At 64.7% G+C, this 111,882-nt stretch carries 102 protein-coding genes and 1 pseudogene (2 of these 103 running past the window's edge); 56 read left to right on the plus strand and 47 right to left on the minus strand.

From position 1 onward, the window contains the following. A protein-coding gene (locus tag NLM15_RS17985) for a DUF3100 domain-containing protein (protein ID WP_254118400.1) crosses the window boundary here: on the plus strand, positions 1 to 745 show its 3' portion. Its footprint begins 617 nt before the window's first position; the window shows 745 of its 1,362 coding nt (coding positions 618–1,362); its start codon lies beyond the left edge, outside the window; the stop codon is at positions 743 to 745. A gap of 123 nt (positions 746 to 868) precedes the next feature. Here the strand turns inward: NLM15_RS17985 and moaA are convergent, their stop codons facing one another. The 3 genes from moaA to NLM15_RS18000 all read right to left on the minus strand — a co-directional run bounded on the left by moaA (position 869) and on the right by NLM15_RS18000 (position 3,317). Continuing rightward, on the minus strand, positions 869 to 1,903 hold the full coding sequence (gene moaA, locus NLM15_RS17990) for a GTP 3',8-cyclase MoaA (protein WP_254118401.1): 1,035 nt from the start codon (positions 1,901 to 1,903) through the stop codon (positions 869 to 871). Positions 1,904 to 2,011: 108 nt separating this feature from the next. After that, positions 2,012 to 2,488, minus strand: a complete 477-nt coding sequence (locus tag NLM15_RS17995; RefSeq protein ID WP_254118402.1) for a hypothetical protein — start codon at positions 2,486 to 2,488, stop codon at positions 2,012 to 2,014. Between the two features lie 154 nt (positions 2,489 to 2,642). After that, positions 2,643 to 3,317: an HAD-IA family hydrolase gene (locus tag NLM15_RS18000; protein WP_254118403.1), complete on the minus strand. Its 675-nt coding sequence runs from the start codon at positions 3,315 to 3,317 to the stop codon at positions 2,643 to 2,645. Positions 3,318 to 3,480: 163 nt separating this feature from the next. Here NLM15_RS18000 and rpiA point away from each other — a divergent pair, with 163 nt between their 5' ends. The 3 genes from rpiA to gor all read left to right on the plus strand — a co-directional run bounded on the left by rpiA (position 3,481) and on the right by gor (position 6,279). Further along, on the plus strand, positions 3,481 to 4,200 hold the full coding sequence (gene rpiA / locus NLM15_RS18005) for a ribose-5-phosphate isomerase RpiA (protein ID WP_254118404.1): 720 nt from the start codon (positions 3,481 to 3,483) through the stop codon (positions 4,198 to 4,200). Further along, positions 4,197 to 4,739 carry a DUF2059 domain-containing protein gene (locus NLM15_RS18010; RefSeq protein WP_254118405.1) on the plus strand — a complete coding sequence of 181 codons (543 nt, stop codon included), beginning with the start codon at positions 4,197 to 4,199 and terminating at the stop codon, positions 4,737 to 4,739. Before rpiA ends, NLM15_RS18010 begins: the two co-directional genes overlap by 4 nt. A 151-nt stretch (positions 4,740 to 4,890) precedes the next feature. Continuing rightward, positions 4,891 to 6,279 carry a glutathione-disulfide reductase gene (gene gor, locus NLM15_RS18015; RefSeq protein ID WP_254118406.1) on the plus strand — a complete coding sequence of 463 codons (1,389 nt, stop codon included), beginning with the start codon at positions 4,891 to 4,893 and terminating at the stop codon, positions 6,277 to 6,279. Between the two features lie 3 nt (positions 6,280 to 6,282). On the opposite strand, the gene NLM15_RS18020 is transcribed toward gor, so the two are convergent. From NLM15_RS18020 to NLM15_RS18035, 4 genes are all read right to left on the minus strand, one after another. After that, positions 6,283 to 7,422 (minus strand): hypothetical protein, encoded by a 1,140-nt coding sequence (locus tag NLM15_RS18020; protein WP_254118407.1) that lies wholly within the window; start codon positions 7,420 to 7,422, stop codon positions 6,283 to 6,285. Between the two features lie 343 nt (positions 7,423 to 7,765). Then, entirely contained in the window at positions 7,766 to 7,951 is a 186-nt protein-coding gene (locus tag NLM15_RS18025; protein WP_254118408.1) for a hypothetical protein, read from the minus strand. A gap of 64 nt (positions 7,952 to 8,015) precedes the next feature. Next, positions 8,016 to 9,260, minus strand: a complete 1,245-nt coding sequence (locus tag NLM15_RS18030) for a carboxylate-amine ligase (RefSeq protein ID WP_254118409.1) — start codon at positions 9,258 to 9,260, stop codon at positions 8,016 to 8,018. 20 nt (positions 9,261 to 9,280) lie between these two features. Further along, entirely contained in the window at positions 9,281 to 10,108 is an 828-nt protein-coding gene (locus NLM15_RS18035; protein ID WP_254118410.1) for a class II glutamine amidotransferase, read from the minus strand. 202 nt (positions 10,109 to 10,310) lie between these two features. Here NLM15_RS18035 and nhaA point away from each other — a divergent pair, with 202 nt between their 5' ends. Further along, entirely contained in the window at positions 10,311 to 11,546 is a 1,236-nt protein-coding gene (gene nhaA, locus NLM15_RS18040) for a Na+/H+ antiporter NhaA (RefSeq protein ID WP_254118411.1), read from the plus strand. On the opposite strand, the gene NLM15_RS18045 is transcribed toward nhaA, so the two are convergent. From NLM15_RS18045 to NLM15_RS18060, 4 genes are all read right to left on the minus strand, one after another. After that, positions 11,543 to 12,172 (minus strand): FMN-binding negative transcriptional regulator, encoded by a 630-nt coding sequence (locus NLM15_RS18045; protein ID WP_254118412.1) that lies wholly within the window; start codon positions 12,170 to 12,172, stop codon positions 11,543 to 11,545. The genes nhaA and NLM15_RS18045 overlap by 4 nt on opposite strands. Positions 12,173 to 12,246: 74 nt before the next feature. Further along, complete coding sequence (locus NLM15_RS18050; protein WP_254118413.1) at positions 12,247 to 13,713, minus strand: PLP-dependent aminotransferase family protein; 1,467 nt, start codon at positions 13,711 to 13,713, stop codon at positions 12,247 to 12,249. Positions 13,714 to 13,755: 42 nt separating this feature from the next. Beyond that, the gene (locus NLM15_RS18055; protein ID WP_254118414.1) at positions 13,756 to 14,352 is read right to left on the minus strand and encodes a redoxin domain-containing protein; all 597 of its coding nucleotides are present in this window, start codon (positions 14,350 to 14,352) and stop codon (positions 13,756 to 13,758) included. 47 nt (positions 14,353 to 14,399) lie between these two features. After that, positions 14,400 to 16,148, minus strand: a complete 1,749-nt coding sequence (locus NLM15_RS18060; RefSeq protein ID WP_254118415.1) for an MOSC and FAD-binding oxidoreductase domain-containing protein — start codon at positions 16,146 to 16,148, stop codon at positions 14,400 to 14,402. Positions 16,149 to 16,322: 174 nt separating this feature from the next. On the opposite strand from NLM15_RS18060, the gene NLM15_RS18065 reads away from it, so the two are divergent. The 5 genes from NLM15_RS18065 (at position 16,323) to NLM15_RS18085 (ending at position 19,154) form a co-directional block, all read left to right on the plus strand. Next, positions 16,323 to 16,700, plus strand: coding sequence for a nuclear transport factor 2 family protein (locus NLM15_RS18065; protein ID WP_254118416.1), 378 nt, complete (start codon positions 16,323 to 16,325; stop codon positions 16,698 to 16,700). A gap of 362 nt (positions 16,701 to 17,062) precedes the next feature. Continuing rightward, positions 17,063 to 17,536, plus strand: coding sequence for a TerB family tellurite resistance protein (locus tag NLM15_RS18070; protein ID WP_254118417.1), 474 nt, complete (start codon positions 17,063 to 17,065; stop codon positions 17,534 to 17,536). A gap of 2 nt (positions 17,537 to 17,538) precedes the next feature. Continuing rightward, a complete protein-coding gene (locus NLM15_RS18075) occupies positions 17,539 to 17,901 on the plus strand; it encodes a hypothetical protein (RefSeq protein WP_254118418.1) in 363 nt (120 codons plus the stop codon). Continuing rightward, entirely contained in the window at positions 17,898 to 18,536 is a 639-nt protein-coding gene (locus tag NLM15_RS18080; protein ID WP_254118419.1) for a TerC family protein, read from the plus strand. The genes NLM15_RS18075 and NLM15_RS18080 overlap by 4 nt, the downstream gene beginning before the upstream one ends. Positions 18,537 to 18,569: 33 nt before the next feature. Next, on the plus strand, positions 18,570 to 19,154 hold the full coding sequence (locus NLM15_RS18085; RefSeq protein ID WP_254118420.1) for a TIGR00645 family protein: 585 nt from the start codon (positions 18,570 to 18,572) through the stop codon (positions 19,152 to 19,154). 16 nt (positions 19,155 to 19,170) lie between these two features. On the opposite strand, the gene NLM15_RS18090 is transcribed toward NLM15_RS18085, so the two are convergent. The 3 genes from NLM15_RS18090 to NLM15_RS18100 form a co-directional block, all read right to left on the minus strand. Beyond that, positions 19,171 to 20,139 carry a helix-turn-helix domain-containing protein gene (locus NLM15_RS18090; RefSeq protein WP_254118421.1) on the minus strand — a complete coding sequence of 323 codons (969 nt, stop codon included), beginning with the start codon at positions 20,137 to 20,139 and terminating at the stop codon, positions 19,171 to 19,173. Positions 20,140 to 20,357: 218 nt separating this feature from the next. Continuing rightward, positions 20,358 to 20,918: a DUF2478 domain-containing protein gene (locus tag NLM15_RS18095; RefSeq protein ID WP_254118422.1), complete on the minus strand. Its 561-nt coding sequence runs from the start codon at positions 20,916 to 20,918 to the stop codon at positions 20,358 to 20,360. Between the two features lie 67 nt (positions 20,919 to 20,985). Beyond that, positions 20,986 to 22,395 carry an aldehyde dehydrogenase family protein gene (locus NLM15_RS18100; RefSeq protein WP_254118423.1) on the minus strand — a complete coding sequence of 470 codons (1,410 nt, stop codon included), beginning with the start codon at positions 22,393 to 22,395 and terminating at the stop codon, positions 20,986 to 20,988. Between the two features lie 182 nt (positions 22,396 to 22,577). On the opposite strand from NLM15_RS18100, the gene NLM15_RS18105 reads away from it, so the two are divergent. Continuing rightward, entirely contained in the window at positions 22,578 to 22,955 is a 378-nt protein-coding gene (locus tag NLM15_RS18105) for a hypothetical protein (RefSeq protein ID WP_254118424.1), read from the plus strand. A gap of 16 nt (positions 22,956 to 22,971) precedes the next feature. On the opposite strand, the gene NLM15_RS18110 is transcribed toward NLM15_RS18105, so the two are convergent. From NLM15_RS18110 to NLM15_RS18120, 3 genes are all read right to left on the minus strand, one after another. Further along, positions 22,972 to 23,418, minus strand: coding sequence for a hypothetical protein (locus tag NLM15_RS18110; protein ID WP_254118425.1), 447 nt, complete (start codon positions 23,416 to 23,418; stop codon positions 22,972 to 22,974). A 4-nt stretch (positions 23,419 to 23,422) separates the two neighbouring features. Further along, positions 23,423 to 23,797, minus strand: a complete 375-nt coding sequence (locus NLM15_RS18115; RefSeq protein WP_254118426.1) for a winged helix-turn-helix domain-containing protein — start codon at positions 23,795 to 23,797, stop codon at positions 23,423 to 23,425. A 161-nt stretch (positions 23,798 to 23,958) separates the two neighbouring features. Next, positions 23,959 to 25,041 carry a substrate-binding domain-containing protein gene (locus NLM15_RS18120; RefSeq protein ID WP_254118427.1) on the minus strand — a complete coding sequence of 361 codons (1,083 nt, stop codon included), beginning with the start codon at positions 25,039 to 25,041 and terminating at the stop codon, positions 23,959 to 23,961. 113 nt (positions 25,042 to 25,154) lie between these two features. Here NLM15_RS18120 and NLM15_RS18125 point away from each other — a divergent pair, with 113 nt between their 5' ends. Together NLM15_RS18125 and NLM15_RS18130 are read left to right on the plus strand one after the other, a co-directional pair. Next, a complete protein-coding gene (locus NLM15_RS18125) occupies positions 25,155 to 26,639 on the plus strand; it encodes an aldehyde dehydrogenase family protein (protein WP_254124284.1) in 1,485 nt (494 codons plus the stop codon). A gap of 186 nt (positions 26,640 to 26,825) precedes the next feature. After that, positions 26,826 to 27,089 (plus strand): hypothetical protein, encoded by a 264-nt coding sequence (locus tag NLM15_RS18130; RefSeq protein WP_254118428.1) that lies wholly within the window; start codon positions 26,826 to 26,828, stop codon positions 27,087 to 27,089. 7 nt (positions 27,090 to 27,096) lie between these two features. On the opposite strand, the gene NLM15_RS18135 is transcribed toward NLM15_RS18130, so the two are convergent. Then, positions 27,097 to 27,993 (minus strand): alpha/beta fold hydrolase, encoded by an 897-nt coding sequence (locus NLM15_RS18135; protein ID WP_254118429.1) that lies wholly within the window; start codon positions 27,991 to 27,993, stop codon positions 27,097 to 27,099. 182 nt (positions 27,994 to 28,175) lie between these two features. On the opposite strand from NLM15_RS18135, the gene NLM15_RS18140 reads away from it, so the two are divergent. The 4 genes from NLM15_RS18140 (at position 28,176) to NLM15_RS18155 (ending at position 32,409) form a co-directional block, all read left to right on the plus strand. Next, a complete protein-coding gene (locus NLM15_RS18140; RefSeq protein ID WP_254118430.1) occupies positions 28,176 to 29,564 on the plus strand; it encodes a class II 3-deoxy-7-phosphoheptulonate synthase in 1,389 nt (462 codons plus the stop codon). Between the two features lie 4 nt (positions 29,565 to 29,568). After that, the gene (locus tag NLM15_RS18145; RefSeq protein ID WP_254118431.1) at positions 29,569 to 29,922 is read left to right on the plus strand and encodes a diacylglycerol kinase; all 354 of its coding nucleotides are present in this window, start codon (positions 29,569 to 29,571) and stop codon (positions 29,920 to 29,922) included. 53 nt (positions 29,923 to 29,975) lie between these two features. Continuing rightward, complete coding sequence (locus tag NLM15_RS18150) at positions 29,976 to 31,733, plus strand: NAD+ synthase (RefSeq protein ID WP_254118432.1); 1,758 nt, start codon at positions 29,976 to 29,978, stop codon at positions 31,731 to 31,733. Between the two features lie 142 nt (positions 31,734 to 31,875). Further along, positions 31,876 to 32,409: a putative immunity protein gene (locus tag NLM15_RS18155; RefSeq protein ID WP_254118433.1), complete on the plus strand. Its 534-nt coding sequence runs from the start codon at positions 31,876 to 31,878 to the stop codon at positions 32,407 to 32,409. A 131-nt stretch (positions 32,410 to 32,540) separates the two neighbouring features. On the opposite strand, the gene NLM15_RS18160 is transcribed toward NLM15_RS18155, so the two are convergent. The 5 genes from NLM15_RS18160 to NLM15_RS18180 form a co-directional block, all read right to left on the minus strand. Then, positions 32,541 to 32,933 (minus strand): cytochrome C oxidase subunit IV family protein, encoded by a 393-nt coding sequence (locus tag NLM15_RS18160; protein WP_254118434.1) that lies wholly within the window; start codon positions 32,931 to 32,933, stop codon positions 32,541 to 32,543. 9 nt (positions 32,934 to 32,942) lie between these two features. Next, a complete protein-coding gene (locus NLM15_RS18165; RefSeq protein WP_254118435.1) occupies positions 32,943 to 33,665 on the minus strand; it encodes a heme-copper oxidase subunit III family protein in 723 nt (240 codons plus the stop codon). A gap of 14 nt (positions 33,666 to 33,679) precedes the next feature. Continuing rightward, positions 33,680 to 34,384, minus strand: a complete 705-nt coding sequence (locus NLM15_RS18170; protein WP_254118436.1) for a cytochrome c oxidase subunit 3 — start codon at positions 34,382 to 34,384, stop codon at positions 33,680 to 33,682. Further along, positions 34,381 to 36,159 carry a cbb3-type cytochrome c oxidase subunit I gene (locus tag NLM15_RS18175; protein ID WP_254118437.1) on the minus strand — a complete coding sequence of 593 codons (1,779 nt, stop codon included), beginning with the start codon at positions 36,157 to 36,159 and terminating at the stop codon, positions 34,381 to 34,383. Before NLM15_RS18175 ends, NLM15_RS18170 begins: the two co-directional genes overlap by 4 nt. 78 nt (positions 36,160 to 36,237) lie before the next feature. Then, positions 36,238 to 37,071, minus strand: coding sequence for a cytochrome c oxidase subunit II (locus NLM15_RS18180; protein WP_254118438.1), 834 nt, complete (start codon positions 37,069 to 37,071; stop codon positions 36,238 to 36,240). Positions 37,072 to 37,553: 482 nt separating this feature from the next. On the opposite strand from NLM15_RS18180, the gene NLM15_RS18185 reads away from it, so the two are divergent. Then, positions 37,554 to 38,462, plus strand: coding sequence for a DUF2189 domain-containing protein (locus tag NLM15_RS18185; protein ID WP_254118439.1), 909 nt, complete (start codon positions 37,554 to 37,556; stop codon positions 38,460 to 38,462). 54 nt (positions 38,463 to 38,516) lie between these two features. Here the strand turns inward: NLM15_RS18185 and NLM15_RS18190 are convergent, their stop codons facing one another. Both NLM15_RS18190 and NLM15_RS18195 read right to left on the minus strand, forming a co-directional pair. Continuing rightward, on the minus strand, positions 38,517 to 39,716 hold the full coding sequence (locus NLM15_RS18190; RefSeq protein WP_254118440.1) for a DUF2865 domain-containing protein: 1,200 nt from the start codon (positions 39,714 to 39,716) through the stop codon (positions 38,517 to 38,519). A gap of 143 nt (positions 39,717 to 39,859) precedes the next feature. Next, complete coding sequence (locus NLM15_RS18195; protein ID WP_254118441.1) at positions 39,860 to 40,165, minus strand: hypothetical protein; 306 nt, start codon at positions 40,163 to 40,165, stop codon at positions 39,860 to 39,862. A gap of 294 nt (positions 40,166 to 40,459) precedes the next feature. On the opposite strand from NLM15_RS18195, the gene cysS reads away from it, so the two are divergent. The 4 genes from cysS to NLM15_RS18215 all read left to right on the plus strand — a co-directional run bounded on the left by cysS (position 40,460) and on the right by NLM15_RS18215 (position 44,542). Further along, a complete protein-coding gene (cysS, locus tag NLM15_RS18200) occupies positions 40,460 to 41,842 on the plus strand; it encodes a cysteine--tRNA ligase (protein WP_254118442.1) in 1,383 nt (460 codons plus the stop codon). Between the two features lie 115 nt (positions 41,843 to 41,957). After that, on the plus strand, positions 41,958 to 42,449 hold the full coding sequence (locus tag NLM15_RS18205; RefSeq protein WP_254118443.1) for a GNAT family N-acetyltransferase: 492 nt from the start codon (positions 41,958 to 41,960) through the stop codon (positions 42,447 to 42,449). Then, positions 42,446 to 44,044 (plus strand): citramalate synthase, encoded by a 1,599-nt coding sequence (cimA, locus tag NLM15_RS18210; RefSeq protein WP_254118444.1) that lies wholly within the window; start codon positions 42,446 to 42,448, stop codon positions 44,042 to 44,044. The genes NLM15_RS18205 and cimA overlap by 4 nt, the downstream gene beginning before the upstream one ends. Before the next feature lie 120 nt (positions 44,045 to 44,164). Further along, the gene (locus tag NLM15_RS18215) at positions 44,165 to 44,542 is read left to right on the plus strand and encodes a VOC family protein (RefSeq protein WP_254118445.1); all 378 of its coding nucleotides are present in this window, start codon (positions 44,165 to 44,167) and stop codon (positions 44,540 to 44,542) included. 4 nt (positions 44,543 to 44,546) lie between these two features. On the opposite strand, the gene NLM15_RS18220 is transcribed toward NLM15_RS18215, so the two are convergent. Continuing rightward, a complete protein-coding gene (locus NLM15_RS18220; protein WP_254118446.1) occupies positions 44,547 to 45,152 on the minus strand; it encodes a TIGR00730 family Rossman fold protein in 606 nt (201 codons plus the stop codon). 201 nt (positions 45,153 to 45,353) lie between these two features. Here NLM15_RS18220 and NLM15_RS18225 point away from each other — a divergent pair, with 201 nt between their 5' ends. From NLM15_RS18225 to NLM15_RS18240, 4 genes and pseudogenes are all read left to right on the plus strand, one after another. Further along, a complete protein-coding gene (locus NLM15_RS18225; protein ID WP_254118447.1) occupies positions 45,354 to 47,312 on the plus strand; it encodes an ABC transporter ATP-binding protein/permease in 1,959 nt (652 codons plus the stop codon). A 66-nt stretch (positions 47,313 to 47,378) separates the two neighbouring features. Further along, a pseudogene (locus NLM15_RS18230) lies at positions 47,379 to 48,098 on the plus strand (phosphatidylserine decarboxylase); the annotation flags it as partial. An 85-nt stretch (positions 48,099 to 48,183) separates the two neighbouring features. Beyond that, the gene (locus NLM15_RS18235) at positions 48,184 to 49,068 is read left to right on the plus strand and encodes a phosphatidylcholine/phosphatidylserine synthase (RefSeq protein ID WP_254118449.1); all 885 of its coding nucleotides are present in this window, start codon (positions 48,184 to 48,186) and stop codon (positions 49,066 to 49,068) included. A gap of 121 nt (positions 49,069 to 49,189) precedes the next feature. After that, entirely contained in the window at positions 49,190 to 49,909 is a 720-nt protein-coding gene (locus NLM15_RS18240; protein WP_254118450.1) for an RraA family protein, read from the plus strand. A gap of 14 nt (positions 49,910 to 49,923) precedes the next feature. Here the strand turns inward: NLM15_RS18240 and NLM15_RS18245 are convergent, their stop codons facing one another. Beyond that, positions 49,924 to 50,409 carry a hypothetical protein gene (locus NLM15_RS18245; protein WP_254118451.1) on the minus strand — a complete coding sequence of 162 codons (486 nt, stop codon included), beginning with the start codon at positions 50,407 to 50,409 and terminating at the stop codon, positions 49,924 to 49,926. A gap of 160 nt (positions 50,410 to 50,569) precedes the next feature. Here NLM15_RS18245 and NLM15_RS18250 point away from each other — a divergent pair, with 160 nt between their 5' ends. The 7 genes from NLM15_RS18250 to NLM15_RS18280 all read left to right on the plus strand — a co-directional run bounded on the left by NLM15_RS18250 (position 50,570) and on the right by NLM15_RS18280 (position 59,151). Beyond that, complete coding sequence (locus NLM15_RS18250) at positions 50,570 to 51,343, plus strand: motility protein A (protein WP_014496127.1); 774 nt, start codon at positions 50,570 to 50,572, stop codon at positions 51,341 to 51,343. Positions 51,344 to 51,367: 24 nt separating this feature from the next. Continuing rightward, positions 51,368 to 52,198, plus strand: a complete 831-nt coding sequence (locus NLM15_RS18255; RefSeq protein ID WP_071915125.1) for a flagellar motor protein MotB — start codon at positions 51,368 to 51,370, stop codon at positions 52,196 to 52,198. A gap of 179 nt (positions 52,199 to 52,377) precedes the next feature. Beyond that, positions 52,378 to 54,276 carry a potassium transporter Kup gene (locus NLM15_RS18260; protein ID WP_254118452.1) on the plus strand — a complete coding sequence of 633 codons (1,899 nt, stop codon included), beginning with the start codon at positions 52,378 to 52,380 and terminating at the stop codon, positions 54,274 to 54,276. A 139-nt stretch (positions 54,277 to 54,415) separates the two neighbouring features. Next, the gene (locus tag NLM15_RS18265) at positions 54,416 to 56,344 is read left to right on the plus strand and encodes a potassium transporter Kup (protein ID WP_254118453.1); all 1,929 of its coding nucleotides are present in this window, start codon (positions 54,416 to 54,418) and stop codon (positions 56,342 to 56,344) included. A 171-nt stretch (positions 56,345 to 56,515) separates the two neighbouring features. Next, on the plus strand, positions 56,516 to 56,842 hold the full coding sequence (locus tag NLM15_RS18270; protein ID WP_220007747.1) for a rhodanese-like domain-containing protein: 327 nt from the start codon (positions 56,516 to 56,518) through the stop codon (positions 56,840 to 56,842). Positions 56,843 to 56,849: 7 nt separating this feature from the next. Further along, a complete protein-coding gene (locus tag NLM15_RS18275; protein WP_254118454.1) occupies positions 56,850 to 58,031 on the plus strand; it encodes an aminotransferase in 1,182 nt (393 codons plus the stop codon). 7 nt (positions 58,032 to 58,038) lie between these two features. Beyond that, positions 58,039 to 59,151 (plus strand): polyamine ABC transporter substrate-binding protein, encoded by a 1,113-nt coding sequence (locus NLM15_RS18280; protein WP_254118455.1) that lies wholly within the window; start codon positions 58,039 to 58,041, stop codon positions 59,149 to 59,151. Between the two features lie 404 nt (positions 59,152 to 59,555). On the opposite strand, the gene NLM15_RS18285 is transcribed toward NLM15_RS18280, so the two are convergent. Beyond that, positions 59,556 to 65,525, minus strand: a complete 5,970-nt coding sequence (locus NLM15_RS18285) for an autotransporter-associated beta strand repeat-containing protein (protein WP_254118456.1) — start codon at positions 65,523 to 65,525, stop codon at positions 59,556 to 59,558. Positions 65,526 to 65,700: 175 nt separating this feature from the next. Between NLM15_RS18285 and NLM15_RS18290 the strand changes: the two genes are divergently transcribed. Continuing rightward, entirely contained in the window at positions 65,701 to 67,452 is a 1,752-nt protein-coding gene (locus NLM15_RS18290) for a winged helix-turn-helix domain-containing protein (protein WP_254118457.1), read from the plus strand. A gap of 6 nt (positions 67,453 to 67,458) precedes the next feature. Here the strand turns inward: NLM15_RS18290 and NLM15_RS18295 are convergent, their stop codons facing one another. The 6 genes from NLM15_RS18295 to NLM15_RS18320 form a co-directional block, all read right to left on the minus strand. Continuing rightward, a complete protein-coding gene (locus NLM15_RS18295) occupies positions 67,459 to 68,391 on the minus strand; it encodes a lipid A biosynthesis lauroyl acyltransferase (RefSeq protein WP_254118458.1) in 933 nt (310 codons plus the stop codon). An 8-nt stretch (positions 68,392 to 68,399) separates the two neighbouring features. Further along, complete coding sequence (locus tag NLM15_RS18300; RefSeq protein ID WP_254118459.1) at positions 68,400 to 69,677, minus strand: beta-ketoacyl-ACP synthase; 1,278 nt, start codon at positions 69,675 to 69,677, stop codon at positions 68,400 to 68,402. A 52-nt stretch (positions 69,678 to 69,729) separates the two neighbouring features. Continuing rightward, positions 69,730 to 70,935, minus strand: coding sequence for a beta-ketoacyl-ACP synthase (locus NLM15_RS18305; protein WP_254118460.1), 1,206 nt, complete (start codon positions 70,933 to 70,935; stop codon positions 69,730 to 69,732). Then, positions 70,932 to 71,402 carry a 3-hydroxyacyl-ACP dehydratase FabZ family protein gene (locus NLM15_RS18310; RefSeq protein ID WP_254118461.1) on the minus strand — a complete coding sequence of 157 codons (471 nt, stop codon included), beginning with the start codon at positions 71,400 to 71,402 and terminating at the stop codon, positions 70,932 to 70,934. The genes NLM15_RS18305 and NLM15_RS18310 overlap by 4 nt, the downstream gene beginning before the upstream one ends. A gap of 10 nt (positions 71,403 to 71,412) precedes the next feature. Then, positions 71,413 to 71,700, minus strand: a complete 288-nt coding sequence (locus NLM15_RS18315; protein WP_007592476.1) for an acyl carrier protein — start codon at positions 71,698 to 71,700, stop codon at positions 71,413 to 71,415. A gap of 211 nt (positions 71,701 to 71,911) precedes the next feature. Continuing rightward, entirely contained in the window at positions 71,912 to 72,253 is a 342-nt protein-coding gene (locus NLM15_RS18320) for a hypothetical protein (RefSeq protein ID WP_254118462.1), read from the minus strand. A gap of 339 nt (positions 72,254 to 72,592) precedes the next feature. On the opposite strand from NLM15_RS18320, the gene NLM15_RS18325 reads away from it, so the two are divergent. Further along, positions 72,593 to 73,222, plus strand: coding sequence for a ParB-like protein (locus NLM15_RS18325; RefSeq protein WP_254118463.1), 630 nt, complete (start codon positions 72,593 to 72,595; stop codon positions 73,220 to 73,222). Positions 73,223 to 73,238: 16 nt separating this feature from the next. On the opposite strand, the gene NLM15_RS18330 is transcribed toward NLM15_RS18325, so the two are convergent. Beyond that, entirely contained in the window at positions 73,239 to 73,394 is a 156-nt protein-coding gene (locus NLM15_RS18330; protein ID WP_254118464.1) for a hypothetical protein, read from the minus strand. A 271-nt stretch (positions 73,395 to 73,665) separates the two neighbouring features. On the opposite strand from NLM15_RS18330, the gene NLM15_RS18335 reads away from it, so the two are divergent. Beyond that, positions 73,666 to 73,809 carry a hypothetical protein gene (locus NLM15_RS18335; protein WP_254118465.1) on the plus strand — a complete coding sequence of 48 codons (144 nt, stop codon included), beginning with the start codon at positions 73,666 to 73,668 and terminating at the stop codon, positions 73,807 to 73,809. A gap of 148 nt (positions 73,810 to 73,957) precedes the next feature. Next, on the plus strand, positions 73,958 to 74,125 hold the full coding sequence (locus tag NLM15_RS18340; protein WP_254118466.1) for a hypothetical protein: 168 nt from the start codon (positions 73,958 to 73,960) through the stop codon (positions 74,123 to 74,125). A gap of 77 nt (positions 74,126 to 74,202) precedes the next feature. On the opposite strand, the gene NLM15_RS18345 is transcribed toward NLM15_RS18340, so the two are convergent. The 5 genes from NLM15_RS18345 to NLM15_RS18365 form a co-directional block, all read right to left on the minus strand. After that, positions 74,203 to 76,413, minus strand: coding sequence for an alkaline phosphatase family protein (locus NLM15_RS18345; protein ID WP_254118467.1), 2,211 nt, complete (start codon positions 76,411 to 76,413; stop codon positions 74,203 to 74,205). A 312-nt stretch (positions 76,414 to 76,725) separates the two neighbouring features. Beyond that, positions 76,726 to 77,307, minus strand: coding sequence for a peroxidase-related enzyme (locus NLM15_RS18350; RefSeq protein ID WP_254118468.1), 582 nt, complete (start codon positions 77,305 to 77,307; stop codon positions 76,726 to 76,728). A 113-nt stretch (positions 77,308 to 77,420) separates the two neighbouring features. Next, the gene (locus NLM15_RS18355) at positions 77,421 to 79,181 is read right to left on the minus strand and encodes a di-heme-cytochrome C peroxidase (protein ID WP_254118469.1); all 1,761 of its coding nucleotides are present in this window, start codon (positions 79,179 to 79,181) and stop codon (positions 77,421 to 77,423) included. A 271-nt stretch (positions 79,182 to 79,452) separates the two neighbouring features. Continuing rightward, a complete protein-coding gene (locus tag NLM15_RS18360; protein WP_254118470.1) occupies positions 79,453 to 82,347 on the minus strand; it encodes an AAA family ATPase in 2,895 nt (964 codons plus the stop codon). A gap of 264 nt (positions 82,348 to 82,611) precedes the next feature. After that, positions 82,612 to 84,348, minus strand: coding sequence for an ATP-binding protein (locus NLM15_RS18365; protein WP_254118471.1), 1,737 nt, complete (start codon positions 84,346 to 84,348; stop codon positions 82,612 to 82,614). Between the two features lie 438 nt (positions 84,349 to 84,786). Between NLM15_RS18365 and NLM15_RS18370 the strand changes: the two genes are divergently transcribed. Further along, positions 84,787 to 85,755 carry a catechol 2,3-dioxygenase gene (locus NLM15_RS18370; protein WP_063684575.1) on the plus strand — a complete coding sequence of 323 codons (969 nt, stop codon included), beginning with the start codon at positions 84,787 to 84,789 and terminating at the stop codon, positions 85,753 to 85,755. 239 nt (positions 85,756 to 85,994) lie between these two features. Here the strand turns inward: NLM15_RS18370 and NLM15_RS18375 are convergent, their stop codons facing one another. Then, positions 85,995 to 89,516, minus strand: a complete 3,522-nt coding sequence (locus NLM15_RS18375) for a molybdopterin cofactor-binding domain-containing protein (RefSeq protein ID WP_254118472.1) — start codon at positions 89,514 to 89,516, stop codon at positions 85,995 to 85,997. After that, the gene (locus NLM15_RS18380) at positions 89,516 to 89,998 is read right to left on the minus strand and encodes a (2Fe-2S)-binding protein (RefSeq protein WP_254118473.1); all 483 of its coding nucleotides are present in this window, start codon (positions 89,996 to 89,998) and stop codon (positions 89,516 to 89,518) included. The genes NLM15_RS18375 and NLM15_RS18380 overlap by 1 nt, the downstream gene beginning before the upstream one ends. A gap of 259 nt (positions 89,999 to 90,257) precedes the next feature. Between NLM15_RS18380 and NLM15_RS18385 the strand changes: the two genes are divergently transcribed. From NLM15_RS18385 to NLM15_RS18425, 9 genes are all read left to right on the plus strand, one after another. Continuing rightward, on the plus strand, positions 90,258 to 91,715 hold the full coding sequence (locus tag NLM15_RS18385; protein WP_254118474.1) for a 6-hydroxynicotinate reductase: 1,458 nt from the start codon (positions 90,258 to 90,260) through the stop codon (positions 91,713 to 91,715). Further along, positions 91,712 to 92,605, plus strand: a complete 894-nt coding sequence (locus NLM15_RS18390) for a UPF0280 family protein (RefSeq protein ID WP_254118475.1) — start codon at positions 91,712 to 91,714, stop codon at positions 92,603 to 92,605. The genes NLM15_RS18385 and NLM15_RS18390 overlap by 4 nt, the downstream gene beginning before the upstream one ends. Before the next feature lie 15 nt (positions 92,606 to 92,620). Next, a complete protein-coding gene (locus tag NLM15_RS18395) occupies positions 92,621 to 93,205 on the plus strand; it encodes an amino acid synthesis family protein (protein ID WP_254118476.1) in 585 nt (194 codons plus the stop codon). A 75-nt stretch (positions 93,206 to 93,280) separates the two neighbouring features. Then, positions 93,281 to 94,483: an ABC transporter substrate-binding protein gene (locus NLM15_RS18400; RefSeq protein ID WP_254118477.1), complete on the plus strand. Its 1,203-nt coding sequence runs from the start codon at positions 93,281 to 93,283 to the stop codon at positions 94,481 to 94,483. A 153-nt stretch (positions 94,484 to 94,636) separates the two neighbouring features. Beyond that, positions 94,637 to 96,526, plus strand: coding sequence for an ABC transporter permease (locus NLM15_RS18405; protein WP_254118478.1), 1,890 nt, complete (start codon positions 94,637 to 94,639; stop codon positions 96,524 to 96,526). Beyond that, positions 96,523 to 97,314: an ABC transporter ATP-binding protein gene (locus NLM15_RS18410; RefSeq protein ID WP_254118479.1), complete on the plus strand. Its 792-nt coding sequence runs from the start codon at positions 96,523 to 96,525 to the stop codon at positions 97,312 to 97,314. The genes NLM15_RS18405 and NLM15_RS18410 overlap by 4 nt, the downstream gene beginning before the upstream one ends. Next, positions 97,311 to 98,015 (plus strand): ABC transporter ATP-binding protein, encoded by a 705-nt coding sequence (locus tag NLM15_RS18415; RefSeq protein ID WP_254118480.1) that lies wholly within the window; start codon positions 97,311 to 97,313, stop codon positions 98,013 to 98,015. The genes NLM15_RS18410 and NLM15_RS18415 overlap by 4 nt, the downstream gene beginning before the upstream one ends. Positions 98,016 to 98,029: 14 nt before the next feature. Next, positions 98,030 to 98,497, plus strand: coding sequence for a MarR family winged helix-turn-helix transcriptional regulator (locus tag NLM15_RS18420; protein WP_254118481.1), 468 nt, complete (start codon positions 98,030 to 98,032; stop codon positions 98,495 to 98,497). Between the two features lie 170 nt (positions 98,498 to 98,667). Beyond that, complete coding sequence (locus NLM15_RS18425; protein ID WP_254118482.1) at positions 98,668 to 99,057, plus strand: hypothetical protein; 390 nt, start codon at positions 98,668 to 98,670, stop codon at positions 99,055 to 99,057. 10 nt (positions 99,058 to 99,067) lie between these two features. Here the strand turns inward: NLM15_RS18425 and NLM15_RS18430 are convergent, their stop codons facing one another. Further along, on the minus strand, positions 99,068 to 99,751 hold the full coding sequence (locus NLM15_RS18430; RefSeq protein ID WP_254118483.1) for a hypothetical protein: 684 nt from the start codon (positions 99,749 to 99,751) through the stop codon (positions 99,068 to 99,070). Positions 99,752 to 99,876: 125 nt separating this feature from the next. After that, positions 99,877 to 101,073, minus strand: coding sequence for an amidohydrolase family protein (locus NLM15_RS18435; RefSeq protein WP_254118484.1), 1,197 nt, complete (start codon positions 101,071 to 101,073; stop codon positions 99,877 to 99,879). 157 nt (positions 101,074 to 101,230) lie between these two features. Between NLM15_RS18435 and NLM15_RS18440 the strand changes: the two genes are divergently transcribed. The 4 genes from NLM15_RS18440 to NLM15_RS18455 all read left to right on the plus strand — a co-directional run bounded on the left by NLM15_RS18440 (position 101,231) and on the right by NLM15_RS18455 (position 104,104). Continuing rightward, a complete protein-coding gene (locus tag NLM15_RS18440; protein WP_254118485.1) occupies positions 101,231 to 102,004 on the plus strand; it encodes a ferredoxin--NADP reductase in 774 nt (257 codons plus the stop codon). A gap of 106 nt (positions 102,005 to 102,110) precedes the next feature. After that, on the plus strand, positions 102,111 to 102,437 hold the full coding sequence (locus NLM15_RS18445) for a hypothetical protein (protein WP_254118486.1): 327 nt from the start codon (positions 102,111 to 102,113) through the stop codon (positions 102,435 to 102,437). Between the two features lie 90 nt (positions 102,438 to 102,527). After that, a complete protein-coding gene (locus tag NLM15_RS18450) occupies positions 102,528 to 103,781 on the plus strand; it encodes a cytochrome P450 (RefSeq protein ID WP_254118487.1) in 1,254 nt (417 codons plus the stop codon). A gap of 74 nt (positions 103,782 to 103,855) precedes the next feature. Beyond that, positions 103,856 to 104,104: a hypothetical protein gene (locus NLM15_RS18455; protein ID WP_375166849.1), complete on the plus strand. Its 249-nt coding sequence runs from the start codon at positions 103,856 to 103,858 to the stop codon at positions 104,102 to 104,104. Between the two features lie 6 nt (positions 104,105 to 104,110). On the opposite strand, the gene NLM15_RS18460 is transcribed toward NLM15_RS18455, so the two are convergent. After that, on the minus strand, positions 104,111 to 105,364 hold the full coding sequence (locus NLM15_RS18460) for a DUF763 domain-containing protein (protein ID WP_254118488.1): 1,254 nt from the start codon (positions 105,362 to 105,364) through the stop codon (positions 104,111 to 104,113). A 122-nt stretch (positions 105,365 to 105,486) separates the two neighbouring features. Here NLM15_RS18460 and NLM15_RS18465 point away from each other — a divergent pair, with 122 nt between their 5' ends. Further along, the gene (locus NLM15_RS18465; protein WP_254118489.1) at positions 105,487 to 106,632 is read left to right on the plus strand and encodes a mechanosensitive ion channel family protein; all 1,146 of its coding nucleotides are present in this window, start codon (positions 105,487 to 105,489) and stop codon (positions 106,630 to 106,632) included. A gap of 21 nt (positions 106,633 to 106,653) precedes the next feature. On the opposite strand, the gene NLM15_RS18470 is transcribed toward NLM15_RS18465, so the two are convergent. Both NLM15_RS18470 and NLM15_RS18475 read right to left on the minus strand, forming a co-directional pair. Next, positions 106,654 to 107,454 (minus strand): ABC transporter substrate-binding protein, encoded by an 801-nt coding sequence (locus tag NLM15_RS18470; protein ID WP_254118490.1) that lies wholly within the window; start codon positions 107,452 to 107,454, stop codon positions 106,654 to 106,656. A gap of 10 nt (positions 107,455 to 107,464) precedes the next feature. Further along, a complete protein-coding gene (locus NLM15_RS18475; protein WP_254118491.1) occupies positions 107,465 to 108,445 on the minus strand; it encodes a tripartite tricarboxylate transporter substrate binding protein in 981 nt (326 codons plus the stop codon). A gap of 116 nt (positions 108,446 to 108,561) precedes the next feature. On the opposite strand from NLM15_RS18475, the gene NLM15_RS18480 reads away from it, so the two are divergent. The 4 genes from NLM15_RS18480 to dctA all read left to right on the plus strand — a co-directional run. Beyond that, on the plus strand, positions 108,562 to 109,272 hold the full coding sequence (locus NLM15_RS18480) for a TetR/AcrR family transcriptional regulator (RefSeq protein ID WP_254118492.1): 711 nt from the start codon (positions 108,562 to 108,564) through the stop codon (positions 109,270 to 109,272). A 75-nt stretch (positions 109,273 to 109,347) separates the two neighbouring features. Beyond that, positions 109,348 to 110,307, plus strand: coding sequence for an amidohydrolase (locus NLM15_RS18485; protein WP_254118493.1), 960 nt, complete (start codon positions 109,348 to 109,350; stop codon positions 110,305 to 110,307). Continuing rightward, positions 110,307 to 111,191: an amidohydrolase gene (locus tag NLM15_RS18490; RefSeq protein ID WP_254118494.1), complete on the plus strand. Its 885-nt coding sequence runs from the start codon at positions 110,307 to 110,309 to the stop codon at positions 111,189 to 111,191. Before NLM15_RS18485 ends, NLM15_RS18490 begins: the two co-directional genes overlap by 1 nt. Next, positions 111,188 to 111,882: the 5' portion of a C4-dicarboxylate transporter DctA gene (gene dctA, locus NLM15_RS18495; RefSeq protein WP_254118495.1), read on the plus strand. It continues 607 nt past the right edge of the window; 695 of the gene's 1,302 nt are visible here — the first part of the coding sequence; it begins with the start codon at positions 111,188 to 111,190; its stop codon lies beyond the right edge, outside the window. Before NLM15_RS18490 ends, dctA begins: the two co-directional genes overlap by 4 nt.

Raw genomic sequence — 111,882 nt, forward strand, 5'->3', positions numbered from 1 at the left:
GCTCGCCCTCGCCATGGGCGCCGGTGTCGGTTCGGGCAGCCTGATGGCCGCCGCTTCCGGCGCGATCGCGGCTCAACAGACCGCTGATGTTGCCAAGGATGTCGCGGCCTTCGCTGCGGCGAGCAATCTGATCACGACGACCATCGGCACCTACTTCACGCTGTTCCTGTCGCTGCCCTTCACGGTCTGGGCGTACGGTGTGCTCGAGCCGATCCTGGGTCGCGGCCGCGAGACGACGTCGGAAGACCTCACGTCGCCGGCGGCGGCCGGCGCAACGCTCGCGCATCAACCGACGGCGGATGTCTCGGCGATCGAGCGCCTGTCGATCTGGATCGTCAGCGCGCTCATCGCCCTGATCGGCAATTACATCGCCTACAAGACCGTGCCGGACGCCTCGGTTCTCGCGGGCACCGCGATCATCGTGGCAGCCGTCATGATCGGCCACCTGATCTACCTGCTCACGAAGGGCTGGGTGCCTGCCGTGGTTTGGGTGTCCCTTGTCGCGATGGCGTTGACCTATCCTGCCACGCCCTTTGCGGCCGACATCGCGGCTGCAACCGGCAAGATCAACTTCCTCGCGCTCGCGACGCCTCTGCTGGCGTTTGCGGGCCTGTCCATCGCCAAGGACATGCCTGCATTCCGATCGCTCGGCTGGCGGATCGTCGTGGTCTCGTTGATGGCGAATGCGGGGACGTTCCTGGGCGCGACGATCATCGCCCAGTTCTTCATGCACAAGCCGGTCTGATCGTTGTCGCTGACTTAAGGCGCGATGAGACATCGCGCTTTAGGGCTATTGCTTGAGCGCGATCTTTTCGGAAGATCGCTGCGAACTTTGCGCTAGCGCGGCACTCCGGGTCCGGATCATGCTCTAGCCGCCGGTGACGCTCATATGCCTGGAGACGCTGGGGCGGTCGTGGCGGCGGTCGATGATGAAATCGTGGCCCTTGGGTTTCAGCCCGATGGCGCGGTCGATCGCATCCGCAAGCAGCATGTCGTCATCGGATGCACGCAGGGGCTTGCGCAGATCGGAGGCATCCTCGTGGCCGAGGCAGGTGTGCAGCGTGCCGGTGCAGGTGATGCGCACCCGGTTGCAGGATTCGCAGAAATTATGGGTCATCGGCGTGATGAAGCCGAGCTTGCCGCCGGTCTCGGCGACGCTGACATAGCGCGCCGGCCCGCCGGTGCTCTCGGCCAGGTCCGTCAGCGTGAATTGCTGGGCAAGCCGCGCGCGCACCAGGGACAGCGGCAGATACTGGTCGAGGCGGCCCGAGCCGATCTCGCCCATCGGCATCACCTCGATCAGCGTCAGGCCCATGCCCTTGCCGTGGGCCCAGCGCATCAGCGAAGGCAATTCATCCTCGTTGAGGTTCTTCAGCGCCACCGCGTTGATCTTCACGTAGAGCCCCGCGGCGCGCGCGGCTTCGATGCCCTCCAGCACCTTGTCGATCTCGCCCCAGCGGGTGATCTCCCGGAACTTCTTGGGATCGAGCGTGTCGAGCGAGACGTTGATGCGGCGGACGCCGCAATCGGCGAGCTCCCGGGCATGTTTCGCGAGCTGGGTGCCGTTGGTGGTCAGCGTCAGCTCGTTCAGGGCGCCGCTCGACAGGTGGCGCGACAGCGAGCGCACCAGCGTCATCACGTTGCGGCGGACCAGCGGCTCGCCGCCGGTGAGACGCAGCTTCTTCACGCCCTTGGCGATGAAGGCCGAGCAGAGCCGGTCGAGCTCTTCCAGCGTCAGCAGGTCCGCCTTGGGCAGGAAGGTCATGTCTTCCGACATGCAGTAGAAGCAGCGCAGGTCGCAGCGGTCGGTGACGGAGACGCGTAAATAGGAGATGGTCCGCCCGAACGGATCGGTCATCGCGCTCGACAGCGCGGCGCGGGGGCTCGCGGAAAGTCCGTTCATACGAGAGGCCTTGTCACTTACGGCGACGGGCGCACCGATGCTTCAGCGGTGCTCTGGAAGTAATCTAAGCATCAGACGCGGCTAGGACAATCGGGTGGTATACGTAAGTCAGCGCTTCCCCGCGTTCGGATCGGGGAACGGCGAACCCTCAGCCGGAGCAGAATCGGCCGGTGTTGCGGCGGGCGCGGCTGCGACCGGTTTCGGCTTCTTCGGCCGGTGCGGCTTGCGGACCGGTTTCGGCGGGGCGGCCGGCTGAAGCTCGGCAAACACCGGATTCGGGTCGGTGGTGACCGAGGCCGGCGTGGTGAAATCGCCGGGATTCTTGATCACGTTCACCGGCACGGTTCCAGGCTGGTATTTTGGCAGCGCGAAGGCGACCGTAAACGGGGTGTCGGGGGCGGGAACCGAGACGGAGCAGGGGGTCTTGCAGCCCGCGCCCAGCGAGGTCGTGGCGTCAGCCCCCGGGGGATTGGATTCGAGCCGGACCTGGACGGTCGGCGGCGCCGATTTGAACATGTCCCAGGACATCGAGGAGCAGCCACCCAGGCTTGCTCCCGCTAACGCAATCGCGATGACACGACGCATGACCACCCACTCTAACTGCGACGAACCGCCACATCCCCGGCCGGACCATAGGGGTGTCGTTTCAGGCAGGCAACCGGCGCGCGGTGCATAGATAATAGATGGTTAACGCAGGGTTCCTAAAAATAATATTGCTAAGTCAAAGGGTTGCGGGTGCCTAAGCCAGCATCAGGCTGTGGGCTGCGGCCGGCAGGTCGCGCATGTGATGGATCAGCCGGTCCGGCTTCAGCTCGGCGATCGGCACGTCCGTATAGCCGAAGCTGACCCCGATCACGGGCACCCCGGCGCGCCGGGCCACGCCGACGTCGGGTCCGGCATCGCCGACCATGATGCTGGCTTTGACCTCTCCGCCCGCGCGGGCCACGGTCTCGCGGAAAATGGTTGGATCCGGCTTCGGGACGCCAAAAGTGTCGGCGCCGCAGATCGCCGCGAAACGCCGGCTCAGGCCGAGCTGGTCCAGGAGCCGCTTCGACAGCCATTCCAGCTTGTTGGTGCAGACCGCGAGGCGGTGGCCCTGGGCCGCAAACTGGTCCAGTGCGGCCTCGAGCCCCTCGAAGGGGCGGGATTCGACCGCGATATGGTCGGCGTAATAGGCGATGAAGTCCGCGGTCAACCGGTCCATGTCCGCGGGGCTGACGGTACGACCCTCGGCCTCCAGCCCCCGTTCGATCAGCTTGCGGGCGCCGGCGCCGATCATGTTGCGGGCCGAGGCCATCGGCACGGGCGGCAGCCCTTCGCGGTCGAGCACGTGGTTCAGCGCGGTGATCAGGTCGGGCGCCGTATCCACAAGCGTGCCGTCGAGATCGAAGACGAGGGTGTAGGGGGAGGTCATGGTCCCAGCGCTACCGGCCCGGCCCGATCGGCGCAAGGGTGGAAGCCATAAGTTCACCTTATAAGATCGGCCCAGAGGCCTGTTCCGACGGGAAAAACGAGGCTACATAGGCCGCCGCAAGCGGCCAATACCGGCGGCACTCTTATTCAGAGGCGGGCGCATCGTGAACATGGACCAGTTGAAGCGGCAGGCTGCGGCGCGCGCCCTCGAGGACGTTCGGGACGGCATGCAGCTCGGGCTCGGCACCGGCTCGACCGCAAAGCATTTCGTCGAGCTGCTCGGCGAGCGCGTCGCCGCCGGGCTCAAGGTGATCGGCGTGCCGACCTCGGAGGCGACGCGCCTCGATGCGCTGCGCTGCGGCGTGCCGCTGACTACGCTCGACGAGATCGACCATCTCGACCTCACCGTCGACGGCGCCGACGAGATCGATCCCGAGTTCAACCTGATCAAGGGCGGCGGCGGAGCGCTGCTGCGCGAGAAGATCGTGGCGGCCGCCTCGGATCGCATGATCGTGATTGCCGACGACAGCAAATGGGTGCCGACGCTCGGCAAGTTTCCGCTGCCGGTCGAGGTCATCCCGTTCGGGCTTGGCGCGACGCGCCGCGCGATCGAAAAGGCATTTGCCGAATGTGGCGTTTCCGGGCAAATGGCGGTCCGCAAGGCCAAAGATGGCCACGTTTTCGTCACCGATGGCGGCCACTGGATCGTCGATGCCCAGCTCGGACGCATCAAGGATCCGCCCAGCCTCGCCAAGGCGCTGAGCGCGATCCCCGGCGTGGTCGAGCATGGGTTGTTCATCGGCTTGGCCAGCTCGGCCGTTTTGGCGGGCGGCGAGGGAATTCGCGTGATTGAACGGCGCAAGCCGAAAGGAGACCTGGAATGAAGAGCGTTTTGAAATTGTTGCCGGCCGTGACCCTCGCTGCGGGATTGGCCTTCCCGGCCATGGCGCAGCAGCCGGCTCCGGCTCAGCCCAAGGCCGCAGCGGCTCCGGCCCAGCCGAAGGCCACGCCGGCGGCGATCGCGGCGGCCAAGGAAATCCTGCAGATCAAGAACGCTGGTGCGATGTACGCTGGCGCCGTGCCGGGCCTCGTCGAAAAGACCAAGATCGCGCTGATCCAGCAGAACCTGAACTACCAGAAGGACCTCAACGAGGTCGCCGGGGTCGTTGCCCAGCAGCTCAGCGGCCGCCAGAACGAGATCGGCGAAGGCATGGCGCAGGTCTATGCCAGCGAGTTCACCGAGCAGGAGCTGAAGGATCTCGTCACCTTCTACAAGTCGCCGCTGGGCAAGAAGCTGATCGACGCCGAGCCGCGCGCCATCGGCCTGAGCATGGCCTTCATGAACTCCTGGGCTCAGAACTTCTCCGAGACCGTGATGGGTGCCTTCCGCGCCGAGATGCGCAAGCGTGGCAAGGAAATCTGACAGACACTATCTGATCGGAGATCCCCTGAAGCGCGGCATCGCGCTTCAGGCTGTTATTTTGAGCATGATCTGTCCGGAAAACCGCTTCACACTTTGCGCTAGCGCGGCCCTTCGGGTCCGGATCATGTTCTGAAAGGGGGCGGAGTGGACAATGGCTGAATTCGACGTCGACCTCTTTGTCATCGGTGGCGGTTCGGGCGGCGTGCGTGCCGCCCGCATCGCGGCCGGGTACGGCGCCCGCGTCATGATCGCGGAAGAGTACCGCATGGGCGGCACCTGCGTGATCCGCGGTTGCGTGCCGAAGAAGCTGTTCGTGATCGGATCGCATTTCCGTCACGAGCTCGAGGACGCCGCCGGCTTCGGCTGGTCCGTTCCGCCCGCCAGCTTCGACTGGCCGACGCTGATCGCCAACAAGGACAAGGAGATCGCCCGGCTGGAGGCGGCCTACACGGCCAATGTCGAGAAGTCGGGCGCTCAGATCGTCAAGAGCCGCGCGGTGATCGAGGACAAGCACACCGTCCGCCTGCTCACAGACGACAAGAAGATCCGCGCCAAGTACATCCTGATCGCGACCGGCGGCGCGCCCAATCACGGCGCCTCGATCCCCGGCATCGAGCACGTCATCTCGTCCAACGAGGCGTTTCACCTGAAGAAGCTGCCGCGGCGGATCGTGATCCAGGGCGGCGGCTACATCGCGCTGGAATTCGCCGGCATCTTCGCCGGGTTCGGCTCCGACGTCACCGTGGTCTATCGCGGCGACAACATCCTGCGGGGCTTCGACGAGGACGTCCGCGCCCATGTCCGCAGCGAGATGGAGAAGCAGGGCATCACCATCCTCACCGGCTGCACGGTGGCCAAGGTCGATCGCCACGGCGAGGAATTCACCACGCATCTGTCGAACGGATCGAGCCTCGCGTCCGACCAGGTGATGTTCGCGATCGGCCGCCACCCGTCCGTCGCCAATCTCGGCCTCGAGAAGGCTGGCGTCGCCATCAATCCGAAGAACGGCGGCATCGCGGTCGACCATTTCTCGAAGAGCTCGGTCGACAGCATCTACGCGATCGGCGACGTCACCCATCGCTTCAACCTGACCCCGGTCGCGATCCGCGAGGGCCATGCCTTCGCGGACACCGTGTTCGGCAAGCGCGAGGTGCAGGTCGATCATTCCTACATTCCGACCGCGGTGTTCTCGCAGCCGGAGGTCGGCACGGTTGGTTTGACGGAAACCGAGGCGCGCGCGCAATTCAGCCACGTCGACATCTACAAGACGACGTTCCGCCCGATCAAGGCGACGATGTCCGGCCGCGACACCCGCGTGCTGATGAAGCTGGTCGTCGACGGCTCGACCGACCGCGTGCTGGGCTGCCACATCGTCGGCGATTGCGCCGCCGAGGTCACCCAGGTGGTCGCGATCGCGGTGAAGATGAAGGCGACCAAGGCGGATTTCGACGCCACCATCGCGCTGCATCCAACCGCAGCCGAAGAGCTCGTGACCATGCGCACGCCAACCGCGCGCCACGTGCGTCAGGCGGCGGAGTAGCGTTTAGCCGTACAGATACCCGACCGGCTTGCCTTCGGTGCGCAGGGGACGGACGTCCTTGTGCGTGATGATCTGGCCGGCGAGGCCGTCGATCTCGTCGCGCTGTGTCGGCGTCCAGCTGCGCAACTCGTTCATGCCCTTCAGCAGGCCGAGCCGGAGCACTTGCGTGTTCTCACCGATGCCGGTGAGGCTGATCGCGTTCTTGCCTGCCGTCACGACGTCACCAGCCGCGAGCTCAAAGGTCTCGCCGGTTGTTTTCTCGAATTCGGCCGTGCCGCGAATGACGCGATAGATCGCGACCTCGCCCTTGGCCAAGCAGGCGGCGTCCGCTGCTGCCGACGTGCTCTTCGGCAGCAGTGACTGGCCGCGCGGGTCGGTTGCGATGATGTGGCCGGTGACGAGATGGCCGCTCGGGATCTCGATGCCGATATCGCGCACGTAAACCGGCATGGCCGATTTGACCGGGCTGTCGGTGAGCGGCTTGTACAGCGCATCCAGCGCCAGCGGATCCTGAAGCCAGAAGCCGGCATCGGCCGGGCGATCATGCAGCGGGTGGCTCCAGGCCACGCGTGGCGTCTCGGCTTCGTTGATCTGGTCCGGGCCGACGATGGTCGGGTTCGGAAAGGTGGTGGGATCGGTGACAAAGGCTTCGAGGAATTTGCCCGAATAGCCCATGGAGATCGGATCGGGCACGACCGTCTGCGGCGTCTTCAGGTTCTCTTCGGTCGACAGGCCCGACCAAGTATAGAACAGCTGGCGGTGGACGATCGCGCTTTGCAGCATCACCGCGCCGGGGCCGACATTGTAGAAGCGTCCGTCGTAGTCGAAAGTGAACGCGCCCGAGGTGACCAGCACGAGCTGGAAGCCGCCGGGCGGCAGATGCAGATGGAAATCGGTGGGGCCGGTGTCGGGCCGATAGATCGGCAGATTGGTCGCGACTTCGTGCAGGAGGAAGGTCTCGTTGTTGGCGTGAAAGCCGTCGTTCGCGCGGTTGTAAAGGGCTTGCGGCCGGTATGTCGCCTCGAACTTCGCATTCTTGTCGCGATCGATCGCGACGAAATCCTGATCATTGAGGCGAAGGGGCGCGCCGTTCGGGCGGGTGAGGCCGGTGAATTTGAGATCGCCCGCAGCATGCACGTTCATGGCATCCTCCGATTCTGAGGCCGGTCATCCCGGAGCCGGGCGCACGCGTCTTGCTGCTCCACTTGGTGAGAGGGCAGGGAATCAGGCCTGATGCTGTCTTGCGAATTCTGGGCCAGTTGGAACACGGCGCCGGCGCATGAGCGCCCGGCTCTCCGCGACGGGAAAATAATCGAGGCTCCGCCTGAGGTTAGATGCGCCGTTTCACCTGCTTGCCTGGCGTCTTCGTGCAGTCGGCAGCTGCGGTGACGAGACGTATCTTGTCTAATTTGGCGGCAAGTCCCGGCGTCGCGGTGCAGCCCGTCGCACCGCCGGGACCGCGGAACGCATCGGGCTTCGCCGAAGTTCAGTCAAACGACCGAAGCGTGGTGCGCTCGGGCTTGCCGGAGGGGCTGTCCGCCCACTTCGCCATGTCCACCGTCCGGGCGTCGATGCTCTCGCACCAGAGGCAGCTAAGCTCTGTCGAACCCTTCCTGGTCAGGATGGGGACCAAGCCATGGCCGCAGCCGGTGCAACAGGTGGTGTTGGTCATGCTTTTCCTCAGCGCATCAGCAAATTTGGGAACGCACTTATCGTTCCCAAAGCTTGTGTGGACGCTATGTCGGTGCAGAAGCACTGCGCCCAATCGGAGCGCTGGTTCCGGATATCGTCGATGTAGCGATCCATCGTGACACGGATGCGATGTCGTTGCCGTTTTCGCGGTAAGCGCGAAGCTGGAATTCGGCGGAGCTGCCGCGCTCCACGATCGTGTGGCAGTGCTCGACCTCGGCGGCGCAATTCAGGGCAGCCGCGTCCTCGGCGACATCGTCGATCACACGGGTGAGCAGCTCCGCGATCGTGACCGGCCCGTCCCGGGAGGCAAAGATGCAATCGGTGCCGTAGCGCTGCGCGCGCCATTTGTTCTCGACCGCAATCGCACGTTCGACGACCGTGACCTGCTTCGACAGATGCGGCCGCTGATAGAGATGCCGTGTCAGGCAGCGATAGAGGGATGCGATCGCAACGGCGTCGTCGACGAAGGTACAGGTGTCGGGCGCACGAAGCTCGAGGGTCGGGTGCTTCATGGACGGCCGCATCGCCCACCAGATATGGCTTTCATCGGGAATCACGCCGGAGCGTTGCAGCGCGCCGACATATTCGTCGTAGTCGTACCTGCTTTCGAACAGTTCGGGCAAGCCGGTGCGCGGCAGCTCGGAATAGGCGGCAAGCCGGTAGCCCTTCAGGCCCGTCTTGTGGGAATTCCAGAACGGGGAGGAGGCCGACAGTGCGATGAACAGCGGCAGATGCGGCAGCATCGCCCGCATCACCTCCACGCGCTTCCCGGGATCGGGCAGCTGGACGTGCACATGCATCCCGCACATCATGTTGCGGTGGCCGATGCTGCGCAGATCCTCGATCATCTCCTCGTAGCGCGGCTTCGGGCTCGGCTGCGACATGCGCCAGACGGCGGTTGGGTGCGTGCCGCAGGCCATGATGACGAAGCCGTATTGCGCGGCGACGTTGGCGACCTCGCGGCGGAGGAACCGTAGTTCTTCCCGCGCGTCATTGACATCGACGTGAACGTTGGTGGCGACCTCGAGCTGGGATTGCAGCATCTCCCGCATAGCTTGGCCGCCGGTGGACCAGTTCACCGACTCGAACAGCGCATTGGGTGTTTCGATGGCGACCTCGAAGCTGCGGCGATCGGCGAGGAAGTATTCCTCCTCTATGCCGAAGGAAAAGTCGGCCGCCTTGCCGCGTCCACCGGCAGAGCGAATGACGAGGTGCTGCTTGTCACCGGAGGAATCGAGACGCAGCAGTTTCAAGACGTCTGAAGCGAATGTCTCTGAGGCAAACGTCATGGGGCCACCCGGCAGTGGTATTACCTGCGGGCAATAATCCGTCTGACGGGGGCGGGTTCCGCCTCGGACCCGGAAATTGCAAGGTCAAAAGGAACAATCTTCACGTTTTCGGACGCTCGCGCGACCAGGGCGTGATTCGGCGGCACTTCCGTCCAGTCCGTTTCCTTGTCGAACGGCTCGGACACGACGACGACCTGGCCGCCGCCGGCCTCGCGATAATAGAGCGTGTTGGCGGCATCGTTGACCGCGACGCGAAACGCATAGAGATCCCTGCCGTTTGCGACCGCGCTGGTGAAGCGCAGGCGCTCACGAAGCTCGCCCTCGTTGACGAGGCCGACGAGCGATTGCAGCACGGCATGCGTTGCTCGAAGCGGATCGCTGTCGAGGCCTGCACCCATCATGGCGAGGAACACGGCCTCCGAATCGGTCGTGCCCAGCCGCGAGGGATAGTAGGCGTCGGGGATCAGCGCCTCGACCTTGCGTCGCAACCGATTCCAGCTACCGACGAAGCCGTTGTGCATGAACATCCACTGGCCGCAGGCGAAGGGATGACAATTCTGCCGCGTCACTGCCGTGCCGGTGGCAGCGCGCACATGGGCGAAGAACAGATGCGAGCGCAGATGGCGGCAGAGGTAGCGCAGGTTCTCGTCCGACCAGGCCGGCCGCGTTTCGCGATAAAGGCCCGGCTCCGGGTGCTCGCCATACCAGCCAAGACCAAAGCCGTCGCCATTCGAACCGGCCGTCGACTGAAGCGAGCGGATGCTCTGCGCGATCAGCGAATGCTCGGGCTCGGTGACATAAGGTTCGAACGAGGTGGTCTCGCCCCGGTATGCGATCCAGCGGCACATGAGGTTCCCGTGCGGCAAAGTGTCATGAGGTCCACCAACAATCCTCGACGCCTCAGAGTTCCAGCCGCTCGGTGGAAGCAGATGCGCGCGGAGCAGGGTTGCCTTCATCCCATCGCGGTGTAGAACCGCGTTCGGGTGCTCGCTGCACAGGGCAGCGTCAGGTCGAGCGATGGTCGGGCCGCCACGCGGAAGGCGTGCGCCCATGAACGATCAGCTGCCCGGCAGGGACCTGTCCAGAACCAAACCTCTCTTCGCGCGGGCGCTCACCACGCTCCAGCAGTTTCTGCATGTCGAGGCCGTCAGCGGTGTCGTGCTGTTGGTCGCCGCGGCCGCCGCCTTGCTGTGGGTCAACTCGCCTTTTGCTCAGTCCTATCATGACCTCTGGAACTTGCCGGTCCCTCTGCGGCTCGGCGAATTCACCTTCGAAAGGTCGCTGCATTTCTGGATCAACGACGCGCTGATGACGGTGTTCTTTCTCGTCGTCGGCTTGGAGATCCGCCGCGAGAGTTACGAGGGCGCACTCAGCAGGTTCGATCAGGCCATTCTGCCCGTGCTGGCGGCGTGCGGCGGCGTGGTCGTTCCTGCGCTGATCTATCTGAGCTTCAACGCCGCGGCGGGGCGCGACCAGGGCTGGGCCATACCGACCGCGACCGACATCGCGTTCGCCGTCGGCGTGCTCGCGCTGCTCGGAAAATCAATTCCCGGCAACATCAGGGTCTTCCTGCTGGCGCTGGCGATCATCGACGACATTATCGCGGTGCTCATCATCGCGCTGTTCTACGCCGGCGGTCTCGATCCCGGCGGCTTTGCCGTTGCAGCCTTCGGCGTTCTCATGGCGCTCGGCTTTCAGCGGTGCGGTTTCGGCTCGGCGTATGCCTATGTCGTGCCGGCGTTCATCGTCTGGGCGGGCTTCCTCATGGCCGGGGTCCATCCGACGCTGGCAGGGGTCGTGCTCGGCCTGATCACCCCGGTGCGATCGGCAAATCCCGAAATCGGGCCGCCCGTCATCCGCGTGGAGACGGCACTGCATCCCTGGGTCGCCTACGGGATCATGCCGATCTTCGCGCTGGCGAATGCGGGTGTCAGCTTCAAAGGCATGGACCTCGCCGGTGGGGCACAATTCGTGACGCTTGGCGTTGCGCTGGCGCTATGTGTCGGGAAGCCGATCGGTGTGATCGGTGCAACGTGGCTCGCGGTGCGCACAGGCTGGTGCCGTCTGGCGCCCGGCGTGACGTGGGACGGCATCTGCCTCATCGGGCTCTTGGCCGGCATCGGCTTCACCATGTCGATCTTCATCGCCATGCTCGCCTTCACCGACGACAGGCTGCTGGATGCAGCCAAGCTCGGCGTGCTGTTCGGTTCGCTGATCTCCGTGACGCTCGGGCTTGGTTGGGGCGCGGAATACGCCCAGCGCCGGCGCAGGGAGATCGGAGATTAGACCGGAAGCGGGATCAGGGGCGCGACCTCGCGGTCCTGCGCATTCTCGCTCGCCGCGAGACCCGCTGCGACGCCGACGCGATCGGCTTCGGGGCGGTTCTGGCTCATCTTGCGCTTGCCCTCGAACCGCACCACGGGAATGCGCACGCCCACGATGCCGCGCAATTGCGCGGCGATGAAGTCTGCGGGAGCGTCCGTGACGGCCCAGGGTTTCGCGCGCGATCCCTCGTGCCTGTTCGTCAGCCGCGTCACGGCGTCGAGCAGGCGCTCCGGATCCTGAAAGAATTCGACGTGGCCGTAGGCATGCACGGCAACGTAATTCCAGGTGGGCACGACCTTTTCCGTCTCTTGCTTGGTCGCGTACCAGGACGGCGTCACATAGGCGTCGGGACCGTTGAAGATCGCCAGCGCGTCGCCGATCGGCGGCAGTTTCCATTGCGGGTTGGCCTTCGCGACATGTCCGTACAATACGCCGTGCTCGCCTTCGCTTTGGTCGAGGAAGAGCGGCAGGGGCGTCGCGACCGGACCTTCGGCGGTGGCCGTTACCAGGCTGGCGAGGCGGGCACTGCGGATGGTCGTCCGGATGCTCTCGATGTCGTCGTCTTTGAAGGCGGGCGGGATGTACATGGCTTATCTCCAGCGTCAGTGCGGAGATAACGCGAATCTGGACTTCTACAAACGGCCAGTTATTGCCTATTTGATCAGTCCAGTTTGTCGACGGCCTGCGCGAGAAGCCTGCAGCCGTTTTCGATCTGCACGACCTCCAGCGCGGAATAGCCCATGACGAGGCCGACTGTCCTCCGCGTTCGGCGAGATCCGGCGAGCAGCGCGGAGACGGGATAGATGCCGACGCCCCTCGCGCGGGCCGCCTCGATCAAGGCGTCCTCACGCTTCTGCGGCAGGTGATCGAACCAGGCCACCACATGCAGGCCGGCGGCCGTGCCCTCGATCCGGACGCGATCTCCGAACCGGCGGCGAAGCGCGTCGAGCAGCGCCTGCTGGCGCTCGGCGTTGCGCCGGCGCACGCGCCTGACGTGGCTGTCATAGGCGCCGCTCTCCAGCATCGCGGCGAGGGCATGCTGTTCGATCAGCGGCGTGTGCCGGTCCATGATCTGCTTGGCGGCGGCGAACAGGGATCGCAGCGCGGCGGGCACGACCAGGTAGCCGATCCGCAAGGTCGGCGAGAGCGTCTTGGAGACGGTGCCGAGATAGATCACGTTGTCGCTGCCTTCCAGCGCATGCAGTGGCGGGATCGGCTTGGTGTCGTAGCGATACTCGCTGTCGTAATCGTCCTCGATCACATAGGCGTCGTTCTTCCGCGCCCAGGCGAGCAATTGGTGCCGGCGGCCGATGGGCATGACGCCGCCGAGCGGATATTGATGCGACGGCGTGACATAGGCGAGGCGGGCTTCGACGCCGTCGAGCCGTGCCGTCTCCAGCCCGTCCGCGTCCACCGGGATCGGCACCGTTTCGGCGCCCGTCACCGCAAAGGTATGCCGCGCCATCTGGTAGCCGGGATCTTCCATGACGAAGCGGTCGCCGGCCTCGAGCAGGAGGCGCGCGCAGATGTCGAGACCTTGCTGCGAGCCGTTCACGACGACGATCTGGTCGACCTCGCACCGGACGCTCCTCGATCGCCACAGATAGCCCTGAAGCGCGGTCCGCAGCCGCAGCGCGCCGCAGGGATCGTCATAGGCCAGCCGCTCGGGCTTGCGCGCCATCGCGGCCGTCACGGCCTTCTTCCATGCCAGCACCGGGAAGTCCGACGGGGCGAGCTCGCCGTAGCGGAAATTCGCGACGAGCCCGCGCGGCGGTTCGGTCCAGCGCGGCGGGTCCGACCGCAGCCGCTCGCCGAAGGCCGACAGCCGCACCTTGCGCGCCGACGGCCGCAATGCGACGCGCGCGCGTCCGCGCTCGACGACGGCGCGGGCAACGCGCGGCCGCGCGCCGTGGCGTGGCTCGATAAAACCTTCGGCGGCGAGCTGTTCATAGGCGACGGTCACGGTCGAGCGCGCCACGCCCATCTCGCCGGCAAGCGCTCGCGACGACGGCAGCAAGCCGTCGATCCCGTACACCCGCGCCAAAATCTGATCCCTCAGGGCTTCGTAGATCTGGCGCGCGCCCAGGCGGCCAGCGCGGGGGGCGGGATTGGTCTGCATCTGGATCATCCACATTCCTGGGCCGGCGCTCGTCCGAACCGGAATGTGTTTCTAATCCTGCCCGCCGAGAGTTTCGACGTACGCCTTGCCGTAGGGGTAAAAATATTCCTTGCGGCCCTGGTCCCAGAATGCCTTGAAGCCGGGCGCGGTGATGTCCCAATCCGGCCGGCACTTCATGCTGACCGCGCGGAGGTCGTGGCGAAGCTCTTCGACGGTCGGGCGCCCGAAGAACCAGTAGCCATTGTAGATCTTATAGACGACGAGCCGGGGCTCCAGCACGATGACGTGGGGGATCATCGGATTGTGGACGGGATCGGTGTATTCGGCGATGTCGAGATCCTTCTGAACGACGCGGCGTGAATCGGACAGGAAGGGCCAGTGCGCCCCGACGCCGCTGCGGTATTCGCTGGTTTGGGTGATGTTGTCGGTGGTGATCGTGACCATCCGGCAATAGCCGACCTCCATCTCGCGGTGGAGTTGCAGCAAGCCTTCGGCCTGGCGGCGGTCCTTCGGACAGAATCCGCCGCGGCCGAGAACGAGCACCATCGGATCGCCTGCCTGCAGCTCGGAGAGCTTGCGGTGCTTGCCGGTGTGGTCGCTGAGCTCGTAATCCGGGAAGGTTACTCCCGGCATGATGTCAGGTCGCATTGAACTCTCCCATGTCTGAATGCCGAGTCTGGTGTGAGTGTCTGATCTCACAGATCGATCACGATGTCGCCTTGCGGCCGCGAGCAGCAGATCAGCACATTGCCGTCCGCCGGTGCGTCGAGCGGATCCGGCGCATAGCTGACTGCGCCTGATACCAGCCCGCTCTCGCAGTTGTGGCACACCCCCGTCCGGCACGACCAGCGCACGGGAACGTCGCACGCTTCGGCCAGTTCGAGCAGGCTGCCGTATGATGGACCCCAGCAGACGTTGAGGCCGCTGCGGGCGAATGACACCATCGGGCCGGGGCCGGGGGCTCCGACCGGCAAGTGCGCCCGCTTCTGCGGGGAGGAGGCTATGCCGGGTGTCAGGGATGGTGCGGCGCCGAACAGCTCGGTGTGGATGCGATCCGGCGCGACGCCGAGTGCGGCAAGGCCGCGCGTGAGATCGCTCATGAAGCCGGCCGGCCCGCACAGGTAGAAATCGCCGTCGCCCGGCACATTCAGACTCTGGAGCAGGCGCGCGTCCAGACGCCCGATTGTATCGAAATCCACCTCGGGACGATCACCGGGATCGGGCGCGCTGTAGCAGACATGGCTGTGATGGTGAGCCAGCCCGGCCAACAGGCCGCGCACCTCAGCGGCGAACGCATGTTCGCGGCCATTGCGGGTGCCGTGCAGCCACCAGACCTCTTGCGTCGATTGCCCCGCAGTGAGCGCGTAGAGCATCGCGAGCACCGGCGTCACGCCGATCCCCGCGCTCAGCAACACGACGGGCCGCGCACCTTGCCGCAGCACAAAGCTCCCGCGCGGTGCGCCGATCTGAACGATGTCGCCCCCCAGGAGATTGTCGGCAACATAGTTGCTCGCCGCGCCGTGCGCTTCCCGCTTGATGCTGATGCGCCATGACGCGGCATCGGAGAAGCTCGACAGCGAATAGCTGCGCGTCATCGCGGGCTTGTCGGAAGATCCGAGCCGCACGGCGACGAACTGACCGGGCAGGGCGGCGGGCACCGGATGTCCGTCCGCGGGTTCGAGGATCAGCGAGGTCACGCTGCTGCTTTCGGCGATCTTGCGCGAGACGCGAAACGGCCGGAAGCCGCGCCAGGCCGGAGCCGGGCTCGACGCCGGGCCGAGCCCGGCGTTTCCCTGTGCCGTACTCTGCTCGAGCAGCGCTTCGAAGGAGTGACGCCAGCCGTGGCTCAGTGCGGGAATCCGCAGGGCGCGCTCCAGCCCATCGCGCGGGTGAGGCGGCAAGTAGAGCAGCGCATTGATCTCGAAGATGCTCATGCGCTCGGGCCCGCTGGCGATCTGCGTGATCTCATCGCCGGCCTCGACGTCGCCTTCCTCGATCACACGAAAATAGAAGCCGGGCCGGCCGTGCCTGACGAGCAGCGCGGCCATGTCCGGCTCCTCCATGCGGATGCCGAGCCGGTAGCAGGTGACGCGCGGCTGAGTCACCTCGAACAGGGCCGAGCCGATCTTGTAACGGTCTCCGATGCAGACCTCCGTGTCGGCGAGGCCCTCGACGGTGAAATTCTCGCCGAATTGACCGTGGACGAGGGTCGATCGCCGGAGATGCTCCTGCCAGTACCGATAGGAATCCTCCTGGTAGACGAACACGGCGCGCTGCTCGCCGCCGTGACCCGCGGTATCGCCTTGGCCGTCGCCGTCAATATTGAGCCGGCGCACCTTGCGCGGACCATTGACGGGAGCCTTCCAGATGCCGGTATGAACGGTCCTGCCTTGCCAGGCGATGTCGCGCGGCAGGCCGACATTGACGGACAGCAAACGTGCCATGGGCGTTCCCCAGCATGACCGCGCGACCCGGCGAATTCCGGATCGGTGCACTGCAATCTGCATCCAGGCCGGACATTTGGCGCGTTAGTCGTTGTTAGACGTTGCGAGACGGCCTTGCCGCTGGTGGTTCGTGCTCCAATCTGAACAGCAGAAACCGCAAGACGGGAGATCGCGATGGATGATCAGGTGAAGCTGGCGGCACTCCAGCGCCATTGGCAGGCTTCGGACGCGAATGATTTCGAGGCCGAGCATGATATCTATCGCGAGGACGCAGTGCTCGACTATCCGCAGTCCGGCGAGCGCATTCATGGCCGCAGGAAGATTCAGGAGAGCCGTTTCGTGCAGCCCAACAAGAAGCGCTTCACCGTCCGGCGCATTGTCGGCGGCGGCGATCTCTGGGTGAGCGAGTTCGTGCTGACCTATGACGATGTGCCGTCCTACGTGGTCAGCATCATGGAATTCCGCGAAGGGCTGGTGGCGCACGAGACGCAGTATTTCGGCGAGAGGTTCGATCCGGCGCCGTCGCGTGCGCATCTGGTAGAGCGGGCGTAGCCCGCATGAGCGAAGCGACATGCGGGGCCAATGTCCCGGATATCGCTGCGCTCATCCGGGCTGCGAATCCCACAGCGCGTCACGCTTGCTTAACCAAACCGGGTGACTTGGAACCGATGCGGCGGCTGGTCGCAGTCTTGTTGGCTTGATTCCGGCGGACCCATCTTTATTTCTGGGATGAACAAGAATCCGGGCCCCTCTGGCGAGGATGCCGACGAAGTCGGCGAACCTCGCGATGTCGGATGACCTGTCCCGCGCGAATGCGATGGATCGGCCGATCGTCGGGCCTTCTTGAGTTCCCTCCGACCCAATCGTCCCCATCGCAGCTCCGCGCGGTCATTTCGCGAGATAAGGGAGCAACGATGTCTGACGCCGCCACTTCAAACCCCATCGAAATCGAGATCACCGAACCGTCCAGCCTGAACGAGCAGGCCGCGGTGGCGTTGGTCATTGCCGGCGCGCTCGTCGCCGTGGCCGACCGGCGGGTTTCGCCGGTCGAGCGCGACGAGGTGATCCGCTTCATCAGGGATCGCGGACTGGCGCCGCACATGAATGACGACCGGCTGTTTGCGATATTCGACGAGCTGGCGGAACGGCTCGAGGAGCCCGACTTTGCCAATGTGGTGATCGACACGCTGCGTCCGGTCTCGGACCTGCCGCTCTCGGCCCATTTGATGGAACTGTCGGAGCGCGTCGCGGCTGCGGACGAGGACGTGCATCCGCATGAAGTGCAGGCGATCAAGCTATTGCGCCTGCTGACGCTGGTGCTGCCCCGCGCCAAGCCGGTCGCGCCGGGCAGCGCAGGTGCTGAACAGCGGGCCGCCGCACAGGAGTGAGCATGAGTGCAACATCGGACGAGCGTACGGTAGGAAACGGGGGCACCACCGGCCAGATGGCCGGTGGCGACCCGCGTCTCGACAAGCTCGTCCGCCGCCTGCCGCCGCGCATGGGCGACACCGTCACCTATCTGCTCAAACCGTCCAGCCGCTGGGTGAGGATCCCCTCCGGCGCGCTGCTCGTGGTGGGCGGCGTGCTGTCCTTCCTGCCGGTGCTGGGCGTCTGGATGCTGCCGCTCGGCCTCGCCCTACTTGCAGAAGACGTGCCCGCACTGCGCTCCCAGCGTTCCAAGGTCCTGGACTGGGTCGAGCGAAAAAAGCCGCAATGGCTCGATCCCTCCGCAGCCAAAAATGATCAATCATGACTGAATTCATCACCGCCGACGCGCTGTCCGCGCTGCTCCAGGTCATCCTGATCGACCTCGTGCTCGCCGGCGACAACGCCGTCGTCATCGGCCTTGCCGCCGCCGGCCTGCCGGCCGAGCAGCGCCGCCGCGCCATCATCGTCGGCATCGTCGCCGCCACTGCGCTGCGCATCGTCTTTGCCGGCGTTGCGACCCAGCTCTTGCAGGTGATCGGCCTGCTGCTCGCCGGCGGCGTGCTGCTGCTGTGGGTCTGCTGGAAGATGTGGCGCGAGCTGCGTGAGCAGTCGGCGCATTCCAGCCAGCTCGCGTTCAGCCATGGCAACGGCGCAAATGCCGCTCCGGTACCGCAGAAAACCTTCCGGCAGGCGGCGCTGCAGATCGTCGCCGCCGACGTCTCGATGTCGCTCGACAACGTGCTCGCGGTCGCGGGTGCCGCGCGCGAGCATCCCTACATCCTCGCGTTCGGACTGTTGCTGTCGGTCGCGATGATGGGCGTCGCCGCCGACCTGCTCGGCCGGGTGTTGCAGAAGCAGCGCTGGATCGCGTATGTCGGTCTCGCCATCATCGTTTACGTCGCCTTCGAGATGATCTATCGGGGCTCGCTCGAGCTCGCGCCTGTCATTGCGAGTCTCTGAGGCGACAATTCCGTCCGCAATCCGGAGTGACCAATGACGCCCGAACCCAAAGCACCTTCGGTGCACGCCGCGCCGCGATGGCAGATCGGCCCGTTCGCCCAGCTCATCTTCGGCTCGCGCTGGCTGCAAGTGCCGCTGTATGTCGGCCTGATCATCGCGCAGGGCGTTTATGTGCTGCTGTTCCTGAAGGAGCTCTGGCACCTGGTCGTGCACTCGTTCGACGCCAGCGAGCAGCAGATCATGCTGGTCGTGCTAGGGCTGATCGACGTCGTCATGATCTCGAACCTGCTGGTGATGGTGATCGTCGGCGGCTACGAGACCTTCGTCTCCCGCCTGAACCTGAGCGGCCATCCGGACGAGCCGGAGTGGCTCAGCCACGTCAATGCCAGCGTGCTCAAGATCAAGCTGGCGATGGCGATCATCGGCATCTCCTCGATCTCGCTGCTCCGGACCTTCATCGAGGCCGGCAATCTCGGCACGACGCGCAGCAATTTCACCGAGAGCGGCGTGATGTGGCAGGTGCTGATCCACCTGACCTTCATCATCTCCGCCATCGGCATCGCCTGGGTCGACCGCCTCAGCGAGAGCGGCCACCGCAAGCAGGCCGGTCACGGTTGAAGGCGAGGCCGTCCTCTCAGGCGCCGATGGCCGGATGAAACGGGCGCCGTCCGTGCGCCAATGTCTCAAATGGCGTTTCGCCGAAGGCCAGTTTGTAGCTCTTCGAGAAATCGCCCATGTGCCAGAAGCCGTTGCCGAGCGCGGCGGCCTTCACGGTCAATCCATCGCCGCCGGTCATCAGCTGGACGCGAACGGACCACAACCGCTTGAGGCGCAGATAGCGGTGCAGGCTCACGCCGTGCACTGCGTGCGTCGCGACCTGGAGCGTGCGCACGGACACGCCGAGCGCGGCGGCGAGGTCGTCACTGTAGAGTGGCTTGAAGCCGAACAGCGCGACGACCTCGTCGAGATGCGCGACCAGCTTGCGGTGCCTGTCGTATGAACCGGGGCGGACGGCGCGGGCGCCTGCCGGCAGCAGGGTGGCATCGAGGCCGGCGAGCAGGGTTTCCTGGATCGGGCGGTGAAGGGCCTCGAACTCCCCGGGCTCGTTGCAGGCCGAGGCCAGCGAGAACATCTCCAGGATGGCCGCGCGCAGGCGCGTCATCGGATCGTCCTGCGCGCGCACATAAGCAAGGCTGGTATCGAAGTCCGCCCAGCCGCGATGGCGCATGTCCGAGTTGAAGCGCAGCATCAGATAGGTGTTGGGACGATCCTCGATGGCCTCGACCGCAGCCTTGCCGCGCATGACTGCGATCGTCGAACTATCGACCTCGCGGCCATTGGCGATGGAGTGAAAGGTGAGGGGAACAACGAGGCCGACGCCGTTGTCGGTGCCGATCTCGGCCTCATACCGCCGTGCAAAGGAGCGCTGGAGCACGAAGAGCCCGTCCCGGTGAGGGAGGATGGCACGAGACAGCGAGAATTCCCGCGGACGCAGCGGCGTGCTGGTGCCGAGACCGAGCACCTCGTTGGCGCGAAACTCGCTGAAGTCCGAGAAGCGTTCGACGCCGAGGACTCGCGATGGTTTTAGCCGACGGACCGGCATTTCGGGATCCCAGGACATGTCGGGGGGAGCGGGTTGAACCCGCAGAAAGTATCAGACGGCCGAGCATCGATCCTATTCCGGGAAAGTACTGCCCGCGCGTCAGCTATTCGTGGAGAGATCGCGCATGTGCGCAGGGCAGGCATGTCCGTGCGCTGCGTTCATGCATCAGGTCGATTGCACCCACCCGGCCGCAGACTGCGGCGTTGACCGACCGCGGCCTATTTGAGGATTTCGCACACCGTAGGATGTGATGTCAGATCAGGCTGCGCGTTGCTTGTGGAGATGTTGTTCCACCACGCCTCCAGCGCGTCGCGCTCACAGCCGAGCCTGACGCTCATGCCGCCGACGAATGTGATCCAGTCGGCGAAACGGTCGCTCGAAACCGCGATCACGACGGGAATGTCGGCGCTCAGTGCACGCTCGATCAGATAGCCCAGGCCCTTGCCGTCGCGCTCGCGCTTGCCGAAGCGGTTGATGACGACGAGATCGGCGCCGTGCGAGAGCGCGTCCGCGACGCGCTCGCCGGCATTTTGCAGCCGTGCGAGATCGAGCCGGCAGCCTTGCGCGGCCGGGTCGAAATCCTGCGCCAGCAACAGTTTCTCTCCGCTGTGGAGCAGCACCGCCGACAGGCTGGAATCCGCGCATTGGCCCGCCTGCACCAGGCCGACCACGCGAACGCCGCGCGCATTCAGATCCGCCGCGAAGTTGCGCAGGACCGCATCTGGATCCTGATGCGGTTCGTAGACGAGGGCGGCGAGGTCGCATTGCGCATCGTACATGGTCCGCCTCCGTTGCTCTGCAATTAAAAGGGGCCGCGGCGGTTTCGCCGCGGCCCCGGCTCTCGGATCAGGCCGCCGGCGGGCCGTTGATGATCTGGAGCTGGGTGAATTCGGCGAGGCCCTCCTCGGCGAATTCGGTGCCGATGCCCGACTGCTTGGCGCCGCCGAACGGGATGTGCGGGGCCATGTCGAGGTGCTTGTTGATCCAGACCGTGCCGGACTCGAGCTGCGTCGCGACTTCGTGCGCACGTTTGATGTCGGACGACCACACCGAAGCGCCGAGGCCGTAGGTGGTGGCATTGGCGCGGCGGATCACGTCATCCTTGTCGGAATATTTGATCAGCGGCAGCACCGGGCCGAACTGCTCCTCGTCGACCAGCTTCGAGCCCTCCTGGATGTCGCGCACGATGGTCGGCTCAATGAAATAGCCGGGGCGGTCCATCGCCGCGCCGCCGGCGACCACCTTGCCGTTCTTGTGCGCGTCCTCGAGGAACGCCTTCACTTTCTCGTACTGCATCTTGTTTTGAAGCGGTCCGAGCTTGGTGCCCTGCTTGGAGCCGTCGTCGACGACCGTGTTCTTGGCGATCGCGACCAGCTCGTTGCAGAGCTCGTCATAGACGGACTCGTGCACATAGAGCCGCTTGATGGCGAGGCAGACCTGGCCGGAATTCTGGAACGCGCCCTCGAAGATGCCGGGCGCGACCTTTTTCGGATCGACGTCGTCGAGCACGATGCCGGCATCGTTGCCGCCGAGCTCCAGCGTGATGCGCTTGAGTGTCTGCGCCGCGCTCGCCATCACCTTCTGCCCCGTGGCCGTGGAGCCGGTGAACGAGATCTTGCGGATGTCGGGGTGCTTGGTCATCTCGCCGCCGAGATCGTTGGCGTCGGTGATGAAGTTGAGCACGCCTTTCGGCACGACATCCTTGATCAGCTCGGCAAAGCGCAACGTCGCGAGCGGCGTGGTCGGGGCGGGCTTGACCACCAGCGTGTTGCCGGCGAGCAGCGCGGAGGGAAGCTTGAAGGCGAGGATCAGGAGCGGGTAGTTCCAGGGGATGATGGCACCGACGACGCCGAGCGGGCGGCGATAGGCCTCGACCTTGCGGTCGCCGGAATTCTCGATCACCTTCATCGGCAATTCGAGCGAGCCGAGATAGCGGAAGAAGCCGGCCATGCCGAGCACTTCGCCGGTCGCGTCCGCCAGCGGCTTGCCTTGCTCGGAGGTGAGCAGACGCGCGAGCTCGCCCGAATTGGCCTCGATCACGTCGGCCATCTTGATCACGACCTTGCGGCGGTCCTCCATCGGTGTCGCGGCCCAGGCCGGAAAGGCGGCCTTCGCCGCGGCGACGGCCGTGTCGAGCTGCGATTTCGAGGCGCGCGGGCATTGCGCCACCACCTCTTCGGTCGCGGGGTTGAGAACCGGCATGGTCAGGTCGCCGGGCACCATCTTGCCGTCGATCAGAAGATTGAAGTCACTCATAGGCTTTGCGCTCCCTTGCAGAAACGGGCCATTCGGGCCTCGTTATATCGAACTATATATCACGATGCCGCCGAACCGGCCATGGCAGCCGGTTCGATCAATTCCAGAAAAGCAGGGCTGGACGAAGGTGGACATATCGATATATCGTGATGGATATAGCGAACTGCGTTCCGGGACTGGCAATGGAAATCAAGGTGAGGCAGCTCACGACCTGCGAGGTAGCGGCCGACGGCGGTGCGATCTCGCTGGGCTTCGAGGATGTGGCGGGCAATCCCGCCGCGGTCAGCGTCTCGCTCAACCAGGTCGGCGCGCTGATCATGACGCTGCCCGGGTTGCTCGAGGCGGCGCTGAAGGCCCGCTACGGCGACCAGAGCCTGCGCTACGCCTATCCGCTGGCGTCCTGGGCGATCGAGCAGTCGACCGACACGACCCAGCGCATCATCACGCTCCAGACCGAGGACGGCTTCAAGGTGCGCTTCTCGATCCCCAAGGCGGAGCAGGGCCTGCTGGGCGAAGCGCTGACCCAGCCGATCCCGGAGATGTCGGTGCGACCGAATTAGCGGTGTGTACTCGGCCTCAGTCGGTCTTCGAGCCTTCGATTTCGCTCAGGTAAGCGGCCCATTGGAATTCGAAGGCCTCAAGGTCCAGCTTCGAAGCGTCATCAATTCCATTTTCATAAGCGAAATCAGACCACCGCACACCGCGCTCAGTTCGTGAAACGAGTGCAGTGATGGCGCCGCAGGCGAAGTCACCACATTCCGGGCAAACAAACAGAGCCACGCGATGCCCGCCGATAGGGGCATCCGAAGTCAGCTTGGCAGCCGTTCTTCCATTAATCCGCCCAGCCAATTCAGGTTCGAATTGTGAGTTCGAAAGAGAGCCGCACATATCGTAGTTGGAAGCTTCGGTCTGTTCGAAGAGCGATACTCCATTGACGATGAAATCGAATGAATGCCGCTCCAGTTTCGGAGGATTGGTTTCACCGATCCGGTGAAGGGCCGCAAGCTTGAGCTGATCCATCATCCGTTCACGATTTCCGCGAACGGGCGATGTCGCTTCTGAGCGCTTCCAGCTCCTTGTGCACCGCGCGCGCGGCGTCGCGCTCGATCTTGCGGTAGCGCGCGACAAGCTTTTCGCCGAAGGGCGTCAGCATCGCGCCGCCGCCGTTCTTGCCGCCGGCCTGCGGCTCGACCGCGGCATGTCCGCAGATGCGGTTGATCTCGTCGACGAGGTCCCAGGCGCGCTTGTAGGACATATCCATGGCGCGGCCGGCCGCCGAGATCGAACCGTGCTCGCGGATCTGCTCCAACAGCTCGATTTTGCCGGGTCCGATCCGGTCCTCGCCGTCGAGGTCGATGCGAAGGCTCAATTGGGGAAGCGATTTGGCGCTCGCGCGCGACATGATGAGGTCTCTTGGCAGTCTCTTGGCAGTTCTTGGCCTGTTCGCCCGCGAGATTGCCACTCTTGCCCGCGACGGACAAGGCGAAGACGCCGGATATCCAGCATGCGTCTTTCGCTTCGGCGTGCTTCCGCCGGCTCAGATATGGTTGACGATCAGCGGCATCATCGCACGGCGTGCATCTCCAGAAACGCCTTCACGCCGGTCACCGCGCCCGTATCCGACGGCACGTAGCCCGGCAGGGTGGCGACGGCGGCGCGGAAATCGGCGCTGCGCATGATCTCGAGGATGCGCTGCATCGGTCCGGTATCAAGGAAGGCGCGCTTGCAGACGAAGAAGTAGTCCTCGGTGAGGAGGCGGATGAAATCGAGGCCGAAATGCCGGGCCGCCGCTTCGACGCCGAAGCTCGCATCCGCCATGCCGCTGGCGACATAGGCCGCGACGGCGGCATGGGTGAACTCGATCTGCTGCGCGCCGTTGATCCTGCTCTCGTCAATGCCGCTTGCGGCGAGCAACTGGTCGAACAAGAGTCGCGTGCCGGAATCATGGTCGCGGTTGACGAAGCGGACTTTTGGGCCGGTGAGGTCGTTGAGCGCGGCAATGCGCAGCGGATTGCCGCGCGCGACCATCAGGCCCATCTCGCGCGTGACGAAGCTGATGATGCGGTCCTCGCGCGGATCGAGCCATTCGCGCGCCGCCTTGATGCCTTGCGCGCGCAACGCGCCGTGCGGCAGATGCAGGCCGGAGAGGTCGCAGGCGCCCTGCGCCAGCGCGACCAGCGAATGCTGGTTGCTGACATAGCGCAGGTCGACGCCGATGCCGGGCTCGCGGTCGAGGAATTCGCGCAGCTTTGCGACCGCAAAGCCGTGGCTGGCATGGACGCGGATCACGGACGGGCGCTGCTCCAGGAACGGCTTGATCTCGCTGGCGAGCTCCTGCGCCAGGTTTTCGAGCTGCGGCCCGAGCCGCGCCTGCATGCGCTCGCCGGCCCACACCAGCCGCTCGCCGAACGGCGTGAGCTTTGAGCCCTTGCCGCGCTGGGTCTCGACCAGCGGCGTGCCGAAGAACTCCGACCACTGCTCGATCAGATTCCAGACGTGCCGGTAGGAGAGGTGCGCATCGCTGGCGGCACTCGTGATCTTTCCGGTCTTTCTGATCTCGTTGAGCACGCCCAGCATGATGACGGCGGTGCGCGGGCTGCCCTCCCGACGAAACCGCCAGACGGCCTCGATCTCGATTTGAAGCATTGGGCTTCCTTATGAACTAGACTTCATATGTGGGGCGTCCATTGGCAAATCATATCATATTTACTCCAGCCAATAGGCGCCTAGTCTGGTATACCAGAAACGGAGGAAATATGATGTCTGTTGCATATGACTTTGCGCATTCGCCCGCCAGCGAGTTCATGGCCCGGCCGCAGCATCTCTTGATCGACGGCCGCCGCGTCCCCGCCAGCTCCGGCCGTACCTTCAAATCCCTCAACCCCGCCACCGGGCAGGTTATCGCCGTCGTCGCCGAAGGCGGCGAGGCCGATGTCGAGCTCGCCGTGGCCGCCGCGCGCCGGGCCTTCGAAGGTCCGTGGCGCACGATGCGCGCCTCCGAGCGCGGCCAGATCCTGCTGCGCTGGGCGGAGCTGCTCAAGCAGCATGCCGATGAGATCGCCGAGATCGAATCGATCGATGCGGGCAAGCCGATCTCCGCGACGATGCGCCAGGATTTTCCGGCCGCCGTCGATACGCTGATCTACTATGCGGGCTGGGCCGACAAGATCAGTGGCGACGTCGTGCCCGTGCGCGACGATGCCCTGACCTATACAATGCGCGAGCCGGTCGGCGTGGTCGCGGCGATCGTGCCGTGGAATTTCCCGCTGATGATCGGCATGTGGAAGCTCGCACCGGCGCTGGCCTGCGGCTGCACCGTCGTGATGAAGCCGGCCGAGCTGACCTCGCTGTCGGCGCTGCGCATCGCCGAGCTCGCGCTCGAGGCGGGCCTGCCGAAGGGCGTGTTCAATGTCGTCACCGGTCCGGGCCGCGTCGTCGGCGACGCGCTGGTCAATCATCCCGACGTCGACAAGGTCACCTTCACCGGTTCGCCCGGCGTGGGTCGTGGAATCATGAAGGGTGCGGCCGGCAACTTCAAGCGCGTCTCGCTCGAACTCGGCGGCAAGTCGGCCAACGTCATTTTCGACGATGCCGATCTCGAAGCAGCAAGCAAGGCTGCGGCTTCCGGAATCTTCTTCAATGCCGGCCAGGTCTGCTCGGCCGGCTCTCGCGTGCTGGTGCAGGAGAAGGTCTATGACGAGGTCGTCGAGCGGATCGCGGCGCGGGCAAAATCGCTCAAGATCGGCGATCCGCTCGATCGCAAGACGGCGCTCGGCCCCGTCATCTCCGAGAAGCAGATGAAGTCGATCCTCGACTATGTCGACATCGGCCGGAAGGAGGGCGCGACCCTCGTCACCGGCGGCGAGCGCGTCGGCGACCGCGGCTACTTCATCAGCCCGACCGTGTTTGCGAATGTAGCCCACGAGATGCGGATCTCGCAGGAGGAGATTTTTGGGCCCGTCGTCAGCGTCATCAAGTTCAAGGACGAGGCCGACGCGCTCAGGATCGCCAATGGCACCGCCTACAGCCTCGCCGCCGGCGTCTGGAGCCGCGACATCGGAAAACTCCAGCGCTTCGCCAAGCGGGCGCGCGCCGGCACGGTCTGGATGAACACCTATGGCTACACCGACGTGCGGCTGCCCTGGGGCGGCGAGCGCGACTCCGGCCTCGGCCGCGAGCACGGCACTGCCGCGATCGACAATTTCACCGAGCCCAAGGCCGTGTGGATGAACCTGGCCGTCTGATAACCCTCCCGATCGGCCAAGCCTGGAGCCCGCCTGATCCGATCAGGCGGGCTCTCTTTTCAAAATCGATAAAATTGTCTGCAATCCGCTCAGCGGCGGCAAACCCTGCGGAGAAGAAGGCTGCCGCCTTAAACCTGGGCTTTGGAACCAATCCGCATCCTGCCTGCAAAAGGGTGGGGCTTCAGCATGTCAGTTTTCAGGGAGATCGTTGCGTCGGTGGCGGGAGTCTACGCGCTCCTGTTCGTCTGCGACGCATTGTTCGGCGTCGGTGAGGGGCGCTTCGACGACGCCTATTACCGCGCCAGCTTCTACGCGCCGCGGCCGAAGGAATTCCGCTTCGCCGGCGATACGCCGCCGGCCGTTCGCGTCAGCGACGCCTTTGCGCAGTTCTCGGCGAGCGAGACGAAGATGAACAAGCGTTACTCGTCGCTGACCACGATCATCCGCTAATGCGGGCTCACTCGCCCTGAATCCATTCCGCGACGCCGCGCCAGAGCGTGTCGCGGTGCTCGGGGCGGAAGAAGCCGAAATGGCCGATGGCCTTGGCGCCGACCTCGGACGGTTTGACCGTCAGCACCTCCGGCTTGATCGCTGTGAATCCGCCCGTGAGCAGCTCGACGGCGGGGCGGGTCGCCCAGGGATCGTCGGAGAAGCACAGTGCGCGCAGCTCACCCCTGAACTTCGCAAAATTCTCCAGCGCCGGCAGTTTTGAATCGAAGAGATAGCGCGGGCTCGAGACCCAGTCGGCCCATTGCAGGAAGACGCCCTTGGGCAGGTCCTCGCCGATGCCGGCCCAGCCCGGCGCGTAGCCGAGCGCGTGGACGAGCGGCACCCCGACGAAATTCATAAAGGCGAAGACGCGGTATTTTTCCGGCGACGTCATCAGCCGCCATGTTGCGGCCTGCGAGGCCACGAAGGCGGCGCGCGAAATTTCACTGTTGTTGGCGATCAGCCCGAGCGCCTGGCCGCCGAAGGAGTGGCCGACATAGGCGAGCGGCAAGGTGTTGTACCGCTCGCGCATCCAGCGCACCGCCGCAGTGACGTCTTGCGCGGCCCAGTCCGACATCGAGGCCTTGAACCCGACCAGCGATTTCGGCTGGTTGTAGCCGACCATCGCCGGCTGCCGGGAGTCGCCGATGCCGCGATAGTCGTAGGTCATGACCGCGCAGCCGCGATGGGCGAGATAGGAGGCAAAGCCGCGATAGATTTTTCGCGGGACGGCGGTGGCGGAGTTGATCAGAACGGCGTGGCGCTTGGCGCCGCGCGGCAGGAACAGGGTGCCGGTCAGCGCATACCCGTCGGTCGCCGGGAAGCTGATCTCGTCGATGAAAACGTCGTCCAGTGCGGCGTCCATGGGGGGAGGGTGTTCTGCCCGTTTCTTCTGTGGTTCCTAGCAAATGCGAATTCGGCTTTCCCCGCAAGGGTTTGCAGTGCGGAATGGATTTACAACTGGCGGTCGGGGATGAGCCTGTGTATAAGGCGGCCCTCGCAACCCCCAGATCAGGTTGCACTTTTTTGCTTCACGGAGAGATTGCGATGTCCGAGCGGTGGACGCCCGAGTCCTGGCGCAGCAAGCCGGTGCTACAGGTGCCCGATTATCCCGACGCCAAGGCTTTGGCCGACGTCGAGGCGCAGCTTGCGACCTTTCCGCCGCTGGTGTTCGCGGGCGAGGCGCGCAATCTGAAGAAGTCGCTGGCCCGCGTCGCGGCCGGCGAGGCCTTCCTGCTCCAGGGCGGCGACTGCGCCGAGAGCTTTGCCGAGCACGGCGCCAACAACATCCGCGATTTCTTCCGCGTGCTGCTCCAGATGGCGGTGGTGCTGACCTATGCCGGCGCCGTCCCGGTGGTGAAAGTCGGGCGCATTGCCGGCCAGTTCGCAAAGCCGCGGTCGTCGCCGACCGAGAAGATGAACGGCGTCGAGCTGCCGAGCTATCGCGGCGACATCGTCAACGACATCGCCTTCACCAAGGAAGCGCGCGTGCCGGACCCGCAGCGCCAGCTGATGGCCTATCGCCAGTCGGCTGCGACGCTGAACCTGCTCCGCGCCTTCGCCACCGGTGGCTACGCCAATCTCGGTAGCGTGCACGAGTGGATGCTCGGCTTCCTCAAGGACTCGCCGCAGTCCCGCCGCTACAAGGAGCTGGCTGACCGCATCTCGGACGCGCTCAACTTCATGCGCGCCTGCGGCCTCGATCTCGAGGCCCATCCGGAGCTGCGCGCCACCGATTTCTACACCAGCCATGAGGCACTGCTGCTCGGCTACGAGCAGGCCATGACCCGCGTCGATTCCACGACGGGCGACTGGTACGCGACCTCAGGCCACATGATCTGGATCGGCGACCGCACCCGCCAGCTCGACCACGGCCATGTCGAATATTTCCGCGGCATCAAGAACCCGATCGGCCTGAAGTGCGGTCCCTCGCTCAAGCCCGACGAGCTGTTGAAGCTGATCGACGTGCTCAACCCCGACAACGAGCCGGGCCGGCTGACGCTGATCAACCGCTTCGGCTCCGACAAGGTCGCCGACCATCTGCCGGGACTGATCCGCGCCGTGAAGCGCGAGGGCAGGGCGGTGGTCTGGTCGTGCGATCCCATGCACGGCAACACCATCACCTCCACGTCCGGCTACAAGACGCGCCCGTTCGACCGCGTCCTGTCGGAAGTGAAGTCGTTCTTCACGATCCACGCGGCGGAAGGCACCCACGCCGGTGGCGTGCATCTCGAGATGACCGGCCAGGACGTCACCGAGTGCATCGGCGGCGCCCGCGCGATCACGGACGAGGATCTCAACGACCGCTACCACACGGTGTGCGATCCCCGCCTCAATGCCGAGCAATCGATCGACATGGCTTTCCTGATCGCGGAGCTCCTCAAGCAGGAGCGCGCCGGCAAGGCAACGCCGATGCCGGTCGCAGCGGGGCTCTAGGATCTTGCTGCGCATCTGGAAGGCCACGATCAATTCCCGTAACGGTCTGGCCTTTGCATTCCGTTCGGAGCAGGCCGTCCGCGAGGAGATTTTTGCGCTCCTGCTGTCGCTGCCGCTCGCCTGGTTCATCGGCGCGACCGCGATGCGGGCGGTCGAGCTGGTCTGCTCGGTTGCGTTCGTGCTGACGGTCGAGCTGCTCAACACGGCGATCGAGAAGCTCGCGGACCGGCTGACCATGGATCACGACAAGCAGATCGGGCGGGTCAAGGACATGGGCTCGGCCGCGGTCGGCGTTGCGCTCTTGATGGCCGGTGCGTTCTGGATCATCGCCATCATCGAGCGATTGGGGTTCCTCTGAAGCGCTGATCGCGCTTTGGGTTGTTGCCAGAGAATGATCGGAGTGCGGCGGCCATGACCGAACGTCTCAATGCATTCGCGGTGACGCTCGCCCAGCTCAATCCGACCATGGGCGACATCGAGGGCAATGCGGCCAAATCGCGGGCCGCGCGCGCGCAGGCGATCGCCGACGGCGCCGATCTCGTGCTGTTTCCGGAATTGTTCATCGCCGGCTACCCGCCGGAAGATCTGGTGCAGAAGCCGGCCTTCCAGGCCGCGTGCCGCGCCGCGATCGAGGCGCTTGCGCGCGAGACCGCCGATGGGGGCCCTGCCATGCTGGTCGGCACGCCCTGGGTCGAGGAGGGCAGGCTCTACAATGCCTGCGCGCTGCTCGATGGCGGCCGCATCGCCGCACTTCGCTTCAAGTGCAATCTGCCGAATTACGGGGTGTTCGACGAGAAGCGGCTGTTTTCGCGCGGACCTGCTGCCGGCCCCGTCACAATACGCGGCGTGCGCATCGGCGTGCCGATCTGCGAGGACATCTGGCTGGAGGAGTCCGAGGACTACGAGAACGTGGTCGAGACTCTCGCCGAGACCGGCGCCGAGATCATCCTGGTCCCGAACGGCTCGCCCTACGCCCGCGACAAGAGCGACGTGCGCCTGTCGGTCGCCGTCGCGCGCGTCACCGAGAGCGGGCTGCCGCTGGTCTATCTCAACCAGGTCTGCGGCCAGGACGAGCTGGTGTTCGACGGCGCTTCCTTCGCGCTCAACGGCGACCTCTCGCTCGCCGCGCAACTGCCGGCGTTCGAGGAGAGCGTCACCACACTGCGCTTCACGCGTAACGGCGACGATTGGCGCTGCGCGGGGCCGATTGCCGGGCAGCCCGAGGGCGACCGGGCCGACTACGCGGCCTGTGTGCTGGGCCTGCGCGACTATGTCGCCAAGAACGGATTCCCCGGCGTGCTGCTCGGCATTTCCGGCGGCATCGATTCTGCTCTCTGCGCGGCGATCGCGGTCGATGCGCTCGGTGCCGACCAGGTGCACGGCGTGATGCTGCCTTTCCGCTACACCGCAGCCCACTCGATCGCGGACGCCGGCGAGCTCGCCGGCCATCTCGGAATCCGTTACGAGGTGCTGCCGATCGCGGAAGCCGTGAACGGGTTCGAGACCATCCTGTCCGGCATCTTCAAGAACCTGCCGCCCGATATCACCGAGGAGAATCTTCAGGCCCGCACCCGCGGCACGTTGCTGATGGCGATCTCCAACAAGACCGGGCTGATGGTGGTGACGACGGGCAACAAGTCGGAAATGTCGGTCGGCTACGCCACGCTCTATGGCGACATGAACGGCGGCTTCAATCCGATCAAGGACATCTACAAGACGCAGGTGTTTCGGCTGGCGAGCTTGCGCAACGGCTGGAAGCCCGAGGGCGCGCTCGGACCGGCGGGCGAGGTGATACCGCCCGACATCATCACGCGCCCGCCGACCGCGGAGTTGCGCGAGAACCAGACCGACCAGGATTCGTTGCCCCCTTACGACGTGCTCGACGCGATCCTGGAGCGCCTCATCGAGCGCGAGGAGCCGCTCGACAAGATCATCGCTGCCGGCTTCGACCGCGACATTGTCACGCGCATCGATCATCTGCTCAACGTCGCCGAATACAAGCGCCGCCAGGCCGCGCCGGGCGTGAAGGTGACACCCAGGAATTTCGGCCGCGACCGGCGTTATCCGATCACCAACCGGTTTCGCGACAGGGGCGAGAAGCTGCCCACGCATGACGAGACGCTGGTCTCGCGCGGCAGCCAGGCGTCGATCGACGCGTTCGAGGGCTGACGGTCGCGCTGTTACAGCACATTCCGCCGTCATCATGTGCGAACGCGATGATCGAGCAAGCTGCGGCCTGTGCTTGGGCGGCCGAATTCGGCCATAGACCATTCATAGGCATGCGCCCAAGCTGGTGGCGAGTGGACGCAGTATGGCAGACGAAATCTCTTTGGACATGGAGGACCTCCGGGAGGTTGCAGCCTATGCGGCGGAAAACGCCGCGGACGTGCTGGAGATATTCGAGCGATCGTATCCCGCGGATTTTCGTCCACGTGACGCAGTCGAAGCCGCGCGGACGTTCGCGCAGGGAGGCAAGCGGGTAAAGGCCCTGCGCGATGCAGCTTGGGCGGCGCTGAAGGCAGCAAAGGAAGCCGAAGATGCGGCAGCGAGCCAGGCTGCGCGAGCGGCGATGAGCGCCTCGTCCGCGGCCTATCTTCATCCCCTGGCGCGGTCGACCCAGGTCAGGCACATCCTCGGCGCGCCGGCCCACGCGGCCCGGGCCGTCGAACTTGCAACGGCTGGGGATCCCGGGGGCGGCGCCGATTATGTCGAGCGCGCGGTCCGTCGCGCGACGCCAAGGCTCGTCGAGGTCCTGCGGCGCTATCCGGCAGCACCGCCCGGCGGCGGGCGGGTAGGTGAACTGCTGCGCTCAATCGACCGGAGGCTTCGCGGCGGGCTTGCGTAAGCTGTCTGCCGGGCGTTGTGGAAATGCCGCGGAGTACCGGATGCCCCGCCTGAGCCTGTCATCGGGCTCGCCGAAGGCGAGACCCGGTGGCGGGGGCATGACAGTGGAGTGAGGAGCGAACTCCTGTACCGCTACGATGGGGTTGCGAAGAACAGCACCCGCAGGAAGTGCGTGTATTCGGATTCGAGGACCATGATTGTCACAAACACCATGACCGCGATCGGTGGCAGCAGGATGGCATAGGTGAGGGCCAGCCGCTCCCAGGCCATGTGCATGAAGACGGCGACGATCAGGCCGGCCTTCAACACCATGAACAGCAGGATCAGCGACCACCTGAGGTAGCCGTGTAGGCCAAAGTAGTCGACGAGGTAGGAGCACGTGCTGAGGACAAACAGCCAGCCCCAGACCACGAGGTAGAGCTTGATCGGGTGCTGTTGCCCCTTGGCGTGCACGGCTGCCGTTGCGACTGCGCCGTGCGCCGGAGCGTGGAGCTGGCCTTCCATATGTACCGCCGCGTTTGTCATGCGCCGACCTCACCAAAGATAGAACAATGCAAAGATGAACACCCACACGAGATCGACGAAGTGCCAGTACAGGCCCATGATCTCGACGATCTCGTAATAGCCCTTGCGGCTCGTGAAGAAGCCGCGCCTCTCGACGTCGAAGTCGCCGCGCAAGACCTTCCGCGCAATGGCGATCAGGAAGATCACGCCGATCGTCACGTGGGTGCCGTGGAAGCCGGTGATCATAAAGAAGCTTGCACCAAACTGCGGCGCACCCCATGGATTGCCCCAGGGCCGGACGCCCTCCATGATCAGCTTGGTCCATTCGAAGGCCTGCATTCCGACGAAGGTTGCGCCGAACGCCGCCGTGACCAGCATCAAGGCCGCGGTTCTGACGCGATCGCGGCGGTAGCCGAAATTGACGGCCATCGCCATCGTGCCGCTGCTGCTGATCAGGATAAAGGTCATGATGGCGATCAGGATCAGGGGGATGTGGTTGCCCCCGATATTGAGGGCGAAGACTTCGCTGGGATTCGGCCACGGCACGGTCGTCGACATGCGCGCCGTCATGTAGGAGAGCAGGAAGCAACTGAAGATGAAGGTGTCGCTGAGGAGGAAGATCCACATCATGGCCTTGCCCCAGGACACGTTCTTGAAGGCGCGCTGATCGGACGCCCAGTCGGCGGCGATGCCGCGCCAGCCTTCAAGCCGCGCAGGCGATTGGCCCGAATGTGTCAGCACGGTTTCAGCCATCTGGTCTCGCCTCCCTAGCTCAGCAATTGGCGACAGATGTTGACGAAATCGTCGGTCCAGCCCGTGAGAAGACCGAGCAGGACAAGCCAGACCAGCAGCAGGAAGTGCCAGTAGATGGTGCACAGTTCCACGCTCAAGCGCATCTCGGCGATCTCGGCGCCACGCCACACCTTGGCCGAGGTTCGCCCGAGGGCCACCAGGCCACCCGTCAGATGCAGCCCGTGCACCGCGGTCAGCAGGTAGAAGAAGGAATTCGCCGGATTGGACGCCACGAAATATCCGGCAGCCCCGAGCCGTTGCCAGGCCAGGAGCTGTCCGGCGAGGAAGATCACGGCAGATGCTCCGCCAGCGAGCAGACCGATCTTGACGCTCTCGGTATCGTGCCGCCCGGCAGCCACGTACGACCATTGCAGCGCGACGCTGCTCAGGACCAGGACGCCCGTGTTGACCCACAGCAGCCGCGGTACCGGCAGCGGCCGCCAGTCCACCACGCTCATGCGCATCGCGTAGGCGCTGATGAAGAGGACGAACAATGCGCTTGCGACGGCGAGAAATACGCCAAGTCCGACCTTCGCTGCCGGCCAGGTCATGCTATCGCCGCCGGGGAAGTCACCGGCCGAGCCTTCCTCCAGCCAGGGCTTGGCCGTCAGCCGCTGCTGCGACAGCCACCATCCGGCGATCATCGCAAGCACAGCCAGGAACAGGATGATGGCGCTCACGAAGCAGCTCCCTGAACGAGCTGCGTCGCGCGTGGCGGCTGGTTCTGCGGAATGAAGTCCTCCGCGGCGCCGGGCACACTGTAGTCATAGGCCCAGCGGTACACGACCGGCAGCTCCTTGCCCCAGTTGCCGTGCCCTGGGGGCGTCTCCGGCGTCTGCCACTCCAGCGTCGTCGCCCGCCACGGATTGCCACCTGAGGCCTCACCCTTGAACAGGCTCCAGGCGAGATTGAACAGGAACACCATCTGGCTGAACCCGACGGTCAAGGCCACCACGGAGATGAAGGCGTTCAGTGAATGGGCCGAGGTCGGGATGAACGACGTGTCGCCGAGTTCGAAATACCGGCGCGGAACCCCGAGCAGTCCAAGATAGTGCATGGGGAAGAAGATCAGGTAGGCGCCGAGGAAGGTGACCCAGAAGTGAAACTTGCCGAGGACGTCGTTCAGCATCCGTCCTGTGACCTTGGGGTACCAATGATAGATCGCGCCCAGCACGACCATGATCGGTGCCACGCCCATCACCATGTGGAAATGCGCGACCACGAACATGGTGTCCGAGAGGGGCACGTCCACGACGACGTTGCCGAGGAAGAGGCCGGTGAGCCCGCCATTCACGAAGGTGATGATGAAGCCGAGGGCGAACAGCATCGGCACCCTGAGATGAATGTCGCCGCGCCACAGGGTCAGCACCCAGTTGTAGACCTTGATCGCGGTGGGGATTGCGATGATGAGCGTCGTGGTGGCGAAGAAGTACCCGAACTGCGGGAACATGCCGCTCACATACATGTGGTGCGCCCATACGACGAAGCTGAGCGCGCCGATCCCCACGATGGCCCACACCATCATCCGATAACCAAAGATGTTTTTTCGCGCATGCGTGCTGATCAGATCGGAGACGATGCCGAAGGCGGGCAAAGCGACGATGTAGACCTCGGGGTGGCCGAAGAACCAGAACAGGTGCTGGAAGAGCAGCGGGCTGCCGCCGCCATATTTCGACAGCTGGCCCATCTCGACGAGGGAGGGCATGAAGAAGCTGGTTCCCAGGAGACGGTCGAGCAGCAGCATGACCGAGGCAACGAAGAGTGCAGGGAATGCCAGCAGCGCCATGACGGTCGCCGTGAAAATGCCCCACACCGTCAGGGGCAGGCGCATCAGCGTCATGCCGCGGGTGCGCGCTTGCAGCACCGTGACCACATAATTCAAGCCGCCCATCGTGAAGCCGATGATGAACAGGATCAGGGACGACATCATGAGGATGATGCCCCAATCCTGCCCGGGCGTTCCGGAGAGGATTGCTTGCGGCGGGTATAGCGTCCAGCCGGCGCCGGTGGGGCCGCCGGGCACGAAGAATGTCGAGGCCAGCACCAGGACTGCGAGCAGGTAGACCCAGTAGCTCAGCATGTTCACATAGGGGAAGACCATGTCCCGGGCGCCGACCATCAGCGGGATCAGGTAGTTGCCGAAGCCGCCGAGGAACAATGCGGTGAGCAGATAGATCACCATGATCATGCCGTGCATGGTGATGAACTGGAGGTACTGGTTGGCATCGATGAAAGAGAAGGTGCCGGGGAATCCCAGTTGCAGTCGCATCAGCCACGACAGCACGAGGGCCACCAGCCCGATGGCAGAGGCCGTCAGCGAATACTGAATGGCGATCACCTTGGCGTCCTGCGAGAAGACATACCGTGTCCACCAGCTCCTTGGATGATAGAGCTCGACTTCAGGTACTTCGGCAGGCGGGATGCCTGCGATCCCTTCATATGGAATATCGACCATAGAAACCTCCTCGGTCGTTTCCATCGGGGGTGGGGCGTTGGCCTCGTGCACCCGATCTATCTTCGCAGCGGCAGCTTGCTACTTGCCACCGGATTGGTACGTCGCTTTCACGACGGCTTTTGCCGGCGACAATTCGGCAAACGTCTTTTGTTGCTCCAGCCAAGCGTGATATTCACGCTCTTCGTCGACGATGACCTTGGCTCGCATCTGATAATGAGCAGCGCCACAAAGCTCCGCACATAGAACATCGAACGTTCCGGTTCGGATCGGCGTTATCCAAAAATAGGTCACCATGCCAGGGACCATGTCCATCTTGGCGCGGAATTCGGGCACGTAGAAATCGTGCAGGACATCGACCGAGCGGAGGAGAACCTTGACCGGCTTTCCCATTTGAAGGTGCAGGTCGCCGTTCTCGATCACGACGTCGTCCTGCGCGCGCGGGTCGTCACGATTGAGCCCCATTGGATTGTCGGAAGCGATGTTGCGGACATCGGATGTGCCCAACCGCCCGTCCTTGCCCGGAAGGCGGAAGCTCCATTGCCATTGCTGGCCCATGACCTCGACCTCGGTGGCATCCGCAGGCACCGTCACGAACTGGTGCCAGACCACGAGGCCAGGCGCCAGCATGGCCGCGACTCCGACGCCAGTCCCGACGGTCAGCCACCATTCGAGTCTTTTGTTTTCCGGATTGTAGTCGGCCCGTCTTCCCTCCTTGTGGTGGAAGCGAAAGACGCAATAGGCCATGAAGGCGATGACCGCGACGAAAACAAAGCCCGTGATCCAGAACGTGATGTTGATGGTGTGGTCGATATAGGCCCAGTTCGTGGCGATCGGCGTCCACCACCACGGGCTGTAGAGGTGAAACAGCACCGAGCCGATCGCGACCAGAAGCAGTATCAGTGCGACAGCCATCCTGATCCATCCTTGCCATCGAAGGCTACGGATACGAATCCAGGGCGGAGCTCATGTCTGTCGCGATGGCTGGCCTTTCTTGGCTGGCATCATGCCATCGCCGGCCTCTTGCCTCGCCCATTCCTCTGGTCGCGAAATCAACCGAACGCTCGCGACCATCAACTTTCATCGGAGCTAAGGGCGTCTGGGTCTAAGATGGTCCGAGCCTAATCCGGCGTCAATAGAGCATGTTGGGTGGCGGCGTTCTGGGCGATGCAGCGCACAAATCAGGTGCCCAATTCACCCAACCGTGAGTGCAGCCGTGCCCCGCGCGCGCTAAGCTCGCAAGGCAGGTCGCGACGGGTTCCGTCCGGCCAGGCTCTTTTCGCTGAACCTGACTTGCCGTACCCGACCCACCGCGTTTCCTGCTCGACAGGCGGACACGCGTGGCTGAAGAGCGCGTGTGATCGAAACCGCGATTTTCAGCACGGGAGGGTCCGCTCATGGCCACTCTGTACTCCCACAACGTCATCAGGCGGCACGTATTCGGCGAAGCGGCCTCCTATCCCATTCGCAAGATCAGCTGGTCCGACCTGACCGAGGCCCTGCGCCTGGGTTGGGAGGATTTCCAGGCGATGCCGAGCCACGCGATCGTCGTGTGCGTGATTTATCCCGTGCTCGGTCTCGTCCTGTTCAGGATGGTTCTCGGCTATTCGGTGCTGCCGCTACTGTTTCCGCTGGCTGCCGGCTTTGCCTTGATCGGTCCTTTTGCCGCGATCGGTCTCTACGAGCTCAGCCGGCGTCGCGAGCGCGACGAGCAGGTCGATGCATGGGATGCGATCAAGGTGCTGCGCGCACCGTCGTTCGGCGCCATGGCCGAGCTCGGCGTGCTCCTGCTGGTCCTGTTCGGGGCCTGGATCGGCGTCGCGAACGCAATCTATGTCACGATCTTCGGTCACGCGGCGGCCGCAAGCATTCCCGACTTCGCAACGCGCGTGCTGACGACACCGGAAGGCTGGTCGCTCATCATCGTCGGTTGTGGTGTCGGCTTCCTGTTTGCGGTTGTGGCCTTGTGCGTCAGCGTCGTGTCGTTTCCGTTGATGCTCGACCGGCATGCGACTGCGATCGACGCAGTCCGCACGTCGCTCCGAGCGGTGGCGGCGAATCCGGTTGCGATGGCCGGATGGGGCCTCATCGTCGCGGCACTGCTCGTGATCGGCTCGCTGCCGCTCTTCGTCGGTCTCGCTGTCGTCCTGCCGGTGCTCGGTCACGCCACCTGGCACCTCTATCGGCGGGTGGTCGAGCCGAATCCGAATCCTCCGGACGAGCTGCCACCGCCCCCGAAGGGAAAGCGCTACGCAGCGGACTTTCCGGCCAATCTCTTCCCGTGGAGCCGCGAAGGGGAGCATTAACCGCGAAACGGCCGCGCCTGGCGACCGCCTTCGCGGAGCATGACGGGTTAGGGCCTACTTCTGCTGCTGCGGCAGGAAAGCCGGTCCGACCGAGCGGATCGGCTTGTTCTCGGACGGCGAGCTTGCCGTGCCGGTATCCGCCGGCGGTGTCGTGGCCGGCGCGGCGGCAGTCGTCGGGGCCGGGGCTGCACCCTTCTTGCCATTGGCGGCAGGCGTGCCCTTGTTGAGCCGCTGCTGCTGCATCTTCCTGGCGCTCTCCTCGGTGACGATGATGTCACCCTGCTGCTCGGCCGCGGCCTTGTCGTCGGCCGATTTCAGCGCGTCGGCCCAGGTCTGGCCTGCGGCCTTGCAGGAGCAGGACGGGTTGAACTCGCTGCGGAATTTGAACGCGGTCGGCAGCGCCGTGTAGGGCTGGCCGCTGGTGGAGACCGCGGAGTTCATGTCCTCGCCGGGATTGCGATGGGTGTAGAGCACGGCTTCCGCGGCCGGGCACAGCGCCTTGCAGGTCTTCTCGTCGTCGGGGAAGCGCGCCGGCACGGTGGCAAACGAGATCGGGAAATAGGCGCCGTCACAGGTGCGCACGCACACGGAGCGATAGGTGCCGGATTGCGGGCCGAGATCGGAGGGCGGCACGCCTTGCGGATTATTGGGGTTGTTGCCGCCGCCGAACAGATTGCTCAGGAAGTTGCCGCCGCCTTGCGACTGCGCGGCGTTGGCATATTGCGGGCCGCAATTGTTCTGCGCCAGCGCCACCAGCACCGAGCGGCGCTGGTTGTCGCGCTCGGGGCTGAAGCCGCCGGGGCCGCCGCTGCGCAGGCGTTCGAGATTGCCGGTGATCTGGTCCAGATTGGCGCGCATCTGCTGGATCTGGGTGTTGACCGGGCCGCATTGCGCCGACTGGCCGTTGAACAGCGAAAAGAAGCCGGAGGAATCGCAGCCCATGCGCTTGGCCTGCATGGTGACGCGGTCGAGCTCGGCCTGCTGACGGGTCTGGGATTCCTGATAGCGGCGGATCTGGTCTTCGCGCGCGGGGTCACCACCGCCGCCGCCACGATCGAGCGCGGCGAGCTGGCCTTCCAGCCGCACGCACATCGGATTGGGCCCAAGCCCGTTCTGGCCGGGCTGCGGCGGCGGTCCGGGCGGGCCGGCCTGCGCGAAAGCACCGGTGGCGAGCACGACCGTGCTCAGAAGCACGGTGCAGGCAGAGACGAAGCGAGCACGGGAGAGAGACAAAAATTCAGGCATATCCGCCATTCTAGCGAGGTCACGGCCCAATGCGACATTGCAAGCGACATTGGGCAGCCGAAGCGCGCCCTCCAATAGCCGCTTCCTGCGGCATCGTCACGTCGTTTCAGGGGCCAAAGATTGGGCCTAAGGTCCGCCAGTTCCGAGTGAATTCAGCGCTGGCAGGTGATTGCGACATATTCGTCGCAATGGCCATGGGAGCAGTTTGCGCCGGTTTTGGGGACAGAGCCGGTAATTTCGTCGGGATCGACCCGGCGATAGCTTGATGCCTGGGCAAAATCGCGTGACTGGCAATAGGTGCGCGCGATCTGCGCACCGCATTTCTCGCCCCTGGCGAGGCACTGGTCGACACCGTAGCCGTCCGCCTGGTTGGCGATGATGAAGACACGGGTCTCGGCGAAAGCGCTGGATGCCGCAAGGAGGAAGGCGCAGGAAATGAGCGCGAGCAGGGATCGCATAAAATCACCTTGGGGCAAAACGAGGAGCTGCCGGTTCCAGAATGGGCTCAAATGGTTAAGGATGATGAACCATCAGGGCCGGGCGGCCGCGCATTGCGGAAATAAAGCGGCGTTTTGGCGGCTCTCTTGACGCGGGGCCGCCTCATAGCCCATATGTGGCCGCATGAACGGTCTCCTCGCCATTTGCGCCATTTGCCGCGAGATTACGAGCTAGCGATTCGCTGGCTGGAGCCGTCTTTATCTCAAAAACATTGAGAGCACTGGACGCCCGGCCAACAGCCGACGGGTATCCATATGGAATTGCGCCTTTACGATACGCTGAGCCGGGACAAGCGCACCTTCGTGCCGCTCGATGCGAAGGATGTCCGCATGTATGTCTGCGGACCGACCGTCTATGACTTCGCCCATATCGGCAATGCGCGGCCGGTGATCGTGTTCGACGTGCTGTTTCGGCTGCTGCGCCATCTCTATGGCGAAGCGCATGTCAAATATGTCCGCAACATCACCGACGTCGACGACAAGATCAACGATCGTGCTGCGCGCGACTTTCCGGGTCTGCCGCTGAACGAGGCGATCCGCAAGGTCACCGAGCAGACCGGAAAACAGTTTCACGCCGACGTCGACGCGCTCGGTGTGCTCAGGCCGAGCGTCGAGCCGCGCGCGACCGAGCATATCGGCGAGATGCGCGAGATCATCGAACGGCTGATCAAGGGCGGCTTTGCCTATGCCGCCGAGGACCACGTGCTGTTCTCGCCGCAGGCGATGAACGCGGCCAATTCCGGCCTGCCACGCTACGGCGCGCTGTCCAACCGCTCGCTGGACGAGATGGTCGCCGGCGCCCGCGTCGATGTCGCGCCCTACAAGAAGGGCAACACCGACTTCGTGCTGTGGAAGCCGTCCAAGCCGGGCGAGCCGTCATGGCCGTCGCCGGCGGGGATCACTGCGCAGGGGCGCCCGGGCTGGCACATCGAGTGCTCGGCGATGGCCTGGAAGCATCTCGGCGAGCATTTCGACATCCATGGCGGCGGTATCGATCTCGTGTTTCCGCATCACGAGAACGAGGTCGCGCAGACCTGCTGCGCCTTCCACCAGGAGCGCATGGCGAACTACTGGATGCACAACGGCTTCCTGCAGGTTGAGAGCGAGAAGATGTCGAAGAGCCTCGGCAACTTCATCACCATCCACGAGCTGCTCGCGGACTGGCCGGGCGAGGTGCTGCGTCTCAACATGCTGAAGACGCATTACCGCTCGCCGATCGACTGGACCATGAAGTCGCTGGAGGAGAGCGCCAGGACGCTCGACGACTGGTACCGCGTCGCCGCCGATGTCGAACCCGGCAAGCCGGCCGCGTCGGTGGTCGAGCCGCTGCTCGACGACCTCAACACGCCGCTGGCGATCGCGGCCCTGCACGGCCTGCGCGGCAGCGACGTGCCCGCTCTCGCGGGTTCGTTGCGGCTGCTCGGATTCCTCTCCGAGAGCGCGGCGCAGTGGGAAGGCCGCAAACAGCAGGCGAGCGGCGTCGATGCCCAGGAGGTCGAGCGCTTGCTCTCGGAGCGGACAGCCGCCCGCGCGCGCAAGGATTTCAAGGAGTCCGACCGGATCCGCGATCTGCTCGCCGCGATGGGCGTCGCGATCAAGGATTCCAAGGACGGGACGACGTGGGAGGTCGCGCGATGAAGCGGCCCGACACGCCTTTCCCGCGGCACTGGCTCTATTATATCGCGCTGAAAATCCTGTTGCTCGGCGCCGCCGTGGCGCTGGCGCTGAAACTCTATGGGATGTGGTGAAGACGATGGCACAAGCACACCCAAAGCCTGGCTTGCGGCCATTCCTGCCGGCCGACGTGCCGGTGCTCGCCGCGATCTTCGCCGCCAGCATCGAGGAGCTCACCGGCGACGACTATAGCGAGGCGCAGCAGCAGGCCTGGATGGAGGCGGCGGAGGACGAGGAGTTCGGCAAGCGGCTCGCGTCCGACCTGACGCTGATCGCGACGCTCGAGGGCTCGCCGGTCGGCTTCGCTTCGCTGCGCGGCGCCGATCATATCCGCATGCTCTATGTGCATCCGGCCGTGGCCGGGCAGGGCATCGCGACCATGTTGGTCGACGCGCTGGAGAAGCTTGCCGGCGGCCGCGGCGCGACGAGCCTTTCGGTCGATGCCAGCGACACCGCGCAGGCCTTCTTCGCCAAGCGCGGCTACACCGCCCAGCAGCGCAACAGCGTCACCATCAACGACGAGTGGCTCGCCAACACCACCATGAAGAAGACGCTCGGAGCGCCGCAATGAGCAAGGAGCGCCTTTATCTGTTCGACACCACGCTGCGCGACGGCGCGCAGACCAATGGCGTCGATTTCACGCTGACCGACAAGCAGGTCATCGCCGCGATGCTCGACGATCTCGGCATCGACTATGTCGAGGGCGGCTATCCCGGCGCCAATCCGACCGACACCGAGTTCTTCGCCACCAGGCCGAAGCTCACCCATGCGCGCTTCACCGCCTTCGGCATGACGCGACGGGCAGGGCGCTCCGTGTCCAACGATCCCGGCGTGGCCGGACTGCTGGAGGCGAAAGCCGACGCGATCTGCTTCGTGGCAAAGTCCTCGGCCTATCAGGTGCGCGTCGCACTGGAGACGACCAAGGAAGAAAACCTCGCCTCGATCCGCGACAGCGTGGCCGCGGCAAAGGCTGCCGGCCGCGAGGTCATGCTCGACTGCGAGCATTTTTTCGACGGCTACAAGGAGGATTCGAGCTTCGCGCTCGCTTGCGCCAAGGCCGCTTATGAGGCCGGCGCGCGCTGGGTGGTGCTGTGCGACACCAATGGCGGCACCATGCCTGATGAGATCGAAGCCATCGTCACCGAGGTGACGAAGCACATCCCCGGCGATCACGTCGGCATCCACGCCCATAACGATACCGAGCAGGCGGTGGCGAATTCGCTCGCCGCGGTGCGCGCCGGCGCGCGGCAGATCCAGGGCACGCTGAACGGGCTTGGCGAGCGCTGCGGCAATGCCAACCTCTGCTCGCTGATCCCGACGCTGAAATTGAAGAAGGAATTTGCGGACGCCTTCGAGATCGGCGTCACGCCGGAGAAGCTGGCGACGTTGGTGAAAGTGTCGCGCACACTCGACGACATGCTCAACCGCGTGCCGAACCGGCACGCGGCCTATGTCGGCGAGAGCGCCTTCGTCACCAAGACCGGCATTCATGCTTCCGCGGTGCTGAAGGATCCGCAGACCTATGAGCACGTGCTGCCGGAGCTGGTCGGCAATCACCGCAAGGTGCTGGTGTCCGACCAGGCCGGCCGCTCCAACGTCATCGCCGAGCTCGACCGTGCCGGCATCGCTTACGAGAAGAGCGATCCGAAGCTGACGCGGCTGGTCGAGGAGCTGAAGGAGCGCGAGGCGCAAGGCTACGCCTATGAATCCGCCAACGCCTCGTTCGATCTGCTGGCGCGGCGCACGCTCGGCAAGGTGCCGCATTATTTCGAGGTCGAGCAGTTCGACGTCAATGTCGAGCAACGCTACAATTCGCACGGCGAGCGCGTCACCGTCGCCTTGGCCGTGGTGAAGGTCGACGTCGCCGGCGAGCATCTGATCTCTGCCGCCGAAGGCAACGGCCCCGTCAACGCGCTCGACGTCGCGCTGCGCAAGGACCTCGGCAAGTACCAGAAGTACATCGAGGGCCTGACGCTGATCGACTACCGCGTCCGTATCCTCAACGGCGGCACCGGCGCGGTCACGCGCGTGCTGATCGAGAGCGAGGACGAGAACGGCGATCGCTGGACCACGGTCGGCGTATCCCCGAACATCATCGACGCCTCGTTCCAGGCGCTGATGGATTCGGTGATCTACAAGCTCGTGAAGTCGGGCGCGCCGGCGTAAGGACAGATGTAGCCCGGATGAGCGCAGCGATATCCGGGACGGTGTGACGGCACGGATAGCTCTTCCCGGATGTCGCTTCGCTCATCCGGGCTACGGGCGGTGGAGGGGGAGCGCGACCAAATGATCGACCACATCTCCGTCGGCGTCAGCGATCTCGATCGCGCCGCAAGATTCTACGAGGCCACGCTCGCCGCCCTCGGCCTCGCGCGCCTCGTCACGCGGCCGCGGACGGTCGGCTTCGGCAAGGCCTATCCGGAATTCTGGATCAATCTGCGCGAGGGTATGTCGCGCGTGGCACCGGAGAGCGGCGTCCACATCTGCCTGCGCGCGAAGACCACGGCCGAGATCGATGCGTTTCACGCCGCCGCGCTGTCCGCCGGCGGCGCTTCCGACGGCGCGCCGGGCATCCGCCCGCACGATCGCGTGCGCTATTACGCGGCCTTCGTGACTGATCCCGATGGCAACCGGATCGAGGCGGTGACGTTTCCTGCGGAGTAAGGCGCTAGAGCTTGCGCGCCACTTCCGGGGCGAGCTGCTTTTCAGATTCGGCGATCTGTGCTGCTGCGGTCTTCAGCTTCGGCAAAATCTCCTCGACGCGATCGGCCTTGAGGATGTCGACCGAAAGGCCGGCGCGGATGAACTCGGTCTGGCGCATATGCGACAGCAGCGAGAACAGCGGCTCCCAGAAATTGTCGAAGTTGGCGAGCAGCACCGGCTTGGCGTGACGGCCGAGCTGCTTCCAGGTCAGTTGTTCGACCAGCTCCTCGAGCGTGCCGACGCCGCCCGGCAGCGCCACGAAGGCGTCGGAGCGTTCGAACATCAGCCGCTTGCGCTCGTGCATGTCGGGGGTGACGATCATCTCCTGCACGCGCGTCAGCGCGTTCTCGCGCTTCCGAAGGAATTCGGGAATGATGCCGGTGACGGTACCGCCGTGATCAAGCACGGAGGTTGCGACCGAGCCCATCAGGCCGAGCGAGCCGCCGCCATAGACGAGGCGGATGTTGTTCTCGGCGAGCGCCTTGCCGAACGCCTTGGCGCCTTCGGTGAAGTGGGGATTGGTTCCGGGGCCGGAGCCGCAATAGACACAGACGGTTTTGATCGTGCTCATTGGTGCCATGATGCATTGCAGCGGAGGGCCGTCAAGCCCAATCGGTGATTCGAACCACCCGGAAATCTACCGGTAAATGGCCGCAAACAATCAAAGATTCGCCATCTGGCGGGGTGCGCTGGCATCGGGAAGGCTCTATATGACGGGCGAAAACGATTAATCGCAGCACGTCCCGCATCCGGCGGGCTTTCAGGCTTCTTGATGGACCAACCTCAATCGCTCGACGGCGCCGACGTTCCCGATACTCCCACCGGGGGAGCGCAGGCCGGGGCCACGCTGATGGGCACGCTGGCGCATCTGTGGCCTTATATCTGGCCCGGCGACCGCTTCGATCTGAAGATGCGGGTGGTCTGGTCGATGGTGCTGCTGCTCGCGGCCAAGTTGATCACGCTGACGGTGCCGTTCAGCTTCAAATGGGCCACCGACGCGCTGACCGGCGCCAACACCGCGCCGGTCGCGGCCGACAACTGGCACCTCTGGGTGATCGCCTCGCCGCTGCTGCTGACCGCAAGCTACGGCGTCATGCGCATCGTGATGGCGGTGCTGACGCAATGGCGTGACGGCATCTTCGCCCGCGTCGCCATGCATGCGGTGCGCAAGCTTGCCACCATCACCTTCGTCCACATGCACGAACTGTCGTTGCGCTTTCATCTGGAGCGCAAGACCGGCGGCCTGACGCGCGTGCTCGAGCGCGGCCGCGAGGGCATCGAGGTCATCGTGCGCATGGTGATCCTGCAGCTGATCCCGACCATCGTCGAGGTCACGCTGCTGATGGCCGTGCTGCTCTGGCAGTTCGACTGGCGCTACGTGGTCGCGACCCTGATCACGGTCACCGTCTACATGTACTACACCTACATCGCGACCGAGTGGCGGATCGGCATACGCCGCAAGATGAACGATTCCGACACCGAGGCGAACACGAAGGCGATCGACTCGCTGCTCAACTACGAGACCGTGAAGTATTTCAGCGCCGAGACGCGCGAGGCGCAGCGCTACGACAAGTCGGTCGCGCGCTACGAGGAGGCAAGCGTCCACACCTACACCTCGCTCGCCGTGCTCAACACCGGCCAGGCCGTGATCTTCACGCTGGGGCTGACCGCAACCATGCTGATGTGCGCGATCGGCGTGCGCAACGGCACCAACACGGTGGGCGACTTCGTGCTGGTCAACGCCATGATGATCCAGCTCTATCAGCCGCTGAATTTCATGGGCATGGTCTACCGCGAGATCAAGCAGGCGATCATCGACATCGAGAAGATGTTTGGCGTCATCGGCCGCGAGGCCGAGATCAAGGACGTCCCCGGCGCGCCGCCGCTGGCGGTCTCCGCCGGCACCGTGCGCTTCGAGGACGTGCGCTTTGCCTATGAGCCCGCGCGGCCCATCCTGAAAGGCATCAGCTTCGAGGTGCCGGCCGGCAAGACGGTCGCGATCGTCGGCCCTTCGGGCGCGGGCAAGTCGACGATGTCGCGGCTGCTGTTCCGTCTCTACGACGTCTCCGGCGGCAAGATCCTGATCGACGGTCAGAACATTCGCGAGGTCACGCAGGCCAGCTTGCGCGCCTCCATCGGCATGGTGCCGCAGGACACGGTGCTGTTCAACGACACCATCCGCTACAACATCCGCTACGGCCGCTGGGACGCGACCGATGCCGAGGTCGAGGAGGCGGCGCGGCTGGCGCAGATCGATCATTTCATCCGCATGGCGCCGATGGGCTACGAGACCCAGGTCGGCGAGCGCGGCTTGAAACTGTCTGGCGGCGAAAAGCAGCGCGTCGCGATCGCGCGCACCGTGCTCAAGGCGCCGCCGATCCTGGTGTTGGACGAGGCGACCTCGGCGCTCGACACCCACACCGAGCACGAGATCCAGGGCGCGCTCGACCGCGTGGCCAAGAACCGCACCTCGCTGGTGATCGCGCATCGGCTTTCCACCATCGTCGGCGCCGACGAGATCATCGTGCTGGACCAGGGCCGCATCTCCGAACGCGGCACCCACGCCAAACTGCTCGCGCAGGGCGGGCTCTATGCCAGCATGTGGAACAGGCAGCGCGAGGCCGAGGCGGCACGCGAGAAACTGGCCAGGATGGCCGACAGCAGCGAGGCGCCCAACCGGGAGCCGCCGCCGGTCGACGACGCCCTGACGACATCGGCGGCCGCGGAGTGACCTTGTCTCCGGTCCCAACTCTGGCCTAAACAACTCCACCGCACGGGGACGACCCGCGCGCCATCAACTCCTAGGCGGCAGATAGCGATGTCCATTCTCGATTCGATCCAGCGTCAGATTCCGCCGATCCACAAGGAGGGCTATCCCTTCATTGGCGGCTTTGCGCTGGCAAGCCTCATCCTGTTCTGGCTGTGGTCGCCTCTGGGATGGATCGGCACGATCCTGACCGTGTGGTGCGCGCTGTTCTTCCGCGACCCCGTACGCGTGACGCCGGTGCGCGAGGGGCTCGTGGTGTCACCGGCCGACGGCCGCGTCTCGATGATCACCATGGCGCTGCCGCCGGCCGAGCTCGGGCTCGGCGACCGGCCGCTGCCGCGTATCTCGGTGTTCATGAGCGTGTTCAACTGCCACGTGAACCGCAGCCCGATCGCGGGCAGGGTGGACCGCATCGCCTACCGGCCCGGCCTGTTCATCAACGCCGAGCTCGACAAGGCGAGCGAGGACAATGAGCGCAACTCGCTGGTGATCACGACGCCGACGGCGCGGATCGGCGTGGTCCAGATCGCGGGCCTCGTTGCCAAGCGCATCGTCTGCTTCGTCAAGGAAGGGCAGGCGATCGGGGCCGGCGAGCGTTTCGGCCTGATCCGCTTCGGTTCGCGGCTCGACGTCTATCTGCCTGTTGGCACCAAGGCGCTGGTGTCGGAAGGGCAGACCGCCATCGCGGGCGAGACGATTTTGGCCGATCTCGCCGGGGACGACCCGAGCCGCGCATACCGCGCCAATTAACCAAAAGCCGGTCCATGGGGGCCTTCCGCCGCAATGGCGGAGGGGAACGCGGCTTGCTATATCTCGGTCGAGGTAAGGACGAGCCATGCAGACGCCCTATGATTTGAGAGATCCCGACGTGCGCCGCCGGCGGTTCCGCCCGATCCCGGTTCGCATGCTGGTGCCCAACGTCATCACGCTGCTGGCGATCTGCGCCGGCTTGACGTCGATCCGGCTGTCGATCGAGGGGCGGATGTCGCTCGCGGTCTATGCCATCGTGTTCGCCGCCGCGCTCGACGGCATCGACGGCCGCGTCGCGCGCATTCTCAAGGGCCAGTCCAAGTTCGGCGCCGAGCTCGACAGCCTCGCCGACTTCGTCAATTTCGGCGTCGCGCCCGGCCTGATGCTGTATTTCTGGCAGCTGCACGAGCTCGGCAATGCGGGCTGGATCGCTGCCATGGTGTTCGCGATCTCCGGCGGTCTGCGCCTCGCGCGCTTCAACGCCACCATGGACGATCCCAACAAGCCGGCCTTCGCCGCCAATTTCTTCACCGGCGTGCCGGCGCCGGCCGGCGCGATCACCGTGCTGCTGCCGATCTATATCGCCTTTCTCGATCTCGGCCGGCTGCCCGCGGCGGTGACGGCGGCCTACACTCTGCTGATCGCCTTCCTGATGGTCTCGCGCCTGCCGGTGTTCTCCGGCAAGACGAAGCGCATGCGCGTGGCGCCCGAGCTGGTGCTGCCGGCGTTCGTCGCGGTGATCGTCTTCATCGCGATCCTGATCGCCTATCCCTGGCACGTGCTCTCGATCGGCACGGTGCTGTATCTCCTCGCTCTGCCGCTCGGCTACAAATCCTATCGCGACCAGGCGCGCGCGATGGGAGCCACCGTGCCGTCGGGAGGCGAGGTCCCGTCGCCGCCTTCGGCGCCGACGCTGGCAAATCTGTCGGAGCCGCCACAGGACGACGACCGGCCCGGACGGCTGCACTGAACGTGATCGGCGGATATCTGCCATGAAGGCGTCCGAGTTGGGTTGAGGCCCGATCTCGGCTATATCGCCCTGTGCCGGCGGCACCGCGCCAACAGCGGCCGCCAATCTGGGAGAGAACGCCGTGACGAATACCGCGACCGGGCCGCTGCCCGCTTCCGTCCTCGAAGCGCTGGGCCGCTACGACACCCCGACGATCTGCAATGCCATGGAGATCGTGGCGCCCGAGCGCCGCCTGATCGGCTACACCACCAAGCAACTGGTCTGCCCGTTCCCCGATTTGCCGCCGATCGTCGGCTATGCCCGGACCGTCGCGATCCGCTCGGTGCTGAAATCCTCGCTGCCGGCGGAAGAGCAGTCGAAGCGCCGCATCGAATATTACGAGTATGTCGGCACCGGCCATGGTCCGCGCATCTCGGTGATCCAGGACATCGACGGTCCCGATGTCGGCTATGGCGCGTTCTGGGGCGAGGTGCAGAGCAACGTGCACAAGGCGCTCGGCTGCCTCGGCGTCATCACCGACGGCTCGATCCGCGACATCCCGCAATGGGCACCGGGCTTCCAGGCGCTGGCCGGCTCGATCGGCCCATCGCATGCCTGGGTGCATGCGGAGAGCTTCGGCGGCGAGGTGCGCGTTGCCGGCATGACCGTGAAGTCCGACGACCTGATCCATGCCGACCAGCACGGCGCCATCGTGATCCCGCACGACATCGCCGCGAAACTGCCCGAGGCTGCCGAGCTCTGCGGCCGCCGCGAGACGCCGATCCTGGAGATCGCGCGCAGCCCCGACTTCTCGCTGGAGAAACTGAAAGCCGCGCTGAAGCGCTCGGCCGAGATCCACTAGCGGGATCGAGCAACCTAGGGCTTTGACGCCGGCCGCGGGCCGCCTTGTTCCAGGAACAGGGCGGCCTGATCCGGCTCGCCGAAAACCGCGGCTGCACACCCGATCAGGGTGAAGCCGCCGGCGACATCCCAGAGGGTGATGTCGTCCGCACTATCAGCGACGTGAATCAGGCGCGCCGCAATCACGGCGAAGCCGGCCTCGACAAACAGCAGCACGCTGAACGCCGGCAGGACGAGTTCCGGCTCCAGCAGGTGGAGCGCCAGCACCGCCGGCAGCGCGGTGAGAAGACTGAACAGCGTCAACATTGCAAAACGGCTCCCGCGATGGCGCATGCCGTGTGGCCATAGAATATCCCAGGCTTTCTCGCCGCGGATGTGGCGCAGGGCCGCAGCCGAACGGCGCACCATGGAGATGAATGGCAAGACGGTCACGAAGCTCTCGTCCTCGCCCGCCGCAATTATGGTTAGCAAAGTGTTGAGATTCCTGCCGGCGGCCGGCAAAGCCGGCGTCCTTTCAGCGCGCTACGCCAGTCTGGCGCGCCGGCTCAACTTAACCTTTACGCGGCTTTAAGGGCGGCGCTCTAGGGTTTCCGATGCGGTTCGGGGTTGGGCCGCGCCAGCGGCCAGGACGGCCGTTGTTGCGTTCGCGTTGGAGTGTCCCATGGATATCATGACGAGCGTCGGGCTCATTGCGGGCATCATCGTCATTACGGCGATGATCTTCATGGGCGGCGACCTCCACATGTTCATCTCCGAACATGCCATGATCATCATCTTCGGCGGCTCGATCTCCGCCACCATGATCCGCTTTCCGCTCTCAGCGCTCCTGCACGGCCTTCCACTCGGCGCCAAGTTCGCTTTCACCATGAGCCGCCTGTCGGCGCACGACCTCGTCGACGAGCTCGCCCGTATCGCCGAAATCGCCCGCAAGCAGGGCCCGGTCGGCCTCGAAAAGGTCGAGACCGACGAGCCGTTCCTGGCCAAGGGCATCCGCTACGTCGCCGACGGTTACGACCTCGATTTCATCCGCGACAATCTCGAGCGCGACCGCGACAACTTCCTCATGCACCTCGACGAAGGCAGCAAGATCTACCGCGCCATCGGCGACTGCGCCCCGGCGTTCGGCATGATCGGCACGCTGATCGGCATGGTGCAGATGTTCGCCAACATGACCGATCCGTCCAAGCTCGGCCCGTTCATGGCGACCGCGCTGCTCGCCACCCTCTACGGCGCGCTCGTCGCGAACCTGTTCTGCCTTCCGATCGCCGACAAGCTGCACGGCAAGCTGCTCGACGAGGAAACCAACCGCACGCTGATCATCGACGGCATCCTGATGATCCGCGACTCCAAGAGCCCGACGCTCGTGCGCGAAATGCTGCTGGCCTATTTGCCGGAGAAGCATCGTCACGCCGAGGGCGAGCCGGTGCCGGCGTAAGGCCGCCCGCCGGGATTTTGAGAGATGGCCAAGAAGAAGCGCGGCGATGCTCACGGTGGCGGTCACGGCTGGTTCGTGACCTTCGCCGACCTGATGGGCCTGATGATGAGCTTCTTCGTGATGCTCGTCGCATTCTCGACGCAGGACGCCAACAAGCTGAAGATCGTCGCCGGCTCCATGCGCGACGCCTTCGGCGTGCAGAGCGAAGCGCGTTACGCCGGTATCGTCGAGTCCGATGGTCTGCCGACCCGTCCGCGGCTGAAGAACGTCGACCACATCCAGCCCGAGGATGCCTCCAACACGCCGACACCGGACCAGGAGGACCGCGACCGCACATCGGGCGCGAAGATCAAGGTCGATCGCAATTTCGCGCTCGCCGCAGCCTCGCTGCGCCAGGCGTTGCAGGACATGCCGGAACTGACCGAAATGTCCAAGCACATCATGTTCGAGGAGACCAAGCAGGGCCTCAATCTCGAGATCGTCGACCAGGACGGCCGCTCGATGTTCGCCGACGGCTCGAAGGTGCCCTATGATCGCACCCGCCGCCTGATCGAGAAGCTCGCCATCCCGCTCAAGGCCACGCCGCTTCGCGTCTCCATCGCCGGCCATACCGCAGCCGGATTCGTGCCGACCCGCAGCGACTACGGCGCCTTCGACCTGTCGGCCGACCGCGCCAATGCCGTGCGCCAGATCCTCGAACGCGAGGGCTTGCCGGCCTCGCACATCTTCGCCGTCGCCGGCAAGGCGGACACCCAGCCGCTATTTCCGGATGATCCCTCGCTCGCGGCCAACCGTCGGGTGACGATCACGCTGATGCGCGAGGATCCGCCGCTGCCGCCGAATTTGAAGCCGTAGGGCAATAGGCACTTGCGCTACCATCTTACCTGAGGCATGTCGTCGCGCTGTGACCGCAGTTGCTGCGCCGTCACAGCATCTGTCCCGGCGCCTGCTATGGTGACGTGCCGATTGACAGGCGCGCCGGAAACGTCAAAAGGCGCCGGATCAATTCTCGGGAAGAAGCGTTTCTAGTCTCCATGACGGCGAGCATCACATCGACCGAAGCTCAGGACGGGCCGGTCACCTCGGGTTTCTGGGGCCTGACGCTCGGAAGCATCGGCGTTGTCTTCGGCGATATTGGCACCTCGCCGCTCTACGCATTCCACGAGGCGGTCAGGGGCGCGGCCCATGGCGAGCCGGTCTCGCGGGTCATGGTGCTCGGCGTGCTCTCGCTGATCCTGTGGGCGCTCTTCATCGTCGTCACCGCCAAATACGTTCTGCTGCTGCTGCGCGCCGACAACAACGGGGAGGGCGGCACGCTCTCGCTGATGGCGCTCGGCCAGCGCGCGCTCGGGCGTCGAAGCTGGTTCCTGATGGCGCTCGGCGTGGTCGGCGCCTCCATGTTCATCGGCGATTCCATGATCACGCCGGCGATCTCGGTGCTGTCCGCGGTCGAGGGCCTTAAGCTCGCCACGCCCGCGTTCGAGCACTATGTTGTGCCGCTCACCGTCATCATCCTGGCGCTGCTGTTCGCGGTGCAGAGCAAGGGGACGGCGCTGGTGGCCTCGGCCTTCGGGCCGGTGATGGTGGTCTGGTTCACCGTTCTTGCGGTGATGGGCGCCGTGCATATCGCCGATGATCCGTCGGTGCTTGCAGCGATCAATCCCTATTACGCGCTGCAATTCCTGCTGTCGCACGGCACGATCGGTCTGGTGACGCTGGGCGCCGTGTTCCTGGCGGTCACCGGCGGCGAGGCGCTCTATGCCGATCTCGGCCATTTCGGCCGCAAGCCGATCCAGTCGGCCTGGATGTTCTTCGTGCTGCCCGCGCTCCTGATCAACTATTTCGGGCAGGGTGCGCTGGTGCTGTCCGATCCCAGCGCGATCGAGCATTCGTTCTATCGCATGGTGCCTGAGAGTCTGGTGCTGCCGCTGGTTGGACTTGCGACCGCGGCGACCGTGATCGCGAGCCAGGCCGTGATCACCGGCGCCTATTCGCTGGTCTATCAGGCGGTGCAGCTTGGCCTCCTGCCGCGCTTCGAGGTGCGCTACACCTCCGAGACCCATGCCGGCCAGATTTATCTGCCCCGCGTGAACCGGCTGCTGCTGATCGGCGTGATGCTGCTGGTGCTGCTGTTCCACACCCCCAGCAATCTGGCTTCGGCCTACGGCATCGCGGTCTCCACCACCATGGTCGCCGACGGCGTCATGGGCTTCGTCGTGATCTGGAAGTTGTGGAACTGGCGGGCCGCGACGGCTGCCGCGGTGATCGTGCCGTTCGTCGTCGTCGACATAAGCTTCTTCAGCGCCAATCTCCTGAAACTGCTCGAGGGCGCCTGGGTGCCGCTGCTGTTCGGCGTCGCCATGGCCGGGACGATCTGGACCTGGCGGCGGGGCTCGGGAATCCTGATCCAGAAGACGCGCCGCATCGAGGTGCCGCTCGACGATCTGATCCGGAGCCTGGAGAAGCGCCCGCCGCACATCGTCAAGGGCACCGCGGTGTTCCTGACCAGCGATCCCGCCTTCGTGCCGACCGCGCTGCTGCACAATCTCAAGCACAACAAGGTGCTGCACGAGCACAACGTGATCCTGACCATCGAGACCGCGCATACGCCGCGGGTCGACCTGTCCGAACGGTTCAGGATGGAGAAGATCAGCGAGAAGTTCTCAAAAGTGCGGCTGCGCTTCGGCTACATGGAGCAGCCCAACGTGCCCAAGGCGCTCGCCATCGCGCGCAAGCAGGGCTGGCAGTTCGACATCATGTCGACCTCGTTCTTCGTGTCGCGCAGGTCGCTCAAGGCCTCGGCCCAGTCGGGCATGCCGCTGTGGCAGGACCATCTCTTCATCGCGCTGAGCCGGTCCGCCAATGACGCCACCGACTATTTCCAGATTCCCACCGGGCGGGTGGTTGAAGTCGGAACCCAGGTGACTATTTGAACGCAACTGGCTAACCCATGCGAATTTCGCATGGCAAGGGCCCGAAATCGGGCTAGGCTATGCCGGCAGCGCAGGACTATAAGCCGCGCGCTCTTCCGCCGTTGTGCAGTGAAGCATTTAGAGGCCACTGGGCTCTCCCATGACAAGTGACGTAGCGATTTCCGCCCCGGAAACGGCGGCGGCCAATGGGCATGGCGATGCCCACACCACCGCCCGTTTCGGTGCCCTGACGCTCGGCAGCATCGGCGTCGTCTACGGCGATATCGGCACCAGCCCGCTCTACGCGTTCCGCGAGGCGGTGATGGCCGCCTCGGGCGCCGAGGGGTTGCCGACGCCGGCGGCCGTGCTTGGCGTGCTCTCGCTGATCCTGTGGGCGCTCATTGTCGTGGTGACGCTCAAATACGTCGTGATCCTGCTCCGCGCCGACAACAATGGCGAGGGCGGAACCCTGGCGCTGATGGCATTGGCCCAGCGCGCGGTCGGTACCGGCGGGGCGACCATCGTCCTGCTCGGCATCATCTCAGGCGCGCTGTTCTACGGCGATGCCGTGATCACGCCGGCACTCTCGGTGCTGTCGGCGATCGAAGGCATGAAGGACGTCACCCTGCGGTTCGAGCCCTACATCGTGCCGCTGACCGTGATCATTCTGGTCGGCCTGTTCGCCGTGCAGTCGCGCGGCACCGCCCGCGTCGCCGCGTTCTTCGGCCCCATCATGTGCGTCTGGTTCGCGGTGATCGCGGTGGCGGCGATCCATCCGATCATCGAGCAGCCGCAGGTGCTGTTCGCGCTGAACCCGCTCTATGCCGTGTCCTTCATGTTCCACCACGGCATTATCGGCTTCGTGACGCTGGGCGCGGTGTTCCTGGCAGTCACCGGCGCCGAGGCGCTCTATGCCGACCTCGGCCATTTCGGCAAGCGGCCGATCCAGACCGCCTGGCTGTTCATCGTGCTGCCGTCGCTGGCGCTGAACTATCTGGGGCAGGGCGCGCTCGTCCTCGGCGATCCCGGTGCGATCGTGAGCCCGTTCTTCCAGCTTTTCCCGCAAGGTTTTTTCCGCGGCTGCATGGTCGTTCTCGCCACCGCCGCCACCGTGATCGCGAGCCAGGCCGTCATCACCGGCGCCTATTCGCTGACGCGCCAGGCGATCCAGCTCGGCCTGCTGCCGCGCTTCGAAATTCGCCATACGTCCGAAGCCCATTCCGGCCAGATCTTCATCCCGCGCATCAACCAGCTGCTGCTGGTCGCGGTGGTGCTGCTGGTGCTCCTGTTCCGCTCCTCCAGCGCGCTGGCGTCGGCCTATGGCATCTCGGTCACCGGGACCATGGTGGTTACGGCGATGATGGGTTTCGTCGTGATCTGGAGGGTCTGGAAGTGGTCGCCGTTCGCGGCCGCCGCCCTGATCGTGCCGTTCCTGTGCCTCGATCTGACCTTCCTCGCCGCGAACCTGCTGAAGGTGTTCGAGGGCGGCTGGGTGCCGCTGGCGCTCGGCGCGCTCATGATCATCCTGATGTACACGTGGCGGCGCGGCAGCCGGCTGCTGTTCGAGAAGTCGCGCAAGCTCGAGTTCCCGCTCGCCGACCTCGTGGCGATGCTGGAGAAGCGGCCACCGCAGCGCGTGCCCGGCACCGCTGTCTTCCTGACCTCGGACCCGCTCAGCGCGCCGACCGCGCTGATGCACAGTCTGAAACACTACAAAGTGCTGCATGAGAAGAACGTCATTCTCACCATCGAGACCGCGCAGACCCCACGCATCGATCCGGCCGAGCGCGTCAGGCTGGAGCAGATCTCACCGACCTTCTCCAAGGTGACACTGAAGTTCGGCTTCATGGAATCGCCCAACGTGCCGAAGGCGCTGGCGATCGCCCGCAAGCTCGGCTGGCAGTTCGACATCATGTCGACCTCGTTCTTCCTGTCGCGCAGGGCGCTCAAGCCCGCCGCCCATTCCGGCATGCCGCGCTGGCAGGACCGGCTGTTCATCTCGCTCAGCCGCTCCGCCAACGACGCCACCGACTATTTCCAGATCCCCTCTGGCCGCGTGGTCGAGGTCGGCACCCAGGTGACGATCTAGGCCGGCCATCCCGGCCTAGGATTCAAAGCACACTTCAAGTCGCTGCGATTTAGCTTTAACTTGCGCGAGGCAGCTCAAGCCTTTGTAGCGCTTGATTTTTGGTGCCTGAGAGGCGAGGTTGCCGCCCGCCGGGATCGCCCCGGCAGGCTGCTCGCGACGTTGGAGGATGATGTGGCACATCAAGTACAGGATCTGACCCCGGACGAGGTCTCCAAGGGCGTCGCGGAAGGGCGTTATCTGCTCGTCGACGTGCGCGAGCCGAACGAGGTCGAGGCCGAGGCTTACCCTTACGGCGTCGTGGTGCCGCTCTCGACCTTCGATCCCAAGGCGATCCCCGATCCCGCCGGCAAGGAGGTCGTGTTCGCCTGCCGCTCGGGCAAGCGCTCGGTGACGGCCTCGCTCGCGGCGCAGGCGGCGGGCCTGCCTTACGACAAGCATCTGGCCGGCGGCATGCTCGGCTGGAAGGCGGCGGGTCTTCCCAGCAAGGTCGGTGGCTGACCGCGCGATGACGACCAAGAGCTCCTCGCTGAACAACGTCTTCGCCGACCTTCCCGTCACCATCTTCGAGGCGATGTCGCAGGCCGCGCGCGACAATGCCGCCATCAATCTCGGCCAGGGCTTTCCCGACGATCCGGGCCCGGAGGACATCCGCCGCGCCGCGGCCGACGCCTCGCTGAACGGCTACAACCAGTATCCGTCGATGATGGGCCTGCCGGAGCTGCGCCAGGCGATCGCGACCCATTACGGCCACTGGCACGGCCTCAAGCTCGATCCGATGAGCGAGGTGATGGTGACCTCCGGCGGCACCGAGGCACTGACCTCGGCGATCCTCGCGGTGGTCCAGCCCGGCGACGAGGTGGTCTGCTTCCAGCCGGTCTATGATTCTTACTTGCCGATCATCCGGCAGGCCGGCGGCATTCCGCGCCTCGTCCGCCTCGAGCCGCCGCACTGGCGGCTGAATGAGGACATGCTGAAAAGCGTCTTCAATTCAAAGACCAAGGCGGTGCTCTTCAACAATCCCCTGAATCCGTCCGCGGTGGTCTATCCGCGCGAAGACCTCGAACTGCTGGCGCGCTACTGCCAGGAGTTCGACGTCATCGCGATCTGCGACGAGGTCTGGGAGCACGTCACCTTCGACGAGCACAAGCACATCCCGCTGATCACCATCCCCGGCATGCGCGACCGCACCATCAAGGTCGGCTCGGCCGGCAAGATCTTCTCGCTGACGGGCTGGAAGATCGGCTTCGTCTGCGCCGCGCCGCCGCTGCTGCGTGTCGCCGCCAAGGTGCACCAGTTCCTGACCTTCACCACTGCGCCGAACCTGCAGGCCGCCGTCGCCTACGGCCTCGGCAAGTCCGACGACTACTTCCTGTCGATGCGCAAGGACCTGACGCGGAGCAGGGACCGCCTGACCAAGGGCCTCGAAAGCCTCGGCTTCCCCGTGCTGAAGTCGCAAGGCACCTACTTCCTCACCGTCGACCTGTCGCCGCTTGGCCTCAACGAAAGCGACACCGAGTTCTGCTGGCGCATCGTGAAGGACTACAAGGTCGCGGCGATCCCGGTCTCGGCCTTCTACGAGCAGGACCCGGTGACCTCCGTGGTGCGCTTCTGCTTCGCCAAGAAGGACGAGACCCTCGACACCGCGCTGGAGCGGCTGTCGGACGCGGTGCGCGGGCGCAAGAGGTAGATCTGAGATGACGAACGTCAGCCGCGCCTCGCTTCGCCTTGGTGTTGCACTCGCCGCGATGCTGACGTTGCTCTCCGCCCCCGCCGGGGCCGAGGAGCGGGTCGTCAACTTCTACAACTGGTCCAACTACATGGCCCCGGATGTCCTGGAGGCCTTCACCAAGGAGACCGGCATCAAGGTGGTCTACGACACCTTCGACGCCAACGAGACGCTGGAGACGCGCCTGATGGCCGGCAAGTCCGGCTACGACGTTGTGGTGCCGACAGCGTACTTCCTCCAGCGCCAGATCAAGGCCAATATCTTCCAGAAGCTCGACAAGGCGAAGCTGCCCAATCTGGCCAATGCCTGGCCGGTGGTGACGCAGCGCCTCGGCATCTACGATCCGGGCAACGTCTACGCCGCCAACTACATGTGGGGCACGACGGGCATCGGCTACAACGTCGCCAAGGTGAAGGCGATCCTCGGGCCAGATGCCAAGATCGACAGCTGGGACATCGTCTTCAAGCCGGAGAACCTCGCAAAATTCAAAGACTGCGGCGTGCACATGCTCGACTCCGCCGACGACATCTTTCCGGCGGCGCTGAGCTATCTCGGGCTCGATCCGAACTCGACCAAGCAGGCAGACCTCGAGAAGGCCGCTGACACCGTGGCGAAGGTTCGTCCGTCGGTGCGCAAGTTTCACTCGTCCGAATATCTGAGCGCGCTCGCGACCGGCGAGATCTGCTTCGTGGTCGGCTGGTCCGGCGACATCATGCAGGCGCGCGCCCGCGCGGCGGAAGCCAAGAGCGGCGTCGAGATCGGCTACACCATCCCGAAGGAGGGGGCGCAGATGTTCTTCGACAATCTCGCGATCCCGGCGGACGCCAAGAACGTCAAGGAAGCCTACGAGCTGATCAACTATCTCTACCGTCCGGACGTTGCCGCCAAGAATTCGGACTTCCTGTCCTACGCCAACGGCAACCTCGCCAGCCAGAAGCTGGTCGACCCAAAGATCCTTGATGACAAGAACATCTATCCGGACGAGGCGACGCTCGCAAAACTGTTCGTCATCACGGCGCGCGAGCCGGCCACCCAGCGCATCATCAACCGGCTCTGGACCAAGGTGAAGACGGGAAGGTGAGGGGCCGCGATCGCGCCTCGGATCACCCCCGCGACTCATTTTCTGCAAAACGACCCCATGCACAGTAGAAAAGTGACCGGCGTCGGGATGGCGGTGGCGGGGTCTAAGTCGCGATGCGGTTTGGTTGAATCGCTCCGGCGGCGCAAAAACGTTTGAAGCACTTAGCGCGCCGCGAAAAGTGAACCCTCAGGACAGTTGGACGAGGCTGAATTTCCGTCAGGTTCAGGTCCTTTGACTCGTCGGGCAAAACACTGGCAGAACGGCATCGTCGCCATCGGGTCCAATGCCGCTCTCGATGCGAAGCGTGCGTCAGGAGCGCAAGCCGCTTCCTAACCCTCGCTGTCATGCTCGCCCGGTCGAGCCGGGCGATGACAGCTGACTATGACGAAAGCGCGCTCCGGGCCTTACCACTCATAGCGCACCGTGCCCTTGCCCGTGTACGTCTGCGTGCTGCGGGAGAACTCACCCTCGACGGTACCTGCGAGCGAGAAGCCGTTCCGCCATTTCATCTCGGCGCGGCCGCCGACCAGCGCGGAGTCGGCCGCCGGTTGCGCGCCGCTGACGGTGAAGGCGGCGCCGGGCAGTGTCTGGAAGGCGGCGTTCACGAAACGGTTGGTGTTGGTGTCGTGCGCCCAGGCGAGCCGGCCGCGCAGGGTGAGAAGGCCGTCGCTGACGAAGAAGCGCTGGTCGGTGCGGGCGCCGAGCTCGGAGCGGACATTGGAGGTGTCCTGCGCGCTGTAGGACAACGCGAACTGGTTGCTGCCGACGAGGGCGGTCTCGCCGTAGCCGGGGAGGTGGAAGGAAGTGGCCTGCACCGCCGCGTAGGGCGTCACGCCGAAGGCGGGGGCGGGCACGAAGCGCCAGCCGGTTTCCAGGCGGCCGGCGAAGGTGCTCGCCTTGAAGTTCGCGGTGAGCTTGTCTGTGCCTGATACCGTCACGGTGCGATCGGTGGTGACGTCCTGCCAGCCATAGGCAAGCGCCGCCGACACGTAAGCGGGGCCAAAATTGTGACGTGCATAGAGGCCGGCCTGGAAGACATCGGCGCGGCCGCTGCCGAGCGCATCCGCAACGGAGAAGTTGAAGCCGGCGCCGCCGAGAGCGAAGCCGAGCAGCGTATCTGGCGAGAGGCGATAATCCGCGCCGACAGCGGTGCCGTAGATGCGGCTGGTGGTGGAGCTCGAACCGGCCGCGGCGTTGCCGTTCAGCGTGCTGGCGCCGCCATAGCCTGAGGCCCACACACCCCAGCGCCGGTCGATGACGTCGCTGCTGGCATCAACCGGTGTCACCGCGGCGTAGGCCTCGCGCACCCTGGCGTCGCTCTCGCCGGTGGCGGCATAGCCGAGCACGCCACCATCCGCAGCGTCCGTGCCGCGCCCGCCATCCGTGCCGCCATTGAAGGGCTCGAGCATGTCCATGAACTGCTGCATGGCATTGAACCCGGCCTGCGTGCTGGCGGCGCCGGGCTGGCCCGAGACCTCGCTCAGCGCGCGGTTCAACTGCGCGCCGCTCATGTTGAGCAACGTATCGAAGCCGGCGGGCGGTGTCGCACCGCTGTTGACCGCATTGTTGATGCCGCCGGCAACGTTGGTTTGGTTGCCGCTCGTGCCCGGCGGCAACATGATCGTGCCGGGATCCAGCACGAGATAGACGTTGTTGAGGTCGTAGGTAAGACGCGGATTGCGGGCAGGGCTGAACGTGCCGGCAATGCTCAGCCCGGCGAACTGCGTTCCGCCGAAGCCGCCGGCCGCATTGAGGAGCGTGAAGGTCTGGCCGCGGAAGCTGCCGGGGATGGCGACCGCCTGTACCGTGGCCCCGGCGAGCGTCGCGGTGCCCGTGACGTTGGTGCGGTCGGCCCCGTTCGTGGAGACCTCGACCGTGTACGAGCTGCCGGCACTGAAGGTGAGGTTGCCGCTGACGGTGAGGGTGCCCACGGAATTGCCGGGCGCCAGCGCGCCGCCGCTCGCAATCGCCGTGTTGCCGACAATGCCGGTGCCGCCGAGAAAACCGCCCGCGTTCACGGTCACGCCGCTCGATGCCGTGATATCGCCGTTCACCGCCAGCGTACCGCCGTCGACCGTCGTTGCGCCGGTATAGGTGTTGACGCCCGACAGGGTCAGCCTGCCGGTGCCGACCTTTACTAGCGAGGCACCGGTGTAACCGCCGGATCCGCCGTCGGTGAGCACGCCGGTGACGGTGGTCGACAGATTGTTGCTGCCGACTGTCAGCTCCTTGCCGCCGAGCTGGAAGGTCCCGCTGCCGGCGAGCGAGCCGGCGGTGAGCCTGTTGTCGCCGTTCGGGCCTGTTGTCATCGAGAGATCGAAGACCGCGCCGGGCGCGGCGTTGACGAGCTGCGCATTGCCGGGCGTCGAGTTTCCGTCGAACAGCACGTTGCCGCTGTTGACGATGGCGGCACTGCCAGCCGTGGTATTGGTATCGAAGCTTAGCTGGCTGTTGTTGATGATGGTGGCGCTTCCGGCCGTGGAGGCACTGGTAAACCGCATCTGACCGTTGTTCGTGATGGTCGCACTGCCGGCGGTGCCGCTGTTGCGGAATTCGATCGTGCCGCTGGCATTGTTGGTGATGGTCGCGTTACCGGCCGTGGGGACGTCGCCGAAATTGCCGCCCCAGAAACTCATCTGACCGCTATTGATGACCGTAGCGTTGGCCAGAGTGCTGCTGTTGACGATCTCGAGCGTGCCCGCGGCGGCGTTGGTGATGCGTGCGCTGCCGGCGCTGGAGTCGCCCCAGAAATTCAGGCTGTGATTGTTGGCGATCGTGGCGGTTCCAGCCGTCGAACTGTAATAGAAGTAGATCCGGTCGTTATTGGTGATCGTCGCGTTGCCGGCCGAGCTGCTGTCTTCCAGAAAGAGGCCCTGGTTATTGGTGATGGTGGCGTTGCCGAGCGTAGCGCTGTTCCAGGTGATGAGGCCGCCGTTATTGACAATGGTGGCGTTGCCGGCCGTGCTCGTATCCCGGAAATAGAGGTTAGCGATGTCGACGTTGATCGTGGCGCTGCCGGCCGTGCTCGTGTCGTAGAAGTTGACGTAGCTATAGTAACTGCCGTTGACGGTGAGTGTTGCGTTGCCGGCCGAGCTGGTGTTTCTGAAATTCGTCAGGCCAGTCGTGGTGATCTGAGCATTGGCTGCCGTGGCGACGTCCTTGAATTCGAGCGTGCCTGCATTGGTGATGGCCGCACTGCCGGCCGAGGCCGAATTGTTGAAGTTCAGATTGGCGCTGTTGGATATGTTGGCGCCGCTGGCTGTGCTTGAACCATTGAAGGCCAGGGTGGCCCCGGAAGTGTTGTTGATCGTCGCGGTGCCGGCCGAACTGGTGTCGTTGAAGTTCGTCGTACCCAGATTGTCGATCAGAGCGCTGCCGGCCGATGCGCTGTGCCAGAAATAGAGATTGGAGTTGTTGGTGATCGCGGCGCTGCCTGCGTTGCTCGAATTATTGAACGTCAGGTTGCCGTCGTTGGTGATGGTGGCGGTACCGCCGGTGCTCGTGTCATGGAAATTCAACTGGCCGGTATTGGCGACGTTGGCGTTGCCGGCGTTGGAGCTGTTGCGAAAGTTTGTGAGCCCGCCGTTCGCGAGGTTGGTGATGCCGCTCGTGTCGGCGTTGACGACCTCGAATGTGGCCCCACTGTTGACGGTCACAGTACCCAGAATGGAGCCGGTCGCACCACCACTGCCGATCTGGAGCGTGCCGCCCGACACCGTCGTGCCGCCGCTATAGGTGTTCTGTCCGGTCAGGATGAGCGTGCCGGCGCCAGCCTTGGTGAGCGATTTGCCGTCCCAGCCTGTCGCGGGGTTCGCCGCCTGATCCGTCAGTGCCGCCCCCACCGTGAAACTGTCGCTGGCGTTGGTCAGCGTGAAGGTACCATGGGCGAGGGAGTTGCCTGCCGTCCAGCTCAGGCCGTAGCTGGCGAGGTATTGCAGGCTGTCGGCCGACTTGCGGACGGACATCGTGAGGTAATCCACCGTTCCGCTGAAACCGCCAATGGTGACGTTGGCGAAGTCGCCGCTGATGCCCGATCGTGTGTCGATCAGCACCTTGTCGAGCTGGCTCGCATCGTTGATGCCGCTGACGTTGAAGGCAACGCCGTTGCCGATCGTGACGCCGTCGGCGGACAGCGCCGGGCTGTTCGTGCCCGCGACGATGGAGAGTGCGGTGTTGTTGCCGAAGGTCACCGTCTGCGCGACGTTCAGGGTCGCCGGCGCCTGGATCGCCAGCGTGCCGCCTGTTACGTTGATGTTGCCGGCCAGATTGGTGCTGCCGCTTGCGCTGCCGTCGCCGAACTGCAGCCGGCCGCCGGAGACGATCGTGTCGCCGCTATAGGTGTTCGTGCCGGTCAGGATCGTGGTACCCGAACCGACCTGCTGCACGGAACCGCTGCCGGAAATATTGACGGCCAGGGTGAGCGTGTTGCTGCGGTTGAAGGCGAGCACGCCGTCGTTGGCGACATCGCCGACGATCGAGCCGGTCGTCCCGCCATTGCCGATCTGCAAGGTGCCGGCCGCGATCGTGGTGCCGCCCGTGTAGCTGTTACTGCCGGTCAGGATCGTGGTGCCCGAACCGACCTGCCGCAGGGAACCGCTGCCTGAGATATCGCCGGGCAGGGTGACCGCGTCGCTGCGGTCGATGGTGAGAACGCCGTCGTTGACGACATTGCCGGCGATCGAGCCGGTCGTCCCGCCATTGCCGATCTGCAAGGTGCCGGCCGCGACCGTGGTGGTGCCCGTGTAGCTGTTGTTTCCTGTCAGGATCGTGGTGTTCGAGCCGAGTTTCTGCACGGCGCCGCTGCCGGAAATCTCGCCGGCGAAGGTGATCGTGTCGCTGCGGTTGAAGGCGAGCACGCTGTCGTTGACGACATTGCCGACGATCCAGCCGGTCGTCCCGCCATTGCCGACCTGCAGGGTGCCGGCCGCGATCGTGGTACCGCCGCCATAGGTGTTGGTGCCTGACAGCACCAGCGTTCCAGCGCCCAGCTTGGTGAGGCCGCCGGCGCCGCCGAGCGACTGGCTCACCGTGAACGTGTTGGCGGAATCGGCGATGTCGAAGCCGCCGCCCCCCGCGCCCCAATTGATGGCGCGCGCGGTCGAATGGAAAGACGTTCCAGTGATCTGCAACGTGCCGCCGTTGAAGGTCAGCGCGCCGGCTGCATCGCCGAGATTGGCGTCGCCGCTGACGCTCAGTGTGCCGCCGTTGATCGTCGTGCCGCCGGTATAGGTGTTGGTTCCTGCCAGTGCCAGCACGCCGGTCCCGACCTTGACCAGCGAGCCGCCGGTGCCGCCGGCAGAACCGCCATCTGCGATCACGCCGGTGACCGTGGTCGACAGGTTGTTGGAGCCGACGGTCAACTCGTTGGAGCCGAGGAAATACTGGCCAGCACCGGCAATCGAGCCGGCGCTGAGCTTGTGGTCGTTGTTCACGCCAGCGCTTGGCGAGAAATCGACGATGCCGTCGTTGGTGATAGCGGCGTTATCGGCCGTACTGGTGTTGCTGAAATTCACGACAGCGCCGGCGCTGTTGGTGATGCTGGCACTTCCGGCCTTGCTGGCGTCGCTGAAGTACAGCTGGCTGTTATTGGTTATGGATGCATTGCCGGCAGTGCTGCCCTCGGAGAAGTACAGGTTGCCGGAGTTGGCGATGGTGGAACCTCCGTCGGCCCGACTGCTGGCTTTGAAGTACAGGTCGGCGCCCGCGCTGTTGGTGATGGAGGATCCGTTGCCGGCGCGGGCCGTGTTGCGGAATTCCAGATAGGAATTGTTGGTAAGGCCGGTGCCGTAGCCGGCAAAGCTGGTCTCCTGGTACGCCATGGCGTGGTTGTTGATGATGGTCGTGCCGCCGCTGAAACTGTTGCCGTTGAACGACAGGATGTAGTTGTTGGTGATAGTGCCCTGGCCCGCCGCGCTCATGCCCCAGAAGGTCAGGAAATTGTTATTGATGATGGTGCCCTGGCTGACGCTGGAGTTGTAGAAATTCAAGGCGCCGCTGTTATTGATGGTGGAGCTGCCTCCCCAGAGGGCCATGCCGCCGTCGGTGAAGCTTAGCCCACTCCCGTTGGGGATGTTGAAGGTATAGGACGAAGCACCTACGTTGAAATACCACTTGCCGACGGAGACGGCGGTCGCCAACGTCAGGTTCGTCTGGCTCGATGTGCCGAAATACGCAGTGCCTGTCGGCACCGAGCCGGTGCTCCAGTTGCTGCCGGTGTTGTAGATATTCGACCCCGGTGAGGTGAGCCATGTCGCATCCTGCGCGCGGGCGGAGCCGGCCGGCAGGGTCCAGGCCAAGGCCAGTGCCGACGACGACAGCAGCGCGGCCCGCAGGTGGCGGGTCGCCCCGAAACAATCTTTCCCCGTCCTCACCATTTCCCCCAGTCCGCGCGGTCGCGAGTCCGCGTCCCGATTCATCGCATTGGGTCCGGGCTGGCGTCCTGATAAGGGGGGCAGGAGCTTTCTGAAGATTTCTGATATTTCCGTTTCAGGCCCGCTTTTCGGTCAATCTCGACAAACTTCACCTATATGAGCGGCCGGGAGAGACGTTTTGGGGGACAAGTTGCTTCGCTTCGCCGGTTTCGAGCTGGATCAGCAGCGCGCAGAGCTGCGTGGGGCCGATGGCGTTGCGATCAAGCTCCGGCCCAAGACCTTCGAGATGCTGCGCGTGTTCGCGACCAGCGGCGGCCGGGTCCTGACCAAGCAGAAGCTGATGGAGGCGGTCTGGCCGAACGTCCATGTCGGCGAGGACAGCCTTTTTCAATGCATCCGGGAGCTTCGCACCGCGCTCGGCGACGAACGGCGGCAGCTCATCAAGCTCGCCTCGGGCGGCGGCTATTCGCTGACGGCGGAGGTTCTGGCCGAGCCGGTTTCCATCCCCGCCGAGGTCGAGCAGCTTCCCTTGGCCGGGCTGGTGCAAAGCGCCCCAGTGCTGCCAGCCGAAGCTGCGGCTGCACCTGCGGCGCCGGGGCGTTTCATCCTGGGATTACCCCGGCGTGCTGAGGTCGTTGCCGCGACGGGGCTCTGCGCCATCATCCTCGCAATTGCGGCGGCCGTGCCGGTGTGGAAGCCGGAGCTGCTGTCCAGGCGGGCGCCGCCGCGCGTCGCCGTGATGCCGATCGTTGACGCCAGCAACGACCCGCGCGGCGCGATGATGGCGGCGGAGGTCACCGGCCGTCTCACGGACGGTTTTGCGAAGATCCAGAACATCAGCGTCGTGGCGCCGCGCCCGTCGGCGGTGGCGGGTGCCGACAAGGCCAGTGCGTCCGTGACGTCACCGGACTACGAAGTTCGCGGCGAGCTGCAGCAAAACGATCAGTCCTGGACGCTGCGCGCGCGCATCATCAAGGCGGGCACCGGCGAGGTTCAGTCGGTCGTTGCCGCATCTGTCGACGCGGACGAAGCGGACGCGCAGCTGCAACAGTCGCGTCTCGTCGCCGGGGTCGGTCATGTGCTGGCGCGGCGCCTCAACGACGTGCTGGAGTCGAACGCGCCGTCCGCACGCGCGCGCGGGGCGTCGGCCGGAGGCGACAAAGTCGCGATCGAGCAGGCCATCGCGTCGATCAACCAGACCACGCGCGAGCGCTTCGGCATGGCACAGAGCATGCTGCAAAAGGCGCTCGCTGACGAGCCCGACAATCTCGACATCGCCGTTGCGCTGTCTTCGCTGCAACTGCGCGGCATCCAGATGGCCTGGTTCAGCCCCGATGAGGCTGTCGCGGTCGAGGCCAAGGCCAATGCGACGCTCCAGCAGGCATTGCGGTCGAAGCCGAATTCGATCCCGGTGCTCGAGGCCTATTGCCGTTTCCTCAGCGCGACCAATCATTTCGTCGAAAGTCTCGTCACCTGCGCCAAGGCGCTGAGCTTCGATCCGTGGAACGGACCTGCGCTCTATCTGATCGGCCTCGGGCAGATCCATCTCGGCCGCTTCGACGACGCGCTCGCGACGTTCCGCCAGGCCGATCGCTACGACACGCCGCCGTCCTCCCGCTGGACCTGGCTGCTTGGCGCGGGCTGGGCGACGCTCTTGAAGGGGCAGGGCGAGGAGGCGCTGCCCTGGTTGCAGCGTTCGATCGCGATCACGTCGGCGTCCGGCCGTTCGCACATGCTGCTTGCGGCGGCCCTTTATAGGGTAGGCCGGAAGGAGGAGGCCAAGGCGGCGATCGAGGAGGGCCTAAGGCTGCGGCCCGGTACGACCAGGCTCAACGTCTCGCCGCCGAAGGGGAATACGAGTCCGGCGTTTCTCGAGGCGTCCGCTCGCGTCGTCCAGTCCATGGTGGATGCAGGTCTGCCGGAGCAGTGAAGGCGGCTACCGCCACCTGCGATGCAGCCACAGCCACTGCTCGGGATGCTCGCGCACCCAGCCTTCCACGACGCTGGTGATCGCCTGGGTCGTGCCCTGGATGTCGATCTTGCCGTCGGCATCGCGCACCGGCGGGATCTCTTCGGTCAGCTCGGCGGCGAAGCGGCCGCCGGGCTTGCGGATGACGCGGACGCCATGGATCGGGCATTCGACCTGGCGCAGCAGGCGCGCCAGCATCGGGTTGGCGCGGGTCTTGCGGCCGAAGAAGGTGACCTCGACGCCGCCGGTCAGGTACTGGTCGATCAGCATGGCGACGTGCTTGCCGTCCTTCAGCGCCTGCGCGAGCCGCAAGGGCGCGTCGCGGCCGGCAGGGATCAGCGTGCCCATGTTGACCTGGCGCATCTCCTGGATGATGCGGTCGGCCGAGGCGATGTTCGGCCGTCGGTACAGGATCGCGGCGTCGAGCCCGTGCGCGACGGCGGCGAGCGCCGGCAGCTCCCAGTTGGCGAGATGCGAGGCGAAGATCAGTGCCGGCTTGCCGTCGTCGCGGATCTGGTCGAACAGCTCGATGCTGCGCTTGGGCAGTTCGATCTTGCTCTTCTCCGGATGCTCGCGGTCGTAATCCCAGACATGGTCCATATGGGCGAATTCGGCGCCGACGCGGCCGAGATTGTCCCACACGCCCATCAGGATCCGTTCGATCTCTTCCGACGACTTCTCGGGAAAGGCGGCGGCGAGGTTGGCGCGGCCGATGCGGTGCTCGCGCAGCCGCGGCCCGATCAGCTTGACGACGCGCGCGAAAAAATCCGAGGTCTTGGCCGGATCGAAATGGCGCGTGGTGCGCAGCATACCGACGGTGGCGGCGCCGATGAGGCCGCCGCCGATCGATTTGGCTGCATTGCGGGCGCGGATCTTCGTGCCGAGAGAAATCAGCGCCATGCGTCCGGTCAGGCCGGTTCGCGGGTCAGGATCAGCGAGGCGTTCTGGCCGCCGAAGCCGAACGAGTTCGACATCACCGCGGTGACGCGGGCATCGCGCGCCTTGTTGCCGACGACGTCGAACAGGATCGTGGGATCCGGATTGTCGTAGTTGATCGTCGGCGGAATGCGCTGATGCTCGAGGGTGAGCAGGGAGAAGATCGCCTCGACCGCGCCTGCGGCCGAGATGGTGTGGCCGACCATCGACTTGTTGGAGGTCACCGGGATCTTCTGCGCGAGCTCGCCGAACACGGCCGACGTCGTGTTGAACTCCATCTTGTCGTTTTCGGGCGTCGCGGTGCCGTGCGCGTTGATGTGGTCGATCTGGTCCGGCGTCATGCCCGCATCGGCCAGCGTCTTGTTCATGCAGCCGATGATCGGCTTGCCGTCGGGCGAGGAACGGGTGCGGTGGAAGGAATCGGTGAGCTCGCCGCAGCCGGCGATCACGCCGAGGATTTTCGCGCCGCGCGCGGTTGCCGCTTCATAGCTTTCGAGCACGAGCGCGCCGGCGCCCTCGGCCATGACAAAGCCGTCGCGGTTCTTGGAGAAGGGGCGGGAGGCCGCCTGGGGCGGATCGTTCTGGGTCGACAGCGCCGACAGCAGCGAGAAGCGCACCAGCGCTTCCGGATTCACGGTGCCGTCGGTGGCCACGCACAGCGCGGCATCGGTCTCGCCGCGGCGGATCGCCTCGACGCCGAGCTGGATCGAGGTCGCGCCCGAGGCGCAGGCCGTCGACAGCGAGATCGGCGAGCCCTTGGTGCCGAAGGTCTCGGCGAGGTGTGCGGCGACCGAGCCGAACATGAAGCGGTGATGATAGGCGCTGTACTTGCCGCCGCCGGAGATGCGCAGCAGATCGTCATAGGTGAAATCCTGCGCGCCGACGGCGCGGCCGAGCTCACGGCGCTGCGGCCACTCGACTTCGACCGGTGCAACCGCAAGGAAGAGCGGGCCGGGGAAATCGGCCTTGGCGCCGATGCCGGCCTGCTCGAGCGCTTCCTCGGTCACCAGCTCGGCCATCCGCTCGGACAGGCCGGTGGAGGAGAACGGATCGACGCTGACGAAATCGACCGTGCCGGCCATCGTCGTCTTCAGGCCGTCGACCGGAAAGCGCGTGATGGTGCGGATGCCGGATTCGCCGGCGACGAGCTTCGCCCAATTGTCGGCCTTGCCGCTACCGAGCGAGGTCATGATGCCCATGCCGGTGACGACGACGACGGGACGCCCGAATTTGTCGCGTGGTGCAGTCATGTCGATCCCCCGATAGCGCTACAGCATCATCCGGCTCAAGCGCGACTGCGCTTCAGCTCACGGCCTCGACCAGCGCCATGCCTTCGCCGCGCCAGTGTCCAGCTCCCACCACCACAATCTGGGTGGGTGCCCCCTGCATTTCAATCTCGGTCCCGGTCGAATCGTTCGGCGGGAACAGCGCACCGCGCGAGATCGAGAGCGCCGCGAGCGCGATGCCGAGCGGGAATTGCGTTTCCATGGTGTGGCCGAACATCGTGCCGGTCGAGCGGACCGGGAAGTCGGCATGGCCCTGCAGGAAGCCGCGCTCCTCTGACGTCGCGGGCTCCGCGCCGGTCGCGCCCGAGATGATCGCGCCCTTGCCCTCGCGCTTGGGCAGCTTGGCCCAAAGCTTCTCCAGCGTCGCGGCCATGTCACCGGGCTGCTTGCGCCGGGCGAGGTCGGCAACGACGCTCGACAGCTTTGCGTACGGCTTTGCACCGCGCGCTTCCGCATGCGCCTTGGATTCCAGCACCAGGAAGGCGCCGGCGGATCCCAGCGCGAAGCCGGCGTGGTCCTTGCGCGCCCAGACGGGAGCGAACTTGTCCTTCAGATTGAAGTCGCCGAATTCGTAGAGGACCATCAGGTCCTTGCGCTCGCCATTATGCGAGCCGCCGATCAGCGCAATGTCGCTCTCGCCCGAGGCGATGCGCGCCAGTGCGATGCGCGCCGCATCGGCGCCCGCGACCTCTTCGCCCATGAAGGTGCGCGAGGTGCCGCCGAGACCGTGCACGATGGCGATGTTGCCGGCGAGCAGGTTCGAGAGCTGCGCCAGGAACAGCGTCGGCCTGAGATCGCTCATCAGCCGTTCGTTGAGGAAGCCGGGCGCATTGGCGCCCTTGGCCTCGGCCGTGAGCACGCCGGTATCGACGTTGAGGTCGCGCTCGCCGCCGCCGGCGGCCACCACCATGTCGATCTTCGACAGGATGTCCTTGTTGCCCTTGATCCCGGCCGAATCCAGCGCAAGGCCCGCGGCATAGGTGCCGATGCGCTGCCAGGCTTCCATCTGGCGCTGGTCGCCCTTCTTCGGGATCTGGCTGTCGAAGGTCACGGGCATCAGGGGATGCACGATGTAGGGCGCAAAGCCCTTCTCGTCGACATTGATGCGCTTCTCCTGAAGCGCGGCCCAATTGGCGTCCAGGCCTTCGCCGAGCGAGGTGGCAAGGCCGATGCCGGTGATCCAGACTTCCGTCTGGCCGGGCTTCGAAGCAGTCTCAGTCATGGCGATACGGCCTGTTGCGGAAAGCCGACGCGCTTTGCGACCGCGTCCATGAAGCCGCGCATATCCGCATTGGGGAAGGGGATTTGCGTGAAGGTGAGCGTCGAATTCGCGCGCAGCTTGCCGCCGACCTTGATCTTGGCCTCGGTCACCGCGTAGCCCGAGCCCTGATGCGACAGGGTCGCCTCGATGCTCATGAGATCGCCGGGGAAGACCGAGCCGCGGACCTTGGCCTCCTTCACGGCGGCCAGGATCGGCATGCGCTCGAATTTGAGCACGCCAAGCTGAAGCCAGCCCGAGGCCTGCGCCATCGATTCGATCAGGAGCACGCCGGGCATCAGGGGATAGCCCGGGAAGTGCCCCTCGAAGATGGTGCTTTCCTTCGGGACCTGGGCCTCGACGACAATCGTCTTCGCGTCGACGTTGAGGTCGACGACGCGATCGATCATGTGGAAGTATTCGAGTTGCATGACCGCGCGCTTAGGCGCTCGCGCCCTTGGCCGCAACCAGTTCGTCGATGCGGGCGCACAGATTCTTCAGCACGAAGTACTGTTCCGTCGTCGCCTTGCCGTCGTTGACCTCCTGGGTCCACTTTTCCAGCGGCAGCTTGATACCGAACTGCTTGTCGATCGCGAACGCGATGTCCAGGAAATCGAGGCTGTCGATGCCGAGGTCATCGATGGCGTGGCTATCCGGCGTGATCGTGTCGCGCGGGATGTCGCAGGTTTCAGCGATGATCGTAGCGACCTGATCGAATGTGGAGGACATCACTAAGCCTTTGATATATTGCAGATATTTGTCTGATTTTCCAGAGTGGCGTGGTGGGTGGGCGTCGCGCCCCGATGACGCCCTCAAACCCCCCTCTGGCCGGGTCGAAAGCCCGTATATCGGAGCGCCGCCCTGAGTTCAATGGAGCCGGACGGCCCCGGCGACAGGGGCTGGGGATGCCGTGGGCGGGGCTTTCAGCCGGGCGGCGTGCCTAGATATGGGGCGTCGTGATCCTGGCGCAGTCGCGGCGCCCCATCAGCACACAGTCCTGGGTGCGGCGCAGGTCGGCAATGCTCACCGCGAGCCAGATCCCGATGGCGGTCAGCGCGATCGTAAAGGCGAGCGCCGCGATATTGGCGAGCATGCGGTGGCGGAAATTGTCCGGTTCCCGGCGGGGCTGCTCGTAGCGCGACAGGTCGAGCGGCTCGGGCGCAACGCGGAGCGGCTGCACGGTGCCGCTGCCCCGGTGGGCTGCCGGGGGAGGCGCGGTGCGCGGCCTGAACTGGAGCACCCGGTGCTCGTCATCCGAGCTGATGGGCCGCTGAGGTTTCATGGTGCGGGGATCACTCCGAAGCAGCGATTTTTAGATAGCATACGTGGTGAATGCGTTGCAGAAAATATTCTCAACGCGCACGTGCATTGCGCTTCCGCACTATCTTTCATGGCACGTTTCCCGGGCGGCTCGCCAATGAACGCGGCGCCGGCCGTCAGGTCGATGTCAGGAAACGCGGGTTGCGTTGCAACAACACCCTGGAGCTTCGACAGCCGGCGCGCGTGAACATCGGCTTGTGATCTCCGCGTCCGGGTCGAACGCATTTTGCCGCCGCAGGGCCCATGGCATAATCGGGGGAACCGGACCACCGGGTTGCAACCATGTGAGGGCCCCTCGACCATGACCACCACCAACGCGCGCGAGCCGAGAGTTCATCCGGTGCCGATCCTGTCGCTCCGCCCGACGCAGATGACGGTCGGCATGCGCGAGGTCAAGGAGAAGCGCAAGCGATGGCGCGAGCACGGTAAGAAAAAGCAATCCGAGCTGCTCGGCACCCACATGATCCCGGTCGTGTACGGGCCCGACCTGCGCTACTACGTGATCGACCACCATCATCTCGGCCGGGCGCTGCATGACGAGGGCATCAAGGAAGTGCTGGTGACCGTGGTCGGCGATCTCCGCATGGTCGAGCGCGAGGCGTTCTGGGGCGTGATGGACAACAAGCGCTGGGTCTATCCCTACGACGCCAAGGGCGAGCGGCGGCCGTTCCGCGATCTGCCGAAATCGGTGGCCGATCTCAAGGACGATCCCTTCCGCAGTCTTGCCGGCGAGCTCCGCCGCATGGGCGGCTTCGCCAAGGATACCACCCCGTTCTCCGAATTCCTGTGGGCTGATTTTCTGCGCCGAAAGCTGTCGCGCAAGGCGGTCGATGCCAATTTCGATAAGGCACTCGAGAAGGCGCTGTTCTCGGCCAAGAGCAAGGACGCGATCTATCTGCCCGGCTGGTGCGGGCCGGCGGAGGATGATTAGGCGCGGGGCGCTCGCATCAGTCGCGCTGAAAGATCTTGGCGCCGGGGTAGACGCGCCGGGCGTAAGTCACGACCAGCGCGCGGTCCTGGGTGTCCAGGAACGGCGTTCGGATCTGGCACGACCCGACGACAAGGTGCCACAGACCGTTGAGTTTCCGGATGACGACGTTCATTTGAATAGTCCTCGATATCTCCGTGTTCAGCAGGTGCCGCTTGTCGCGGCGCTCATGCAGTTCACGATCATGGTGGCGGGCGCAAAATTCCCGACCCGGCTCGCGTTCACTGCAAGACAGCAGCGATAACTGTCAGTTGGTTACGGCACGCAGGCCCGATAAGCCGGACCTCATCACAGCCGCTTGAGCGAAATCATTTTCCGGAGCGATGAAGCCGTCCTGAAACAGAGCGGCCCCACTTTGGGGTGTCGAGCTCACACAGGAGGCGAACATGCGCCGTCTGGTTCTGGTAATTGCCTTGCTCGCGGTTGCTTCAGCAGGAATCTCGGCGTCGTTCGCCGCGGTCCACCACGCCAAGTCGTTGACGTTTGCCGAGCGCTTTGCGCCCGCACTCGAATTGATGGCGAAGCAGTAGCGGCATAACGCTTCGGGGCAGGCTTGATCTGCCGCAATTCTGCGCGACGGCGGACCGCTAAAGTTCACCTCGCATGATTGCCTACGGCGTGCTGCGCCGCGATGTCCAGGGCGCGGGCTCCAGGTCATGCCAACCTGGAGGCGTGGCCATGAGCTTGATTTTTCGCATTTTCTTTGTCGCGGCCGGCGCCATCACCGCGCTGTTCGTCGCGCGCGATGCGCTCAACTTCACCATCATCCAGACCTTCGTCGCCATCCTGCTCGTGACCGCCGTCCTCGGCGCTGGAACGCTCTGGAGCCTGCGGCGGAAGACGTGAGCATACCGCATCAAGAAAAATGCCGATGAGCGCCGCGCGGCTCCCATCGGCTCGGTTCGCAGGCGATGCGGCCTGCTTCAGCGCAGGATCTCGCGCAGCACCTCGCCGTCGACTTGGTGCGGCCTGACGCCGAGGATCTGCATGATGGTCGGCGCCACGTCGAGATTGCGCATGCGCCGGATCGTCGTCTTCCGGATGTCGGGTCCGGCGGCGATGAAGGTCGCGCTCATCACCGGCAGTTCGGGATCGTGGCCATGGGCTCCGTAGAAGTTCGGCATCGATAGCGTGGTCGTCGTCGCGTTGAACGGAGCATCGCCGAGGCGGGCGACGCCGGGGCTCTGGATGCCGTCGAAATTGTAGCCCGGCGCCATCAGCGCGAACACGTCGCCGAAATCCTGGCCGATGGTCTTGCTGGTGCACAATCCTGTCCCGGCGTTGCATTGCACGGGCCGGGTCTCGACCACGGTGAAGAGACGCCCGCTATCGAGCGAGAAGTTGAACTTCGGGTTCGGATCGACCGCGTTTTTCACCACGTCGGTGATCTGCGCGACCAGCGCCTTGTAGGTGGCGGGATCGACGGTGCCGCCGGATTCGCGGTTCTGGAGGTTGACGTAGATGTTGACCGCCGGACCCGAGGTGCGGATCGCCAGCTTGCCGGTGTCGATGCCGGCGTTCTTCAGGACATTGGTCATGCTGACCGAGGTGTGGAACGGCGCGAAGCCGTGATCGGACACCACGATGACGTTGCTGTCGGAGCCTGCCGCATCGGCGATCTGCTTCACCGCCTTGTCGGCGGTCTGATAGGCGAAGCGGATATACGATGCGTAGCGCGCGACCTTGTCCGGATCCTGATTGGCGCCGATCGAGTTCGGGTCCTTCGGGCTGGTGCCCTGGCGGCGATCGGTGAGCAGGAATTGGTGCTCGGAGCCGTCGGGCTGCTCGATATAGACCATGACGAGATCGGCGTCGGGATGGTTCTGGATCGCGCGCTCGGCGATGTCGGCCTGGTAGCGCACGAAGGTCTTGACCATGTCCTCGAACATCGCCTCGATCTCGACGTCGGGGAAACCAGTGAAGCCGGGGCTCAGGCGCTCCGGAATGCGGAAATCCGCCTGTGGACGCCAGAAGCCGATGTTGTTGTTGATGTCGTCGACGTCGGCCAGCACCGGTGTGTTGCGCGGGATGAAGTTGCCGCCATAGCGGGCGAAGCGCACGACCGAGAGGTCGGGCGAAAGCTGCGAGACGAAATAGGCGGCGCCGACCTTGGCGCCGCTGCCTTCGAAGAAGAACGGTGCGTTCTCGCCGCCGAACCTGGCATAGGCGGGTCCCGTCGACGGCGCGTGGAACGGTCCCGGCTTGATGCCTTGCGACGCGTCGAAGAACACCAGGGTGTCATAGTTCACCTTGTTGTCGTTGGTGGTGTCGATCGCCGCTGCGCGGATCGCGTATTTGACGTCGAACGCTGCGGCATTGCTGGAGCAGGTCGAGGTCTGCGCCGAGGAGCACGAGAACGTCTCGATTGGGGTTGTCGTCACCAGCACCGGGCTGAACGAGAAATGGCCGCTTGCCTGGAGCGCTGCGATGATGGCCGGATCGGACGCGAAGTCGGACCGGGTCAGCGCGAAGCCCTGGGCGGAAAGGCCGCCGAACGCGCCAAACGGCACCGTGTAGTTGGTCATGCGGGTCGGCTGAGCCGGCTGCACCACGGTGCCGTTGATGGAGATGTCGGCACCGTCGCCGCCCGGCCACGTCGCTGTGGCCACCTTCTTGCCTTGCTGGCGAAGCTGCACCCACAACGGCACGGCAGTCGGGTGCGGCGAGGGTCCGAGCGGGCTCTCCTGATAGCCGCCGATCGGGGCTGCGAAGCCGCTGATGCTCGATGTGATCGGCGCGACGATCGCCTCGAAGGTGTTCGACGGGATGTCGTTGTGGACGGCGTTCGAGCCGGTGGCGATCTCGATGTGCGACACGGCCGTGAGCGACGGCGACGCCGTCACGTTTTGCAGCGCCACTGCGCCGCGGCGGCTCAGCCGCGCGAGGCCGCCGTCACGCGGCAACACGCCTTCCTCGATGAATTGCTGAATGAAATTGGGCTTGGCGCCGTCGAGCGAGATCAGCACGACCTTCGACTTGCGGCCATGATGGCCGCCATTGCGGTCGTGATCCCCGGAGTTGCCGAAACCGCGGTCGCGATCGTCGTTGTCGGCGCGGGCTGGAAGCGCCACGCCGGCCAGCGACGTGGCGAGCGACATTGCCGATATCAGGGAGAGAAGAATCTTCTTGTTCATGTCGATGCCCCCAAGCTCGCTGCGCAGTTTTTCGCGCTGATGTAGTCCGGAACGGGGAGCGATTATCGAGCGAAGCCGACGACGCGGATGTGACGCGTGTACGTCGCAGAGATTACACCGCGAGGATGCCGGTGCGTGATCGTTGACATCTTATCCGAACGAGCGATGCCATCGCTGTTCGAAAAGTTCACGCTCCGACAAGGACCTAATGCGCGACGTTGACGGCGCCTGACATCATCTGGTTCAGGCGCTGGTCATAAAATGGAACTCGCCCATTTCAAAAAGATCGCGGCGGTCGCGTCGCCGCTTCAGTTATGTCTTCGGCAGGCGTCCCATGAGGTAGAACTCCTCGTTCGGCCGCATGCCGGTGAAATTCGCCAGCCGGTTCGACAGTGCGAAGAAGGCGGAGATCGCGGCGATGTCCCAGATGTCGTCGTCGCTGAAGCCGTGCGGCGCGAGCGCCGCAAAATCCTCCTCGGAGATGCGTTGCGCATCCGCCGAGACCTTCATCGCGAAATCGAGCATGGCCTTCTGCCGCGGCGTGATGTCGGCCTTGCGGTAGTTCACCGCGACCTGGTCGGCGATCACGGGGTTCTTGGCGCGGATGCGCAGGATCGCGCCGTGCGCAATCACGCAATACTGGCACTGGTTGGCCGCCGAGGTCGCGACCACGATCATCTCGCGTTCGGCCTTGGTGAGGCCGCTGTCCTTCTCCATCAGCGCGTCGTGATAGGCGAAGAATGCGCGGAACTCGTCGGGGCGGTAGGCCAGCGTCAGAAACACGTTCGGCACGAAACCGCTCTTTTCCTGAACGCCGAGGAGGCGTGTGCGGATGTCGTCGGGAAGCGTGTCGATGGCGGGAGCGGGGAAGCGTTGTGAGGGAGGAGGGGTCATGACGATGTTCCGGATCGGGCTCTCGGGGAAACGCGGAACATAGTCGATCGCAGTCGTTCGCGCAAAGCGCATGCGCGGCTACATCTTGGCCGGCGCAGACAGAGGCGAGGCTCTCAAAGAGTCTTCAAATATTCGAGGAGTGCCTTCTTTTCGTCGTCGCTCAAGCGCGTGCCATAGTCATGCCCGCATCGGCTGTTGCCTGAATTGAGGTGATCGCAATCGGTGGCTGGACGGGTTGGCCCCTCTTGTGTGACGTCAAGACCAACATTTTTGGTGTCGTATCTCGCGCCAACTTTGAATTGTGACATGCGCTTCGCGGGCGGGACGAGCAATTCCGCCAATGTCGGCACCGAGCCGTTGTGCAAGTAAGGCGCCGCGGCCCAAATTCCCTCCAGCACGCGAGCTTCATATTCACCTCTCTTGAGGGTGCGCTTGAAGAACGTCCACGGCTCGATCGTCAGGCTGTCCGGCGGTCTCGATGGTTGCGCGCTGGCCGGTGCGATGGAGGCCCGTGCCGGAGCCGGTGACGCTAGCGGAGACTTGGGCGCGGCGGGCGCCACTTGCCCGTTGCGTGGCAAGGAGCCAAAGCCGTCACCGGCACCGAGCTCGCTCCCCCGAGACAGCTTATAGTTCAGAATCGTACCGGCGACTGCGCTGAACATCATGTGGACGGCGTAATCCTCCTCCTCCAGATCCCTGGCGACTCCCGGGGTGCCTGCTCCCTTCAGCGCGCCGGTCTTCACTCTCCAACCGAGCTCATCGAATTGACGAGTGTCGGTGCCGACGTTCTGGAGCGGCGTCTCCCACGTTGTAGCAAACAAGTCACGCAGGACGCGTATCTCCTGCTTCTCATGACACCCGTCACTGCAGTGTCTTTGGTAGAGTTTTTGACCTTCGTCAGCCAGTTTCTGGTCGAGATCCCATTCCTGTGGCCATTTTGGCGGCCCCATCTTCAAGACCAATTTCTCGAGTCTTTCCAGCCCATCGAAATTGATGGAGTTGGAGTAGTCTAAGAATAAGCCGGAAGAAGGCTTTGGTTCGAAGTTGGCGAACGCCAGAGCCTGCCCGGTGTTCCGGGCAAGTGCGAAAACGCGGTTTCCATTCAACACAAAACCGGCCCAATCGGTTTGGTTCTGCATCGGTGAGTTCCACAGGAAAGGATACCGCACCGGAGCGTCGGCAATCCTCATGTTTTCCTTGATCAACAAATCAGGCGGCGGCCCAATGTCGGTGCCGGATATACGGTTGAAGATGATCCCGACGGCGTCCAGCCGCCCAGGCCCCCAGCCAACTGGTGGCAATGTACCGGCCACGAATGCATGAAAGCGCCGGTGCCATGCATCGACCCTCTGACGCAGTTTGGCAACATCGGCAGCAGGTTCGGAGACGGCCGCAGCAAATTCAGCGAATGCCGGTTCGCTGGCGGTCACATCTCCTACCGCCTTGTCCAGGTCGCTCAGGAACTCCTGGAAATCCACAAAGGCCGGACCGCCATCGATGCGGTACGTCTTGCCTCCCACTTCAACCTGCCGCGTGTGACATGCGGAGCATGTTATCCCGACCATCTGGGACTCTGCGGGACCCGTGGTGTGGAGGCCGACGGGGAGGTTGGCCTTATTGTCCGGATTTGGGAGAAAACCGTATCGGGTCAGACCATCCGAGAGGAACGGTTGTCCGTCCTTCGTTTTCAATGCCCGTAACCAGGTGAGGTTGATTAAGCGGGAGCCTTGGTCGCGCGTGTAGTAGTCAGCCCTGTCTTCCGGTTTCCAATTCTGGCCCTGGTCGACATATATTGGATCGGCGAGAGCGGTCTCAATTCCCGAACTTGCGGCGACGACCAGCGCAACGCGAATGAGGAAAGCGACACGACGCATCGCATGACCCTCCATGAACTACAATTGAATCACCTGTTTTCTCGAAACCAGAATCTGTGAAATACGCGCAGCCGGGCGATGCAGCTCGCCCGGTAGCGACGAGAGCTGTCAGAAATAGCCGCCTGATGTTCGAGATTGTACTTCTTGACAAAGTCCCGTCAAGGTCGTTGCGTTGAGTCGGAGGTCCGGATTGCATGCTACGTCCGTTGAGCGCGGCGAGCCCGCGACACGGGCCCCCGTGAGCTGCTGTGTCTCGACACGAGCGACCTTGCTAAACCGCGAGTCGGGATCCGTCCCAGGCAACAATGCCAAACTGATCGCAAATCGCGTGCATCTCGGCGAGATCCTCCACGACGCGGCCGGTGCCAGGCTTCGCCTCGGCGATCAGTCGCGCCCTCAAGCCAAGACATTCGACAATCAGCCACGGATTCCTGATGGTCCTGGCGATGGAAAGAGCAGCATCCAAGGCGCTCAGACCACGTTCGGGTTTCCCGTCCCGAACGAGAGCCTCGGCGTAACCCGCGTAGAGAAGGCTGAGCTCGATCTGGCCTGTCCGCAGATGCGCGCCGCTCTCCATACAGGCGTCTATCAGGTCGACGGCCTGATGTGCCTGGCCTGTTCGTGCCAGAGCTGTCGCCGTTGCTCCAGTCAGGTTGGCCTTGCTGGCATCGTAGCCGTTACGTTCGACGATCTCCCTTGCAATCGACAAGCATTCCACAGCCTGGTCATTTCGATGGAGCATGAGGAGATTTCGCCCCATCGTAATGCGGGCGAGCACTTGCCCATATGAATCCTGCTCACGAACTGCGATCTCCAATGCACGCGATGCGAATCCGAGCGCCTCGGCATATTCACCCGTTGCATTCATGAACCAGCTCCTGAATGCCAAAACCGTGCATTTCGGACCGGCCGGTGTCCCGAGACGGGCAGTCTCGAGTTCTCCCGTGAGCATTTCATTCAGTTCGTCCATCGCCGCGATCGCGCGATCGACGTGGCCCATGCTGTACAGCACATTTGCCATGATGGTCTGATTTGAAAATACCAGCGCTGTCGATTTCAGCGCTCGAGCCGTTTTCAATCCATCGCTCGTTATTTGCAGTCCTTCTTCATACCGGCCCTCAAACCAGTAGACCATCCCGAGTTGCGACTGGATGCTGCACACGTGAGCAGTCCTGCCTTGGCGCCGCGCCAGCTCCAACGTTCGCGGCAAATGCATATTTACTTTTCTGAATTCGCCGAGTTGAAGCATCGAAGCGAAGCTCATTCGACCGAAGTCGACATATTTTTCTTCGGCGCCTTCCCCAAGACGCTCGATGAGCTTGAGCGCCCGGTCGTATATCAAACTGAGCGATGAGGCCGCGGCGTTCCGGCGCGCTTCCACGGCCGCCTCCCAGAGATAGCCAAGTGCAGCATCAGCATCTCCGGCTTCCTCTGCATGAAAGGCCAGCTGTTCGTAACGTCCATCAAGATTCGGGTAACGCCGAACGATCGCCTGGACAGCGGCCTGGTGGATCTCCAGACGACGGCCACGCGGTATCGTGTTTGCACAGGCCTCGGCGATGATCTGATGCCGGAAACGCACGGAGTTACCCGCAAGCGGATGGACAAAGGCAAATCGGGCGAGCTCGAACAATGCAGTCAGCAGCTCGCCTGCGTCCACGCCCAGCACCGTCGTAGCCAATGGGATTTCTACCTCCTCTCCCAGCAGGCTGAGCGTCTGCGCGAATGTCTTCAGTTTCGGAGACAGCCGTTGCAGCCGCGCATGAATCACGGACTCGACGCTCTGAGGTAGCGATTGTTCGCTCGTTGCGTTCGTCGCCTCCGCCGAACGCAAGAACTCTTCCAATACGAAGGGGACGCCGTCAGCGCGATCGATTGCTCTCGCAAACACGGTCGGGGATCGAGATTTCGGCCACAATTGACGTCCCATAGCCTCCATATTGGCCCGCGACAGCGGTTGCAGATGAATGAGCTCGTCCGCAATTTCCATGGACTGGTTTGATGATTCCGGACGTCCGGTCAGCAATATGCAAAGCGGCTGCGGGGTACTTGCGCGCGCGAGTAATTTCAGGAAATGGCGGCTTTCCGGATCGATCCACTGGAGGTCTTCGATCAGCAAGAGAGTTGGTCTATTGAGCGCCAATGCGAGGAAGGCATTGACGAGTGCGTGTGCAATTTGCGTTTGCGTATTGTCGGTCAATCGTTGGCGAGCGGACGTTTTTCCAACGATGAATAGAGCTTCGAGCTTTCTGCGATCGGCTGCCTCGACGTGCAGTGCCGCGAGAGCCTCGCGAATATGTTCATCCGAAGATGAGCTGTTTGCAGCGAGCATGTCGCCCACCAAGCTGCGGGCGGCGGCGAATGCGGTGGCACGTCTTTGTACGCCGCCATAAAAGACGCAGCATCTCACGTCGGATGTCAGTGCCTCGGTCATTACGGCTGTCGCAAGGCGGCTCTTGCCGATACCTGGTTCGCCTAGCAGGGCGACGGAGCAGCTTTTGCCGCCCGGGCGCGGGAGCAGTTCTCGAAGCGCTGCAAGTTCGTCGACCCGATTCACGATCGGCGTTTGATAGCGGCTGGCGATTTCGTTGTGATCGACGTCGTCCGGCCGGGCATTCAGCGTGTAGGCCTCGATGACCCGATCGGCGATTCCCGAAGTCGTCTTGTGTGCCGTAAGGTCGAGTGGCGATCGGCACAGCTCTGCGGTTTCGGCACTAACCCTGATCTCGCCTGCGGCCGCTTCCTGCTGCAGCTTGGCAGCAACGTGCACGGTCGCTCCGGCAACGTCGAAGCGGGCGATGGCATGTTTGCCGCCTATGCGTAAGCCGACCAGGCCGGAGTGAAGTCCGACGCGAAAATTGACCGGATCTCCCCTGGGGCCGGTCGACCGGCTATGACTCTGAATGTCCCAGGCTGCGATGCACGCGCGATCCGCATGATCCTCATACGCGGTTGGCCAGCCGAATATGGCAATGCCACCGTCTCCCGCATAGTGGACGATCTGTCCCCCGAGACGCTCCACCGAATTGCGGATGTGATCCAGCCACTGGTCCAAAAACGCTTGAGCTTCATCGGGGTCGCAAGCCGCGATGTGGCGAGTTGAACCCACCATGTCGACGGCGAGCACCGTTATGATGTTACGATCCGCAATATTGGCACCGCCCACGGACATCTCGCGCCCCGCGTCCTCAAACCGGCTCCAAAGGCAACGGTAGCACGAAGGACAAGGCTTGGGCTATCCGCGAGACGCGGCCTTGGGCTATCCGCTAGACGCAGCCTTGAGCCGCGATATCCGGGGCATTGCCCGTCTTTCGCGGCTGCCCGCTGTTCGGGAAATTCCAGAGGCGGCGATGTTGACAGACAAGCGGCGGCCTACCGGATAAGCCCCCCGGGGGCATGGTAGCAGTGTGTGCGCCCAGCCGCTCCGTCTTTACCGCAGCGGCTTCTTCAGCAGCGAGAAGCGGTCTGGGTCGAGACCCATCGATGGTTGCAGCATCGGGGCTTCGGCGGTTGTGAGCGTCTTCGCAGGCGGCTGCGAGAACACGGGGTCGTTCGGCACGTCGCGCTGCGAGGTGGCGCCGCGCCAGCGCTCGAGCACGGCGCCGACGAAATGCATGTCGTGACCGGAGGTGACGGACGGCACGCTGCTGATGGTGGCTTCACCGCGCGGCAATTGGTGCGGCGGCACCTCCTTGAAGCGCAGACGGGTCGGCAGCGCGACGCCTTCGCCGAACGCCAGCACCTCGCGGGTGCCGAGCGAGGGCACGAAGGACAGGAGGTTCGCGGCAGCGTCCGACACCGCGGCACGCAGCAGCGCCTGGTCGCGCTCGTTGGCCAGCCGCATCGTGAACAGCGTGTTGCACTGGGAAATGATGGTGGCGTCGAGCTCGGCGGGACGCTGGGTGATGAGGCCGAGATAGACGCCGTATTTGCGGCCTTCCTTGGCGATGCGCGACACCGCCTTGCGGGTCGGCCCGAAGCCGATGTTGCGGTCGGCGGAGGCATAACGGTGCGCCTCTTCGCAGACGAACAGCAGCGGCGAGACGCCGTCGCTCCACAGGCCGAAGTCGAAGGCCATGCGGCAGAGAACGGACACGACGGAGTCGATGACTTCGGCCGGGAAGCCGGCGAGCTGCATCACCGTCATCGGCTTGCCGTTGGCCGGCAGGCGGAACAGATGGCTGATCACCTCGGCCATGGTGTCGCCGCCGACATTGGCGTTGTCGAACATGAAGGCGTAGCGCGGGTCGTTGCGCACGGCCTCGATGCGCGAGATCAGCTTGTGATAGATGATGCGCGAGGAGCGGTTCTCGAGCTTGCCCATGCGCTCGTCGATCAGCGACATCAGGTCGACGAGGCGGTACGGCACCGGCGTGTCGACGGTGTAGCCGACCTGCTTGGGATCGATGCGCTTCAGGCCGATGCGGTCGGCGTTCTGGTATTGGGTGTAGACGCCCTTGGCGAGCGGGATGACCTCGGCGAGGATGTCGAGCTCCTCGGGCACGCCGGCGCGGCCGCCGAACAGCACGTCGACGATCTCTTCGAAGTTGAACAGCCAGAACGGCAGCTTCAGGTTCCGCGGGTTGAGCACCAGAGCGCGATCGCCGAAGCAGCGGCCATATTCGTTGTGGACGTCGAGCAGGAAGATGCGCAGGTTCGGCCGCGCCTTCAGGATCTCGTTGAGCAGCAGCGACACGCCGGTCGATTTGCCGACGCCGGTCGATCCCAGCACCGCGAAGTGCTTGGACAGCATTTCCTCGATGTCGACATAGGCGACGACCGAGCGGTCCTGCTGGAGGAAGCCGACATTGATCTGGTCCGAGCCGGTCGGCGCGTAGATCGTGCGCAGCTCCTGGCTGGTGATCAGGTCGACCGCATCGCCGATGGTCGGATAGTTGGTGACGCCGCGCTGAAACTTGGCCTTGTCCGCGGCATTGAGAATTTCGCCGAGCAGGTCGACCGACGCGATGGCGATGTAGTCGGGGCTCGAGAGGTTCTCGCAGGACACCTCGGTGATCATGGCGACGATGACCGAGCTGGCGCAGCGGATGCTGACGAAACGGCCGACGGTGGCCCGAACTTCCGAGACCGGCATCCGGCTTTCCGCCAGCAGGCCGACCCGGGCGAGCGACCCGCGTACCGAAATCACGCGTCCAAAGGATGTCACGATGAATGAACCTGACAAGAGCAAGGGGTTTGCACCGGACTATGCGCGGCCGTCGCTGCACAAACGGTTAAACGGCGGGCGCCGACGCTTCGTTAAATCCGCGACAATTCGGATGCTAGGTTTGTCCCCAATGCATACTTCTGGCCGAAGGCGGCCCGAAAATGCTGTTTTTCTGGGCTGGCGGGCCCGAAAGCGCTTAAGGAAGATTTTACCATTCGGCCAGTCGGTTCCATCGTTCGGGGAAAGGTCGTCATCCTGGATGGTGCGGCGTTCGATCGGGCGGGATGTTTGATTTGTTGACGGGACCTAATCATTTGTACATTAGTACAAATGAACCGGCGGCCTGGATGCCGCCCCCGGACGCCTGAGCGCGTTTGCAGCCTTGCGTCCGATTGCGCGATCCGGTCCGGCGGATCGCAGCCACGCCTGGAGGAAAGCATGCAGCCCGAACCGATCCTCGATCTTGCTCATCTCGGCCACATGGAGCTGCTGACGCCCAAGCCCGACGAGAGCCTGAAATTCTTCGTCGACGTCATGGGCATGACCGTGAGCGGTCAGAAGGGCGAGTCCGTGTACTTGCGCGGCTGGGACGATTACGAGCGCTATTCGCTCAAGCTCACGGCCTCCAAGACATCAGGCATGGAGCACATGGCGCTACGCGCGCGCAGCCAGCAGGCGCTGGAGCGTCGCGTCGCCGCGCTGAAGGGCTCGGGCTTCGACATCGGCTGGATTGACGGCGACATGGGGCAGGGGCCGACCTTCCGCTGCCGCGACCCTGACGGACACATCGTCGAGCTCTATTACGAGACCGAATGGTATCAGGCGCCGCCGGAGCTGAAGCCCGCGTTGAAGAACCAGGCGCAGCGTTTTCCCGCGCGTGGCGTCAATGTCCGCCGGCTCGATCATCTCAACTGCCTCGCCGTCGACATCAAGGCCAACCGCGAGTTCTTCGAGAACTATCTCGGCTGCCGCCTCACCGAGCAGATCGTTCTCAACGACGGGCGGGAAGCTGCGATGTGGCTCACGATGTCGAACAAGAGCTACGATTTCGCCTATTCGCTGGATCATTCCGGCACGCCCGGCCGCTTCCACCACGTCACCTACGCGCTGGACAGTCGCGAGGAGATTCTTCGCGCCGCGGACATCTTCCTGGAGAACGGCGTGCATATCGAGACCGGTCCGCACAAGCACGCGATCCAGCAGACCTTCTTCCTCTACGTCTACGAGCCCGGCGGCAACCGCGTCGAGGTCGCCAATGCTGGCGCGCGCCTCATCCTCGCGCCCGACTGGAAGCCGATCGTGTGGACCGAGGAGGAGCGCAAGAAGGGCCAGGCGTGGGGCCTGAAGACGATCGAGTCCTTCCACACCCACGGTACGCCGCCGGTGGAGGCGAAGAAGCACGGGTGAGCATCAGCGCTCTCTCCGTTCCCTTTGTGGCAGGGCCATCGCATATGAGCTTGGCGGGGCCTGAGCAAGCGCCTCGTCCTTCGAGACGACCGCTCCGCGGTCTCCTCAGGATGAGGCTGAACAGCTTCTCCCTGTTGAAATCGCCGCCACGCCCTCCGTCCTCATCCTGAGGAGCCCGCAAAGCGGGCGTCTCGAAGGATGGGCCGCAGACGAGCTTCTAGCCACGCCTTCGTATTGTCTCAGTGCGCCGACGCTCGCACCCGTGCGACGGTCTCGCGTACGCCAGTCCATGCCGGCTTGTCCGGTGCGAACTGTTTGCGCAGGAAGGTGACGAGTTCTTCGACCTGCGCATCGCTCATGCTGTTCCTGAACGCCGGCATGTAGCCGAGGTCGCTGGAGACGGGCTCGGCGATGCCGTGCAGGACGACCTGCACGAGATTGTCCGAGGTCGCGCTGTGCAGATTGCTGTTGAGCGCGAGCGAGGGCCGGCTGCCGAACAGCGGCAGGCCGCCGACTTCGTGGCAGACGGCGCAGGCGCCCTGATAGAGCCGCGCGCCGGGGGACGAGGCCACGGTGACTTGGGTCGCGGCTTCGAGCTTCGCGGCGAGTGAATCCGGCGTCGGTGCGGCCGTGTCGTTGAACGAGTTGAGATAGACCGCCATCGCGCGGATGTCGGGGTCGGGCAGCGCCTTCAGGTCCCTGACGACAGGCGCCATCGGGCCGGCGGCCACGCCGTGATAGCGCGAATGGCCGGTGCGCAAATAGGCGTAGAGCTCGTCCTCGCTCCATGGGATCGGTGCGCGTGAGAGCGAGGTCAGCGCCGGCGCTTCCCAGCCTTCGGCAAATCCGCCTGCGAGATAGGCCTCGCGTTGCTCCGCGCCGAGCGCGTTGCGCGGCGAATGGCAGCCGCTGCAATGGCCGAGGCTCTCGACGAGATAGGCGCCGCGATTCCATTGCTCGGATTTGGCGGGATCGGGCTTGAACTCTTTGCTCTGATGGAACAGCGCATTCCATCCCGCAAGTAGCGGGCGAAGATTGAACGGGAAGGCGAGCGCGTTCGCAGGTGCCTTCGCATGTACTGCCGGCTGCGCCATCAGGTAAGCATAGAGCGCCTGAAGGTCGGCATCGCCAGTCTTCGCGAAGTGCGTGTAAGGGAAGGCGGGATAGAGCTGCCGGCCATCGCGATGCAGCCCGTCGCGCATCGCGCGTTCGAACGCCGGATAGGACCAGGCGCCGATACCGGTCTCGACGTCGGGTGTGATGTTGGTGCTGTAGATCGTGCCGAACGGCGTTTCCAGCGCGCGGCCGCCGGCGTTGGGCACGCCCCCGATCGTGGTGTGGCACTCCGCGCAATTGCCGAGTGCCGCGAGTTGCTGGCCGCGCGCGATCGTCGCGGCGGAATAGACCGACGCATCGGGCCGCGCGATCGGCGCGATAGCGCGTCCCGGCAGCAGCGCGGCGCCGATGCCGATCGCGGCGGTGCAGACGGCTGCGATCGTCGCGAAGATGCCGGCGCGCTTGGCGAAGGGATTCTCCCAGATGCGCGACGGCTGCGGTGTCGCAGGAGCGGGGAGAGCCTGCGCCACAGGCGATGTTTCGCCGTGCAGCCCCTTCAGAATGCGCTCGGGCGTGAACGGCGGCTCGCGGAAGCGCACGCCGGTCGCATCGAAGATCGCGTTCGCGATCGCCGCCGCGCTCGGCACCGAGGCGGACTCTCCCACGCCCAGTGGCGGCTGGTCCTGTCGCGGCAACAGCAGCACGTCGATTTTGGGCACGTCGGGGAAGGGGATGATCGGATAGGCGCCCCATTCGCGCGCTGCGACTGCGCCGCGCTCGAACGACAGTTCTTCCATCAACGCGCGGCTGGTGGACTGGATGACGTTGCCGTGGATCTGGTGCCGCACGCCGTCCGGATTGATCATCAGGCCGGAGTCCTGCCCGGCAACAACGCGCGTGACGCTGACGTCGCCGGTGGACTTGTTCACCGCAACGTCGGTCACCCAGGCCGACCAGGCTGCGCCATAGCCGGGAAATTTGCTGTGGACATAGAGCGCATAGGCAAAGCCGCGCCCGTGCACGACCTCGCCGTCCTTCTCCTCGCGCACCGGCCGCGGCGTCCAGCCCGCGCGCTCGGCCACCGCGTTGACGAGATCGACGGCGCGCTGGTCCTTCAGATAGCGCAGGCGGTACTCGATGGGATCGACGCCGGCCTCGGTCGCGGCCTCGTCGATATAGGATTCATGCGCAAACGTGTTCGGCAGCGCCGAGACTCCGCGAAACCAGGAGGCGCGCACGATCGGCGCCATGTCGTGGGCGACGACGCGCATGTGGTCGTAGTCGTAAGGCGGGATCGCGGTGCGGTCGCCCATCTGGAGCACGGCAGGCTCGGGCGAGATGCGCCCCGTCAGCAGCAGCGCCAGGGTCGGCGCGGCGTTCGACGGATAGCGCGTGGCGAGATCGTAACCGGCGATACCGCCGTCGGCATCGAGACCGCCATTGACGTCAATGAGCTGCGCGGTGCCCTTGGGCTCCCAGGCGTGTTCCTGCTCGCGCGTCAGCTGCACGCGCACGGGCTGGCCGACCGCGCGCGACAGCAGCAGCGCATCCGCGGTCACGTCATCGGCGCAGTTGCGGCCGTAGCAGCCGGCGGCTTCGAGGCGGATCACCTCGATCTCGCTCTCGGGCCGCTCGATCAGGAGCGCGAGATCGCTGCGCAGAATGTGCGGATTCTGCGTGCCGGACCAGACGCGGATGTTGCCGTCCTGGACATCGGCGACCGCGCAGGACGGGCCGATCGAGGCGTGCATCTGATACGGCCAGACGTAAGTGCGCGGCATCGGCTTGGCGGCGCCCGATATCGCCGCGGTGACGTCGCCCTTGTCAATCAGCGTGCGCGGCGTCGACGGGTTGGCGCGGAGCGCGGTCTCGACGTCGGCGAGATCGGTCAGATCAGGCGTTGGCTTCCAGCTCACCGCGAGCTGCTCCGCGGCGCGGATCGCGTTCTCCTCGCGCTCGGCAACGACGCCGACGAAATCGCCGATGCGCACCACGGCCACCAAGCCGGGAATGTCACGTACCGAGGCCTCGTCGACGGCGATCAGGCTGGTGCCGACGAACGGGCCGGCATCGAGGCCGGCATAGGGCGGGCGCACCACGCGGCCGTGCAGCATGCCGGGGACGCGGATGTCGTGCACGAAGGTCAGCTCGCCCGTGGCCTTGGCGGGGAGGTCGACGCGCGGCATCGACTGGCCGACGATGGCGTAATCGCCGACGGGCTTGACCGCGACATCGTCGGCAAGCTCGAGGCGAATGGTCTCGCCGCCGATCAGCTCGCCATAGCTGACGCTGCGATTATGCCCGCGGACGAGGCCGTCCTCGATCTTCAGCTCCGAGGCGGGCAGCTCCAGCCGCTCCGCCGCGCGCGCGATCAAAAAGTGCCGCGCCTGGGCTGCGGCCTTGCGAAGGGGAACGGCGGTGATCTGGATGGTTTCGCTGGCGATCGTCGCGCCCTGGTTCGGCACCAATGCGGTATCGCCGAGCACGACGACGACGCGCGCGAAGGACACGTCGAGTTCTTCGGCGACGATCTGGCCGAGCGCCGTGCGGATGCCGGTGCCCAGATCGACGTGACCGTTATAGGCCGTGACCGAGCCGTCCGCGGTGATGCGGACGAATGTCTCGGATGTGATCTCGTCCACGGTGCGGACGACGACGAGCGAACCGGATGGCCGCTCAGCTCCGTTCGAGGCAGGGGAGGCCATCAATCCGCGGCCTCGGCGAGCTGACCCGATGCGCGCATCACCGCGCGCAGGATTTCGACATGGGTGCCGCAGCGGCAGAGATTGTAGCGCAGCGCCGCCAACGCCTCCTGCTCGGTCGGCTGCGGGTTGATCGCAAGCAGCGCCTTGGTCGTCATGATCATGCCGTTGAGGCAATAGCCGCATTGTGCGGCCTGCTCGTCGATGAAGGCCTGCTGCACCACATCGGGCTTGTCGCGCGTGCCTAGCCCTTCGAGCGTCACGATGTCGCGCCCGGCGCACCCCCCGATCGGAATCACGCAGGAGCGCGCGGCGGCGCCGTCAATCAGGACAGTGCAGGTGCCGCATTCGCCGAGGCCGCAGCCGTATTTCGGACCGTTGAGCGCGAGATCGTTGCGCAGCACGTAGAGCAACGGCGTCTGCTGCGCCGCTGTGACCTCGTGGATCTCGCCGTTCACGGTGAGGCGGATCGGTGTCTGCGTCATCCTCGTTCCCAAGCCCGCGTAAAAATTCCAAGCCCCGCGCAAAATTCTACGTCGCGACGATACCGTTTGTACACAAACGTGCAAGCCGTGCATGCCGCACTGCAGCGCGACTGCCCTCTTTGTGGACAAAGCGGATAGGCAAATGAGGTTTTATGCGGCAGCCGCATCTTTTGCGCCGCACCGCCGCTTGACAGGCTTCGGGACCGCGCGCAACATCGTTCGTATACGAATGATAACCGCAGGTCCCGCTGGCTCTGGCATGGTGATAGAAACAACGAGCGCTGCCATCGACAAGATCCGCTGCGATGCCTGTCCGGTGATGTGCTACATCAAGCCGGGCGCGGCGGGCGCGTGCGATCGCTACGCCAATCACGACGGCAAGCTCGTTCGCGTCGACCCGCATGTGATCCTGGAGCGTACCGTCTCGCATGGCGGCCAGCTGGTGCCGTTCAGCCGCACCGAAGACTGGGACGGCAAGATCGTCCACGAACCCTCAACCTTCGTCACCGCGATCGGCGCGGGCACGACCTATCCCGACTACAAGCCGGCGCCGTTCATCGTCTCCGCGGAGGTCGATGGCGTCGACATGGTGACCGTCGTCACCGAGGGCATCTTCTCCTATTGCGGCATCAAGGTGAAGATCGACACCGACCGCTATCTCGGACCGGAGACCGCGACCGTTCGCGCGCAAGGCGAGGCGGTGGGCCACGTCACGACCAGCGAATACGGCTCGCAGATGCTGTCGCTGGGCGGCGTGCATCATCTCACCGGCGGCTCCAAGAAGGAGGGGCGCGTCACCTGCGACACGCTGATGGACCTCGCCAATTGCAAGGCGGTGGAGCTCACCATCGACGGCGGCGCGAGCGTGGTGGTGCAGGCCGGCCAGCCGCCGATCGTCAACGGCATGAAAGAAGAGCGCATGCGGGTCGGCTGCGGCTCGGCGACGATCGGCATGTTCGCCAAGCAATGGCACGGCAAGGTCGACGAGGTCGTCGTCGTCGACGACCACATCACCGGTGTGCTCTCGGAGCACCAGGCCGGCAAGCTGCTCGACATCGCCGACACCGGTATCAAGATGAAGGGCCGCCGCTCGACGCCCGGCCGCTATTTCCAGGTCGCCGATCCCGGCACCGGCTGGGGCGGCACCAACATCTCCGATCCGCTGTCGATCCTCGGGCCGTTCGACGCCAAGGAAGCCAAGGCGGGCCTGTCGATGCTGATGGTCTCCACGACCGGCGAGCATTCCTCTTACTATGTGCTCGACGAGGCCTTGAAGCCGGTCGAGACCGAGATGCCTGATGATCTGAAATTCTCTGTCGAGCGCATTCAGGAGAATTGCGAGCCGGCCTTGTGCACGGTGCTGTTCATGGCCGGCGCCGGCGGCTCGCTGCGCGCGGGTGTCACCGACAATCCGGTGCGGCTGACGCGCTCGGTGAAGGACGCGCTGACGCGGGTCACCAGCGGCGGCGCGCCGGTCTATGTCTGGCCGGGCGGCGGCATCACCTACATGGTCGATGTGACGCAGATGCCTTCAGGTGCGTTCGGTTATGTTCCTACGCCGGCGCTGGTCGCGCCGATCGAGTTCACGATGAAGCTGTCGGATTACGCCGCGCTCGGCGGCCACATGGATTATGTCAAACCGCTCTCCGAAGTGCAGAACGGCGAAGACGTTCGCCAATTGCCCTGGCAGAACCCGATTCCGGGACCGCGGGCATGACAAGGCTCCCGCAAATCGCATTGCTGTCTGATGGCCGGCGGCTGCATTTGCAGGATGGACCGATTGATCTGATCGTCGAGGCGAGGGGGCGTACGGACGCGGTGCGTGCGGCCTATGAGGCTGCGGCACGCCGGTTCACCGGGCTGCTCGACGAACTCTGCGCGGAACTGCCGGAGTTGCGGTCGGGCGCCAAGGCACAGACGTCGCTGAAGGGCGTGGTGGCCCGCCGGATGCACGCCGCCGTCGCGCCTTATGCGGCTGATTGCTTCATCACGCCGATGGCGGCGGTTGCAGGCAGTGTGGCGGAGGAAATTCTGGGCGCCATGCTGGCCGCTGCGACGCTTGATCAGGCCTATGTCAACAATGGCGGCGACATCGCACTCCATCTCGGAGAAGGCGAGCACTTTTCGGTCGGTCTGATGGATCGCCCTGATCGTGACGGTGTGATGCGGGCGATGAGGGTCGATTCGGATGATCCGGTCCGCGGTATCGCGACCAGCGGTCGCCATGGCCGCAGCTTTTCGCTCGGCATCGCCGATGCGGTGACGGTGCTGGCAGCGACGGCATCGCAAGCCGACGCGGCGGCGACTGTCATCGCCAATGCCGTCGATCTGCCCGGCCATCCAGCCATCGCGCGGCAACCCGCGAACGAGCTTCAGCCCGACAGCGATCTCGGCGCGCGCCTTGTCACTTGCGACGTCGGGAAATTGTCGCAGAACGAGATCGTCGCCGCGCTGGAATCTGGCGCGGAATGTGCACGGCAATTGTTCGATCGCGGATTGATCGAGGGTGCCATGCTCAGGCTTTGTGGTGATATGCTTGTCATCGGACCTAAGGATATAGAAGAGCAACGGTCGCGCCCGCTCGTGCTGGAGAACGCGGTTGCCTGAACAGGGAAGCGAAACATGAGCGCGATCATCCGCAAGATCGTCACCGTCGTCGAAGAGACGCAGATGGAGATGGGCCGCCAGGTCTCGCCGCCGACCCGGCGCGCGGCGGCGATCGCCGTGATCGAAAATCCCTTTGCCGGTCAATATGTCGAGGACCTGTCGCCGCTGATCGCGATCGGTGAGGAGCTCGGCGAGCTCTTGTCGAAGCGCGCGGTGGCGGCGCTCGGCATCGACGGTTCGAAGGCGCAGAGCTATGGCAAGGCTGCCGCCGTCGGCGAGAACGGCGAGCTGGAGCACGCCGCCGCCATCCTGCACCCGAAGATGGGCGCGCCAGTGCGCAAGGTTTTGAGCAAGGGCGCGGCGCTGATTCCGTCGTCCAAGAAGCGCAGCGGTCCCGGCACGACGCTGGACATTCCGCTCGGGCACAAGGACGCGGCCTTCGTACGCAGTCATTTCGACGGCATGGAAGTGCAGATCAACGACGCGCCGCGCGCCAACGAGATCATGGTCGCGGTCGCCGTCACCGACAGCGGGCGCCCCTTGCCGCGCGTCGGCGGGCTGACGGTTGCGGAAGTGAAGGGCGAAGACGGTTTGAGATGAGGCATGATCCGGGGGAGGCGGGCACGGCTTCCCGGATCATGGTCGAGACATAGACGTTCAAAACTGGAGGTTGGGATGCGAGCAAGAAATTACTTCGTCGGCGCGGCCTTCGCGCTTCTGGCGGGCGGCATGGCTCATTCGGCCATGGCGCAGGACATCAAGATCGGCGAGATCAACAGCTATTCGCTGCTGCCGGCGTTCACCGAGCCCTATCGCAAGGGCTGGCAGCTCGCGGTCGAGGAGATCAACGCGGCCGGCGGCATCAACGGCAAGAAGCTCGTCGTCATCTCCAAGGACGACGGCGGCAAGCCGGCAGATGCGCAGACCGCGGCCAACGAGCTGGTGTCGAGCGAGGGCGTGGCGATGCTGACGGGCACGTTCCTGTCGAACATTGGCCTTGCCGTCAGCGACTTCGCCAACCAGAAGAAGGTGTTCTTCCTCGCGGCCGAGCCGCTGACGGACGCCATCACCTGGTCGAAGGGCAACAAATACACCTTCCGCCTGCGGCCTTCGAACTACATGCAGGCTGCGATGCTGGTGGAAGCCGCCAGCAAGCTGCCGGCCAAGCGCTGGGCGACCATCGCGCCGAACTATGAATATGGCCAGTCCGCGGTCGCGGTGTTCAAGAAGCTGATGTCGGAGAAGCGCCCCGACATCCAGTGGGTCGACGAGCAATGGCCGCCGCAGGGCAAGATCGACGCAGGCCCGGTGGTGCAGGCGGTTGCCGCCGCCAATCCCGAAGCGATCCTCAACGTCACCTTCGGCGCCGACCTCGTGAAGCTCGTGCGTGAAGGCAACACCCGTGGCCTGTTCAAGGGACGCGAGGTGGTCTCGTTCCTGACCGGCGAGCCGGAATATCTCGATCCGCTCAAGGACGAGACGCCCGAGGGCTGGATCGTCACCGGCTACCCCTGGTACTCGATCAAGACGCCCGAGCATGACGCGTTCCTGAAGGCCTACCAGGCCAAGTACAACGATTATCCGCGCCTGGGCTCGATCGTCGGCTACCAGACCATCAAGGCGGCCGCCGCGATCCTCGCGAAGGCCGGCTCGACCGACCCGGAGAAGCTGATTGCCGCCACGGAGGGGCTGTCGATGCCGTCGCCGTTCGGTGAGATCACCTTCCGCAAGATCGACCACCAGTCGACGCTCGGTGCCTATGTCGGCAAGACCGCGCAGAAGGACGGCAAGGGCGTGATGGTGGACTCCACCTACAAGAAGGGCTCGGACTATCTGCCCAGCGACGCCGAAGTCGATAAGCTGCGTCCGAAGGATTGATGCATCGAGAGACCGGGGCCTGCATGGTTCGAGACGCGCGGCGTCGCCGCGCTCCTCACCATGAGGGTCCCGGACCTCATCCTGAGGAGGCGCATAGCGCCATCTCGAAGGATGAAGCCACGTACTGAGACTTACGTTTAACCCGGACCGCCGATGGCCTTTTATGTCGTACAGTTTCTGACCGGTCTCGCCAGCGCAGCGTCGCTGTTCCTGGTGGCGTCGGGCCTGTCGATCATCTTTGGCGTGACGCGGATCGTGAATTTCGCGCATGGCGCCTTCTACATGATCGGCGCCTACATCGCCTTCACGCTCACCGAGCGGCTGTCGGGTGCGCTCGGCTTTTGGGGCGCGATCGTCATGGCCGCATTTGCCGTGGCGTTGATCGGCGTGATCGTCGAGATGGTGCTGCTCCGCCGCATCTATCACGCGCCGGAGCTGTTCCAGCTGCTCGCGACCTTCGGCCTGACCTTGATGGTCGAGGATCTCGTCGTGCTGATCTGGGGGCCCGACGATCTCGTCGGCCGCCGCGCGCCTGGTTTCAAGGGCGCCATCGATTTCTTCGGCCAGAACATTCCGAGCTACGATCTGTTCCTGATCGTGCTCGGACCCGTCGTGCTCGGCATCCTCTGGCTGCTGTTCCAGCGCACGCGCTGGGGCGTGCTGGTACGCGCGGCGACGCAGGACCGTGACATGGTCGCAGCGCTCGGCGTCAACCAGAAATGGCTGTTCACATCCGTGTTCGCGGTCGGTGTCTTCCTGGCCGCGCTCGGCGGCGCACTCCAGATCCCGCGCGATGCCGTGCACCACGCCATGGATCTGCGGATCATCGTGGAGGTTTTCGTCGTCGTCGTGATCGGCGGCCTTGGCAGCATCGTCGGCGCCTTCGTCGCGGCGGTGCTGGTCTCCGAGCTCAACGCTTTCGGCATCCTGATCTTCCCGAAGATTTCCATCATCCTGGTCTTCCTGGTGATGGCGGTGGTGCTGATCGTCCGGCCCTGGGGCCTGTTCGGCAAGCCGGAGGCAGCCGCGCGCAAGACGCCGGGTCTCTCCGTCAATCCCTGGCGGCCGCTGACGTCGAACGAGCGGCTGGCGGCGCTAGCGGCGCTCGTCATCGCGGCGACACTGCCGCTGTTCGCCGGCAACTACGTACTCACGGTCGGTTCGGAGATCGCGATCTTCGTGATCTTCGCCGTCAGCCTGCATTTCCTGATGTCGGTCGGCGGGCTCGCGTCCTTCGGCCACGCGGCCTATTTCGGGCTCGGCGCCTATGGCGTTGCCTTTCTCGCCAAGATGGCGGGGCTGCCGATGATCGTCTGCCTGCTGCTCGGGCCGCTGCTGGGCTGCATGGGCGCCGCCGTGTTCGGTTTCTTCGCGGTGCAGCTCTCCGGCGTCTATTTCGCGATGCTGACGCTCGCCTTTGCACAGATCGTCTGGTCGATCGCGTTCCAGTGGGTGAGCGTGACAGGCGGTGACAACGGCATACTCGGCGTCTGGCCTTCAAGCTGGGCGGCGAGCCCGTCGCATTTCTACTGGCTGGCGCTCGGCGTTGCGGCGCTCGTCACGATCGCGCTGCGGGCCATGGTGTTCTCGCCGTTCGGCTACGCACTCAGGGCCACGCGCGATTCGCTTCTGCGCAGCGAGGCGGTCGGCATCAATGCCAAGCGCATCCAGTGGACCGCCTTCGTGATCGCGGGCACGACGGCCGGCATCGGCGGCGCGCTGTTCGCCTACCTCAAGGGCAGCGTCTTCCCCGACAATCTCGGCATCTCGCTCTCGGTCGATGCGCTGGTGATGGTGCTGCTCGGCGGCGTCGAGACGGTGTCGGGCGCGGTGATCGGCGCCATCGTCTACAAGGCCTTGAACATCTGGCTGGTCAGCCAGACCGACCTGTCGAAGCTCGTGCTCGGCGGCTTCATCGTTCTGATCGTGGTCGTTTTCCCCAAGGGCATCGTCGGCACGCTGGAGATGCTGGCGCAGCGCCGCAGGAAGGCATCACCGCCGGGATCCTCCTTGCTTGCCAAGCCGATCGAGTCAGCCGAATGAGCGTCGCACCCCCACTTCTCGCGGTCGAAGGCCTGACCAAATCCTATGGCGGCATCCATGCCGTGCGCGGCGTCTCGTTCTCGCTACGCGCAGGCGAAATTCTGGCGCTGATCGGTCCGAACGGCGCGGGCAAGAGCACCTGCTTCGACATGCTCAATGGCCAGAACAAGCCCGACTCCGGTCATGTCCGCCTGCTCGGCGAAGAGACCACGGGCAAGAAGCCGCGCGAGATCTGGCGGCTCGGCGTCGGGCGCACCTTCCAGATCACCGCGACCTTCGCCACCATGACCGTGCGCGAGAACGTGCAGGTCGCGCTGATCTCGCACGGGAAGCAGCTGTTCAATCTCTTCGGCTCGGCGCCGAAGTTCGACCGCGGCGAGGCCGGCCGGCTGCTCGAGCTGGTCGGCATGGGCGGCTATGCGGATCGTCCCTGCGGCGAGCTTGCCTATGGCGACCTCAAGCGGCTCGAGCTTGCGGTTGCGCTCGCCAACCAGCCAAGGCTGCTGCTGATGGACGAGCCGACCGCCGGCATGGCACCGCGCGAGCGCGTCGATCTGATGCGGCTGACGGCGCAGATCGCGCGCGAAAAATCGATCGGCGTGCTCTTCACCGAGCACGACATGGACGTGGTGTTCGAGCATGCCGACCGTATCATCGTGCTGAATCGAGGGACATTGATCGCCGAGGGCTCGCCCGCCGAGGTGCGCGGCAACCCGCAGGTGCAGGCGGTCTATCTCGGCGAGGGCCTCGTCTACGATTCCCGCCACCGCGAGGGAGCCTCGCCATGAAGTTGACCGTCGAGGGGCTCAACAGCCATTACGGCCCGGCGCATATCCTGTTCGACATCGGTTTCGAGGTCGGCGAGGGCGAGGTGGTGGCGCTGCTCGGGCGCAACGGCGCGGGCAAGTCGACGACGTTCCGCTCGATCGTCGGTCTCGTCGCGCAGCGAACCGGCCGCATCATGTTCGAGGGCAAGGACGTCTCGGTGCGCCCGACGCACGAGATCGTGCGCGAGGGCCTCGGCTATGTGCCGGAGGAGCGGCGCATCTTCACCGATCTGACGGTGGAAGAGAATCTCGAAGTCGGACGCCAGCCGAAGCGTCCGAACGCGCCATACTGGACCCGCGACAAGCTGTTTGCGCTGTTTCCAAACCTGGGCGAGATGAAAAATCGTCCGGGCGGCCGCATGAGCGGCGGCGAGCAGCAGATGCTCACCATCGCCCGCACGCTGATGGGCAATCCGTCGCTGGTTTTGCTCGATGAACCGTCGGAAGGCCTGTCGCCAAAAATCGTGGAGCAGATGGTCGATGCCATCCTGACCATGAAGAAGGAAGGCGTCAGCATAGTCGTCTCCGAGCAGAATTTGCACTTTGCGCGGCTGATCTCGGATCGCGCCTATATCATCGAGCGCGGCCGCATCTGCTTCGGCGGAACCATGGCCGAGCTCGACGCGCGTCCGGACATCCGCGACGCGCATCTGTCGTTGTGAGGGGCGGGGAGCGGATGGCGAGAAGCGTCGCGGCCAAGAAAAGCGTCAAGCTGGCGAAATCGTCTTACAAGCCGTCCTACGTGCTCGATGAGCAGGTCGGCTTTATCCTGCGCCAGGTCTGGCAACGCCACAGCTCGATCTTCTCGCGCGATATCGGCACCAACCTGACGCCGACCCAATGGGCGGCATTGTCGAAGCTCGCCGAGACCGGGCCGTGCTCGCAGAACCAGCTCGGGCGGCTGACGGCGATGGATGTCGCGACCATCAAGGGCGTCATCGACCGCCTGACCGCGCGCGGGCTGACCGAGACCAGCCAGGATCCGGAGGACGGGCGGCGGCTGCTGGTCAGCCTGACGCGCGCCGGTCAGCAGCTTGCGGAAAAGGTCGCGCCGAATGCGCTCGCAATCACCCGCGAGACGCTGGCGCCGCTCGAGCCCCGGGAGCGCGAGATGCTGATGGCGCTGTTGAACAAGCTGCGGTGAACTTGGTGCGTAGGGTGGGCAAAGGCGCGTTTGCACTGTGCCCACCGTCTTTGGCCCTCCCGCAGGGCAATGGTGGGCACGCTTCGCTTTGCCCACCCTACGAGACCTGTTGAACATGCTGCAGTATCGGGCGACTAACTTCGATGAAGATATCATCGAGGTTTTGCGGCATGAAAGCGACGGCGCGGGTTGCGATGGTTTTGAGTCTTGGTGCCGCGCTGGCCGGCGAATGCGCTCCGGCCTGGGCGGCGCAGCCCTACGAAGGGTTCTGGGCGTCGACCAAAAAGGATTGCCGCGACCAGGACAGCGCCAACCGCATGAGCATCGAAGGCGGCAATCGCCTCTATTGGTATGAGACGCGCTGCCGCGCCAGCGAGATCACCGCCGATGGGAAGCTCGGCTGGAAGATGCGGCTGGCTTGCGAAGGCGAGGGCGAGAAGTTTCGCTCCAATCCCCAGGTGTCTATCGCGGCGGACGGCAAGCTTATCATGGACAATGGTCCGGTCGGGCGGGCCAAGCGGCAGGCCTATGTGCGTTGTGAGATCGCAAAGTCGCGCTGATCTTCTGCGCTTACGTCTGTCCCGGCCATTTGGCGCGGTAGCGGATTTCGCTGCCGTCGGCGAGCCGCCGCCACGTTCCGAACTCCGGGGTGTGTGGCGCCCACGCCGTCAAATCGATCGGATAGATCCGGCTCGGCTGCCCCTGGATGTTGACGGCGAGTTGCCGGTGCGAAGTCCGAAACGCGAGCTCAACCTCGCCTGCGATGACCGGCTGGTCGCCGTCGCGATAGAAGGCGGCCGGTGTGACTTCGCCCGGCATGGTGTTGAGGTCGGTCTGCAATTCGATGGTGATGCCCTGTGCTGACGTGGGCACCGTTACCCCCGCCGGAAAGCGGACCTCGAACACGAGCAGGGGATTGCTGCCGTTCCGGTTGAGCCAGGGCGTGGCCGTCGCATAGGCGTAGAGAAGGTAAGTGACGGCGCCGGCGACGCAGAGGAGGGCGACGATGCCGAGCGACTTCAGGCTATTGCGGGTGAGGCTGCCGGCATTGGCGTCCTTGCGTGTCGTCAGCTTGGTCGCGAGCACCAGGCCGGCAATCGCGCCGCAGGGCGCGATGACGAACACTGCAAGCAGGCCCGTCGTGATCGGGTCCGCGCGATTGCCGAAGCCGGTCAGCTCGAGCAGCCCGATCGTGCCGATGAAGCCTGCCACCGCGCCGGCAATCCCGGCGGCAATCCGCAGCGAACTCTTCATGTCTCCCCCGATGGTCCAGCATTGAACTGCCGCCGCCGAGGGCTGCCTGCGTTAGACGCAGCTGGCGGCAGAGTTGTTCAATGCTGTCGAGGGCCGATGCGGAGCGGCAAGCCGCTCCGGCCGCGTCACTTCGTCACCACTTCCGGCACCCTGCCGGCCGGCGGCGTGTTGCGGCTGCGCTGGGTGCACACGATGCCGTCGATGATGGTCATGCCGATGCCGGGGAGGTCGCCGAGCTGGACGCTCTCCAGGATGGTCTTGCCGGGCGAGTGCTGCGCCTTGTCCATGATGACGAAATCGGCGGAGCGGCCGACCTCGATCAGGCCGCAATCGAGCTGCCGCATCCGCGCAGTGTTGCCGGTGGCAAGGCAGAACGCGAGCTCGGCCGGGAGGTCGCCAAGCGAGGACAGCATCGAGACCATGCGCAGGATGCCGAGCGGCTGCACGCCGGAGCCGGCGGGCGCGTCGGTGCCGAGGATGACACGGTGCAGGTCGTTCATCTCGCGCGCAATGCGCAGCGTGAACAGGGCCGAGCGCTCATTGCCGTTGTGCACGATCTCGAGGCCGCGCTTGCAGCCCTCGCAGATGCAGCGGATCTGGTCGTCGGGCAGCGCGGTATGGCCGCCGTTGATGTGGCCGATCACGTCGGTGTCGGCCTCCAGCACCACGTCCTTGTCGATCAGGCCGGAGCCGGGGATCGAGGGGCCGCCGGTGTGGATCGTGCTCTGGATGCCGTATTTGCGCGCCCAGCCGACCATCTTGCGTGCCGTCGGGCCGTCTTTGACGCCACCGAGGCCGACCTCGCCGAGCAGCTTGACGCCGGCCGCGGCCAATTCCTTGAAGTCCTCCTCGACCATCTCGCATTCGATCACCGGCGCGCCGGCGTGAACCTTCACGCCGCCCGGGCGCAGATTCCAGAAGGCGCGCTGTGCGAAGATCGCCATCGCCTTCAGCCCGACGACGTCGCGCGGGCGGCCGGGCATGTGGACTTCGCCGGCGGAGATCATGGTGGTGACGCCGCCATGCAGATTGCTGTCGATCCAGCCGATCTGGTTCTGCCGCGGCGTCCAGTCGCCCGCAACGGGGTGGACATGGCTGTCGATCAGGCCCGGTGCGACCGTGGTGCCGTTGGCCTCGACGATGGTGGTCGCGCCTTCGGTATTGAGGTCCTTGAAGCGGCCGATGCCGGTGATCTTGCCGTTCTCGGCGACGATGGTGTCGCCGTCCAGGATCGGCTTTTCCAGAGCGCCGGACAGGATCAGGCCGATATTCCGGATCACGAGCTTCGAGGGTCCGGTGGCCTGGGGGGCGTCATGCGCCATGGAAGGGGCTCCTTATTCCTAACTGCAACGCTTTCGATCTTGGGCAGCCTTGACCCCGGGATCAAGCAGGATTATTCATTAGTATACGAATGATCGTGTACAAACGACGCATAGCTGCCCGCCTCGGAACCGCATTGGAAGCGACAGGGAAGGTGAGATGAGCAATTTCAATCAGGAAAGCGTTTTGAGCGTCCACCACTGGACCGACACGCTGTTCTCTTTCAAGACCACCCGCAGCCCGACCTTCCGCTTCCGCAACGGCGAGTTCACCATGATCGGGCTCAAGGTCGGCGAGAAGCCGCTGCTGCGTGCCTACAGCGTCGCCAGCGCCAATTACGAGGAGACGCTGGAGTTCTTCTCGATCAAGGTGCCGGACGGTCCGCTGACCTCGCGCCTCCAGCACCTCAAGGAAGGCGACGAGATCATCGTTAGCCGCAAGGCCACCGGCACGCTGGTGATCGACAATCTGGAGGAGGGGCGCAACCTCTACCTCATCGGCACCGGCACCGGTCTCGCGCCGTTCCTGAGCGTGATCAAGGACCCCGAGACCTATGAGCGGTTCGAGAAGGTCGTGCTGCTGCATGGCTGCCGGCACGTGAAGGAGCTCGCCTATGGCGAGATGATCACCGAGACGCTGCCGAAGGACGAGCTGATCGGCGAGTACATCAGCAACCAGCTGATCTACTATCCGACCGTGACGCGCGATCCCTTCCGCAACCGCGGCCGCATCACCGACCTCATCACCTCGGGCAAGCTGTTCGCCGATATCGGCCTGCCGATGCTGGAAGCCGCCCATGACCGCGTCATGATCTGCGGCAGCCCCGCGCTGGTCGCGGACACCCGCGTCCTCCTTGGCGAGCGGGGCTTCATCGAGGGCAATCATGGCGAGCCGGCCCAATTTGTGGTCGAAAAGGCCTTCGCCGAGCGGTAAGCCCGGAATTCCTGCCCAATAAGACCGTATTTTCGCCGCCAAGCGCCCGTTGCGGCGCCGATTCGGCGCGCGATACTATGTGGGAACGAATCAGCGGAGTTCCCCCATGGTTGCGGACAGCGACAGCAACATCGCCTGGCACCGGGTTCAGTTGAAGAAGAACCGCGCCGAGTTGAAGGCGCTCGAGACCGCGCGCTTCACGATGGGCGAGATCGCGTCCTCGAAGCGGAACGGCGAAACCCAGAAGGTGATTGCAGAGCTCAAGCGCAAGATCGCGCAGTCCGAGCGCACGATCGCCGATCACGACAAGCGGACGCGTCGTCCGCTCGGCACCGACATGCAAAGCCTCAGCAGCGGCAGCTGGAGCCATTGGGACTCCTATACCAACCAGCAACAGCGCAAGACCGGCCAGCGCTCACCGGGGCGCGGATAGGGGCGTTTCGAGCGAGGCGGTTCCGGCCCCTTGCGCGGCGCTCGCCGTATCCCATCTGGTTGAGGCGCCCCCAACCACTCCGGTGATCCCATGACACCGCGCCTCGATTTCACCAGCGAGGCCTTCTTTCGCGATCCGCCCAAGGCCATCGCCGCGCTCCGCGCGCAAGGCCCGGTGGTCGCGACGCGTTTTCCGCTGGTCGGCGACGTCTGGATCACGACGACGCATGATGCCACTGCGCAGGTGCTGAAGGACGGCGCGACCTTCACGCTGCGCAAGGAAGGCGGCGAGGTCGCGAGCATCCGCTGGTGGATGCCAAAGCTCGTCACCGCCGTCGCCAACAACATGCTGACGATGGACGAGCCGGATCACACGCGGTTGCGCAGCATCGTGGACGAAGCCTTCCGCCGCCGCGCCATCGTCGCGATGGAACCGCGCATCCGCGCGCTTGCCGATGATCTCGCCGAAAAACTATTCGTGAGCGGAAGCCCGGCCGATCTCGTCGAGCGCTATGCGCGCATCCTGCCGCTGTCGGTCATCTCGGAGCTTCTCGGTCTGCCCATGGCCGATCGCCCGAGATTCATCGCCTGGGCCAATGCGATGTCCTCGCTGACGAATGTCTTCAGCGTCATTCGCCTGCTGTTCGCGCTTCGCAAGATGCGGCGCTATCTGGAAGGCCAGTTGCAGATCGCACGCGAGCAGGGCGGCGAGGGCCTGATCGCCGAGCTGGTCCAGGTCGAGCGCGAGGGCGGGCAGATCACGCCGGACGAGATGGTGGCGATGGTGTTCCTGTTGCTGGCGGCGGGTTCGGAGACGACGACGCATCTGATCAGCGGCTCGGTCTACGAACTGCTGAAAAATCCCGGCTTGCGTGACTGGCTGGAAGAGGATTGGAGCCGCGCCTCGCTCGCCGTGGAGGAATTCCTGCGCTTCGTCTCGCCGGTGCAGTTTTCAAAACCGCGCTATGTGCGGCGGGATGTCGAGCTGGACGGCGTGCGGCTGAAGAAGGGCGATCGTGTCATGGTCATGCTCGCGGCCGCGAACATGGACCCGGCGGTGCACGATCAGCCTGATAGCCTCGATCTCGAACGCAAGCCCAACCGTCATATGTCCTTCGGCACGGGGATCCATTTCTGTCTCGGACATCAGCTCGCGCGGATCGAGGCGACTTGCGCGCTTCAGGGGCTGCTCACGCGCTGGCCGAGGCTTGGTCTTGCGGTCGATGCTTCGCAGATCCGCTGGCGCAAGCGGCCGGGGATTCGCATGATCGCGAAACTGCCCGTGATTGCCGATGCCGGTGAGAGACGGCAGTCAGGCGAGACGGAGCAGTTGCTCGCAAGTTGAGGAACCTCGTCGTTCCCGTCATGCAACCGCGAAACAAATTCCGCGGTGCCGGCGTTGGCCAGATGTGTACAACAATGATGGAGCAATCCATGCCCCACGGAGGCAAGACGCATATCGGTTCAGGCGCGCACGGCAAGGGCGCAGGCAACGGCGCGTTGACTGACATTCCCAAGGACAAGATCGGCGATAACATGATCCTGTCGAACCGCGACAAGGCACAGCATTCCGACATCCGTGGTATGGACAGCAAATTCATCCAGACCGAACAATATCAGGACCATTCGGCCAACCGGCTCACCGACGATGAGGAGGCCGAAGATTAGCCGCGCTCAGGAGCCCGTCGCCTTCTTCGACGCGACGAGATCGCGTTCCCAACCGAACACGGAACGGCCGTCGAGATCGGGCGAGGCGGCGCGCTCGCCGGCGATGTAGGCCTCGACCGAGGGCCCGCGCGCGGTGCGCTCCAGCCGCCTCGCCTGGTCGTCGAGGCGCTTGATCGCCTGCATCTCTTCCTCACGTCCAAGCTTCGCGTTCTGGATCGCGTCCTTCAGCACGCGGATGGTCTCGTCGTAGACCTTGATCGGGACGGGGTAGGGATGCCGGTCCTTGCCGCCATGGGCGAGCGAGAAGCGCGCGGGGTCGTTGAAGCGATAGGGCGCGCCATGCACGACCTCGGCGACCATCGCCAGCGAGCGCACGGTACGGGCGCCGACACCCGGCGTCAGCAGCAGCTCCGGAAAATCGACCGGGCCGCGCTCGGCTGCGGCAGCCAGCGTGCCGTGCAGGCGGCGTGCGAACACGTCCTTGGGGCGGACGTCGTGATGCGCGGGCATGATCAGGTGCGGCAGCAGGGCCTGCGCCGGCTCGGGAGCGGGGGCGATGAGCCGCTCGAATTCGGTGAGGATGCGATCGGGGCCGAGATCGGAGAGCAGCTCGAGCTGCGCGGTGCGCGAGACATCGGCGCGATGGTCGGTGAGATTGACGATCTCGCCCTGCTGCGGGCCGTCGATCGCGCTGTGGGGCGCATCGACGAAACTCTTCAGCGCCTCGGAATGCCAGTGATAGCGGCGGGCCTGCCGCTTGTCGCCATTCATGCCCTGCTGCACGACGGTCCATTTGCCGTCGGCGGTGACGAAGAAGCCGTGCAGGTAAAGGTCAAACCCGTCCTGGACCGCGGCGCTGTCGACCTTTGCGACGAGGCGGCTGGCGCGGGTGAGCTTTGCGCCGTCGAAGCCGACGCGGTCGCCGAGCTGCAACAGCTCGTCCGGCGTCTTGCGCGAATGCTGTCCGCGTCCGCCGCAGACATAGATGCCGAGCTCGTCCTGCAGCGGGCCCAGCCCGCGCTTGAGGGCTCCGATCACGGATGTCGTGATCCCCGAGGAGTGCCAGTCCATTCCCATGACGGCGCCGAACGACTGGAACCAGAACGGATGCGAGAGCCGCTGGAGAAAGGCGTCGCGGCCATAATGATGCACGATCGCCTGCGTGACGATGGCGCCGAGGGAAGCCATGCGGCTCGCAAGCCAGGGCGGCACCCGTCCGGTGTGGAGAGGAAGATCAGCGCTGCCGGTACGTCGAGTCATCGGTGCCTCAAATTAGCGCAATCCGGCGACGGTTGCACCAGCGGAATGCTGCATTGCACGAGACGGGGGAGCGAAGCTGACGGGAATGCGTTGGCGAGGTGCAATCAAGACCGGGGACGTGAATGAATTGGAAGGCCCTCATGGCCGACATCGAGACGATGTTCGGGTGGATACCGTCATGGGTCATCGGTCTCGGCCTCGTCGCCGGGGCGATCCTGATTGCGTTGTCGCTCTATCGGCTCGCGGTCTGGCTGCTCAACCGCGCCTTCGGAACCCGGCTTTCACTTCTGAGCGTGTTCATCGAGCGCACATCCGGTCCGGCCCAGCTGGCGCTGTGTCTAGCCGCTGTCGCGCTGATCCTGCCGCTAGCTCCGCTGGATAATGCGTTCCGCAACCCCCTGACGAGCCTGTTCGTCGTGGCCTTCATCGCGTTGATCGGCTGGATCTCGATCCGGATCGTCGACATGAGCGCGGCGCGGTACTTGCAGAATTTTCGCGATGTCACCGAGAATTTCGTCGCGCGCAAGCACGTCACGCAGGTGCGCGTGTTCAAGCGCGTGACCGACATCATCATTGTCATCATCACGGTGTCGACCGCGCTGATGACGTTCGACTCGGTGAGGCAATACGGCGTCAGCCTGTTCGCCTCAGCCGGAGCCGCCGGTATCATCGTCGGTCTCGCCGCGCGGCCGCTGCTCAGCAATCTGATTGCCGGCTTGCAGATCGCGATCACGCAGCCGATCCGCATCGAGGATGCCGTCATCATCGAGAACGAGTGGGGCTGGGTCGAGGACATCGCCGCGACCTATGTGGTGATCCGGCTTTGGGACTGGCGGCGCATGGTGGTGCCGCTGTCCTACTTCATCGAAAAGCCGTTCCAGAACTGGACGCGCGACACCGCGTCCCTGATCGGGGTCATCGCGCTCCATGTCGACTACCGCGCCGACGTGCCGCGCATCCGGCGCTGGCTGGAGGGGGCCGTGAAGGACTCCAAGCTGTGGGACGGCGCGGTGGTCAATCTCCAGGTGATCGACGCGGATTCGCGCACCATCGAGCTGCGTGCGTTGGTCAGCGCGCGGAATGCGCCGCAATCATGGGACCTGCGCTGCGAGATGCGGGAGAAGCTGATCGCCTTCATCCGCGACGAGATGCCGGAAGCCCTGCCGCGCGAGCGCGCGATCCTGATCCCGCAGGGCGGCGGCGACGACACCGAATTCCTGCACCGATCCACCGCGCCCGAGAAGATGAGGGCGAGCGCGCGCAATTGATGCCGTCGCACGCGAGATGCGCTACTGCCGCGTCGCCTTGGTCGCGCCGCGAAGGCCCGCCTGCTGCTGGATCGTGTCCAGCGCGCCGGAGGACTGCTCCTCGGTGACGAACCGGTTGAGCAGGGGAAGGGCGTCCTCGCGGCCCTTGGGGATCGCGATGGCCATGTGCTCGGCGCCCCAATTGCCGTCGAGGATCTTCGCGCCCGGCATCTGGTCGGACATCTCGAACAGCGTCGGCTTGTTGGTCGCGTAGAGATCGATCTCGCCGCGGCCGAACATCGCAATGACGACCTTGACGCTTTCGGCGGGAACGATGGTCGCATTCCTGAATTTTGCCGGCAGCGTGCGCTCGGAGGTCGAGCCCTTGGTGACGCCGATCCTGATGCCCGCCTTGTCGATATCCTCGACCTTGCCGATCGGCGAGTTCGCCGGCACCAGGAAGCCGAGCTCGATCGCCAGCACCGGCTGGCTGAAGCTCACATCATTGGCGCGGGCCGGCGTGGCGTTGGTCACGGTAAAATCGACCTGGCCGTCATGGATCGCGGTGACGATGTCGGCGACGCGCTGAAACCGGACATAGTCAATGCCGACGCCGAGCTGTTTCGCCAGCTCGCCGCCGAGATCGTAGGCAAGGCCGTGCGGCTTGCCGGCCGCATCTGTCACCATCGAGGTCGGACTGCCCGGATAGATGCCGACACGCAACGTGCCGCTCGGGGCCAGCAGTTTTGCTTCGCCGTCGGCACGCGCAGGCGCACCGACGAGGCTGATGATCGCGGCCGCGAGCAGGGCGGTGCGCGTAAGGCGTCCGGATGAGGTGCTCATGTGGAGAGCCTCACTGCGCGCGGATGTCGGCGGCCTTCAGCACCGGCTCCCATTTGGTCGCCTCGGCGCGCATATAGGCGTCGAAATCCTTGGAGGATGATCCGAGTGGAGCAGCCCCGATCTTGCCGAGCGTCGACAGCACGTTCGGATCCTGCAGCGCCGCCTTCAGATCGGTTTCGAGCTTTGCGACGATCTCCGGCGGCATCTTTGCCGGGCCGAGGACGCCCCACCAGACCGAGACGTCGTAGCCGGGGACGCCTGATTCCGCGACGGTCGGAACGTTCGGCAGCGCCTTCGAGCGCTCGGCCGAGGTCACGGCGAGCGCGCGCACCGGACCGCCTTCGAGCTGGCCGATCGCCTCCGCGAGCGGATTGATGCTGAGCTGGATCTCGCCTGCGATCACCGCGGTCAGCGCCGGTGCGCCGCCCTTGTAGGGGATCGCGACGATCTTGGTGCCGGACATGTGCTTCAACAGCTCGCCGGCGAGATGTGCCGAGGTGCCGTTGCCGGACATGCCGTAGGAGAGCTTGTCCGGGTCCTTCTTGGCAGCTGCAAGGAGATCGCCGAGCGTCTTGTACGGGCTGTCCTTGGCCACGACGATCGCGAGCGGCGAGGAGGCGACTTCGGTGATTGCGGTAAAATCCTTGAACGTGTCGTAGGGCACGCTCGGATAGATGAACTGGTTGAGCGGATGGCCGCTCGCGACCAGGATCAGCGTGTAGCCGTCGGGTGCGGCCTGCGTCAGTGCCTGCGAGGCGACGATGCCGCCGGCGCCGGGACGGTTGTCGATCACGGGCTGCTGGCCCCAGGTCTTCGCCAGCGCCTGGCCCAGGGTGCGCGCGAGCACGTCGACTGCGCCGCCGGCGGCATAGGGCACGAGGATGTGAACCGGTTTGCTCGGATAATTGTCGGCAGCCTGCGCGGCGCCGCCCGCCAGCAGCAGACCGGCACCGAGCAGCAAACCGCCGATTGTCTTGTTCAAACCCAGCATTCCCAGCACTCCTTGATGGCGTTCGCGTCCCTGCCGGCGGTCTCCAGGCCGTTCCGGGGCGCCGCCCATGGTTTTTGTTGACGAGACCTGATCTTTTGTACGATAGTACAAATCACATGGTACGCAAGCCCACCAGCAAGGAAACGGCCCGTAAGCCGAATATGCGCGAGGCGATCCTCGCCGCGGCCGAAGAGCTGTTCGCCACCAACGGTTTCAACGCCGTCTCGGTCCGCGATATCGCGCAGGCCGCCGGGGCCAATCCCGGCAGCGTGACCTATCATTTCAAGACCAAGGACGGCCTGCTGCTGGAGATCTACCGGCGCCATTGCGGGCCGATGAATCTGCGTCGCTCCGAGTTGCTCGCCGCAGCCAAGCGCGTGCGCGATCTCCAGGATCGCCTGGAAGCCGTCGTGCGCGCCTATGTGGTGCCGGCCTTCACCTCGGGCAGCGATCTTGCCGGCGGGGGAGCGCGCTTCACGCGGCTGCGCGCCGTGATGTCCGCGGAGGGCAACGAGGTCGCGCGAAAAATCATCGCGCAGACCTTTGACGACACCAGCCATGCCTTCATCGATGCGATCCACGAGAGCCTGCCGCACATTCCGCGCACCGACATCGTCTGGCGCAGCCACTTTCTGCTCGGCGCGCTCTATTACTCGCTGGTGACCCCGGATCGCGTCTCACGCCTGTCGCGCGGCGAGGCCGACGGCAGCGATGCCGCCAGCGCCATCGAGCAACTCGTGCAGGCCACCGTGGCCGCGTTCCAGGCGCCGGCGCTCGATCAGGCCGCACCGGCACGGCGGCGGACTGTCGTCAGCAGCAAGACTTGAAAGAAACCGCCCGAGCGAAGGCGCGGCCTCGCGCTTCCGCTCGCAAGCGGACCATGTGACAGGGTACTTTGGGAAATGAACAGGCGGGAGTGCTTGCATCTCTTGACCGGACTGGCCGGTGCCGCGCTCACGAGTGAGGCGCGCGCGCAAGGCACTGATCCGAAGGCGATTCCGACGATCGCGCCGCCGGACCCAAATCCGAAGGTGCCCTCGTTCAAGCTGCCGCCGAAATCCTGCGACAGCCATACCCACATTTTTGGGCCGGCGTCCCGCTATCCGTTTTCGGAAAAGCGCCCCTACAACACGGCGGACGCGCCGCTGGAGACGTTTCGCAGCCTGCATGAAAAGATCGGCGTCGAGCGCTGCGTGATCGTGAATGCGACCGTGCACGGCACCGACAACCGCGTCGTCACCGATGCCATCGCCCAGAGCGAAGGCGCCTACAAGGGCATCGCCAACGTCAGTGACGAGATGAGCGAGAAAGAGCTTGCCGCACTCGACAAGGGCGGCATCTGCGGCTGCCGCTTCGCCTTCCTCAAGCGCCTCGGCGGCGTCGGCGACATGACCAAGTTCCAGCGCATCGTGCACCGGGTCGCCGAGCTCGGCTGGCATATCGACGTGTATTTCGAGCCTGGCACGATCCCCGAATTCGCGCCGATCCTCACCGCGCTGCCGACGCCTTACGTGATCGATCACATGGGCACGGTGCAGGCCGGGAAGGGGCTCGATGATCCCGGATTCACGGCGCTGCTCGACCTCCAGAAGAAGGACGAGAAGTGCTGGGTGAAGATCACCGGCCTCGAACGCGCTTCCAGCGCGGGCAAGCCGTTCCACGACGCCGTGCCGTTCGCGAAGGCGCTGATCGACAATGCGCCTGACCGCGTCATCTGGGGCACCGACTGGCCGCATCCCAACGTCAAGATCATGCCGAATGACGGCGACCTCGTCGACCTCATTCCTCTCTACGCGCCGGATGAGAAAGTCCGGCAGAAGCTGCTGGTCGACAATCCGGCACGCCTGTTCAAGTTCAGCTGATGACCATGATGTACACGCCCACCATTCCGCCGCCCGATCCGAACACGCGCACGCCGAAGTTCAAGCTGCCAAAGCTGTCTTGCGACGCGCATTGCCACATCTTCGGGCCCGGTGCGAAATACCCTTACGCGCCGGACCGTTCCTACACGCCGCCTGATGCGCCGCTTGAGGATTTCCGCGCGCTGCACGCCAAGCTTGGCGTGGAGCGTGCTGTCATCGTCAATGCCAGCGTCCACGGCACCGATAACACGGTGGCGCTCGACGCCATTGCGCAGAGCAACGGCGCCTATCGTGCGGTGGCCAATATCGACGACACCATCACCGAGCGCGGGCTCCAGGTGTTGCATGACGGCGGTTTCCGCGGCTGCCGTTTCAATTTCGTCCGCCATCTTGGCGGCGTCCCCGACAAAAGCGTGTTCAACCGCGTCATCGCGATGGTGGCGCCGCTCGGCTGGCACATCGACCTGCATTTCGATGCGATCGACCTGCCTGAATATGCCGACATGCTGGCCAAGCTGCCGCTGAGCTATACGATCGACCATATGGGGCGGGTGAAGGCAGCCGAAGGGCTCGACCAGTTGCCGTTCAAGATCCTGATCGAGCTGATGCAGCGGGACGAGAAGTGCTGGGTCAAGATCTGCGGCTCGGAGCGGGTCTCCTCCAGCGGCCCGCCTTTCACGGACGCCGTGCCGTTCGCCCGAAAGATCGTCGAGACCGCGCCGGACCGCGTCATCTGGGGCACGGACTGGCCGCATCCCAACGTCAAGGTGATGCCGAACGACGGCGACCTCGTCGATCTGATCCCGCTGTTCGCGCCGGAGCCGGAGTTCCAGCAGCAGATCCTGGTCGACAATCCTGCGCGCCTGTTTGGATTTGACGAATGACGTCGCTCGCGATCGACAAGCCGCGCGGGCGGGCCTGGTGGAAGGAGCTCTGGATCCAGGTGCTCATCGCCATGGCGGCCGGCATCGCGCTTGGGATCGCCAGCCCCGAGGCGGGCGCCAAGATGCAGCCGCTCGGCGACGCCTTCATCAAGGCGATCCGGATGCTGATCGCGCCGATCATCTTCTGCACCGTCGTGCACGGTATCGCGCACATGGCCGACATGGCGCGCGTCGGGCGTGTCGCCGTCAAGGCGATCGTCTATTTCGAGATCATGACGACGATCGCGCTGATCATCGGTCTCATCGCGGTGAATTTGCTCAAGCCCGGCGTCGGCATGAACATCGATCCCGCCAGCATCAATGCCAGCGCGATCGAGCCTTATGTCAAGCAGACCGGCGCCATCGGGTTCGTGCCGTTCCTGATGAACATCGTGCCGGCGACCTTCATCGGCGCCTTTGCGGAAGGCAACATCCTCCAGGTGCTGTTCATCTCGGTGCTGTGCGGCTTTGCGCTGGTGCAACTCGGCGAGCGCGCCGCGCCGCTGGTCCATCTGATCGACATCGCCGCCAAGATGGTGTTCGCGGTCGTCGGCTTCGTGATGTGGGCGGCGCCGATCGGCGCGTTCGGGGCGATCGCCTTTACCGTCGGCAAGTTCGGCGTGGGCTCGCTGGCTTCGCTCGGCAAGCTCCT

It is taken from the genome of Bradyrhizobium sp. CCGB20 (assembly GCF_024199855.1).
Classification (GTDB): domain Bacteria; phylum Pseudomonadota; class Alphaproteobacteria; order Rhizobiales; family Xanthobacteraceae; genus Bradyrhizobium.

What these genes read in the sequence shown, in the direction of transcription:
- moaA (WP_254118401.1), bottom strand. Translation starts at nt 1,903, where the DNA reads ATGAACGGACTTTCCGCGAGCCCCCGCGCCGCGCTGTCGAGCGCGATG.
- NLM15_RS17995 (WP_254118402.1), bottom strand. Translation starts at nt 2,488, where the DNA reads ATGCGTCGTGTCATCGCGATTGCGTTAGCGGGAGCAAGCCTGGGTGGC.
- NLM15_RS18000 (WP_254118403.1), bottom strand. Translation starts at nt 3,317, where the DNA reads ATGACCTCCCCCTACACCCTCGTCTTCGATCTCGACGGCACGCTTGTG.
- NLM15_RS18010 (WP_254118405.1), top strand. Translation starts at nt 4,197, where the DNA reads ATGAAGAGCGTTTTGAAATTGTTGCCGGCCGTGACCCTCGCTGCGGGA.
- gor (WP_254118406.1), top strand. Translation starts at nt 4,891, where the DNA reads ATGGCTGAATTCGACGTCGACCTCTTTGTCATCGGTGGCGGTTCGGGC.
- NLM15_RS18020 (WP_254118407.1), bottom strand. Translation starts at nt 7,422, where the DNA reads ATGAACGTGCATGCTGCGGGCGATCTCAAATTCACCGGCCTCACCCGC.
- NLM15_RS18025 (WP_254118408.1), bottom strand. Translation starts at nt 7,951, where the DNA reads ATGACCAACACCACCTGTTGCACCGGCTGCGGCCATGGCTTGGTCCCC.
- NLM15_RS18030 (WP_254118409.1), bottom strand. Translation starts at nt 9,260, where the DNA reads ATGACGTTTGCCTCAGAGACATTCGCTTCAGACGTCTTGAAACTGCTG.
- NLM15_RS18035 (WP_254118410.1), bottom strand. Translation starts at nt 10,108, where the DNA reads ATGTGCCGCTGGATCGCATACCGGGGCGAGACCACCTCGTTCGAACCT.
- nhaA (WP_254118411.1), top strand. Translation starts at nt 10,311, where the DNA reads ATGAACGATCAGCTGCCCGGCAGGGACCTGTCCAGAACCAAACCTCTC.
- NLM15_RS18045 (WP_254118412.1), bottom strand. Translation starts at nt 12,172, where the DNA reads ATGTACATCCCGCCCGCCTTCAAAGACGACGACATCGAGAGCATCCGG.
- NLM15_RS18050 (WP_254118413.1), bottom strand. Translation starts at nt 13,713, where the DNA reads ATGATCCAGATGCAGACCAATCCCGCCCCCCGCGCTGGCCGCCTGGGC.
- NLM15_RS18055 (WP_254118414.1), bottom strand. Translation starts at nt 14,352, where the DNA reads ATGCGACCTGACATCATGCCGGGAGTAACCTTCCCGGATTACGAGCTC.
- NLM15_RS18060 (WP_254118415.1), bottom strand. Translation starts at nt 16,148, where the DNA reads ATGGCACGTTTGCTGTCCGTCAATGTCGGCCTGCCGCGCGACATCGCC.
- NLM15_RS18065 (WP_254118416.1), top strand. Translation starts at nt 16,323, where the DNA reads ATGGATGATCAGGTGAAGCTGGCGGCACTCCAGCGCCATTGGCAGGCT.
- NLM15_RS18070 (WP_254118417.1), top strand. Translation starts at nt 17,063, where the DNA reads ATGTCTGACGCCGCCACTTCAAACCCCATCGAAATCGAGATCACCGAA.
- NLM15_RS18075 (WP_254118418.1), top strand. Translation starts at nt 17,539, where the DNA reads ATGAGTGCAACATCGGACGAGCGTACGGTAGGAAACGGGGGCACCACC.
- NLM15_RS18080 (WP_254118419.1), top strand. Translation starts at nt 17,898, where the DNA reads ATGACTGAATTCATCACCGCCGACGCGCTGTCCGCGCTGCTCCAGGTC.
- NLM15_RS18085 (WP_254118420.1), top strand. Translation starts at nt 18,570, where the DNA reads ATGACGCCCGAACCCAAAGCACCTTCGGTGCACGCCGCGCCGCGATGG.
- NLM15_RS18090 (WP_254118421.1), bottom strand. Translation starts at nt 20,139, where the DNA reads ATGCCGGTCCGTCGGCTAAAACCATCGCGAGTCCTCGGCGTCGAACGC.
- NLM15_RS18095 (WP_254118422.1), bottom strand. Translation starts at nt 20,918, where the DNA reads ATGTACGATGCGCAATGCGACCTCGCCGCCCTCGTCTACGAACCGCAT.
- NLM15_RS18100 (WP_254118423.1), bottom strand. Translation starts at nt 22,395, where the DNA reads ATGAGTGACTTCAATCTTCTGATCGACGGCAAGATGGTGCCCGGCGAC.
- NLM15_RS18105 (WP_254118424.1), top strand. Translation starts at nt 22,578, where the DNA reads ATGGAAATCAAGGTGAGGCAGCTCACGACCTGCGAGGTAGCGGCCGAC.
- NLM15_RS18110 (WP_254118425.1), bottom strand. Translation starts at nt 23,418, where the DNA reads ATGATGGATCAGCTCAAGCTTGCGGCCCTTCACCGGATCGGTGAAACC.
- NLM15_RS18115 (WP_254118426.1), bottom strand. Translation starts at nt 23,797, where the DNA reads ATGTCGCGCGCGAGCGCCAAATCGCTTCCCCAATTGAGCCTTCGCATC.
- NLM15_RS18120 (WP_254118427.1), bottom strand. Translation starts at nt 25,041, where the DNA reads ATGCTTCAAATCGAGATCGAGGCCGTCTGGCGGTTTCGTCGGGAGGGC.
- NLM15_RS18125 (WP_254124284.1), top strand. Translation starts at nt 25,155, where the DNA reads ATGTCTGTTGCATATGACTTTGCGCATTCGCCCGCCAGCGAGTTCATG.
- NLM15_RS18130 (WP_254118428.1), top strand. Translation starts at nt 26,826, where the DNA reads ATGTCAGTTTTCAGGGAGATCGTTGCGTCGGTGGCGGGAGTCTACGCG.
- NLM15_RS18135 (WP_254118429.1), bottom strand. Translation starts at nt 27,993, where the DNA reads ATGGACGCCGCACTGGACGACGTTTTCATCGACGAGATCAGCTTCCCG.
- NLM15_RS18140 (WP_254118430.1), top strand. Translation starts at nt 28,176, where the DNA reads ATGTCCGAGCGGTGGACGCCCGAGTCCTGGCGCAGCAAGCCGGTGCTA.
- NLM15_RS18150 (WP_254118432.1), top strand. Translation starts at nt 29,976, where the DNA reads ATGACCGAACGTCTCAATGCATTCGCGGTGACGCTCGCCCAGCTCAAT.
- NLM15_RS18155 (WP_254118433.1), top strand. Translation starts at nt 31,876, where the DNA reads ATGGCAGACGAAATCTCTTTGGACATGGAGGACCTCCGGGAGGTTGCA.
- NLM15_RS18160 (WP_254118434.1), bottom strand. Translation starts at nt 32,933, where the DNA reads ATGACAAACGCGGCGGTACATATGGAAGGCCAGCTCCACGCTCCGGCG.
- NLM15_RS18165 (WP_254118435.1), bottom strand. Translation starts at nt 33,665, where the DNA reads ATGGCTGAAACCGTGCTGACACATTCGGGCCAATCGCCTGCGCGGCTT.
- NLM15_RS18175 (WP_254118437.1), bottom strand. Translation starts at nt 36,159, where the DNA reads ATGGTCGATATTCCATATGAAGGGATCGCAGGCATCCCGCCTGCCGAA.
- NLM15_RS18180 (WP_254118438.1), bottom strand. Translation starts at nt 37,071, where the DNA reads ATGGCTGTCGCACTGATACTGCTTCTGGTCGCGATCGGCTCGGTGCTG.
- NLM15_RS18185 (WP_254118439.1), top strand. Translation starts at nt 37,554, where the DNA reads ATGGCCACTCTGTACTCCCACAACGTCATCAGGCGGCACGTATTCGGC.
- NLM15_RS18190 (WP_254118440.1), bottom strand. Translation starts at nt 39,716, where the DNA reads ATGGCGGATATGCCTGAATTTTTGTCTCTCTCCCGTGCTCGCTTCGTC.
- NLM15_RS18195 (WP_254118441.1), bottom strand. Translation starts at nt 40,165, where the DNA reads ATGCGATCCCTGCTCGCGCTCATTTCCTGCGCCTTCCTCCTTGCGGCA.
- cysS (WP_254118442.1), top strand. Translation starts at nt 40,460, where the DNA reads ATGGAATTGCGCCTTTACGATACGCTGAGCCGGGACAAGCGCACCTTC.
- NLM15_RS18205 (WP_254118443.1), top strand. Translation starts at nt 41,958, where the DNA reads ATGGCACAAGCACACCCAAAGCCTGGCTTGCGGCCATTCCTGCCGGCC.
- cimA (WP_254118444.1), top strand. Translation starts at nt 42,446, where the DNA reads ATGAGCAAGGAGCGCCTTTATCTGTTCGACACCACGCTGCGCGACGGC.
- NLM15_RS18215 (WP_254118445.1), top strand. Translation starts at nt 44,165, where the DNA reads ATGATCGACCACATCTCCGTCGGCGTCAGCGATCTCGATCGCGCCGCA.
- NLM15_RS18220 (WP_254118446.1), bottom strand. Translation starts at nt 45,152, where the DNA reads ATGAGCACGATCAAAACCGTCTGTGTCTATTGCGGCTCCGGCCCCGGA.
- NLM15_RS18225 (WP_254118447.1), top strand. Translation starts at nt 45,354, where the DNA reads ATGGACCAACCTCAATCGCTCGACGGCGCCGACGTTCCCGATACTCCC.
- NLM15_RS18235 (WP_254118449.1), top strand. Translation starts at nt 48,184, where the DNA reads ATGCAGACGCCCTATGATTTGAGAGATCCCGACGTGCGCCGCCGGCGG.
- NLM15_RS18250 (WP_014496127.1), top strand. Translation starts at nt 50,570, where the DNA reads ATGGATATCATGACGAGCGTCGGGCTCATTGCGGGCATCATCGTCATT.
- NLM15_RS18255 (WP_071915125.1), top strand. Translation starts at nt 51,368, where the DNA reads ATGGCCAAGAAGAAGCGCGGCGATGCTCACGGTGGCGGTCACGGCTGG.
- NLM15_RS18260 (WP_254118452.1), top strand. Translation starts at nt 52,378, where the DNA reads ATGACGGCGAGCATCACATCGACCGAAGCTCAGGACGGGCCGGTCACC.
- NLM15_RS18265 (WP_254118453.1), top strand. Translation starts at nt 54,416, where the DNA reads ATGACAAGTGACGTAGCGATTTCCGCCCCGGAAACGGCGGCGGCCAAT.
- NLM15_RS18275 (WP_254118454.1), top strand. Translation starts at nt 56,850, where the DNA reads ATGACGACCAAGAGCTCCTCGCTGAACAACGTCTTCGCCGACCTTCCC.
- NLM15_RS18280 (WP_254118455.1), top strand. Translation starts at nt 58,039, where the DNA reads ATGACGAACGTCAGCCGCGCCTCGCTTCGCCTTGGTGTTGCACTCGCC.
- NLM15_RS18285 (WP_254118456.1), bottom strand. Translation starts at nt 65,525, where the DNA reads ATGGTGAGGACGGGGAAAGATTGTTTCGGGGCGACCCGCCACCTGCGG.
- NLM15_RS18295 (WP_254118458.1), bottom strand. Translation starts at nt 68,391, where the DNA reads ATGGCGCTGATTTCTCTCGGCACGAAGATCCGCGCCCGCAATGCAGCC.
- NLM15_RS18300 (WP_254118459.1), bottom strand. Translation starts at nt 69,677, where the DNA reads ATGACTGCACCACGCGACAAATTCGGGCGTCCCGTCGTCGTCGTCACC.
- NLM15_RS18305 (WP_254118460.1), bottom strand. Translation starts at nt 70,935, where the DNA reads ATGACTGAGACTGCTTCGAAGCCCGGCCAGACGGAAGTCTGGATCACC.
- NLM15_RS18310 (WP_254118461.1), bottom strand. Translation starts at nt 71,402, where the DNA reads ATGCAACTCGAATACTTCCACATGATCGATCGCGTCGTCGACCTCAAC.
- NLM15_RS18315 (WP_007592476.1), bottom strand. Translation starts at nt 71,700, where the DNA reads ATGTCCTCCACATTCGATCAGGTCGCTACGATCATCGCTGAAACCTGC.
- NLM15_RS18320 (WP_254118462.1), bottom strand. Translation starts at nt 72,253, where the DNA reads ATGAAACCTCAGCGGCCCATCAGCTCGGATGACGAGCACCGGGTGCTC.
- NLM15_RS18325 (WP_254118463.1), top strand. Translation starts at nt 72,593, where the DNA reads ATGACCACCACCAACGCGCGCGAGCCGAGAGTTCATCCGGTGCCGATC.
- NLM15_RS18330 (WP_254118464.1), bottom strand. Translation starts at nt 73,394, where the DNA reads ATGAACGTCGTCATCCGGAAACTCAACGGTCTGTGGCACCTTGTCGTC.
- NLM15_RS18335 (WP_254118465.1), top strand. Translation starts at nt 73,666, where the DNA reads ATGCGCCGTCTGGTTCTGGTAATTGCCTTGCTCGCGGTTGCTTCAGCA.
- NLM15_RS18340 (WP_254118466.1), top strand. Translation starts at nt 73,958, where the DNA reads ATGAGCTTGATTTTTCGCATTTTCTTTGTCGCGGCCGGCGCCATCACC.
- NLM15_RS18345 (WP_254118467.1), bottom strand. Translation starts at nt 76,413, where the DNA reads ATGAACAAGAAGATTCTTCTCTCCCTGATATCGGCAATGTCGCTCGCC.
- NLM15_RS18350 (WP_254118468.1), bottom strand. Translation starts at nt 77,307, where the DNA reads ATGACCCCTCCTCCCTCACAACGCTTCCCCGCTCCCGCCATCGACACG.
- NLM15_RS18355 (WP_254118469.1), bottom strand. Translation starts at nt 79,181, where the DNA reads ATGCGTCGTGTCGCTTTCCTCATTCGCGTTGCGCTGGTCGTCGCCGCA.
- NLM15_RS18370 (WP_063684575.1), top strand. Translation starts at nt 84,787, where the DNA reads ATGCAGCCCGAACCGATCCTCGATCTTGCTCATCTCGGCCACATGGAG.
- NLM15_RS18375 (WP_254118472.1), bottom strand. Translation starts at nt 89,516, where the DNA reads ATGGCCTCCCCTGCCTCGAACGGAGCTGAGCGGCCATCCGGTTCGCTC.
- NLM15_RS18380 (WP_254118473.1), bottom strand. Translation starts at nt 89,998, where the DNA reads ATGACGCAGACACCGATCCGCCTCACCGTGAACGGCGAGATCCACGAG.
- NLM15_RS18385 (WP_254118474.1), top strand. Translation starts at nt 90,258, where the DNA reads ATGGTGATAGAAACAACGAGCGCTGCCATCGACAAGATCCGCTGCGAT.
- NLM15_RS18390 (WP_254118475.1), top strand. Translation starts at nt 91,712, where the DNA reads ATGACAAGGCTCCCGCAAATCGCATTGCTGTCTGATGGCCGGCGGCTG.
- NLM15_RS18395 (WP_254118476.1), top strand. Translation starts at nt 92,621, where the DNA reads ATGAGCGCGATCATCCGCAAGATCGTCACCGTCGTCGAAGAGACGCAG.
- NLM15_RS18400 (WP_254118477.1), top strand. Translation starts at nt 93,281, where the DNA reads ATGCGAGCAAGAAATTACTTCGTCGGCGCGGCCTTCGCGCTTCTGGCG.
- NLM15_RS18405 (WP_254118478.1), top strand. Translation starts at nt 94,637, where the DNA reads ATGGCCTTTTATGTCGTACAGTTTCTGACCGGTCTCGCCAGCGCAGCG.
- NLM15_RS18410 (WP_254118479.1), top strand. Translation starts at nt 96,523, where the DNA reads ATGAGCGTCGCACCCCCACTTCTCGCGGTCGAAGGCCTGACCAAATCC.
- NLM15_RS18415 (WP_254118480.1), top strand. Translation starts at nt 97,311, where the DNA reads ATGAAGTTGACCGTCGAGGGGCTCAACAGCCATTACGGCCCGGCGCAT.
- NLM15_RS18420 (WP_254118481.1), top strand. Translation starts at nt 98,030, where the DNA reads ATGGCGAGAAGCGTCGCGGCCAAGAAAAGCGTCAAGCTGGCGAAATCG.
- NLM15_RS18425 (WP_254118482.1), top strand. Translation starts at nt 98,668, where the DNA reads ATGAAAGCGACGGCGCGGGTTGCGATGGTTTTGAGTCTTGGTGCCGCG.
- NLM15_RS18430 (WP_254118483.1), bottom strand. Translation starts at nt 99,751, where the DNA reads ATGAAGAGTTCGCTGCGGATTGCCGCCGGGATTGCCGGCGCGGTGGCA.
- NLM15_RS18435 (WP_254118484.1), bottom strand. Translation starts at nt 101,073, where the DNA reads ATGGCGCATGACGCCCCCCAGGCCACCGGACCCTCGAAGCTCGTGATC.
- NLM15_RS18440 (WP_254118485.1), top strand. Translation starts at nt 101,231, where the DNA reads ATGAGCAATTTCAATCAGGAAAGCGTTTTGAGCGTCCACCACTGGACC.
- NLM15_RS18445 (WP_254118486.1), top strand. Translation starts at nt 102,111, where the DNA reads ATGGTTGCGGACAGCGACAGCAACATCGCCTGGCACCGGGTTCAGTTG.
- NLM15_RS18450 (WP_254118487.1), top strand. Translation starts at nt 102,528, where the DNA reads ATGACACCGCGCCTCGATTTCACCAGCGAGGCCTTCTTTCGCGATCCG.
- NLM15_RS18455 (WP_375166849.1), top strand. Translation starts at nt 103,856, where the DNA reads ATGATGGAGCAATCCATGCCCCACGGAGGCAAGACGCATATCGGTTCA.
- NLM15_RS18460 (WP_254118488.1), bottom strand. Translation starts at nt 105,364, where the DNA reads ATGACTCGACGTACCGGCAGCGCTGATCTTCCTCTCCACACCGGACGG.
- NLM15_RS18465 (WP_254118489.1), top strand. Translation starts at nt 105,487, where the DNA reads ATGAATTGGAAGGCCCTCATGGCCGACATCGAGACGATGTTCGGGTGG.
- NLM15_RS18470 (WP_254118490.1), bottom strand. Translation starts at nt 107,454, where the DNA reads ATGAGCACCTCATCCGGACGCCTTACGCGCACCGCCCTGCTCGCGGCC.
- NLM15_RS18475 (WP_254118491.1), bottom strand. Translation starts at nt 108,445, where the DNA reads ATGCTGGGTTTGAACAAGACAATCGGCGGTTTGCTGCTCGGTGCCGGT.
- NLM15_RS18480 (WP_254118492.1), top strand. Translation starts at nt 108,562, where the DNA reads ATGGTACGCAAGCCCACCAGCAAGGAAACGGCCCGTAAGCCGAATATG.
- NLM15_RS18485 (WP_254118493.1), top strand. Translation starts at nt 109,348, where the DNA reads ATGAACAGGCGGGAGTGCTTGCATCTCTTGACCGGACTGGCCGGTGCC.
- NLM15_RS18490 (WP_254118494.1), top strand. Translation starts at nt 110,307, where the DNA reads ATGACCATGATGTACACGCCCACCATTCCGCCGCCCGATCCGAACACG.